At 65.6% G+C, this 111,202-nt stretch carries 108 protein-coding genes and 1 tRNA gene (1 of these 109 cut by a window edge); 67 read left to right on the forward strand and 42 right to left on the reverse strand.

Annotation, left to right across the window (positions count from 1 at the left end):
* Positions 1-54: 54 nt before the first annotated feature.
* Together P1K30_RS15235 and P1K30_RS15240 are read left to right on the forward strand one after the other, a co-directional pair.
* Positions 55-744, forward strand: coding sequence for a TRAP transporter small permease (locus P1K30_RS15235; RefSeq protein ID WP_275633619.1), 690 nt, complete (start codon positions 55-57; stop codon positions 742-744).
* Between the two features lie 4 nt (positions 745-748).
* Positions 749-2,218 carry a TRAP transporter large permease gene (locus tag P1K30_RS15240; protein ID WP_275633620.1) on the forward strand — a complete coding sequence of 490 codons (1,470 nt, stop codon included), beginning with the start codon at positions 749-751 and terminating at the stop codon, positions 2,216-2,218.
* Positions 2,219-2,289: 71 nt separating this feature from the next.
* Here P1K30_RS15240 and mmsB read toward each other — a convergent pair whose 3' ends face one another.
* From mmsB to P1K30_RS15270, 6 genes are all read right to left on the reverse strand, one after another.
* Complete coding sequence (mmsB, locus tag P1K30_RS15245) at positions 2,290-3,165, reverse strand: 3-hydroxyisobutyrate dehydrogenase (RefSeq protein ID WP_275633621.1); 876 nt, start codon at positions 3,163-3,165, stop codon at positions 2,290-2,292.
* Positions 3,162-4,181 (reverse strand): enoyl-CoA hydratase/isomerase family protein, encoded by a 1,020-nt coding sequence (locus tag P1K30_RS15250; protein WP_275633622.1) that lies wholly within the window; start codon positions 4,179-4,181, stop codon positions 3,162-3,164. The genes mmsB and P1K30_RS15250 overlap by 4 nt, the downstream gene beginning before the upstream one ends.
* Complete coding sequence (locus tag P1K30_RS15255) at positions 4,178-5,323, reverse strand: acyl-CoA dehydrogenase family protein (protein ID WP_275633623.1); 1,146 nt, start codon at positions 5,321-5,323, stop codon at positions 4,178-4,180. The genes P1K30_RS15250 and P1K30_RS15255 overlap by 4 nt, the downstream gene beginning before the upstream one ends.
* Before the next feature lie 105 nt (positions 5,324-5,428).
* Entirely contained in the window at positions 5,429-6,556 is a 1,128-nt protein-coding gene (locus tag P1K30_RS15260) for a carboxylate-amine ligase (RefSeq protein ID WP_275633624.1), read from the reverse strand.
* Between the two features lie 860 nt (positions 6,557-7,416).
* The gene (locus P1K30_RS15265; protein WP_275633625.1) at positions 7,417-7,836 is read right to left on the reverse strand and encodes a hypothetical protein; all 420 of its coding nucleotides are present in this window, start codon (positions 7,834-7,836) and stop codon (positions 7,417-7,419) included.
* 76 nt (positions 7,837-7,912) lie between these two features.
* Positions 7,913-9,412, reverse strand: a complete 1,500-nt coding sequence (locus tag P1K30_RS15270; RefSeq protein WP_275633626.1) for a CoA-acylating methylmalonate-semialdehyde dehydrogenase — start codon at positions 9,410-9,412, stop codon at positions 7,913-7,915.
* Between the two features lie 121 nt (positions 9,413-9,533).
* Here P1K30_RS15270 and P1K30_RS15275 point away from each other — a divergent pair, with 121 nt between their 5' ends.
* The 8 genes from P1K30_RS15275 (at position 9,534) to P1K30_RS15310 (ending at position 16,381) form a co-directional block, all read left to right on the forward strand.
* The gene (locus tag P1K30_RS15275) at positions 9,534-10,433 is read left to right on the forward strand and encodes a LysR family transcriptional regulator (protein ID WP_275633627.1); all 900 of its coding nucleotides are present in this window, start codon (positions 9,534-9,536) and stop codon (positions 10,431-10,433) included.
* 71 nt (positions 10,434-10,504) lie between these two features.
* Positions 10,505-10,939 carry a CBS domain-containing protein gene (locus P1K30_RS15280; protein ID WP_275633628.1) on the forward strand — a complete coding sequence of 145 codons (435 nt, stop codon included), beginning with the start codon at positions 10,505-10,507 and terminating at the stop codon, positions 10,937-10,939.
* Between the two features lie 137 nt (positions 10,940-11,076).
* Positions 11,077-11,577 (forward strand): pantetheine-phosphate adenylyltransferase, encoded by a 501-nt coding sequence (gene coaD, locus P1K30_RS15285; RefSeq protein WP_275633629.1) that lies wholly within the window; start codon positions 11,077-11,079, stop codon positions 11,575-11,577.
* A gap of 143 nt (positions 11,578-11,720) precedes the next feature.
* Positions 11,721-12,590, forward strand: a complete 870-nt coding sequence (locus P1K30_RS15290) for a dihydrodipicolinate synthase family protein (protein WP_275633630.1) — start codon at positions 11,721-11,723, stop codon at positions 12,588-12,590.
* Positions 12,583-13,236 (forward strand): GntR family transcriptional regulator, encoded by a 654-nt coding sequence (locus tag P1K30_RS15295; RefSeq protein WP_275633631.1) that lies wholly within the window; start codon positions 12,583-12,585, stop codon positions 13,234-13,236. The genes P1K30_RS15290 and P1K30_RS15295 overlap by 8 nt, the downstream gene beginning before the upstream one ends.
* A 71-nt stretch (positions 13,237-13,307) precedes the next feature.
* On the forward strand, positions 13,308-14,303 hold the full coding sequence (gene dctP / locus P1K30_RS15300; protein ID WP_275633632.1) for a TRAP transporter substrate-binding protein DctP: 996 nt from the start codon (positions 13,308-13,310) through the stop codon (positions 14,301-14,303).
* Between the two features lie 225 nt (positions 14,304-14,528).
* Positions 14,529-15,086, forward strand: a complete 558-nt coding sequence (locus P1K30_RS15305) for a TRAP transporter small permease (RefSeq protein WP_275633633.1) — start codon at positions 14,529-14,531, stop codon at positions 15,084-15,086.
* Complete coding sequence (locus P1K30_RS15310) at positions 15,086-16,381, forward strand: TRAP transporter large permease (RefSeq protein ID WP_275633634.1); 1,296 nt, start codon at positions 15,086-15,088, stop codon at positions 16,379-16,381. Before P1K30_RS15305 ends, P1K30_RS15310 begins: the two co-directional genes overlap by 1 nt.
* Before the next feature lie 191 nt (positions 16,382-16,572).
* On the opposite strand, the gene P1K30_RS15315 is transcribed toward P1K30_RS15310, so the two are convergent.
* Positions 16,573-17,193, reverse strand: a complete 621-nt coding sequence (locus P1K30_RS15315; RefSeq protein WP_275633635.1) for a hypothetical protein — start codon at positions 17,191-17,193, stop codon at positions 16,573-16,575.
* A 186-nt stretch (positions 17,194-17,379) separates the two neighbouring features.
* Here P1K30_RS15315 and P1K30_RS15320 point away from each other — a divergent pair, with 186 nt between their 5' ends.
* Positions 17,380-17,844 carry a MarR family winged helix-turn-helix transcriptional regulator gene (locus P1K30_RS15320; RefSeq protein ID WP_275633636.1) on the forward strand — a complete coding sequence of 155 codons (465 nt, stop codon included), beginning with the start codon at positions 17,380-17,382 and terminating at the stop codon, positions 17,842-17,844.
* Positions 17,845-18,000: 156 nt separating this feature from the next.
* Here P1K30_RS15320 and P1K30_RS15325 read toward each other — a convergent pair whose 3' ends face one another.
* From P1K30_RS15325 to tkt, 4 genes are all read right to left on the reverse strand, one after another.
* Positions 18,001-18,159: a hypothetical protein gene (locus P1K30_RS15325; RefSeq protein WP_275633637.1), complete on the reverse strand. Its 159-nt coding sequence runs from the start codon at positions 18,157-18,159 to the stop codon at positions 18,001-18,003.
* A gap of 211 nt (positions 18,160-18,370) precedes the next feature.
* Positions 18,371-19,372, reverse strand: coding sequence for a type I glyceraldehyde-3-phosphate dehydrogenase (gene gap, locus P1K30_RS15330; RefSeq protein ID WP_275633638.1), 1,002 nt, complete (start codon positions 19,370-19,372; stop codon positions 18,371-18,373).
* 112 nt (positions 19,373-19,484) lie between these two features.
* Positions 19,485-19,628 (reverse strand): hypothetical protein, encoded by a 144-nt coding sequence (locus tag P1K30_RS15335; RefSeq protein ID WP_275633639.1) that lies wholly within the window; start codon positions 19,626-19,628, stop codon positions 19,485-19,487.
* A gap of 177 nt (positions 19,629-19,805) precedes the next feature.
* Positions 19,806-21,821 carry a transketolase gene (tkt, locus tag P1K30_RS15340; RefSeq protein ID WP_275633640.1) on the reverse strand — a complete coding sequence of 672 codons (2,016 nt, stop codon included), beginning with the start codon at positions 21,819-21,821 and terminating at the stop codon, positions 19,806-19,808.
* A gap of 244 nt (positions 21,822-22,065) precedes the next feature.
* On the opposite strand from tkt, the gene P1K30_RS15345 reads away from it, so the two are divergent.
* Together P1K30_RS15345 and P1K30_RS15350 are read left to right on the forward strand one after the other, a co-directional pair.
* The gene (locus P1K30_RS15345; RefSeq protein WP_275633641.1) at positions 22,066-22,554 is read left to right on the forward strand and encodes a hypothetical protein; all 489 of its coding nucleotides are present in this window, start codon (positions 22,066-22,068) and stop codon (positions 22,552-22,554) included.
* Positions 22,547-22,951 (forward strand): cell division protein ZapA, encoded by a 405-nt coding sequence (locus P1K30_RS15350; protein ID WP_275633642.1) that lies wholly within the window; start codon positions 22,547-22,549, stop codon positions 22,949-22,951. Before P1K30_RS15345 ends, P1K30_RS15350 begins: the two co-directional genes overlap by 8 nt.
* A gap of 139 nt (positions 22,952-23,090) precedes the next feature.
* Here P1K30_RS15350 and P1K30_RS15355 read toward each other — a convergent pair whose 3' ends face one another.
* The 9 genes from P1K30_RS15355 to P1K30_RS15395 all read right to left on the reverse strand — a co-directional run bounded on the left by P1K30_RS15355 (position 23,091) and on the right by P1K30_RS15395 (position 30,151).
* Entirely contained in the window at positions 23,091-23,831 is a 741-nt protein-coding gene (locus tag P1K30_RS15355; protein ID WP_275633643.1) for a hypothetical protein, read from the reverse strand.
* Positions 23,832-24,048: 217 nt separating this feature from the next.
* Complete coding sequence (gene grxD, locus P1K30_RS15360; RefSeq protein WP_275633644.1) at positions 24,049-24,408, reverse strand: Grx4 family monothiol glutaredoxin; 360 nt, start codon at positions 24,406-24,408, stop codon at positions 24,049-24,051.
* Positions 24,409-24,417: 9 nt separating this feature from the next.
* Positions 24,418-24,660: a hypothetical protein gene (locus tag P1K30_RS15365; RefSeq protein ID WP_275633645.1), complete on the reverse strand. Its 243-nt coding sequence runs from the start codon at positions 24,658-24,660 to the stop codon at positions 24,418-24,420.
* Positions 24,661-24,677: 17 nt separating this feature from the next.
* Entirely contained in the window at positions 24,678-24,923 is a 246-nt protein-coding gene (locus P1K30_RS15370; protein WP_275633646.1) for a BolA/IbaG family iron-sulfur metabolism protein, read from the reverse strand.
* Positions 24,924-24,984: 61 nt separating this feature from the next.
* Positions 24,985-25,485, reverse strand: coding sequence for a hypothetical protein (locus P1K30_RS15375; protein ID WP_275633647.1), 501 nt, complete (start codon positions 25,483-25,485; stop codon positions 24,985-24,987).
* Positions 25,486-25,568: 83 nt separating this feature from the next.
* Complete coding sequence (gene purL / locus P1K30_RS15380; protein WP_275633648.1) at positions 25,569-27,728, reverse strand: phosphoribosylformylglycinamidine synthase subunit PurL; 2,160 nt, start codon at positions 27,726-27,728, stop codon at positions 25,569-25,571.
* A 167-nt stretch (positions 27,729-27,895) separates the two neighbouring features.
* Positions 27,896-28,177 carry a hypothetical protein gene (locus tag P1K30_RS15385; RefSeq protein WP_275633649.1) on the reverse strand — a complete coding sequence of 94 codons (282 nt, stop codon included), beginning with the start codon at positions 28,175-28,177 and terminating at the stop codon, positions 27,896-27,898.
* A gap of 103 nt (positions 28,178-28,280) precedes the next feature.
* Positions 28,281-28,754, reverse strand: a complete 474-nt coding sequence (locus P1K30_RS15390; protein ID WP_275633650.1) for a hypothetical protein — start codon at positions 28,752-28,754, stop codon at positions 28,281-28,283.
* 491 nt (positions 28,755-29,245) lie between these two features.
* Positions 29,246-30,151: a LysR family transcriptional regulator gene (locus P1K30_RS15395; protein WP_275633651.1), complete on the reverse strand. Its 906-nt coding sequence runs from the start codon at positions 30,149-30,151 to the stop codon at positions 29,246-29,248.
* Between the two features lie 160 nt (positions 30,152-30,311).
* Between P1K30_RS15395 and P1K30_RS15400 the strand changes: the two genes are divergently transcribed.
* From P1K30_RS15400 to P1K30_RS15455, 12 genes are all read left to right on the forward strand, one after another.
* The gene (locus P1K30_RS15400) at positions 30,312-33,725 is read left to right on the forward strand and encodes an indolepyruvate ferredoxin oxidoreductase family protein (protein ID WP_275633652.1); all 3,414 of its coding nucleotides are present in this window, start codon (positions 30,312-30,314) and stop codon (positions 33,723-33,725) included.
* 95 nt (positions 33,726-33,820) lie between these two features.
* Positions 33,821-34,699 (forward strand): lysophospholipid acyltransferase family protein, encoded by an 879-nt coding sequence (locus P1K30_RS15405; RefSeq protein ID WP_275633653.1) that lies wholly within the window; start codon positions 33,821-33,823, stop codon positions 34,697-34,699.
* 14 nt (positions 34,700-34,713) lie between these two features.
* Positions 34,714-35,526 (forward strand): glutamate racemase, encoded by an 813-nt coding sequence (locus P1K30_RS15410; protein WP_275633654.1) that lies wholly within the window; start codon positions 34,714-34,716, stop codon positions 35,524-35,526.
* A gap of 128 nt (positions 35,527-35,654) precedes the next feature.
* Positions 35,655-36,248, forward strand: a complete 594-nt coding sequence (locus P1K30_RS15415) for a hypothetical protein (RefSeq protein WP_275633655.1) — start codon at positions 35,655-35,657, stop codon at positions 36,246-36,248.
* A 117-nt stretch (positions 36,249-36,365) separates the two neighbouring features.
* Positions 36,366-37,394 carry an N-acetyl-gamma-glutamyl-phosphate reductase gene (gene argC / locus P1K30_RS15420; protein ID WP_275633656.1) on the forward strand — a complete coding sequence of 343 codons (1,029 nt, stop codon included), beginning with the start codon at positions 36,366-36,368 and terminating at the stop codon, positions 37,392-37,394.
* Between the two features lie 75 nt (positions 37,395-37,469).
* Positions 37,470-37,922: a cytochrome c maturation protein CcmE gene (gene ccmE, locus P1K30_RS15425; RefSeq protein ID WP_275633657.1), complete on the forward strand. Its 453-nt coding sequence runs from the start codon at positions 37,470-37,472 to the stop codon at positions 37,920-37,922.
* 66 nt (positions 37,923-37,988) lie between these two features.
* Positions 37,989-38,600, forward strand: coding sequence for a holin-associated N-acetylmuramidase (locus P1K30_RS15430; RefSeq protein WP_275633658.1), 612 nt, complete (start codon positions 37,989-37,991; stop codon positions 38,598-38,600).
* Complete coding sequence (locus P1K30_RS15435; RefSeq protein ID WP_275633659.1) at positions 38,591-39,151, forward strand: holin family protein; 561 nt, start codon at positions 38,591-38,593, stop codon at positions 39,149-39,151. The genes P1K30_RS15430 and P1K30_RS15435 overlap by 10 nt, the downstream gene beginning before the upstream one ends.
* Entirely contained in the window at positions 39,144-39,368 is a 225-nt protein-coding gene (locus tag P1K30_RS15440) for a pseudouridine synthase (RefSeq protein WP_275633660.1), read from the forward strand. Before P1K30_RS15435 ends, P1K30_RS15440 begins: the two co-directional genes overlap by 8 nt.
* 94 nt (positions 39,369-39,462) lie before the next feature.
* Entirely contained in the window at positions 39,463-41,439 is a 1,977-nt protein-coding gene (locus P1K30_RS15445; RefSeq protein WP_275633661.1) for a heme lyase CcmF/NrfE family subunit, read from the forward strand.
* On the forward strand, positions 41,436-41,885 hold the full coding sequence (locus P1K30_RS15450; protein WP_275633662.1) for a cytochrome c-type biogenesis protein: 450 nt from the start codon (positions 41,436-41,438) through the stop codon (positions 41,883-41,885). The genes P1K30_RS15445 and P1K30_RS15450 overlap by 4 nt, the downstream gene beginning before the upstream one ends.
* 90 nt (positions 41,886-41,975) lie before the next feature.
* Positions 41,976-42,758 carry an enoyl-CoA hydratase-related protein gene (locus tag P1K30_RS15455; RefSeq protein WP_275633663.1) on the forward strand — a complete coding sequence of 261 codons (783 nt, stop codon included), beginning with the start codon at positions 41,976-41,978 and terminating at the stop codon, positions 42,756-42,758.
* 191 nt (positions 42,759-42,949) lie between these two features.
* Here the strand turns inward: P1K30_RS15455 and P1K30_RS15460 are convergent, their stop codons facing one another.
* Entirely contained in the window at positions 42,950-43,471 is a 522-nt protein-coding gene (locus P1K30_RS15460) for a flavin reductase family protein (protein WP_275633664.1), read from the reverse strand.
* A gap of 558 nt (positions 43,472-44,029) precedes the next feature.
* On the opposite strand from P1K30_RS15460, the gene P1K30_RS15465 reads away from it, so the two are divergent.
* The 8 genes from P1K30_RS15465 (at position 44,030) to P1K30_RS15500 (ending at position 57,617) form a co-directional block, all read left to right on the forward strand.
* The gene (locus P1K30_RS15465; RefSeq protein ID WP_275633665.1) at positions 44,030-44,797 is read left to right on the forward strand and encodes an SDR family NAD(P)-dependent oxidoreductase; all 768 of its coding nucleotides are present in this window, start codon (positions 44,030-44,032) and stop codon (positions 44,795-44,797) included.
* A gap of 17 nt (positions 44,798-44,814) precedes the next feature.
* Complete coding sequence (gene xylB, locus P1K30_RS15470; protein WP_275633666.1) at positions 44,815-46,254, forward strand: xylulokinase; 1,440 nt, start codon at positions 44,815-44,817, stop codon at positions 46,252-46,254.
* A 242-nt stretch (positions 46,255-46,496) separates the two neighbouring features.
* The gene (locus tag P1K30_RS15475; protein WP_275633667.1) at positions 46,497-48,875 is read left to right on the forward strand and encodes a glycogen/starch/alpha-glucan phosphorylase; all 2,379 of its coding nucleotides are present in this window, start codon (positions 46,497-46,499) and stop codon (positions 48,873-48,875) included.
* Between the two features lie 25 nt (positions 48,876-48,900).
* On the forward strand, positions 48,901-51,102 hold the full coding sequence (glgB, locus tag P1K30_RS15480) for a 1,4-alpha-glucan branching protein GlgB (RefSeq protein WP_275633668.1): 2,202 nt from the start codon (positions 48,901-48,903) through the stop codon (positions 51,100-51,102).
* Between the two features lie 3 nt (positions 51,103-51,105).
* Positions 51,106-52,377, forward strand: a complete 1,272-nt coding sequence (gene glgC / locus P1K30_RS15485; protein ID WP_275633669.1) for a glucose-1-phosphate adenylyltransferase — start codon at positions 51,106-51,108, stop codon at positions 52,375-52,377.
* A 37-nt stretch (positions 52,378-52,414) separates the two neighbouring features.
* The gene (gene glgA, locus P1K30_RS15490) at positions 52,415-53,851 is read left to right on the forward strand and encodes a glycogen synthase GlgA (RefSeq protein WP_275633670.1); all 1,437 of its coding nucleotides are present in this window, start codon (positions 52,415-52,417) and stop codon (positions 53,849-53,851) included.
* A complete protein-coding gene (gene glgX / locus P1K30_RS15495; protein ID WP_275633671.1) occupies positions 53,848-55,989 on the forward strand; it encodes a glycogen debranching protein GlgX in 2,142 nt (713 codons plus the stop codon). Before glgA ends, glgX begins: the two co-directional genes overlap by 4 nt.
* Positions 55,986-57,617 (forward strand): alpha-D-glucose phosphate-specific phosphoglucomutase, encoded by a 1,632-nt coding sequence (locus P1K30_RS15500; RefSeq protein ID WP_275633672.1) that lies wholly within the window; start codon positions 55,986-55,988, stop codon positions 57,615-57,617. Before glgX ends, P1K30_RS15500 begins: the two co-directional genes overlap by 4 nt.
* Before the next feature lie 39 nt (positions 57,618-57,656).
* Here P1K30_RS15500 and xth read toward each other — a convergent pair whose 3' ends face one another.
* The 3 genes from xth to P1K30_RS15515 are packed head-to-tail and all read right to left on the reverse strand — an operon-like array spanning position 57,657 to position 60,045.
* Positions 57,657-58,436 (reverse strand): exodeoxyribonuclease III, encoded by a 780-nt coding sequence (gene xth / locus P1K30_RS15505; RefSeq protein WP_275633673.1) that lies wholly within the window; start codon positions 58,434-58,436, stop codon positions 57,657-57,659.
* Between the two features lie 51 nt (positions 58,437-58,487).
* Positions 58,488-59,684, reverse strand: a complete 1,197-nt coding sequence (locus P1K30_RS15510; RefSeq protein WP_275633674.1) for a BaiN/RdsA family NAD(P)/FAD-dependent oxidoreductase — start codon at positions 59,682-59,684, stop codon at positions 58,488-58,490.
* Between the two features lie 37 nt (positions 59,685-59,721).
* A complete protein-coding gene (locus P1K30_RS15515; protein ID WP_275633675.1) occupies positions 59,722-60,045 on the reverse strand; it encodes a HesB/IscA family protein in 324 nt (107 codons plus the stop codon).
* A gap of 94 nt (positions 60,046-60,139) precedes the next feature.
* Between P1K30_RS15515 and P1K30_RS15520 the strand changes: the two genes are divergently transcribed.
* The 8 genes from P1K30_RS15520 to P1K30_RS15555 all read left to right on the forward strand — a co-directional run bounded on the left by P1K30_RS15520 (position 60,140) and on the right by P1K30_RS15555 (position 69,452).
* On the forward strand, positions 60,140-61,282 hold the full coding sequence (locus tag P1K30_RS15520; RefSeq protein ID WP_275633676.1) for a deoxyguanosinetriphosphate triphosphohydrolase: 1,143 nt from the start codon (positions 60,140-60,142) through the stop codon (positions 61,280-61,282).
* A 90-nt stretch (positions 61,283-61,372) separates the two neighbouring features.
* Entirely contained in the window at positions 61,373-63,091 is a 1,719-nt protein-coding gene (argS, locus tag P1K30_RS15525) for an arginine--tRNA ligase (protein ID WP_275633677.1), read from the forward strand.
* 90 nt (positions 63,092-63,181) lie between these two features.
* Entirely contained in the window at positions 63,182-64,180 is a 999-nt protein-coding gene (locus P1K30_RS15530; protein WP_275633678.1) for an SPOR domain-containing protein, read from the forward strand.
* Positions 64,180-65,190, forward strand: coding sequence for a beta-N-acetylhexosaminidase (gene nagZ, locus P1K30_RS15535; protein ID WP_275633679.1), 1,011 nt, complete (start codon positions 64,180-64,182; stop codon positions 65,188-65,190). Before P1K30_RS15530 ends, nagZ begins: the two co-directional genes overlap by 1 nt.
* Positions 65,183-65,980: a segregation and condensation protein A gene (locus tag P1K30_RS15540; RefSeq protein WP_275633680.1), complete on the forward strand. Its 798-nt coding sequence runs from the start codon at positions 65,183-65,185 to the stop codon at positions 65,978-65,980. Before nagZ ends, P1K30_RS15540 begins: the two co-directional genes overlap by 8 nt.
* Positions 65,981-66,074: 94 nt before the next feature.
* Positions 66,075-66,683 carry an SMC-Scp complex subunit ScpB gene (gene scpB, locus P1K30_RS15545; protein ID WP_275633901.1) on the forward strand — a complete coding sequence of 203 codons (609 nt, stop codon included), beginning with the start codon at positions 66,075-66,077 and terminating at the stop codon, positions 66,681-66,683.
* A 24-nt stretch (positions 66,684-66,707) separates the two neighbouring features.
* Positions 66,708-66,935: a hypothetical protein gene (locus P1K30_RS15550; RefSeq protein ID WP_275633681.1), complete on the forward strand. Its 228-nt coding sequence runs from the start codon at positions 66,708-66,710 to the stop codon at positions 66,933-66,935.
* A gap of 93 nt (positions 66,936-67,028) precedes the next feature.
* A complete protein-coding gene (locus P1K30_RS15555) occupies positions 67,029-69,452 on the forward strand; it encodes a methyl-accepting chemotaxis protein (protein ID WP_275633682.1) in 2,424 nt (807 codons plus the stop codon).
* A 272-nt stretch (positions 69,453-69,724) separates the two neighbouring features.
* On the opposite strand, the gene P1K30_RS15560 is transcribed toward P1K30_RS15555, so the two are convergent.
* The 7 genes from P1K30_RS15560 to rpmF all read right to left on the reverse strand — a co-directional run bounded on the left by P1K30_RS15560 (position 69,725) and on the right by rpmF (position 74,916).
* Complete coding sequence (locus P1K30_RS15560) at positions 69,725-70,819, reverse strand: 2'-deoxycytidine 5'-triphosphate deaminase (protein WP_275633683.1); 1,095 nt, start codon at positions 70,817-70,819, stop codon at positions 69,725-69,727.
* Between the two features lie 55 nt (positions 70,820-70,874).
* Positions 70,875-70,951, reverse strand: a tRNA-Pro gene (locus tag P1K30_RS15565).
* A 55-nt stretch (positions 70,952-71,006) separates the two neighbouring features.
* The gene (locus P1K30_RS15570; RefSeq protein ID WP_275633684.1) at positions 71,007-72,191 is read right to left on the reverse strand and encodes a MerR family transcriptional regulator; all 1,185 of its coding nucleotides are present in this window, start codon (positions 72,189-72,191) and stop codon (positions 71,007-71,009) included.
* Between the two features lie 12 nt (positions 72,192-72,203).
* The gene (gene ihfA / locus P1K30_RS15575) at positions 72,204-72,503 is read right to left on the reverse strand and encodes an integration host factor subunit alpha (RefSeq protein ID WP_275633685.1); all 300 of its coding nucleotides are present in this window, start codon (positions 72,501-72,503) and stop codon (positions 72,204-72,206) included.
* Between the two features lie 98 nt (positions 72,504-72,601).
* Positions 72,602-73,573, reverse strand: a complete 972-nt coding sequence (locus P1K30_RS15580; protein ID WP_275633686.1) for a beta-ketoacyl-ACP synthase III — start codon at positions 73,571-73,573, stop codon at positions 72,602-72,604.
* Positions 73,570-74,685 carry a phosphate acyltransferase PlsX gene (plsX, locus tag P1K30_RS15585; protein WP_275633687.1) on the reverse strand — a complete coding sequence of 372 codons (1,116 nt, stop codon included), beginning with the start codon at positions 74,683-74,685 and terminating at the stop codon, positions 73,570-73,572. Before plsX ends, P1K30_RS15580 begins: the two co-directional genes overlap by 4 nt.
* Before the next feature lie 24 nt (positions 74,686-74,709).
* The gene (gene rpmF, locus P1K30_RS15590) at positions 74,710-74,916 is read right to left on the reverse strand and encodes a 50S ribosomal protein L32 (protein ID WP_275633688.1); all 207 of its coding nucleotides are present in this window, start codon (positions 74,914-74,916) and stop codon (positions 74,710-74,712) included.
* 426 nt (positions 74,917-75,342) lie between these two features.
* On the opposite strand from rpmF, the gene P1K30_RS15595 reads away from it, so the two are divergent.
* On the forward strand, positions 75,343-77,274 hold the full coding sequence (locus tag P1K30_RS15595) for an elongation factor G (protein WP_275633689.1): 1,932 nt from the start codon (positions 75,343-75,345) through the stop codon (positions 77,272-77,274).
* A 103-nt stretch (positions 77,275-77,377) separates the two neighbouring features.
* Here the strand turns inward: P1K30_RS15595 and P1K30_RS15600 are convergent, their stop codons facing one another.
* Positions 77,378-77,932, reverse strand: coding sequence for a YceD family protein (locus P1K30_RS15600; protein ID WP_275633690.1), 555 nt, complete (start codon positions 77,930-77,932; stop codon positions 77,378-77,380).
* Between the two features lie 124 nt (positions 77,933-78,056).
* Here P1K30_RS15600 and P1K30_RS15605 point away from each other — a divergent pair, with 124 nt between their 5' ends.
* Positions 78,057-78,515: an outer membrane protein assembly factor BamE gene (locus tag P1K30_RS15605; RefSeq protein ID WP_275633691.1), complete on the forward strand. Its 459-nt coding sequence runs from the start codon at positions 78,057-78,059 to the stop codon at positions 78,513-78,515.
* A gap of 61 nt (positions 78,516-78,576) precedes the next feature.
* Here the strand turns inward: P1K30_RS15605 and msrB are convergent, their stop codons facing one another.
* Complete coding sequence (msrB, locus tag P1K30_RS15610) at positions 78,577-78,969, reverse strand: peptide-methionine (R)-S-oxide reductase MsrB (protein ID WP_275633692.1); 393 nt, start codon at positions 78,967-78,969, stop codon at positions 78,577-78,579.
* Positions 78,970-79,135: 166 nt separating this feature from the next.
* On the opposite strand from msrB, the gene P1K30_RS15615 reads away from it, so the two are divergent.
* Together P1K30_RS15615 and P1K30_RS15620 are read left to right on the forward strand one after the other, a co-directional pair.
* Positions 79,136-79,852 carry a GNAT family N-acetyltransferase gene (locus P1K30_RS15615; RefSeq protein ID WP_275633693.1) on the forward strand — a complete coding sequence of 239 codons (717 nt, stop codon included), beginning with the start codon at positions 79,136-79,138 and terminating at the stop codon, positions 79,850-79,852.
* A gap of 53 nt (positions 79,853-79,905) precedes the next feature.
* The gene (locus P1K30_RS15620; protein ID WP_275633694.1) at positions 79,906-81,750 is read left to right on the forward strand and encodes an ABC-F family ATP-binding cassette domain-containing protein; all 1,845 of its coding nucleotides are present in this window, start codon (positions 79,906-79,908) and stop codon (positions 81,748-81,750) included.
* Between the two features lie 7 nt (positions 81,751-81,757).
* Here P1K30_RS15620 and P1K30_RS15625 read toward each other — a convergent pair whose 3' ends face one another.
* Complete coding sequence (locus tag P1K30_RS15625) at positions 81,758-82,042, reverse strand: ArsR/SmtB family transcription factor (protein ID WP_275633902.1); 285 nt, start codon at positions 82,040-82,042, stop codon at positions 81,758-81,760.
* A gap of 360 nt (positions 82,043-82,402) precedes the next feature.
* Here P1K30_RS15625 and P1K30_RS15630 point away from each other — a divergent pair, with 360 nt between their 5' ends.
* Entirely contained in the window at positions 82,403-83,329 is a 927-nt protein-coding gene (locus P1K30_RS15630; protein ID WP_275633695.1) for a LysR family transcriptional regulator, read from the forward strand.
* Positions 83,330-83,379: 50 nt separating this feature from the next.
* Here the strand turns inward: P1K30_RS15630 and P1K30_RS15635 are convergent, their stop codons facing one another.
* Positions 83,380-84,369 carry an isopenicillin N synthase family dioxygenase gene (locus P1K30_RS15635; RefSeq protein WP_275633696.1) on the reverse strand — a complete coding sequence of 330 codons (990 nt, stop codon included), beginning with the start codon at positions 84,367-84,369 and terminating at the stop codon, positions 83,380-83,382.
* A 273-nt stretch (positions 84,370-84,642) separates the two neighbouring features.
* Here P1K30_RS15635 and dusA point away from each other — a divergent pair, with 273 nt between their 5' ends.
* A complete protein-coding gene (gene dusA, locus P1K30_RS15640) occupies positions 84,643-85,662 on the forward strand; it encodes a tRNA dihydrouridine(20/20a) synthase DusA (RefSeq protein WP_275633697.1) in 1,020 nt (339 codons plus the stop codon).
* 105 nt (positions 85,663-85,767) lie between these two features.
* Positions 85,768-86,592, forward strand: coding sequence for a sulfite exporter TauE/SafE family protein (locus P1K30_RS15645; protein ID WP_275633698.1), 825 nt, complete (start codon positions 85,768-85,770; stop codon positions 86,590-86,592).
* 53 nt (positions 86,593-86,645) lie between these two features.
* Here the strand turns inward: P1K30_RS15645 and P1K30_RS15650 are convergent, their stop codons facing one another.
* Genes P1K30_RS15650 through ccmI form a run of 3 tightly spaced genes read right to left on the reverse strand, consistent with a single transcriptional unit; the run spans position 86,646 to position 88,599 of the window.
* Positions 86,646-86,885 carry a DUF1289 domain-containing protein gene (locus P1K30_RS15650; RefSeq protein ID WP_275633699.1) on the reverse strand — a complete coding sequence of 80 codons (240 nt, stop codon included), beginning with the start codon at positions 86,883-86,885 and terminating at the stop codon, positions 86,646-86,648.
* Positions 86,882-87,352, reverse strand: coding sequence for a Holliday junction resolvase RuvX (gene ruvX / locus P1K30_RS15655; RefSeq protein WP_275633700.1), 471 nt, complete (start codon positions 87,350-87,352; stop codon positions 86,882-86,884). The genes P1K30_RS15650 and ruvX overlap by 4 nt, the downstream gene beginning before the upstream one ends.
* Entirely contained in the window at positions 87,349-88,599 is a 1,251-nt protein-coding gene (gene ccmI, locus P1K30_RS15660) for a c-type cytochrome biogenesis protein CcmI (RefSeq protein ID WP_275633701.1), read from the reverse strand. Before ccmI ends, ruvX begins: the two co-directional genes overlap by 4 nt.
* Positions 88,600-88,807: 208 nt before the next feature.
* Here ccmI and P1K30_RS15665 point away from each other — a divergent pair, with 208 nt between their 5' ends.
* From P1K30_RS15665 to P1K30_RS15705, 9 genes are all read left to right on the forward strand, one after another.
* On the forward strand, positions 88,808-90,052 hold the full coding sequence (locus P1K30_RS15665) for a sarcosine oxidase subunit beta family protein (protein WP_275633702.1): 1,245 nt from the start codon (positions 88,808-88,810) through the stop codon (positions 90,050-90,052).
* Positions 90,053-90,206: 154 nt separating this feature from the next.
* Positions 90,207-90,518, forward strand: coding sequence for a hypothetical protein (locus P1K30_RS15670; protein ID WP_275633703.1), 312 nt, complete (start codon positions 90,207-90,209; stop codon positions 90,516-90,518).
* A gap of 260 nt (positions 90,519-90,778) precedes the next feature.
* On the forward strand, positions 90,779-91,066 hold the full coding sequence (locus P1K30_RS15675; protein ID WP_275633704.1) for a hypothetical protein: 288 nt from the start codon (positions 90,779-90,781) through the stop codon (positions 91,064-91,066).
* Between the two features lie 78 nt (positions 91,067-91,144).
* Positions 91,145-91,474, forward strand: coding sequence for a sarcosine oxidase subunit delta (locus P1K30_RS15680; RefSeq protein ID WP_275633705.1), 330 nt, complete (start codon positions 91,145-91,147; stop codon positions 91,472-91,474).
* The gene (locus P1K30_RS15685) at positions 91,471-94,485 is read left to right on the forward strand and encodes a sarcosine oxidase subunit alpha family protein (protein ID WP_275633706.1); all 3,015 of its coding nucleotides are present in this window, start codon (positions 91,471-91,473) and stop codon (positions 94,483-94,485) included. Before P1K30_RS15680 ends, P1K30_RS15685 begins: the two co-directional genes overlap by 4 nt.
* Positions 94,478-95,050 (forward strand): sarcosine oxidase subunit gamma, encoded by a 573-nt coding sequence (locus P1K30_RS15690; protein ID WP_275633707.1) that lies wholly within the window; start codon positions 94,478-94,480, stop codon positions 95,048-95,050. Before P1K30_RS15685 ends, P1K30_RS15690 begins: the two co-directional genes overlap by 8 nt.
* 105 nt (positions 95,051-95,155) lie before the next feature.
* Positions 95,156-95,755 carry a superoxide dismutase gene (locus P1K30_RS15695; protein ID WP_275633708.1) on the forward strand — a complete coding sequence of 200 codons (600 nt, stop codon included), beginning with the start codon at positions 95,156-95,158 and terminating at the stop codon, positions 95,753-95,755.
* Between the two features lie 311 nt (positions 95,756-96,066).
* On the forward strand, positions 96,067-96,579 hold the full coding sequence (locus tag P1K30_RS15700) for a toxin-activating lysine-acyltransferase (RefSeq protein WP_275633709.1): 513 nt from the start codon (positions 96,067-96,069) through the stop codon (positions 96,577-96,579).
* 12 nt (positions 96,580-96,591) lie between these two features.
* Positions 96,592-97,527 (forward strand): Hint domain-containing protein, encoded by a 936-nt coding sequence (locus P1K30_RS15705; RefSeq protein WP_275633710.1) that lies wholly within the window; start codon positions 96,592-96,594, stop codon positions 97,525-97,527.
* A 60-nt stretch (positions 97,528-97,587) separates the two neighbouring features.
* On the opposite strand, the gene P1K30_RS15710 is transcribed toward P1K30_RS15705, so the two are convergent.
* Positions 97,588-97,848 (reverse strand): hypothetical protein, encoded by a 261-nt coding sequence (locus tag P1K30_RS15710; RefSeq protein WP_275633711.1) that lies wholly within the window; start codon positions 97,846-97,848, stop codon positions 97,588-97,590.
* 114 nt (positions 97,849-97,962) lie between these two features.
* Between P1K30_RS15710 and P1K30_RS15715 the strand changes: the two genes are divergently transcribed.
* From P1K30_RS15715 to rarD, 4 genes are all read left to right on the forward strand, one after another.
* A complete protein-coding gene (locus P1K30_RS15715; RefSeq protein ID WP_275633712.1) occupies positions 97,963-98,916 on the forward strand; it encodes a LysR substrate-binding domain-containing protein in 954 nt (317 codons plus the stop codon).
* A 25-nt stretch (positions 98,917-98,941) separates the two neighbouring features.
* Positions 98,942-99,172, forward strand: coding sequence for a hypothetical protein (locus P1K30_RS15720; protein WP_275633713.1), 231 nt, complete (start codon positions 98,942-98,944; stop codon positions 99,170-99,172).
* Entirely contained in the window at positions 99,172-99,621 is a 450-nt protein-coding gene (locus P1K30_RS15725) for a host attachment family protein (protein WP_275633714.1), read from the forward strand. Before P1K30_RS15720 ends, P1K30_RS15725 begins: the two co-directional genes overlap by 1 nt.
* A 74-nt stretch (positions 99,622-99,695) precedes the next feature.
* Positions 99,696-100,637 carry an EamA family transporter RarD gene (gene rarD / locus P1K30_RS15730; RefSeq protein WP_275633715.1) on the forward strand — a complete coding sequence of 314 codons (942 nt, stop codon included), beginning with the start codon at positions 99,696-99,698 and terminating at the stop codon, positions 100,635-100,637.
* Here the strand turns inward: rarD and P1K30_RS15735 are convergent.
* Positions 100,577-101,131, reverse strand: a complete 555-nt coding sequence (locus P1K30_RS15735) for an LOG family protein (RefSeq protein WP_275633716.1) — start codon at positions 101,129-101,131, stop codon at positions 100,577-100,579. The two genes, rarD and P1K30_RS15735, sit on opposite strands and share 61 nt — an antisense overlap.
* 101 nt (positions 101,132-101,232) lie before the next feature.
* On the opposite strand from P1K30_RS15735, the gene P1K30_RS15740 reads away from it, so the two are divergent.
* From P1K30_RS15740 to P1K30_RS15765, 6 genes are all read left to right on the forward strand, one after another.
* Positions 101,233-103,086, forward strand: a complete 1,854-nt coding sequence (locus P1K30_RS15740; protein WP_275633717.1) for a LysM peptidoglycan-binding domain-containing protein — start codon at positions 101,233-101,235, stop codon at positions 103,084-103,086.
* Between the two features lie 154 nt (positions 103,087-103,240).
* The gene (locus tag P1K30_RS15745) at positions 103,241-105,145 is read left to right on the forward strand and encodes an ABCB family ABC transporter ATP-binding protein/permease (RefSeq protein ID WP_275633718.1); all 1,905 of its coding nucleotides are present in this window, start codon (positions 103,241-103,243) and stop codon (positions 105,143-105,145) included.
* A 91-nt stretch (positions 105,146-105,236) separates the two neighbouring features.
* Positions 105,237-106,430, forward strand: a complete 1,194-nt coding sequence (locus P1K30_RS15750; protein ID WP_275633719.1) for a multidrug effflux MFS transporter — start codon at positions 105,237-105,239, stop codon at positions 106,428-106,430.
* 92 nt (positions 106,431-106,522) lie between these two features.
* Positions 106,523-107,251 carry a heme ABC transporter permease gene (locus P1K30_RS15755; RefSeq protein ID WP_275633720.1) on the forward strand — a complete coding sequence of 243 codons (729 nt, stop codon included), beginning with the start codon at positions 106,523-106,525 and terminating at the stop codon, positions 107,249-107,251.
* A complete protein-coding gene (gene ccmD, locus P1K30_RS15760) occupies positions 107,248-107,403 on the forward strand; it encodes a heme exporter protein CcmD (RefSeq protein WP_275633721.1) in 156 nt (51 codons plus the stop codon). The genes P1K30_RS15755 and ccmD overlap by 4 nt, the downstream gene beginning before the upstream one ends.
* Positions 107,396-107,923, forward strand: coding sequence for a DsbE family thiol:disulfide interchange protein (locus P1K30_RS15765; RefSeq protein WP_275633722.1), 528 nt, complete (start codon positions 107,396-107,398; stop codon positions 107,921-107,923). The genes ccmD and P1K30_RS15765 overlap by 8 nt, the downstream gene beginning before the upstream one ends.
* 868 nt (positions 107,924-108,791) lie before the next feature.
* Here P1K30_RS15765 and P1K30_RS15770 read toward each other — a convergent pair.
* Together P1K30_RS15770 and acnA are read right to left on the reverse strand one after the other, a co-directional pair.
* Positions 108,792-109,733 (reverse strand): Hint domain-containing protein, encoded by a 942-nt coding sequence (locus P1K30_RS15770; protein WP_275633723.1) that lies wholly within the window; start codon positions 109,731-109,733, stop codon positions 108,792-108,794.
* A 454-nt stretch (positions 109,734-110,187) separates the two neighbouring features.
* On the reverse strand, positions 110,188-111,202 hold the end of the coding sequence (gene acnA, locus P1K30_RS15775) for an aconitate hydratase AcnA (RefSeq protein WP_275633724.1). The gene runs 1,766 nt beyond the window's last position; only the last 1,015 of its 2,781 coding nucleotides appear in the window; its start codon lies off the right edge, out of view; its stop codon occupies positions 110,188-110,190.

Consider the following 111,202-nt stretch of genomic DNA (forward strand, 5'->3'; position numbering starts at 1 on the left):
CATCGCGTCCGGGCCGCGCCCCTTTTCTTTCGTTCACAGTGGGAGGGGGCAGCCATGAGCGGCCATTCCGGGTATCGCGCCCGCAGCGCGTTCGGGCGTTTCATTAACACTCTCGAGGAAACCGCGATCGCCGTCCTGCTGGGACTGATGACGCTGGTGACCTTCGTCAACGTGGTCCTGCGTTATGTCTTCGGCGACTCGCTGATCTGGGGTCTAGAAGTTACGCTGATCCTGTTCGCGTGGCTTGTGCTGTTCGGTATCAGCTATGGCTTCAAGATCACCGCGCATCTTGGCGTCGACGCCGTGACCAGCCTGTTTCCGCCCAAGGGGCGCAAGGTGCTGGCCCTGATCGCCGCCGCCTGCTGCCTTGCCTATGCTTTCCTGCTTCTGAAGGGCGCATGGGACTACTGGGCGCCGTTCGCGGCCCTGCAGCCGACCGAGGGCCGCTGGTTCCCGATGGGCTTCACCGAGGGCGTGCGCGACCGCGCATTTTACATGACCGATCAGGTCCCGATGCTGGGCATTTTCCGCTGGCTTGAGGACGCGATCAACTATGGCGACAGCTATGACAAGCTGCCGCGCGTCATCCCCTACATCATCCTGCCGCTGGGCGCCGCGCTGATCCTGTTCCGCGTGATACAGGCCACCATCGGGCTGTTCACCGGGCAGCGCGAGTCGCTGATCGTCAGCCACGAGGCCGAAGACGCGGTCGACGCGGCTGCCGCCAAGGCCGAGAAGGACTGAACCAATGGAAGTCTTCCTGCTTTTTGTCATGGTCGTGGGCCTGTTGCTGATCGGTGTGCCGATCGCCGTGTCGCTCGGCCTGTCGTCGATGGTCTTCCTGCTGGTCTATTCCGACACCTCGCTCGCCTCGATCGCGCAGTCGCTGTACCAGGCGATGGCCGGTCACTACACGCTGCTGGCGATCCCGTTCTTCGTGCTGGCCTCGTCCTTCATGTCGACGGGCGGCGTGGCGCGGCGGATCATCCGGTTCTCTATCGCCTGCGTCGGGCACATGCGCGGCGGCCTTGCCATCGCGGGCGTATTCGCCTGTATGCTGTTCGCGGCGCTGTCGGGTTCGTCGCCCGCGACCGTGGTCGCCATCGGGTCCATCGTCATCGCGGCGATGAAACAGCAGGGCTACACCAAGGAATTCGCCGCCGGTGTGATCTGTAACGCGGGTACGCTGGGCATCCTGATCCCGCCGTCCATCGTGATGGTCGTCTACGCCTCGGCCACCGACGTGTCGGTCGGCCGGATGTTCCTTGCCGGTGTGATCCCGGGTCTGCTGGCGGGTCTGATGCTGATGGTCACCATCTACGTGATGGCGGTGATCCGCGGCATGCCCAAGGGCAACTGGGCCGGCTGGGGCGAGGTCGGCAGCGCGTTCCGCGACGCCTTCTGGGGGCTGATGCTGATCGTCATCATCATGGTCGGGATCTACGGCATCCCCGGCGTGACCGGCGCGATCTTCACCCCGACCGAAGCCGCCGCCGTGGCATCCGTCTATGCCTTCATCATCGCGATGTTCGTTTACCGCGACATCGGCCCGCTGGCGGCGAAGGATCACGAGGCGACGTCGTCCGACTACCTTGAACCGGGCAGCCACGCGCTGAACGCGGCCGCGACGCCGGACATCGCCATCCCGCGCAAGTCCAACCTGTTGCAAAAGCCTTGGGCGCTGGTCACGGCCTTCTTCCACAAGGACACGAAGGACACCCTGTTCGAGGCTGGCAAGCTGACGATCATGCTGATGTTCATCATCGCCAACGCGCTGATCCTGAAGCACGTCCTAACCGACGAGCAGATCCCGCAGCAGATCGCGTCCTCGATGATCTCGGCAGGGTTCGGGCCGATCATGTTCCTTGTGATCGTGAACGTCATCCTGCTGATCGGCGGCCAGTTCATGGAACCGTCGGGCCTGATCGTCATCGTCGCACCGCTGGTGTTCCCGATTGCGATCGAGCTTGGCATCGACCCGATCCATCTGGGGATCATCATGGTCGTGAACATGGAGATCGGCATGATCACTCCGCCGGTCGGCCTGAACCTGTTCGTCACCTCGGGTGTCGCGGGCATGCCGATGATGCGGGTGGTGAAGGCCGCGCTGCCGTTCCTCGCCGTGCTGTTCGTGTTCCTGATCCTTGTGACCTACGTGCCGTTCCTGTCGACATGGCTGCCAACCAGCCTGATGGGACCAGAGATCATCACGAACTGATCCGGGGGATCACCCGGCATGCTTCGACGCGGCGCCCTGGAAACGGGGCGCCGCGTTTTCTTTGCGGAGGGTCAGGCGGGACGGCGGCGGCTTTCGAAGCGGGGCAGCATCGCCGAGAAGTCCTTGCCCGCGCCGTCCTCGTGCTCGACGAAATCGGCGTACAGTTCCATCGCGCGGTGCCCCATCGGGGTGTCGGCGTCCACCGCTTCGGCCGCCTGCTGGGACAGGCGCAGGTCCTTCAGCATGAGGTCGGCGGCGAAGCCGGGGGCATAGCCGTTGTCGGCGGGGCTTTGCGGCCCGATGCCGGGGGCCGGGCAATAGGCGTTCATCGTCCAGCTGTAGCCCGACGAGGTCGAGACGACGTCGAACATCGCCTGCCGGTCGAGGCCCAGCTTGTCGGCCAGCGCGAAGGCTTCGCAGGTGGCGACCATCGTCGCGCCGAGGATCATGTTGTTGCAGATCTTCGCCGCCTGTCCGTTGCCCGACGGGCCGCAGTGCACGGCCTTCTGACCCATGATGTCGAACAGCGGTTTGGCCGTCGTGAACGCCTCTTCGCCGCCGCCGACCATGAAGGTCAGCGTGCCTGCCACTGCACCGCCTGTGCCGCCCGAGACGGGCGCATCCAGCGGGCCGATGCCGCGGGCCGTCGCCTGCTCTGCCACCGCGCGGGCGCTGTCCACGTCGACGGTCGAGCAATCGAGGAAGACCGCGCCGTCGTCCATCGCGGGCAGGATCTCCTCCGCCACTGCGCGCAGGATATCGCCGTTGGGCAGCATGGTGATGACCACCTCTGCCCCCTTGGCCGCCTCGGCCGCCGACCCGGCCTGCGCCACGCCCGCGGGCATCGGCGCGGCCACGTCGAAGCCCGTCACATCGTGCCCCGCCGCGACAAGGTTCGCCGCCATCGGCGCGCCCATGTTGCCCAGACCGATGAAGCCGATCTTCATGCCCATTCCTCCCATTTCAGCCGGTCCTCGCCCAGCGGCGCCAGCATCGCCGCGACCTCCTCGTCGCTCACCGCACCGGGTGCGTGCTTCCACGTCGGGGTGCGGTCCTTGTCGATCAATGCCGCGCGCACGCCTTCAAGGAAATCGCCACGTTCCATCGACCGCGCGGTAAAGCGGTACTCCAGCTCCAGCGCCTCGGGGACAGAGGGCTGTTCGTCGCGCATCCTGCGCACCAGCGCCAGCGTGCAGGCCATCGACAGAGGAGACCCGGCGCGCAGTGCCTGCGCCGCGCGGTCGTCGGTCACGCAATTCAAGGCCTGCGCCACGTCGCCCGAGAAGCAATCCTCGACCCAATCGGCGCCCGCCAAAGGTGCCTCGGGCGCGGCCTCTGCCGCCTTGGCCACCACACCCGGATCGCCGTCGCGGCACAGCGCCGCCTTCAGCGCGTCCCATGCATCCGCCGGCACGAAATGATCCGCAAAGCCGCAGTGGATCGCATCCCCCGGCCCCATCCGGTGCCCGGTCAGCCCCATGAACTCGCCCAGCCGCCCCGGCGCCCGCGACAGCAGCAGCGAGCCGCCCACGTCCGGCACCAGCCCGATGGCACATTCCGGCATCGCGATCTTCGCGCTTTCGCAGACCACCCGGTGCGCCACGTGACAGCCGATGCCCACGCCGCCGCCCATAACGAAGCCATGCAGGAAGGACACCACCGGCTTGGCATAGGTCGCGACCTTCGCGTTCATACGGTATTCGTCGCGCCAGAAGGTGCGGGCGTAGTCGTAGTCTCCCGCCTTGCCACGCTGGTACAGCTCGGCCACGTCACCGCCGGCGCAAAAGGCCTTCTCTCCCTCGGCTTCAAGGATCACCAGCGCCACGCGGTCGTCGTCCTGCCAGTCGATCAGCGCCTGTTCGATCGCCATCGCCATGTCATAGCTCAACGCGTTCAGCGCCTTGGGGCGGGTCAGCGTGATCCGCCCTGCGACGCCGTCGATCCGTGTGGTGATCTCGCTCATGCCCGCTCCGCCAGCAATGCCCGCGCCACGATAAGGCGCATGATCTCGTTGGTGCCTTCGAGGATTTGGTGCACTCGCAAATCGCGGACGATCTTCTCGATCCCGTAGTCGGCCAGATAACCGTAGCCGCCGTGCAATTGCAGGCACTGGTCTGCGATGCGGCTGCCGGCCTCGGTCACGAATTTCTTCGCCATCGCGCAGAACTTGGTCGCGTCCGGGGCGCCGGTGTCCAGCTTCCACGCCGCCTGCCGCAGGAAGGTGCGGGCGGCCTGCAGTTCGATCTCCATGTCGGCAAGGCGGAATTGCAGCGCCTGAAACTGGTCGATGGTGCGCCCGAAGGCCTGCCGCTCGCGCATGTAGGACAGCGTGGCGTCCAGCGCGGCCTGTGCGGCCCCCAGCGAGCAGGCCGAGATGTTCAGCCGCCCGCCGTCCAGCCCCGCCATCGCATAGGCAAAACCGCGGCCTTCTTCGCCCAGCAGGTTGGCCGCGGGCACGTCGCAGTCGTCGAACTGCACCTGCGCGGTGGGCTGCGATTTCCAACCCATCTTGCGTTCGGGGGCGCCGAAGCCAAGGCCGGGGGTGCCGTCCTCGATCACGATGGCCGAGATGCCCTTGGGCCCCTTCGCCCCGGTGCGCACCATGCTGAGATACAGGTCTGAATAGCCGCCGCCCGAGATGAACGCCTTGGCGCCGTTCAGGCGAAAGCCTTCGTTCGTCCGGTCCGCCCGCGTCCGAAGCGCGGCGGCGTCCGAGCCGGACCCGGGTTCCGTCAGGCAGTACGAGCAGACCGTCTGCATCGTCACCATGTCCGGCAACAGCCGCGCCTTCAGGTCGTCCGAGCCGTATTTCTCGACCATCGCGGCGCACATGTTGTGGATCGACAGGAACGCCGCGACCGATGCGCAGGACCGGCTGAGCGCCTCGAACACCAGCGTCGCGTCCAGCCGCGACAGGCCGGTGCCGCCGTTGTCCTCGGACACGTAAAGCCCGCCAAAGCCAAGCTCTGCCAGCTTGGGCCACAGGTCGCGCGGGATGGTGCCGTCTTCCTCCCACTGGGCCGCGTTGGGTGCGATGTGCTCTTCTCCGAAGGCGCGCGCCATGTCGAAGATCGCTGTCTGTTCCTCGGTCAGTGCAAAATCCATCCGCTCCTCCCCAGCGCACAGGATAGGTCTGGTGTCCGACAGTGGGCGCTGTTTTGCAAGAGTCCTGCGGTCGCAGTCACGCGCCGGTGGCGATTGCAAAGCGGCCTAAAGGTCGGCGGTGAACTCTTCGGCCATCGCGGCGATCACCGCCTTCATCGCGCGTGCTTCGTCGCCGTGGATCTCTAGTTCCGCCGACCGGATCGCGCGCTGGCGGTCGGCGCCGTTGCCAAGCTCGACGATCCCGTGCGCGGCCTCTAGCTCTGGCAGGCAGGACAGCGCCTCGGCGTCTTCGGCCAGAAGCTCGATGAATTCTCCGATCAGTTCGGCATAGGGCACGACCTCGCCCCGGCCGAAGTCGATCAGACCTTCGGCCATGCCGTACCGCTGGGCGCGCCAGCGGTTTTCGCCCACAAGGAAGCGGTCATAGATCCGCCACCGCTGGTTGCGGTTTCGCAGCCGCCACAGCATCCGCATCGTCGCTTGGGTCAGCGCCGCGATGGTCAGCGCGTGTTCCAGCCGTGGAGAGTTGTCGCAGACCCGCGATTCAAGCGTCGGAAAGCGGCAGGACGGGCGCAGGTCCCACCAGATCTTGGTCGCGTCCTCGATGGCGCCGGTGCGGACGATGGCATCGACCGACCGCTGGTATTCCCCGAAGCTGGAAAAGCGCGGGGGCAGGCCGGTGCGGGGCAGGTTGTCGAAGATGGTCAGCCGATAGCTCGACAGCCCGGTATCCTCGCCGCGCCAGAACGGCGACGAGCAGCTAAGCGCCAGCAGGTGCGGCAGGAAGTACGACGCTTGGTTCATCAGGTCGATGCGCAGTTCGTCGTCCTCGATCCCGACGTGGACGTGCATCCCCGAGATCAGCAGCCGCCGCGCGACGCCGGCAAGGTCGTGTTCCAGAAGGTTGTAGCGTTCCTTGTCGGTGTGCTGCTGCTTGCGCCATTCGGCGGTGGGGTGGCACGAGATCGCCAGCGGCGACAGCCCGTAGCGCCCGGCAACCTCTGCCACGGTTCCGCGCAGGCGGCGCAGATCCTCGCGCGCTTCTGCGATGGTGGCGCAGACGCCGGTGCCGATTTCGACCTGACAGCGCAGGAACTCGGGAGAGACCTTGCCGCCAAGCGCGTCGCTGCAATCCTGCATAAGCTCTGGCGGGGCGTCGGCCAGTTCGAGGGTTTCACTGTCGACGAGAAGGTACTCCTCCTCGATTCCAATGGTGAAACTGGGATCGCTCATGAAATTCTCCCGCCCGTAGCGGAAGTTAAGCAGACAGGGACAATCCGCGCAAGCGTCGGCGGCTGTCGCCGGATACCCCTCAAGCGCACAACCTTAGCGCGTGTGACCTAAGGGGATATATCGCGTTTTTCGAAGAAAGGCGCCGGTTTTGACCCAATCCGGCCACGATCCGCCTGCACTTTGATCAAGAGTAAGCGGTAGAGTTGAAAGACCATGCAGACCATCCACGATATCTCTTCCAAGTTCGGGAGCATTGCCTGCCGCATTGTGCCCGACGGGTACCGTGTGCGCGAGGTTGCCCACTTTCACCGCAACAACATCCGGGCCGAGATCTCGCTGCGGATGGCGGGCGTGACGCTGATGCTGACCGCAACCATCGCGTGGAACTATGGCCCGCTGGCCTCTAGCGATGTCGGGTCGGTGTTTCGCGGGATTGCCGCCTGTTCGATCCTGAGCGCCGGGCTTTTGTGCTTCGTCGCCGCGCGCCGGGGCTTCCGCAAGGAACTGCAGCTTGATCTGAAACGCCGCCTTCTTGTCCTTGGCCGCGTCAGCTCCAGCGAGCGGCAGCAGACCGTCGCAAATGTTCCGTTGGAAGACATCGAAAGCCTGTACGTGCGTCGCCCCGAAGCGGGCGAGATCGGATCGACGCTGATGCTGCGCACCGCGGATACCGAGATGGCGCTGATGCGCGGGCCGCAGGACGAGATGATCGCGCTGCACCGTCAGCTGGCACGGGACATCGTGTCGACGATGGGCAGCCAGTCGCGCGATGCGTCCGCGCCGGTCGTCATGGAACGCAAGATCACACCGCGCCGCATTCAGACCGCGCCGCGCGACTACGGAACGATGACCGTGGTCGATCAGACGGCGCGCTTCGTCAGCTCTTCCAGAGAAGCGACGCCCAGACCCAGCACGCTAAGCACCTCTGCTTCGTCCTCTAGGATGATGGGCACCACCGATGCGCCGACGTCGTCCCAAGACCGCATGATGAGACGCCCGACCTCTTTGGATGGTCCGGTCGGCGTGTAATAGACCAACAGCGTTTCGGGGCCGGGCATGAAGGCGTCCGCCTTGTGCGCCTGAAGTTCGAACAGCTTGGCGTAGTTCTTTTCGTACCCGGTCAGGTCGGACAGATCGACCAGCTGTTTTTGTCCCGGCCGGAAGGCGGGATCGGCTAGGTAACGTGCGATCGCGGCAAAGCTTTCGTCGATGACTCCGAAGCCGGAATACCGGACGTGCACCAGACCGAGATCCTTGTAGATCTTGTATGTCACAGGCATGGCAGTTGCCCTGGCAGAAACAGCATCACCCGGCCGCAGCGACCGGGTGACGCGTCTTGTAACATCTAAAGAGACGTTACTCCATCGCTTTGAAATTAAACTCGCCGCCTTCCTTGATGCCCGAGAACCAGCGCGCGGTGACCGTCTTGGTCTTGGTGTAGAACCGGAAGGCGTCGGGGCCGTACTGGTTCAGGTCGCCGAAGGCCGATTTCTTCCAGCCGCCGAAGGTGTGGTAGGACAGCGGGACCGGGATCGGGAAGTTGATGCCGACCATGCCCACGTTGACGCGGTGCGCGAAATCACGGGCGGTGTCGCCGTCTGCGGTGAAGATCGCGGTGCCGTTGCCGTAGGGGTTGTCCATCGTCAGCTTTAGGGCTTCCTCGTAGCTGTCGGTGCGCACCTGGCTTAGGACGGGGCCGAAGATCTCTTCCTTGTAGATGTCCATGTCCGGGGTGACGTTGTCGAACATCGACGGGCCGACGAAATAGCCGTTCTCGTAACCCTGCAGGGTGAAGTCCCGGCCATCGACCACAAGATCGGCGCCCTGCGCCACGCCCGAGTCGATCAGACCAAGGATGCGGTCCTTGGCGGCCTGCGTGATCACCGGGCCATAGTCCACGTCGTCGCCCGCGGTGTAGGGGCCCACTTTCAGCTTCTCGATGCGCGGCATCAGCTTCTCGACCAGCGTGTCGGCGGTTTCCTTGCCGACGGGCACCGCGACCGAGATCGCCATGCAGCGTTCGCCCGCCGCGCCGAACCCGGCGCCGACCAGCGCGTCCGCCGCTTTGTCCATGTCGGCGTCGGGCATGATGATCATGTGGTTCTTGGCGCCGCCGAAGCACTGGGCGCGCTTGCCGTTGGTCGCCGCGCGGCCATAGATGTACTGCGCGATCGGGGTCGAGCCGACAAAGCCTACGCCCGCGACCGTCTCGTTATCAAGGATCGCGTCAACGACTTCCTTGTCGCCGTTCACCACCTGCAGCACGCCGTCGGGCAGCCCGGCCTCTTTCAGCAGTTCCGCAAGGCGCAGCGAGGTCGAGGGGCAGCGTTCGGACGGCTTCAGGATCATCGCGTTGCCGCAGGTCAGGGCCGGGGCCAGCTTCCACAGCGGAATCATCGCGGGGAAGTTGAAGGGCGTGATACCTGCAACCACGCCCAGCGGTTGGCGCATGGAATACAGGTCGATGCCGGGGCCGCCGGCGTCGGTGTATTCCCCTTTCAGCAGCGACGGCCCGCCCATGCAGACCTCGACCACTTCCAGCCCGCGCTGCACGTCGCCGCGCCCGTCGGGCAGGGTCTTGCCGTGCTCGCGGCTGACGAGTTCGGCCAGTTCGTCCATGTGCTCGTTGATCAGCGCGCCGAACTTCATCATCACCCGCGCGCGGCGCTGCGGGTTGGTGTCGCCCCATGCGACCTGCGCCTCGGCGGCGCGGGCGACGGCGGCGTTCAGTTCCTCGACGGTGGCCAGCGGCACCTTGGCCTGAACCTCGCCCGTGGCGGGGTTGTAGACATCGGTGAAGCGGCCGGACGTACCTTTGACGTGCTTGCCGTCGATCCAGTGGGTGAGTTCCTGCATGTCATCTCCTCCAGGAAGGGGCGAGCGCGCCCGGTGTTGGTCGCGCGGAGCTTAGTCTTGCAGAAAACCCGCGAAAAGGGGGAGTATGCCAAAAGCGTTTTGCAGAATTGCAGGTACTGGCATGGATATTCACTGGGACGATTTGCGCGTCTTCCTTGCGGTCGCGCGGTCCGAAAGCCTGAGTGGAGCCGGACGACTGCTGCGGATCGACCCCGCCACCGTGGGGCGCCGGATGCAGCGGCTAGAGCAGGGCGTGGGCGCGCCGCTGTTCGCCAAATCGCCGCAGGGATACGCGCTGACGGTCGACGGGCAACGCCTGATGGACCATGCCGAGCGGGCAGAGCAGGCTGTGACCGGCGCGGTCGAAGAGATCGGCGGGCAGGCGGGCCAGTTGACCGGGCAGGTCCGGATCGGCGCGCCGGATGGCTGTGCGAACTTCCTGCTGCCGCAGGTGTGCGCCGAACTTTCGCGAAACAATCCTTTGCTAGACATCCAGATTGTTGCGCTTCCGAGGGTGGTGAACCTGTCCAAGCGCGAAGCGGACATGGCGATCACGGTCAGCGCACCGGCCACCGGGCGGCTGACGGTGCAGAAGATCACCGACTACCGGCTGCATCTTGCCGCTTCGGCCGATTACCTCGGCAACGGAGCGCCGCTGGGCGATCTGCGCGATCTGCGGGACCACCGGGTTATCGGCTACATCCCCGACATGATCTACGACAAGGAACTGGATTACCTTGCCGAAGCCGGGATCGACAGGGTGGCAATGGCCTCGAACTCGGTGGTCGTGCAGCTTCATATGATCAGGCAGGGCGGGGGGATCGGCATCGTGCACGACTTCGCGCTGCCCTTCGCGCCAGAGCTTGAGAAGGTGCTGCCCGACAGTTTCGGGCTGACGCGCAGCTTCTACCTGATCCGCCATCCCGACGACCGCCGCGTCGAACGGTTGAACCGGGTGGCCGAGGCCGTGGTGGCCGGATTGCGCGCAGAGGTCGCACGGCTGGAAGACAGCGCAGCTTGACAGGTGGCGCCAGCATCGTGACGCTGGGGAAGAGAAGTCCAGAGTAGCCTTGCGTTCGGGAGGAGCCGTCCATGCTGGTGCACCAGATCCTTCAATCCAAACATTCGTCGGACGTGTTCACGATCCCGCCGGAGACACCTGTGTCGAAGGCGGCAGAGACCATGTCGCAGATGAAGATCGGTGCGCTTGTCGTGTCATCCGACGGGCAGGTGCCGCTGGGCATCCTGTCAGAACGCGACATCGTGCGGGAACTGGGAAAACGCGGACCCGCCTGCATGGAGGACCGGGTCGAGCAGATGATGACCAGCAAACTGGTGACCTGCACCCGGGCCGAAACAACGGACGGGGTTCTGACGAAAATGACCGATGGCCGGTTCCGCCACATGCCGGTGATGGACGGCGAGATGATGGTCGGTCTGATTTCGATCGGGGACGTGGTCAAGGCTCGACTGTCCGAGCTTTCGATGGAAAAAGAAGCCCTTGAAGGCATGATCATGGGCCACTGAGGCCGCGGGAGTCGGCCACGCCCAAGGTGTCCCGACGGCACCGCAAGCGCCCGACCAGTGCACGACGCCTGCGTGCTTCCTCTTGCAAAACCGCGCGCAATATTGTTGCGTGCGCGCGGATCAAGGGGGGAACCTGAATGCGCATCGGTTTGTACGCCGGAACCTTCGACCCGCTCACGCTGGGGCATATCGACATCATCCAGCGCGCGGCCAAGCTGGTGGACAGGCTGGTGATCGGCGTCGCGATCAACCGCGACAAGGGGCCTTTGTTCTCGCTCGACGAGCGCGTCGCGATGATCGAGCCCGAGGTCGAACCGCTGCGGGCCGACGGCTGCGAGATCGTGGTGCACCCTTTCGAAAACCTGCTGATTGACTGCGCCCGCGATGTCGGCGCTTCGGTCATCATCCGGGGTCTTCGGGCCGTTTCCGACTTTGAATACGAATACCAGATGGTCGGGATGAACCGGGCGCTGGATGACAGCGTCGAGACCATGTTCCTGATGGCAGAGGCCCGCTATCAGGCTATCGCGTCGAAGCTGGTGAAGGAAATCGCGCGGCTGGACGGCGACGTTTCCAAGTTCGTGACGCCGTCGGTGCGCGATGCGCTTTACGTCAGGCTCAAGGATCCAAAGGACTGATTCCGCAAGACATTCCCGTTCCGGTGGTTTCGCGGCCTTAATAAATTTTCTGACATGATGGTAACATGTCAGTTGATTTGGCCCGACACAGACCTCTATACCCGCTGAACGCGGCGCCGAATCTGCCGTGCCAGGAGGAACTCATGTCCAAGATCGGAATTTCCGTGGCGATGCTGTCGCCGTTCGACGATGCAGGTGCGCTTGACACGGGCCGGCTTGCCGCCCACGCCGTCAACCTGCTGAAAGCCGGCGTTCACGGCGTCACGCTGTACGGAACCACGGGGGAAGGGCCCTCGATCAACGCCCAAGAGCGCGCGCAGGGCCTGTCCGCCGTGCTGGACGCCGGCGTTCCCGCCAATGTCGTTACGCTTGGCATCTACGCGAACTCGGTCGCCGATGCCGTGGCGCAGATCAAGCAGGGCTATTCCGCCGGCATCCGCAGCTTCCTTGTGCCGCCGCCGTTCTATTTCCCGCAGACGTCGGACGACGGCCTGTTCGCTTGGTTCTCGGAACTGATCGAAGCGACCGACGCGGACGCCGACATCATCCTGTATCACATCCCGCAGGTCACCAATGTGCCGCTGTCGGCCAACCTTGTCGGGCGCCTGCTGAAGGCCTACCCGGACCGCATCCGCGCGGTGAAGGACAGCTCGGCCAACTGGCCCACGACCGAAGCCTTCATGGGCGTCGAAGGTCTGCCGGTGCTGGTCGGCGACGAACGGCTTCTGCACCGCGCCGTGGCGCTGGGCGGCGTCGGGTCGATCTGCGGCTGCTCGAACCTGTACCCCGAGCGGCTTGTGAAGATTTTCGAGACCGCCGAGGAAGATGTCGAACTGAACCGCATCATCACCGCCATCGTGTCGCTTCCCGTCATGCCGGCGCTGAAGGCGCTGATGGAACAGGCCACGGGCGACGCCGCGTGGGGCCGTCTGCGCGCACCGCTGGAACCGCTGACCGCTGAACAGGCCGAGGGCCTGCTGAAGACGGTCGCAGCGGAGCCGGTCGATGGCTAACGCCGAGCCGCATCTGCGGGATCACGCCTATACCAGCTTTACGCGGAAGCTTCTGGACCGGGACATCGAACCCGGCCAGATCGTTTCGCAGCGCGAGCTGGTGGCGCTGACCGGGATGCCCCTTGGCGCCATCCGCGAGATGATCCCGCGGCTGGAGGCGGACGGCCTGATCGAGACCGTCCCCAAGCGTGGCCTGAAGGTTCTGAGCATCGACCTGAACCTGATCCGCAACGCGTTCCAGCTGCGGCGCATCATCGAGCGCGAGGCCTTCGAGCAGTTCTGCGACGAGGGCAAGGACGACGAGATCGAGAAGATGGTCGAAGACCATCGCTCGATCCGCGAAGAGGCGCTGAAGGGGGTCGACGCAGACCTGCTGGCGCGGGCCCAGCATATGGACTGGGCCTTTCACGATCACGTCATTGACGCGCTGGGAAACGAGCTGATTTCAAGCGTCCACCGCGTAAATGCGATAAAGATCAGGCTGATCCGGAACGCCGACACCCGGATGCTGCCCGAGCTGGTGGTCTCGGTGCTCGACGAGCACTTGGCTGTCATCTATGCCTTGCAGGCCCGGAATCGGGCCCGCACGGTGTCGGCGATCCATGCGCATATCGACAGCGCGAAACGACGGGCTCTGAGCCTTTAAGCGCTTGGACCCAAAAGCAGAAGCGGATCGGGGCTTACACCGGCCGCACAAGGGAGAAGAGGAGGAGACCCATGTCCCTTAAGATCACTCGCCGCGCGTTCGCCGCGCTCACCGCCGTCGCTCTGGCCATGCCGGCCGTCGCGCAGGACAAGTTCACCCTGCGGATGTCGACCCCGGCGTCGGAAACCGACCAGCGCACCATTTCGCTGGCCGAAGTCTTCGGTCCGGCCGTGTCCGAGTTCGCGGATTACGAACCGCACTACAACGCCTCGCTGATCGCGCAGGGGTCCGAACTGGAAGCCATCGCGACCGGCGACCTCGAGATGTCGATCGCGTCGGCGCAGGAACTGGCGACGTTCTTCCCCGAGTTCTCGATCTTCGCGACGGGCTATGTCCACCAGTCGGCCGAGCACCAGGTTGCCGTGTTCAACGACCCGCTGATGGAGCCGTTCAAGCAGACCGTCGAAGACGAGCTGGGCATCAAGCTGCTGGCCGTCATGTACCTTGGCAAGCGCCACGTGAACCTGCGCCAGACCAAGGACGAGCTGACGGTCACCACCCCCGAGGATCTGGCGGGCGTGAACCTGCGGATGCCGGGCACCGACGCATGGCAGTTCCTGGGTGCGGCGCTGGGTGCGAACCCGACCCCGATGGCCTTCACCGAGGTCTACACCGCGCTGCAGACCGGCTCGGTTGACGGTCAGGACAACCCGCTGCCGACCGTGGTCGATGCGAAGTTCTACGAAGTTACGAACCAGGTCGCCCTGACCGCGCACCTTGTCGACCTGAACTACATCGCCTTCTCGAAGGCGGTCTGGGACGAGATGACCCCGGAACAGCAGGAAGCGACCGAAGCCGCTGCCATCGCAGCCGCCGACGCCGCGCGTGAGATCCAGCTTCAGAAGGAAGCCGACCTGGTGTCGTTCCTGGAAGAGCAGGGGCTGGAAATCTACGAGCCCGACCTCGCGGCCTTCCGCAGCCACGTTCAGGAACAGTACACCGGCAGCCAGTACGCAGAAGCATGGCCCGAAGGTGTTCTGGAAGCGATCAACGCTCTGGGCGAATAATGATCCGCGTTGCGGGGGGACAAGCCTCCGACGGTGACGGTGTCCGCACCAGCGCCTGACGGCCGACCGCCCGCAACCTGACCCCACCCAACGGAGCGGGGGCGCCCCGGTGCCCCCGCTTTCCTGCCCTAAATCGGGCAAGGGACAACCCTGACCGCATGTGTCGCGGGCCCATCGCTCGGGCCGGGGCACGCCACGGCCAGACAGCCGAGAGAGACCTGCACGATGCGCCAGACCCTGCACATCCTGCGCCGCGTGGCGGACGGCATAGCCGGCCTCATGATGGCGGCGATGTTCGCGACCTTCATCATACAGATCGTCGTTCGTTATTCCGCGCGCCTGTCATGGGTGCCCGAGACATTCCCCTTCCTTGCGCCGTCGAACTACGGCTGGACGCTGGAATTCTGTCTGTTGCTGTGGGTGATGCTGATCTTCTTCGGCAACGCCTTCGTGGTGCGCGACCGCGACCACGTCACGTTTGACATCATCTACAACACCGTGCGCCCCAACGTGCGCCGGGTCTTCGCGATCGTCGGCGGGCTTGCGCTGTGCGTGGCGCTGGTCCTGTCGATCGAACCCACGTGGGACCGGTTCGCAATCCTGCGCCTGAAACGCACGGCCACGCTGTCGCAGGTCTTCGGTGACTGGATCCGGATGCGCGACATCTATTCGGTCTACATCCTGTTCCTCGTCGCCGTGTCGCTGCGCTATGCGTGGTACGTCGTGCAGGCCTTCCGCAAGGCCCCCGAGGTCGAAACGCACCTGCCGGAGGGACAGGAATAATGACGATCGAGTTCCTCCTGTGCCTTGGCGCGCTGTTCTTCCTTGCCGGGATCGGCATCCCGATCGCCTACGCGATCCTTGTGTCCTCGATCGTGTACCTGTTTGCCGCCGGCGAAAGCATCGGCGTGGCGGGCAAGGTGCTGATGGACGGGCTGTACCAGTCGTTCATCCTGCTGGCGGTTCCGCTGTTCATCGTCGCCGCCGGTATCATGAACGCCGGCACCATCAGCGACCGTCTGCTGCGCTTCTGCATCGCGCTGGTGGGCCGGTTCCGGGGCGGCATGGGCCATGTGAACGTCGTGGCCTCGCTGATCTTCTCGGGCATGTCCGGGTCGGCCGTGGCCGACGCGGCGGGCATCGGCAAGATCATCATCGAGATGATGACCAAGACGGGCCATTACACCCGTGGCTATGCCGCCGCGATCACCGCGGCCTCGGCCACCATCGGCCCGATCATCCCGCCGTCGATCCCGATGGTTCTGTACGCGCTCGTGTCCAATACCTCGATCGGCTACCTGTTCCTTGGCGGCATCTTCCCGGGTCTGCTGATGGGCGTCGTGCTGATGGCGGTGAACTGGTGGATCTCGTGGCGGCGCGACTTCGCGCTGGACGAGCCCGTGCCGCTGACCGACTTGCCGCGCCTGACCGTGCGCGCTTTCCCGGCGCTGCTGATGCCCGCGATCCTGCTGTACGGCATCTATGGCGGCGTCACCACGCCGACCGAGGCGGCCGCCGTCGCGGCGTTCTACGCGCTGGTGCTGGCGGGGGTGTTCTATCGCTCGATCAGCCTGAAGGCGCTGGGGCAGATCATGGTCGAATCCGCCCGGTCCTCGGCCGCCATCGGTCTGGTCATCGGCGGCGCGCTGATCCTGAACTACATCGTGGCGTCCGAGAACATTCCCAGCATGCTGGCCGAGCACATGGTCGGTCTGGACGTGCATCCGCTGGTGTTCCTGCTGGGCGTGAACGTGCTGCTGCTGCTGCTGGGCTGCCTGCTGGACGCGACGACGATCATCCTTGTGATCATCCCGCTGTTCCTGCCGACCTGCCGTGAACTGGGCATCGACCTTGTGCACTTCGGTGTGGTCGCGGTGGTAAACTGCATGATCGGCCTGATCACGCCGCCCTACGGCGTGCTGCTGTTCGTCATCAACGCGGTGACCCGCATCCCGCTGACCGAGATCATCCGCGAGATCTGGCTGTTCCTGTTCGTGCTGCTGGCTGCGCTGATGGCGATGATCCTGTTCCCGGGCATCGTGCTGTGGCTGCCGCGGCTGTTCGGCTACGCAGGGTAGGGCGCTTATCATCGCGCCGGAAGAAAGGCCCGTCCCCGGAAGGGGGCGGGCCTTTGTCGTGCGTGATGAAGGTTGAGGCGGCGGATAACCCTGCCATTTCACTAAGTGGTGCAGGTGACTGCCTGAATGAAAAAAGCTCAGCGATCGTCGCCAGTCCGCAGCGCCGCAAGGCGTATAGGCGGCAGCCTCTCTTAATGTGATTGGGAACGGATCATCTCCAACACGGCCTGTGCATCGGGGATGTAATCGAAGGTAACAATCGAAGTGGTCCGATCCCGTAGAATAGAGTGCCCTGGATGAGACAGCCCAAGACCGAATGGCTGGACTTGATCATCGGAAAGCAACGTTCCGATTTGCAAGGATGGATATGGGCGGGTCGCGATGAGCGAGTAAGGGTATGTCCCGGAGTGCGGGCACGAAACGATGTATACCCGCACTCCTGCCCGCCAGTTTCTTCCACGCCGGCAGATGATAGCGCGGCTGTCGGTGACGAAGTAAACGAGGTTACGGAGGACATATTGACGTTGGCTGGCTAATGATACCGACAGTCCGAGGAACGCGAGGGTGAGTGCGCCATAGATCCAGATCGCTTCCGTGCGCCCGAACTGCGCCTCATGATCAATGAAAATCAACGTGCTCCACATCACGATGACACCGACAAGCGCAGCAATGTGAATTGTCCGCTCATCTCCGACCGCCTCTAGGAAACGTCGCCCGTATCCCGGCAAACCGGACCAAATCAAGTGCTCGTTGGGTTCAAGGATTTCATCAAGCTCGACGTGATCGAGGCTGGATACTTTAATGCTCTGCATCCGACCACAGATACTCTGGGCATCACGTTAACACTATCGTCTTGGTGCAGGTACAGGCTCAAAGCGGTCGCGTGTTGCGCCGTCCGGGGTGCCACGACCTGCATAGCCCGTCCCCGGAAGGGGGCGGGCCTTTGTCGCGGCTGGGGCGGTTGAAGCTATGGTTGATGTCAACATATGATCCCCGGGATGAGGGATGATCTGCCATATGCCGCGACGCTTGAAGTACGGGACCGGTGCCTGTGTCTGCATGTGCAGCGGGCGGCGCGGGCTTTGGCGCGGCGCTTTGACGAGGCGCTGCGGCCCTTTGGCCTGACCAACGGCCAGTTTTCGTTGCTGATGTCGCTGAACCGGCCAGAGCCGCCGCGCATCTCGGACCTTGTCGAGTTGCTGGCGATGGACCGCACCACCCTGACGGCGGCGCTGAAACCGCTGACGCGGCGCGGGCTAGTCGAGGTGCGGCGGGACGAAAAGGACGCCCGCAGCCGGCGCCTGTTGCTGAGCGCCGAGGGCGAGGCGGTGCTGGCGCAGGCGCTGCCGGTCTGGCGCGCCACGCACGAAGAGGTCGACGCGCTTCTGGCGTCGCCGGACAAGGTCGAGGATTTGCGGCAGGATCTGAACGCCATAAGCCGCACGGGCGCGGAAAGCGCCTGACGTGCGGCTTGCAACGTATCGTATCTTGGGAAGGTCCTAATCGACCGTGGCGTCTTGCGCCGCCGGGACCAGAGGGTACGGGCCCTAAGGCGGACCCGTTACCAGTGCTCGGTCGTCATCCGAAGTGCCGGGATTCTCCCGCCACCTGGCAAGCTATTAGCCGTAGACGGCTTCGCGAGCGATGCGGCGTGCGTCTTCCGGGAAGATGCCGAGGTCCAGCGCGACGTCGCGCGGCAGGGATTCGATTTCGGCCACGGTGCGGTTGTAGAGCTTGCGCTTTTCACGGGCGACGCGGAAGTTGTCGAGGAAGGTCATTTCCGTCTCCAGGGTTTGTCTTTTCGATGACCCCTATTTGGACCCGGTGTTAGCGCTGCACAATCCGGCGTTTGTGCAGGTTCGCTATGCATTTTCTGCAACGCAGCAAAATCCGTTAATTCCGAATTAGGATGCTGTTAACAAAAGAAAAGGGCGCCGGGAGTGTCCCGACGCCCCGAAGGTAGCTATGCGCGGTTGCGCTACCAGGCCCTTAGATCAGCTTGCCCATCGCGACGGCGGTGTCGCTCATGCGGTTCGAGAAGCCCCACTCGTTGTCGTACCACGTCAGGATGCGGCACATGGTGCCTTCCATGACCTTGGTCTGATCGGTGTGGAACACCGACGAGTGCGGGTCGTGGTTGAAGTCGGTCGAAACCAGTTTCTCATCCGTGTAGCCCAGCACGCCCTTCAGCGGGCCATCGGCGGCGGCGCGGATCTTGTCGTTGATCTCTTCCACGGTGGTGTCGCGGGCGGCCTCGAAGGTCAGGTCGACGACCGACACGTTCGGGGTCGGCACGCGGATCGCGACGCCGTCCAGCTTGCCGTTCAGTTCGGGCAGCACAAGACCCACGGCCTTGGCGGCACCGGTCGAGGTCGGGATCATCGACAGCGCGGCGGCGCGGGCGCGGTACAGATCCTTGTGCATCGTGTCCAGCGTGGGCTGGTCGCCGGTGTAGCTGTGGATCGTGGTCATGAAACCTTTGACGATGCCGATCTCGTCGTTCAGCACCTTCACCACCGGCGACAGGCAGTTGGTGGTGCAGGACGCGTTCGACACGATGATGTCGTCGGCGGTCAGCTGGTCGTGGTTCACGCCGTAGACGATGGTCTTGTCGGCGTCGGTACCGGGGGCGGAGATCAGAACGCGCTTGGCGCCGGTTTCCAGATGCGGCTGGCACTTTTCCTTCGAGGTGAAGATGCCGGTGCATTCCATGATGATGTCCACGTCGCCCCACGGCAGTTCAGCCGGGTTGCGGATCGCGGTGACCTTCATCGGGCCACGGCCGACGTCGATGGTGTCCTCGCTGGTGGTGACGGTCGCGGGGAACCGGCCGTGCACGCTGTCATAGCGAAGGAGGTGTGCGTTGGTCTCGACCGGGCCGAGGTCGTTGATCGCGACCACCTCGATATCGGTGCGGCCCGACTCGATGATCGCGCGCAGGACGTTGCGCCCGATCCGACCAAATCCGTTGATTGCAACTTTCACGGCCATGCTGGGATCTCCTTCCGGTTTCCGTGGTCACGCGGCAGGCCGGTAAATGCGGCCCGCGTCACGGGTTTTGAATGGGTTTTTGCGGCAAAGGTCAACCTAGGCCGGCGCACTGTTAGCGCCAGAAGGCGAGCCATTCGACGAATTCCAGCCCCTTGCGGCCCAGAAAGACCGTCATCGCCCAGTCCATTTGCAGGCCGTCATACGCAAAGAAGGCGACAAGCAGCAGTCCAAGAACGATGGCGATGGTGTTGGTCAACGGTCGCCGCTCCTCCGGGGACACATGGGCACTGCCGAGGTGATAGGGCGGAACGGGCGCGAAAGTCCATGCGGGGCCGGGCAGGTTTGCGGGCCGCCGTGTGCCGCGCGCCGCAGGTGAAACGCGAACGGCCCGCCAGTTGGCGGGCCGTCCGGTGGTTCAAAGCGGAATGGGTGCTTACAGCAGGCCCTTCACCGTCGCGACGGTGTTCTCTGCGGTGATGCCGAACTTTTCGAACAATTCCTCCGCCGGGGCAGAGGCGCCGAAGGACGACATGCCGACGAAACCGGCTTTTGCCTCGCGCCCGCGTTCGCCAAGCAGCCACTTGTCCCATCCCAGACGCACGCCGGCCTCGATGGCGACGCGGACCGGCCCGGCGGGCAGGACGCGCTTGCGATAGCTTTCGTCCTGCCGCGAGAACAGCTCCCACGACGGCATCGACACCACGCGGGTGCCGATCCCCTCGGCCTGCAGCGCATCGCGCGCAGCCAGCGCGACCGACACTTCCGAGCCGGTGGCCATCAGGATGACCTGACGCTTGCCCTCGGCCTCGGCCAGGACATAGGCGCCCTGTTCGGTCAGGTTCTTGGTCTTGTGCTCGACGCGGACGGTGGGCAGGCCCTGACGGGTCAGCACCAGCGTGGTCGGCCCGTCGTGCCGGTTCATCGCGATTTCCCACGCCTCGGCGGTCTCGACGATGTCGGCGGGACGCAGCACCAGCATGTTCGGCGTCGCGCGCAGCATGGCCAGATGTTCCACCGGCTGGTGCGTCGGGCCGTCTTCGCCAAGGCCGATGGAATCGTGCGTCATCACGTAGGTGACGCCGATCCGCGACAGGGCCGACAGGCGCATCGCGGGACGGGCGTAGTCGGTGAAGCAGAAGAACGTGCCGCCGTAGGGCTTTACGCCGCCATGCAGCGCCATGCCGTTCATCGCCGCGGCCATGCCGTGTTCGCGGATGCCGTAGTGGATGTAGCGGCCCTTGCGGTTGTCGGGCCCGAACAGGCCAAGGTCCGGCGTGTTGGTGTTGTTCGACCCGGTCAGGTCGGCGGACCCGCCGATGGTCTCGGGCAGGATCGGGTTGAGAACCTCAAGCACCTTCTGCGACGCGGCGCGCGTGGCAAGCTTGGGCTTCTCTTCCGACATCTCTTTCTTGAACTTGCGGATCGCCGAGGCGAGTTTCTTCGGCGTCTCGCCGGACAGCTCGCGGTTGAACTGCGCCTGCTTGCCGTCCGAAAGCTCGGCAAAGCGGTCCTTCCACGCGGCGTGCTCGGACTGGCCGCGCGATCCGATGGCTTCCCACGCGGATTTCACGTCCGCCGGGATCTCGAATGGGCCGAAGTCCCAGCCGTAAGCGGCCTTGGTGTCGGCGATCAGCTGCGCGTCGGTCAGCGCGCCGTGGCCCTTGGCGGTGTCCTGCGCGGACGAGCCAAGCGCGATATGCGTCTTGCAGGCGATCATCGACGGCTTGCTGGACTTCTTCGCAGCCTCGATGGCGGCGTCGATGGCCTCGGGGTCGTGGCCGTCGATTTCCTGAACGTGCCAGCCGGACGCCTTGAAGCGGGCGGGCTGGTCGGTGATGTCGGCCAGTTCGACCTTGCCGTCGATGGTGATCGAGTTGTCGTCGAAGAAGACGATCAGCTTGCCCAGCTTGTTGCGGCCGGCAAGACCGATGGCTTCCTGGCTGATGCCTTCCATCAGGCAGCCGTCACCGGCGAACACGTAGGTGTGGTGATCCACGACCTTCTTGCCGTAGCGGGCGCGCAGCACTTCCTCGGCGATGGCGAAGCCGACCGAGTTCGAGATGCCCTGACCCAGCGGGCCGGTGGTGACTTCGATGCCCACGGCCTCGGTGTTCTCCGGGTGGCCTGCGGTCTTGGCGCCCATCTGGCGGAAATTCTTGATCTCATCCAGCGTGATCTCGGGCGAGCCGGTCAGGTACAGCAGCGCGTACAGCAGCATCGAGCCGTGGCCGTTCGACACGATAAAGCGGTCGCGGTCGGGCCAGCCGGGGGCGGCGGCGTCGAACTTCAGGTGCTTTTCGAACAGGACGGTCGCGATGTCGGCCATGCCCATCGGCATCCCGGAGTGCCCGGAATTGGCGGCGGCGACCGCATCCATCGCCAGCGCGCGGATGGCTGACGCCTTTTTCCAGTGCTCGGGGTGGTTGGCCTTGAGATCGGAGATTTCCATGAAGGCGCTTCCTTCTGAGTCAAAACTGTTGCGCGCGTGATACCAGCGTCGCGCGCAAGTGCAAGCTGCGCCGCGCGGGGTCTTGCCGGGTCGGATCAAGCGCGCCTTGTAAACCCTTGGCGGGAAAAGGGGGGCAGCATTTCAGGAAACGCACGGCTAGAATTGCGCCAAGACGCGGCGGCGCTTGATTCGGGAGGGGCGGCGCAGGGACCGCGCAGACGAGAGACGAGGACAGGAACAGTCTATGTCAGAGATCACCGAATTGCAGCGTCGCCTGAGCGAGGCGCTGGAACGGATCGGCGCCGGTGTGGAAGAGCTTTCGGTCCCCTCGACCGGGCCCGAGGTTGACCCCGACGAGCACGCGCGCGTGACCGAGGCGCTGGCCGCCGAGAAAGAGGTGACCGCGCAGCTTGAAGAACGCGTCCGGTCGCTGAAGGACAAGGTCGACCGTCGCGAGCGCGAACTGCAGGGCGAGGTCGATCGCCTGAAGCAGGAACTTGCCGACTACGAGATTCAGGCGCAGCGGATGCGCCGCACCAACACCCAGCTGCGCCAGTCGATTCAGGCGCTGCGCGAGGCGGCCGAGGACGGCGTGGCCGAGCCGCACCTGATCAACCAGGCGATGATGTCGGAACTTGAAGGCCTGCGCGTCGCGCGCGATGGCGACCGGGCCGAGATGGACGCCATCCTGGGCGAGCTGAAGCCCCTGCTCGAGGAGAATAGCGATGCCTGAGGTCACGATCCGGATCGGCGGCCGCGATTACGCCGTCGCCTGCCAAGAGGGTGAGGAACAGTACCTGAATGCCGCCGCCCAGATGCTGGACACCGAGGCGCAGGTGCTGGCCGGGCAGGCGGGCCGCTTGCCGGAATCCCGCGTCCTGCTGATGGCCGGGCTGATGCTGGCGGACAAGGCCGCGGGTATGGATGAGCAGCTGAAGGCGGCCGAGGCACGGGCAAATGCCGCCGAGGCCGAGGTGCAGAAGCTGCGCGATGCGCCAGCACCCGCCGCGCCGGAACCGATGCGGATCGAGGTTCCGACCATGCCCGAGGGGCTGGCCGAAGAGCTGGACACGCTGGCGACCCGCGCGGAATACATCGCCGCCTCCATCGAACAGAAACTGGCGGGCTGAACCGGCCCGCCGACGCGGCCATCGCGTATCGTGCGCCTGCCCGGTGAATGCGGGGCGGGCGCCCCGGTGAGTAATTTCGGATCAGCAAGGCTGCCGCGTGCCGCGACAGGCGACTGGCGTCGCGCGCGGCAGCGGTCCGTCAGCAGACGTGAAGGTTGCCGCTCAGGCGTTTGCCAAGGCTTACGAATTCCTCGATCTCGGTCTGGCCGCGCAGGGGGCGGCCCAGCCGCAGGCGCATCCCGAAGGCGCCGCGCATGACGACGGGCTGCGGGGCGACGCGGTCCGGCTGGGCAAGGCCCAGTTCCGGCGCGCCGCGAATGTCGTCCAGCGCGTTTTCCGCGCCCGGCGTCGCCAAAAGCTGCCCCGGGCCCGGCTGGTCATCTACACTGCGCAGAAGGTGGCGGTCGCGCCCAAGATTTCCCGCGAGGCGTTCGACACGCGTGCGGCCCGCGTCCTCGGACCCTTCGGTCCAGGCGTCTTCGGCCGATCCGTCGCCGTTGGACAGCGCCGGACCCAACACCGCCAGCCCGACGGGGATCAGGGGCCGTGGATCGATGAATTCGGCACAGGGGCCAACCCGGGACACGGCGGCGCGGCCGGTTGCCTTTCCAAGTCGGCGGCTGGCCCGCCCACGGCGGGCGTCGCGCCGGTCCTGAAGCGTCAGGCACCAGCCTTCGACGGGGTGGCGGAATTCATGGCGGCAGCTGTGGCGTTCGTCCTGCGGGTGAAAGGCGTAGGTCCAGCCGTGGTCCGCCGCGATCCTGTGATAGGCTTCCCGCACCCTCAGCCGCCGGGCCCCGGCAAGCACCAGAAGAAGCAGAACCGTCGCCGCAGCGGACAGGGCAAGAAACGTTCCGATGATGAGCGAACCGATCGTCATGACGTCACCAGAAAAGCACCCGTAAACACATGCGCCCGGTTTTGGGGCAGCGAAGTTAACATAACGTAAAGCGGGCCCCGAATGGAGGCCCGTTCACCCGGAGGTGTGTTCAATTTACGGATAAGTGTGTTTCTTTATGTGCAACTATAGGTTGCGCAACGGCCGAAACAGCTCGCCAAAACGGCGCCCCGGCACACAGGCCGGGGCGGGCGTTGGATCAGGCGTTCGCGGCCCGGATCTTTTCGGCGGCGTCCTTGTCGTAGGTCACGCCTTGGTCGTCGAACAGCTTGTCCAGTTCGCCGGACAGGGTCATCTCGGTGATGATGTCACAGCCGCCGACGAACTCTCCCTTGACGTAAAGCTGCGGGATCGTAGGCCAGTCGGAATAGTCCTTGATGCCCTGACGGATCTCGTCGTCGGCCAGCACGTTCACGTCGGCATACTCGACGCCCATGAAGTTCAGCACGCCGGCCACGCGGCTGGAAAAGCCGCACTGGGGCATGGTCTTGGTGCCTTTCATGAACAGCACGACGTCGTTGCTGGTCACGGTGTCCTTGATCTGGGTCTCGGCGGTCATAGCGGTCTCCTAGTCTCTTTTGGTTCGGTAGCGCGCAGCGCCGTAGGTGGGTCGGCGGCGCGCCGGCGTGTCTTGCGATACGTCTTCGGCTTTCTCAGCCGCGACGCTGTTATCGGGCGAAGCGTCGGGCGAGCCGGTGTCGTCCCTTGGTCCGCGCGGCCTGTACAGCGGCTGTTGCGGTGTGCGTAGCCAGCGACCCAGCAGGGCGAACGCGATCGCGGCAATCGCGACGAACACCCAAGGCTCGATCATGCCGGCCGCCGCACCGGTCAGTCCGCCGGGGCCTTGGTGGTCAACGCGAGCGCGTGCAACTCGCCGTGGGCGCCGTCCATCTTGCCCTTCAGCGCGGCATAGACGGCGCGCTGTTGCTGCACCCGGTTCATGCCGCGAAAGCTTTCGTCGATGACCTCGGCGGCATAGTGGTTACCGTCACCGGCCATGTCGGTGATGGTGATCTGCGCCGCGGGGAACGTCTCGCGGATCAGGTCCTCGATTTCCTGTGCCTGCATCGCCATTGGGTGGTCTCCGGTCTTCCTGATGTCAGATGTATTCTTCGTGCATCAAAGCCGCAAGGGCTCAGACATGGTGGGCAAGGCTGCGCAGGAAGGCCTGCACCTCGCGCGGGACAGGGCCGCCCGCGATCTGTTCCGCGGCTTCGGGCGTCATTTCCTCGGGGCACAGCGCCTCGACCAGTTCGAAATGACGTTCCTCTTCTTCTTCGTCCAGCGGCAGCGCGCGGGCCGTTTCCAGAAGGCCAAGCAACTGGTGGATCAGGCGCAGATGGCGGAACGTCTCCAGCATCGGCGCCAGCAGCGGCAGTTCGTCCTGCCAGCTTTTGCCGCCGTGCACCTCGACCGTGCGCTGACCGGCCCCCTCGCAGTCATAGACCGCGCAGCCGCGAAACCCTTCGCCTTCGAGGTTGTCGTAGATCGTGCAGTCGTGACGCTTCAGGTTCGGGCAGGGCAGGCCGGCTGGCTTGTCGATGGCAAAATCGTCGCCCTCGTCGAACGCGAGGCCCACGCAGCACAGCGCGGCGCAGGCATCGCAATCGGCGGCAAGGTCGGGAAGCTGGGTCATGCCGTCCCCCGATGGCCCGCGCTGACCGGCGGGCGACCGGCGCGGAGGGGCGTATCGGTAAGACGGATCGCGCAACGCATGGCCTAGCCCAGCGTGTCCGCGAAGGCGCCGCGGTAGATCGCCGCCAGGTCTTCCAGCGGGGCAGAGGCGCCGCCAAAGCTGACGTCGGACCCGGTGAAGCGGCCGACCGTCGACAGCGGCACGCCCGCCTGTCCCGCCGCGACCATCAGCGCCTCGGCCTGATCGAAGTTGCACGCGACGAGGTAGCGCGCCTGATCTTCGCCGAACAGTTCTGCGGTGTCTCCCGAGTCCAGCGAGACGCCGATCCCGGCGGCCTCCGCCATCTCGAACGCGGCCAGCGCCAGCCCGCCGTCCGACAGGTCGGTGCAGGCCTTGATAAAGGCGCGGTTGTCGCGGATGAAATCGCCGTTCCGCTTCTCGGCCTCCAGATCGACATGCGGCGCGTCGCCGTCCTCGCGGTTGAAGACCTCTGCCAGCAGGGCCGATTGACCAAGGTGGCCGGTCGTCTCGCCGATCAGCAGGGCGACATGGCCCTCGCGCGCTTCGCCGGCGATCAGGTGATCTTCGTCCGCGATCAGGCCCACGGCGCCGATGGTCGGGGTGGGCAGGATGCCGGTGCCGTCGGTTTCGTTGTACAGCGACACGTTGCCGGACACGATGGGCGTGCCAAGGGCGGCGCAGGCGGCGCCGATGCCTTTGATGGCGCCGACGAACTGGCCCATGATCTCGGGCTTTTCGGGGTTGCCGAAGTTCAGGTTGTCGGTGGTGGCCAGCGGCGTGGCGCCCACGGCGGTCAGGTTGCGGTAGGCTTCCGCCACCGCCTGCTTGCCGCCTTCCTCGGGGTTGGCGCGCACATAGCGAGGCGTCACGTCAGACGTGAAGGCCAGCATCTTCGGCGTGCCATGCACCCGCACGATGCCGGCGCCAAGACCGGGCGCGCGCGCCGTGTCGGCCATGACCTGGCTGTCGTACTGTTCGTAAACCCACTGCTTGGCCGCATAGTTCGGGCTGGAAATCAGCGCCTTCAGCCCGTCGATCGGATCGATGCCCGGCACGTCGGCCAGCGGCTCGGCCGCTTCGGTCGGGGTCCACGGGCGGTCGTATTCCGGTGCGGTCGAAGACAGCTTGGACAGCGGAAGGTCGGCCTTCGTCTCGTTCCCGTGCACGATCAGGAAGCGGTCCTCGGCGATGGTTTCGCCGACGATGGCAAAGTCGAGGTCCCACTTTTCGAAGATCGCGCGGGCAACGTCCTCTTTCTCGGGGTTCAGCACCATGAGCATCCGCTCTTGGCTTTCCGACAGCATCATTTCGTAGGCGGTCATGCCGGTTTCGCGCTGGGGCACGTCGTCAAGCGTCAGCTTCACGCCCAGACCGCCCTTGTCGCCCATCTCGACCGCCGAGCAGGTCAGGCCCGCCGCGCCCATGTCCTGAATCGAGATCACGGCGCCGGTGGTCATCAGCTCTAGGCAGGCTTCCAGGAGGCGTTTCTCGGTGAACGGGTCGCCGACCTGAACGGTGGGGCGTTTTTCCTCGATCGTGTCGTCGAACTCGGCCGAGGCCATCGTCGCGCCGCCGACGCCGTCGCGGCCGGTCTTGGCACCAAGATAGACGACGGGCATCCCGACGCCCGAGGCCGCCGAGTAGAAGATCTTGTCGGCATCGGCGAGGCCCGCCGCGAAGGCGTTGACCAGACAGTTGCCGTTGTAGGCGGCGTGGAACCGCACTTCGCCGCCGACGGTGGGCACGCCGAACGCGTTGCCATAGCCGCCGATCCCTTCCACCACGCCGTGCACCAGCTGGCGCGTTTTCGGATGATCGGTCTCGCCGAACGACAGCGAGTTCATCGCCGCGATGGGTCGGGCGCCCATCGTGAACACGTCGCGCAGGATGCCGCCCACGCCGGTCGCCGCGCCCTGATAGGGTTCGATGTACGAGGGGTGGTTGTGGCTTTCCATCTTGAAGACGACGGCCTGACCGTCGCCGATGTCCACCACGCCCGCGTTTTCGCCGGGGCCGCAGATGACCTGCGGGCCGTCGGTGGGCAGGGTGCGCAGCCATTTCTTGGATGACTTGTAGGAACAGTGCTCGTTCCACATGGCCGAGAAGATACCGAGTTCGGTGAACGTCGGCTCGCGCCCGATGATGTCGAGGATGCGTGCATACTCGTCAGGTTTCAGCCCGTGGGCTGCAATCAGGTCATCGGTTATCTGCGGTTCCTGCATGTCGTCCCCCGGCGTGGTCCGTGTCGGGCCGTCCGGCGGCCCATTTCGGGGCTTTTAGGGCAGGGCGACGGGAAACGAAAGATGCGGCGGACGGCTATGCAGGTCTAGACGGCGTGTCGGGGCGGCAGGCGCATTGCGAAGCCTGCGTTGCCGCCCCATGCGCGGGGTCAGTTCAGTCGCGTGGTGGCCGGCGGCTGGTAGCCCGCAGAGGCGACCGCCTTTATCGCAAGTGCGGCGCCGTCGATGTCGGCAAGGCCCGCCGTGGCATTTGCCCGATGGGCGGTTGTGTCGGTGGGGCTTGGCAACAGGGATGCCGGTTCGACGATATTGCCGACGGTCACCCGGCCTTCAAGCGCAACGGCCGCCCCTGCAACAAACGATGCAAGAAGGGCGGCGTGGCACAATAGTTTTCCGTTCATCTGGAATCCTCCGGATTTCTTCCAGGTCATCCGCCAGCGTCCTGCCGGCAGAGGAATCAGTGTGATTCCCGAAGGTTGTCGCAGATCCGGATTAACCGGGGCCTAATCGGCCCCGGTCTTTGCTGGCGCAGGATCAGTTGGTCTGCGCTTCGAACTGGGCATTCACCGCGTTGATGAACTGTGTACGGGACATAGCCAGTTCATAGGACCCGTCGGCTTCTTCCTCGGCGGCGATCCGGACGTGGTCGACCGGCAGGTCAAGGCTTTCGTCCAGCGCGATCACAAGGGCAGTCTGGCCCGACGCAAGGGTTTGCACCTCTTGCACGGTGCCGATGGGTTCGGCGTCGGCGGACAGCACGATTCCCTGCTCGGCGTCGGCCTCCATGTCGCTGCCCTCCATCGGGGTCTCGGTCGCAGCGACGGTGTCGTCCACCACGTCGCCGGTGTCCGTCACGGCCTCGTCCATCGTATCCGACGTCTGCGCAAGCACGTCGCCGGTCGTCTCGGTCGTTTCGCCTGCGGGGTCGGTCAGCGTCTGAGCGGTGGCCGCGCCTGCGAGAAGCGTGGCGATCGCGGTCGAGCAGAGGATGGTCTTGCCGGTGTTCATGGTGAGCCTCCTTGGCTGTTTCCAGAATGTCGGACCCAAGCGGATCCGCCGTGTCCAATGCATCTGTCGCGAAACGGGGCTGCCGCAACCCGGGGCGCCGCAGCGCGGCAGGATCGCGCCGGATCGGCCGCTGGGCGTCAGCGAGAATTCGCGGGTTCCATGCCTTCCTCTACGTGCGGCCGCGTCGGTCGCGTCGCATGGCAGGTTTCCGCGGTCCGGGGGCGCGTCTTTGATGAATGGGTGGGCGTTGGCGGTGCCGGATCAGGACGGTGTCACGGGGCGTCGCAAGGACTGCCGACTCGGGACGTTCCGGAAAAAAGAGGCCGGGCACAAGGCCCGGCCAAGTCCAACAGGGAGGTAAAGAAGCGGGGTGAATAAATCGGTCCGCCGCGTCTTCGATGTGCAAATATGCGGGCGATGCCTGCGGATCAAGCAGTTTGTGAACGGTGCGGCGCAAGGCCGCTATGAGGTGTGTGCATGTGTGGCCGAGGTCAGCCTGCATCCTCGTCCGTGCGACGTTTCCGGTAGGCGATGATTTCCTCGGTCACGAAGTCACGGAAGGCCGCGATCCGCTTGGAATTGCGCAATTCCTCGGGGTAGGCGAGGAACACCGGAACCTCGTTCGATTCAATGTCCGGCAGGACGCGCACCATCTCGGGGAAGTCTTCAAGAAGGTAATCGGGCAGCACGCCGATGCCGAGATTGCTGAGGACGCCCTGCAGCACGCCGAAATAGTTGTTCACCGTCAGCAGCGACCGGACGTCGTGCGTCATCAGTTGCGAAATCAGGCTGACCCCGGCCGACACCTGATGGGACGTCGGGTTCTGGCAGATCAGCCGGTGCATCGAGATGTCCGACATCCGCTTCGGCGTGCCGGCGGATTCGAGATACTTGGGCGAGGCGTACAGGCGCATCCGCACACCCATCAGACGGCGGCGGATCAGGTCGGCCTGGCTGGGTTCCTTCATGCGGATGGCAACGTCGGCCTCGCGCATCGGAAGGTCCAGCACGCGTTCTTCCAGCATCAGGTCGATCTTCAGGTCGGGATAGCTGGAATACAGGGTCGGCAAGCGCGGCGCGAGCCACAGCGACCCGAATCCCGTGGTGGCGGTGACGCGAAGTTCACCGAACACTTCTTCCTTGGAATCGCGGATCCGCGCCTCGGCCGTATCAAGGCGGCGCACCATCGCCGACGTGGCGTCAAACAGCAGTTCACCCTGCTCTGTAAGAATCAGGCCCCGCGCGTGGCGGTGGAACAGCGTGGCGTTCAGACTTTCCTCAAGCGCGCGGATCTGCCGAGAGACCGCAGACTGGCTGAGGTGCAAGGTTTCACCGGCGTGTGTCAACGATCCGGCGTCCGCCACTGCGTGGAATATTCTAAGCTTGTCCCAGTCCATTTTCCGCGGGCCGACCCTGTTTGCATCTCGATATAGGAGTATTGTTACCGAGGGGTTAGGCAGGAACCGCCCCCGGTAGCAACCAGTAAATTCATTTTGTAGGTCAACGTGTATGACCTATGGTACCATTGAATTCTAGCTAAACGAGAGGCACCCAGCAATGCGCCAGGACGTGACACTTCACGACCGGTTCGACCTTGAAAAGTCGCCCGTACTTCTGAACGGGACGCAGGCGCTGGTCCGTTTGTTGCTGATGCAGAAGGCCCGCGACCGGGCCGCCGGGCTGAATACGGCGGGCTATGTCACGGGCTATCGTGGATCGCCGCTGGGCGCGGTGGACATGACGATGGCGCGCGCCAAGGACGCGCTAGAGGCATCCGACATCAAGTTCCAGCCCGGCCTGAACGAGGATCTCGCCGCCACGGCCCTGTGGGGCACCCAGCAGGCCGAACTGCGCGGGGAGGGCCGTTTCGACGGGGTCTTTGGCCTTTGGTACGGCAAGGGCCCCGGCGTCGACCGGTCGGGCGACGTGATGCGGCATGCGAACATGGCCGGGTCGTCGCGGAACGGCGGTGTGATCATGGCCTTGGGCGACGACCACACCGGCGAAAGCTCGACCGTCTGCCACCAGTCCGACTGGGCTGCCGTCGACGCCTATATCCCGGTGCTGTCCCCGGCTGGCGTGCAGGAGATTCTGGACTTCGGCCTGTACGGCTATGCGCTGAGCCGCTTTTCCGGCCTGTGGACCGGGCTCAAGCTGATCAAGGACACGGTTGAAACCACCGCCGTGGTGGATGGCCGCCCGGATCGCATGAGCTTTGTCCTGCCCGAGTTCGACCTGCCCGACGGCGGGCTGAACATTCGGCTGGGCGACCACTGGAATCCGCAGGAACAGCGGATGACGGATTACAAACGATACGCGGCAGAGGCCTTCGCCCGCGCCAACGGCATCGATCGGCGCGTCTGGGGCAAACCCGGCGCGAAGATCGGCTTCGTGGCGGCCGGGAAGAACTGGCTCGACCTTGTTCACGCGCTGACGCTGCTGGGCATCGACGAGGCCGAGGCGGAACGGCTGGGCATCACCACCTACAAGGTGGGCCAGACGTGGCCGATGGACATGAAGGGGTTCCACGACTGGGCCGAGGGTCTGGACCTGATCGTGGTGGTCGAAGAGAAGCGCAAGCTGATCGAGGTCCAGATCAAGGAAGCGATCTTCGACGACCGGCGCGGCCGCCGCGTCTATGGCGGGCACAAGGGCGGTGCAGGCGGGATGCACAGCGAAGAGCTGTTCCCCGTCCACTATGCGCTGGACCCGGTGATGATCGCCGAGAAGCTGGGCGACATCCTGATCGAGGAAGGCCGGGGCACCGACCGCATTCGCGCGGGGCTTCAGACCATCCTTGACGCGAAAAAGGCCGACAACGCCGAAGAGATCGCCGCGCGTCTGCCGTACTACTGCGCTGGCTGTCCGCACAACAGCTCGACCAAGGTGCCGGACGGCAGCCGCGCCTACGCGGGCATCGGCTGTCATTTCATGGCGCAGTGGATGGACCGCGAGACCGCAGGCTTCACCCACATGGGGGCCGAAGGGGCGAACTGGGTCGGCGAGGCGCCGTTCTCGACCACCGACCATGTGTTCCAGAACCTTGGCGACGGGACCTACAACCACTCGGGCGTGCAGGCGATCCGCTTCGCGCTGATGGCGGGGACCAACATCACCTATAAGATCCTGTACAACGACGCCGTCGCCATGACGGGCGGTCAGGCGAACGACGGCGGGCTGCAGGCCGACCAGATCGTCCGGGAACTGGTGGCGATGGGCGTGCGCAACGTGGCCGTGGTCTATGACGAGAAGGAAGACGTCGACAAATCCGCCTTTCCGAAGGGTGTCCCGATCCACGAGCGGGACGCGCTGCCCGAGGTTCAGAAGACCTTCGCCGGTTACAAGGGCGTGTCGGCCATTGTCTACATCCAGACCTGCGCCGCAGAGAAACGCCGCCGGCGCAAGCGCGGTACGTTCCCGGATATCGACAAGCGGGTCTTCATCAACACCGATGTCTGCGAGGGCTGCGGCGACTGCGGCGTGCAGTCGAACTGCGTGGCCATCGTGCCGGAAGAGACCGAGCTTGGCCGCAAGCGGGCGATCGACCAGTCAAGCTGCAACAAGGACTTCAGCTGCCTCAAGGGCTTTTGCCCGTCCTTCGTGACACTGGAAGGCGCGACGCCGAAGAAGGCCGCGACGGTGGAACTGGACACCGGCGAGCTTCCCGAGCCCCAGATCGGCACCATCGACGGCACCCACAACATCGTCATCACCGGCGTCGGCGGCACGGGGGTCGTGACCATCGGTGCGGTCATGGCGATGGCCGCGCATCTGGACGGCAAGGCCGCCGGCATGATGGAGATGGCGGGGCTGGCGCAAAAGGGCGGGGCGGTTCACATCCACTGCCGTATCGCCGAGACGCCGGAAGCGATCACCGCGATCCGCGTGGCGACGGGCGAGGCCGACGCGCTGATCGGGGGCGACCTTGTGGTCAGCGCCGGGGCCAAGACGCTGGGCCTGACCAAGACGGGCCGCACCGGCGCCGTGGTCAACAGCCACGAGATCATGACCGGCGATTTCACCCGCAACACCGAGTTCCGCCTGCCGATCGACCGGCTTTCGGTCGCGCTCGAGGCGCGGATGCGCGACCGGCTCAGCCTGTTCGACGCGACGGATCTGGCCAAGGCGGCGATGGGTGACACGATCTTTTCCAACATGATCGTCTTCGGGGCGGCATGGCAGCGGGGCTTCGTCCCGATCTCGCTGGAAGCGATCCTGCGGGCGATCGAGATGAACGGCGCCGCGGCAGAGCGCAACAAGCGCGCGTTCGAGATCGGGCGCTGGGCGGTGCTGAACCCGGAAGAGGCGGCGACCCTGTCGCATCCGAAGGTGGTGGCCCTGCCCAAGTCGCTGGACGACAAGATCGCCTTCCGCGCCGACCAGTTGGTCAAGTACCAGTCGGGCCGTCTGGCGGCGAAGTATCGCAAGGCCGTCGAACGGTTCGAAGATCCGAAACTGCGCGAGGCGGTGGCCAAGGGCTATCACAAGTTGCTGGCCTACAAGGACGAATACGAGGTCGCCCGGATGCATCTGGAGACCGAGGCGAAGGCGCGCGAGTCCTTCGATGGCGATTTCCGCATGTCCTTCCACCTTGCCCCGCCGATCATGGCCAAGACCGGCAAGGACGGGCGTCCCGAAAAGCGGCAGTTCGGCCCCGGGATGATGCGCGGGTTCCGCATCCTGTCGAAGATGAAGGTTCTGCGCGGCACGCCCTTCGACCCGTTCGGCCGTCTGCCGGAACGCAAGATGGAGCGGGCGCTGATCAAGCAGTACGAAGCCGACATGGCCCTGCTGATGGAACAGGCCGACCGTAATCCCGAGGCGGCGGTGGCGCTTGCCGAGCTTCCCCTGCAAATTCGCGGCTATGGCCCGGTGAAAGAGGCGAACGAGGCGAAGGCGGCCAAGCGGCGCGAAGAACTGCTGGATGCGCTGAAGCGCGGCGACGATGGCTATAAGCAGGCGGCCGAGTAACCGGCGATCTGTCATCATATCGTTGCGCGGGCGTCACATGATGCGCGGTGCGGGAAGGGCGTTCCAGTCCTTCCCGGCCAACCAGAGGACCGCGCATGGCCACCACCCGTCACATCGCCCGCGACATCAGCTATGCCAGTTCGGCCCGTACCAAAAGCGGCCGGGCGGTCATCCGCCTGTTGGAGAACGCGACTGGCCGGATGCACCTGATCCGTCGGGCGCGGGGCTATGACCGCGAGGTCGCGAACGGGCGCGATTTCTGGCAGGTCATGGTCGACCGCTACGGACTAAGCCTTGATGTGGTTTCGGGCAGCCTGAACAACATCCCGGCGCAGGGGCCGCTTATCCTGATCTCGAACCATCCCTACGGCATCCTCGACGGGCTGATGATGGGTCATATCCTGAGCCTTGCGCGCGGGGATTTCCGTATCCTCGCGCACCGGGTGTTTCGCAAGGCGGAAGAGCTGAACCGCGTGATTCTGCCGGTGGCGTTCGACGAGACGAAAGAAGCCGTGCGCCAGAACGTCGAGACCCGGCGGACCGCGCTGGACTATCTGTCGGCGGGCGGGGCAATCGGGGTGTTTCCGGGCGGAACGGTCGCGACCGCGCCCAAGCCGTTCGGACAGCCGCTGGACCCGTTGTGGCGCGGTTTCACCGCAAAAATGATCGCAAAATCGGACGCGGCCGTGGTGCCGGTCTATTTTGACGGTCACAACTCGCGCCTGTTCCAGATCGCCAGCCACCTGCATTACACTTTGCGGATGGCGCTGCTGATCAACGAGTTCCGGATGCGCGTCGACGATCCGGTCCGGATCGCGGTCGGCGAACCGATCCCGCGGGCGGAACTTGACCGCTATCGCGACAATCCGAAATCGATGATGGATTTTCTTCGCAAGCGGACGTATGCCCTGTCCCCACGACCGCTCAGATCCACCGGATACGGGTTCGAGTTCGAGGAAAAGTATCGCGCTTAGGGCAGGGCAACGCATTGGCCGTCGGGATTTTCGATAGCGGGCTTGGGGGCCTGACCGTACTGGACGCCGTCACGCGGGCGATGCCCGATGTGCCGTTCGTCTATTACGGCGACAACATCAACACGCCTTACGGTGTGCGTGACCCCGAGGACATCTACCAACTGACCACGCAGGGCGTGCAGCGGTTGTTCGATGCGGGCTGCAACCTTGTGATCCTTGCCTGCAACACCGCCAGCGCCGCCGCGCTGCGCCGAATGCAGGAAGGCTGGGTGCCGCGCGACAAGCGGGTGCTGGGTGTCTTCGTGCCGCTGATCGAGTCGCTGACCGAACGCCAGTGGGGCGACAACAGCCCCCCGCGCGAGGTCAAGGTAAAGCACGTCGCCCTGTTCGCGACCCCGGCCACCGTCCGCAGCCGGGCCTTCCAGCGCGAGCTGGCGTTCCGCGCCATCGGCGTCGACGTCGAGGCGCAAAGCTGCGGCGGCGTGGTCGACGCGATCGAAGAAGGCGACATGATCCTTGCAGAGGCGCTGGTGCGGTCGCATGTCGACGCGCTTTTGCGCAAGATGCCCGACCCCGACGCGGCGGTTCTGGGCTGCACCCACTACCCGCTGGTCGAGGACGTGTTCCGCGATGCGCTGGGAGCGGGTGTCGATGTTTACAGCCAACCCCAACTGGTTGCGGCAAGCCTTGCCGACTATCTTGGCCGGCACCCCGAGATGAAGGGCGAAGGCACCGAGTCGCTGTTCCTGACCACGGGCGATCCGCGTAAAGTGTCGAACCAGGCGACGCGATTTTTGCGACGAAAGATCGGATTCACTTCCGCGTAGCCGGATTGTTTCCTTGTTACGCGACGTAGAAACCGCCGACCCTTACGCGGCGCGTCAGCGTTCCATAGATCGGCATCAAGCGAATGCGCGCCCGGGGTGGGAGCGCCGCCTGTTTAGGAATTCTTGATATGCTGGGCTTCAAGCCACTGCCAGTGACCGCACTGGCGTTCTCATTGACCATTGCCGCGTCCGCCGGGCACGCCGTTACCGTGACCGAAGCCGACGTGGGCGAATTCTCGTCCGACTGGTCCGCGCCGACGGTGCTTGAACCGGGCGTCACCTCTGTCATCGGCACCGGTGCCGGCAACCAGTTCGACATCCTGTTCCTCAGCGGTCTTGCCACGGGTGCACAGACGCTGTCCTTCAGCTTCGAGGGCCCGTCCGGCGCGGATTATTCGTACTCTGCAGGTGGCGGCATCCGTTATAGCGAAACGCCCTTCCAATGGGGTTGGGACGGTCAGAACGGCGGCGATTTCGCCACCACCTATTACGACCTGAACGACAGCCTCGAGATCATGCTGGGCGACTCGTTCGGGGGTGAGCTGTACCTTGCGATGTACTTCACCCACGGCACGGATCTGGCCTACAACTTCAGCTCCAACAAGCCGGCCTCGACCCCGGCGGCCGAGGCCAGCGCGGTGCCCGTGCCCGCCGCCGGCCTGATGCTGGGCGGTGCGCTTGCGCTGTTCGGCGCCGCTGCTGCCCGACGCCGACGTCGCTGATCGAAGCCGCCGGGGCATCGGCCCCGGCCTTCTTCAGACCGACGCGGCGAGGCAGATTCCGGTTGAATCCTTTCCCTCGCTCGCCCATCAACTGGACAACTTTGCGAGGGCAGGATCATGACCCACAATATCGCCATTCTCGGGGCTTCCGGATACACCGGGGCCGAACTTGTCAGGCTGATCGCGACGCATCCGTCGTTCCGGATCGCCGCGCTGTCTGCCGACCGTAAGGCCGGCATGAAGATGGCCGAGGTGTATCCGCACCTGCGCCATCTCGATCTGCCGGACCTTGTCACCATCGACCAGATCGATTTCTCGAAGATCGACCTGTGTTTCTGCGCGCTGCCCCACGCAACATCTCAGGCGGTCATCAAGGACTTGCCAGCCGATGTTAAAGTGGTCGACCTGTCCGCCGACTTCCGTCTGCGCGACCCGGATGCCTATCAGAAATGGTACGGCCAGCCCCATGCCGCGACAGAGCTGCAGAAACAGGCCGTCTATGGCCTGACCGAGTTCTACCGGGACGGTATCCGCACGGCGCGGCTGGTCGCGGGCACCGGCTGCAACGCCGCGACAGGGCAATTCGCCCTGCGGCCGCTGATCTCTGCCGGGGTGATCGACCTTGACGAAATCATCGTCGACCTGAAAGCCGCGGCCTCGGGGGCCGGGCGGTCGCTGAAGGAACACCTGCTGGCGGCAGAGATGGACGAGAACGTGCTTGGCTATTCGCTGGGCGGCAAGCACCGGCATCTGGGCGAGTTCGATCAGGAATTCTCGAAGCTGGCCGGGCGCAAGGTCGAGATCCAGTTCACGCCGCACCTGATCCCGGCGACGCGCGGAATCCTGCTGACCGCCTATGTGAAGGGCGACCCGCAAGCCATTCAGGATGCGATGGAATCGGCCTATACTAACGAGCCGTTCATCGAGGTTTTGCCGTTCGGCACCGCCCCGGCGATGAAGCATGTGCGCGGCTCGAACTTCTGCCACATCGGCGTTGTCGCCGACCGGCGCGACGGGCGCGCGATCGTCATCGCGACGCTGGACAACCTGTGCAAGGGGTCTTCCGGGCAGGCAATCCAGAACGCGAACCTGATGCTGGGCGAGGAAGAAACCGCCGGGCTGATGCTGGCGCCGCTGTATCCGTAACGCAAATTTGCGTTGGATCAACGTTTGCCCCGGCGGCTTGGGTGATACAGTCCGCGGCGACTGTGGAGACATGCGATGGCCGGACTGAAAAACCTCAAGAAGCGACGCCGCGTGCAGGTGATCCTTGTCGCGGCGGTCGCGCTTGCCCTGTCGACCGCGATGATCGGCTACGCCATGCGCGATGGCATCAACTTCTTCCGCGCCCCCAGCCAGGTGGCAGAGGAACCCCCGGCGCCGAACGAGACGTTCCGCCTTGGCGGGCTGGTCGAGGACGGCACGCTGGTGCGCGGGCAGGGTGAAACCATCACCTTCAGCGTCACCGACGGCGGCGCGTCGATCCCGGTGGCTTACACCGGTGTGCTGCCCGACCTCTTCGAAGAGGGCCAAGGCATGGTCGGCACCGGCCGTCTGATCGACGGCGTGTTCCAAGCGACCGAGATCCTTGCCAAGCACGACGAGACCTACATGCCGAAAGAGGTCATCGACGCGCTGAAGGAACAGGGCGTTTACGAAGACCCGAACGGTTAGCTTCCGTCTTTTTAACGCGTATTCAACATCCTCCGCCGCGCATCCAGTTTCGTGCGGGGGAAGACCATGCGCTCGGTTGAAGAGATAGCGGACGAGATCATCGCCCGCGAAGGCGGTTACGTGAACGATCCCGATGATCCGGGCGGGCCGACGAATTTCGGCGTGACGCTTGGCACGTTGCGCGGTCTTCGGATCGACACCGACGGCGATGGCGACACGGATATCGAGGATGTCCGGCGGCTGACCCGCGCACAGGCGCGGGAGATCTTCGTCAAAGACTACTTCTACCGCCCCGGCATCGGGCAGATGCCCGAACCGCTGCAGCCCAGCCTGTTCGACATGTATGTCAACGCGGGCTCGAACGCGGTGCGCATCCTTCAGCGGCTGCTGAACGACATGGGCCATCGGCTGGCCGTCGACGGCGCCATCGGTCCACGGACCGTCGAGGCTGCGCAGATCGCCCACGCCAGCGCCCCGCGCCACCTGTCAGACGCCTACGGCATCGCACGGCGCAACTATTACTATGCGCTGGCCGACCGTCGCCCGGCGAGCCGCAAGTTCGCGCGGCGGCGGGACGGCGGCAAGGGCGGATGGATTCTGCGGGCCGAGGAATTCATCTCGCCCCGCTACCACCTTAGCGACGCCGAGCATCGTCAAAGGACCGCCGGATGGGACTGATCGAGGGGACGCTCGACACCATGTTCGGCGGCGGACGCAACGTGGTGCGCGACACGGTCGAGGTGTTCCGCGAGAACGCCGAGGCCGCCGGACAGCGCGAGGCCCAGTTGCGCGGCGCGACGCTGGACCAGTTCGCAGCGGAATTCGCGGTGCCGCGCCGGGGGCTGTTCGACAGGATGATGGACGGGCTGAACCGGGTGCCGCGCCCTGCGATGGCCTTGGGAACGCTGGGCTTGATGGTCGCCGCGATGGTCGACCCGATCTGGTTCGCCAGCCGGATGCAGGGAATCGCGCTGGTGCCCGAACCCCTGTGGTGGCTGCTGGGCGCGATCGTGTCCTTCTATTTCGGCGCGCGGCATCAGGCGAAGGGGCAGGAGTTCAACCGCTCGATCGCCGAGACGCTGGCGCGCGCCCCGGTGGTGCAACGCAACATCGGCGCGCTTCGGGCGCTGGAGTCGGGCTTTGGCTCGGTCGCGCCCGCCGCCGACCTGCCCCCCACGGGCGAAGGGCCGAACCCGGCACTGGATGCATGGAGGCGCGGCAATGGCTGATGTTGCGATCACCGAAGAATGGCGCCGCAGCGTCGAGAAACGCCTGCAAAGCCTTGAATTGCGGGATGCGGTGGACGAGGTGCACCGCCTGAACGTCGAGGATCGGCTGGGCGGGATCGAAGAGTCGCTGAAGTGGCTCCTGCGGCTGATCGTCGGCGGGTTGGTCACAGGCGGCATGGCCTATCTGGTGGCCGGGGGCTTCAGCCTTGGCAGTTGATCGGACGTGCATGTCGCCGCCCGTTCGATAAACCCTTCGCGACAGTTGAACGCAGGGAATTGGCGGCAGGGCGCATGGCCCCTATAAGCGGGCTATGATCGTCGAACTTGGCCACTTCGCCCTTATTCTCGCCGCCGCCGTGTCGCTTGTGCAGGCCGTGGTTCCCCTTGTCGGTGCCCACAAGGGCTGGCGCGGCTGGATGGCCGTGGCCGAACCCGCTGCCAGCGCGCAGTTTCTTCTGACATCGGTGGCCTTCGCGGCGCTGACCTATGCCTTCGTCGTTTCGGATTTCTCGCTGCGGCTGGTCGTGCTGAATTCGCACACCGACAAGCCGATGCTGTACAAGATCAGCGGTGTCTGGGGGAACCACGAAGGCTCGATGCTGCTGTGGGTGCTGATCCTGACGCTGTTCGGCGCCTGCGCCGCGTGGTTCGGCAACGGCCTGCCGCCGGCGCTTCGGGCGCGGGTGCTTGCGGTGCAGTCTTCGATCTCGCTCGCGTTCTTCGCGTTCATCCTGTTCACGTCGAACCCCTTCACACGGCTGGCGGTGCCGCCGATGAACGGGCAGGACCTGAACCCGCTGTTGCAGGACCCGGGCCTCGCGTTCCACCCGCCGTTTCTGTACCTCGGCTATGTCGGCCTTTCGATGGCGTTTTCCTTCGCGGTCGCCGCCCTGATCGAAGGCCGCATCGACGCCGCTTGGGCGCGCTGGGTCCGCCCGTGGACGCTGGCGGCGTGGGTCTTCCTGACCATCGGCATCGCGCTGGGGTCGTGGTGGGCCTATTACGAGTTGGGCTGGGGCGGCTTCTGGTTCTGGGACCCGGTGGAAAACGCATCCTTTATGCCGTGGCTGGTCGCGGCGGCACTGCTGCATTCGGCCATCGTGGTGGAAAAGCGCGAGGCGCTGAAATCCTGGACCGTGCTGCTGGCGATTCTTGCCTTTGGGTTCTCGCTGATCGGCACGTTCATCGTGCGGTCGGGCGTGATCACCTCGGTCCATGCCTTCGCCAACGACCCCGAGCGGGGCGTGTTCATCCTTGCCATCCTTGCCGTGTTCGTCGGCGGCGCGCTGACCCTGTTCGCCGCCCGTGCGCAGGCGATGGAGGCGAAGGGGGTCTTTTCGCTGGTCAGCCGCGAATCCGCGCTGGTGCTGAACAACATCCTGCTGGCCGTGGCGGCATTCGTCGTGTTCATCGGCACCATCTGGCCGCTGGTCGGGGAAATGTTGCTGGACCGCAAGCTGTCGGTTGGGCCGCCGTTCTTCAACATGGCCTTCACGCCGTTCTTCGTAGCCCTTGCCGCCGTGCTGCCCATCGGGGCGATCCTGCCGTGGAAGCGCGCCAAGCTGGGGCGCACGATGCAGCCCCTGTGGGGCGTGCTGGCGCTGTCGATCGCGGCCGGGGCGCTGACCTTCGCGGTCCAGACCGGACGGTCCGCGCTGGCGCCGGTTGGCATGGTGCTGTTCGTCTGGCTGGTGGTGGGGGCCGGGGTCGACCTGTTCACCCGCACCGGGCGGGGCGACTGGTCTTCGCGCCTGCGTCGGCTGTCGAATCTGCCGCGCGCGGATTGGGGCAAGGCCGTCGCGCACGCGGGGCTTGGCGTCACGATGTTCGGCATCGCCGCGCTGACCGCGTGGCAGCAGGAAGACATCCGCGTCGCCCAGATCGGCGAGACCTTCCCGGTCGGCGCCTACGAGATCACGCTGGCACGCGTTTCGCAGGTCGACGGGCCGAACTACGACTCGATCCAGGCCGAGATGCGGGTGTTCCGCGACGGCCGCGAGGTCGCGACGCTGTACCCCGAGAAACGCGTCTATCCCGTGGCGGCCATGCCCACGACAGAGGCCGCGATTGACGGCGGCATCCTGCGGGACGTCTACGTCGTGATCGGCGATCCGCAGCAGGGCGGCGGCTGGGCCGTGCGCACCTACATCAAGCCCTTCGCCAACTGGATCTGGGCTGGCTCGATCATCATGGCGCTGGGCGGCCTGCTGTCGCTGACAGACCGCCGCTATCGCGTCGCGGCCGGTGCGCGCAAATCGGCCGTTTCCGGCGCGGTGGCCGCAGAATGAAGCGCCTGCTGCTGATCCTGTGCCTGCTGGCCGGACCCGCGCTAGCGGTGCAGCCGGACGAGGTGCTGCCCGACCCCGCGCTGGAACAGCGCGCCCGAGAGATTTCCAAGGAACTGCGGTGTCTTGTCTGTCGCAACGAGTCGATTGACGAATCCAATGCAGACCTTGCCCGCGACCTGCGGCTTCTGGTGCGCGAACGGCTGGTCGAGGGCGACACGGACGAAGAAGTGGTCGATTTCGTCGTGGACCGGTACGGCGAATACGTTCTGCTGCGCCCGACGCTGACGGGGGCGAACCTGTTCCTGTGGATCGCCGGGCCGGTGTTGCTGCTGTTGGCTTTGGGGGTCGGGTTCCTGTACATCCGCCGCCGCACCGCCGCGCCGGAACCCGCGTCGGCGCTGTCGGCCGAGGAAGAAGCGCGGCTGAAGCAGATTCTCGACGACTGAGCGGGCCGTAAGGGGATGTGACGGCGCGTTCCGCTTTCCCTCGCGTCTGGTCCCGGTATGCTCCGGTCAACGAAGGACGGGAGGGTCGGCATGGACTATCAGGCAATCGAACTGACCACGGCGGACGGGCTGGCGGTGATCACGCTGAACCGGCCCGACGTGATGAACGCGCTGAACACGCAGATGCGGGCCGAGCTGCTGCACGCGGTGAAATCGGCCGAACGCGACGCGCGCGCCATCGTGCTGACCGGCGCCGGCGACCGCGCATTCTGTTCCGGACAGGACCTTGGCGACGGGGCGACGCGGGCGTCGAACGTCGATCTGGAACGGGTTCTGCGCGACGAATACGAACCGATGCTGCGCGCGATCTTCGACTGCCCGGTGCCGACCATCGCTGCGGTGAACGGCGCGGCGGCGGGGGCGGGGGCGAACCTTGCTCTGGCCTGCGACGTGGTGATCGCGGCCGAACGCGCCAGCTTCCTTCAGGCCTTCACCCGGATCGGGCTGTTGCCCGACGCGGGCGGCACCTACTGGTTGCCGCGGCAGGTCGGTTTTGCCCGTGCGATGGGCGCCGCCCTGTTCGCCGAGCCGGTGACGGCGAAGCAGGCGGCCGAGTGGGGCATGATCTGGGAAGCGGTCCCTGACGAGGGGTTCGACGACCACTGGCGCGCCCGCGCGGCGCGGCTGGCGAACGGTCCGACGGTGGCCTATCGCAATGTCAAACGGGCGATCCGCGACAGTTTCGACAACGGCCTGACCGCCCAACTTGCGCTCGAGGCGCAGTTGCAGGGCGAATGCGGCAAAACGCGTGACTTCCAAGAGGGCGTGATGGCCTTCCTCGAAAAGCGCCCGCCGTCCTACGAGGGTCGCTGACATTTGCGACTGACCGGACCGCCCGACTGGGCAGCCGGGTGGGTCCGGTCGGGCCCTTTGCGTCGTCTGATGGCTTTGCGTGACCAACCGGCCTGTGGATGGATCTGTGGATGAAAGGGGCAGTGTCCCTGACATTGCCCAGCTGTGGATAACCCTTGTGGATAAAGCCGGACCCCGGACGGGTCTTTGCCCTAGATCTCGGGCGGCGCGAACAGGCCCATCTGTCCTTGCGAAAACACCAGCGGCGCGCCATCCCGCCAGCTGGCACGCAGCACGCGCGCAACCACGATACGGTGATCGCCGCCGTCATGGGTCGCTTCCGTCTGGCATTCGAACCGGGCAAGACAGCCGTTCAGCAACGGGACGCCGCGGTCGCTGGGCGTCCAGTCGCAGCCCTCGAACGCCGTGCCATCGCGTGAGAACCGGGCCGAGATTTCGGCCTGCTCCGCGCCGATGACGTGGATCGCAAATTCCTTGGCCTCTGCGAAGGCTTCATAGCGGCGCGAGCTTTTTGCGGGCGACCAAAGCACCAGCGGCGGATCCAGCGAAACGCTGGCGAAACTGTTCGCGGTGATGCCAAGCGGCCCGATTTCGCTGTCGGTCGTCACGACGGTCACCCCGGTCGCGAAACGGCCCAAGGCGTCGCGAAAGGCTTTCTGGGTGTCCGGTCCGGGAACAACATCTTCCATTTCGGGATTCGTCTCCGTCGTCATTCAGGCGGGACCCTCTTTTGCGGTCGCCCCGGTGTAAAGCGCAAAGCCGTGGATGGACAGGCCCCCACCCGCACATGGCTATGTGCGCCGGCTGCGCAGGCAGGTTCCTTCTGTCCTGCTGCATTTACACATGTAGCTTTCGGGAAAGTGTCGGAAACGTATACCTCTGAACGGAATGTAAATTTTTGCGATCCGCGGAACGCGGCGCCGCGTTTGCGTTTTTCCCGCGATATATTGGTATTTGGGAAAAAAACCATGGGTGGCCCCGCGCCTCGCAGGTTTTTCTGTTCGTTTTGTACAAGGATATGTCACCTGTTCGACTGCTTTGATCGTGGTTTCCGAGGCGGGTGGCCGGGCGCGAAAACGGCTGGTTAACACGGTTGTACAAATCCGACGTCCCGTTTCGACAGGAAAGTGCTGGCGCATATGCTTGCACGTAACCTGCATTGATCCTGTCGGCCCGACACGCGGCGCAGCGTCGCTTGGCCGATGAAACGTCTTGAGCGTCAGGGAATGCGGCGCTAGCACGGACTGCAAAGAGGATCGGGAGGTACGGACTTGGAAATCAGCAGCAAAACGACCGCGATCGTGACCGGCGCGGCCTCGGGCCTTGGTGCGGCAACTGCCGAGATGCTGGCGGCGGCCGGTGCCAAGGTCACCATCTTCGATATGAACGAAGAGGCTGGCAGCGCAAAAGCGGCAGAGATCGGTGGCGCGTTCTGCAAGGTGGACGTCTCCGATCCGCAAAGCGTCGCGGCCGGGATCGAAACGGTGCGTGCCGCCGGTAACGGGTTGCAAGTGCTTGTAAATTGCGCTGGCATCGGGCCGGCTGCAAAGACCGTTTCGCGTGGCGAAGCGCATGATCCCGCGCTTTTTGCGAAAGCGATCTCGATCAACCTGATCGGCAGCTTCAACTGCGCCAGCCAAGCCGCCCTGCTGATGTCGCAAAATGACCCCGTGACCGCCGACGGTGAACGCGGCGTGATCGTGAATACGGCCTCTGTCGCGGCTTATGACGGCCAGATCGGGCAGGTCGCCTATTCTGCGTCCAAGGGCGGGATCGTGGGCATGACGCTGCCGATGGCGCGCGATCTGTCGTCGCACGGCATCCGCGTCGCGACCATCGCTCCCGGCATCTTTCTGACGCCGCTGCTGGCCGGTCTGCCGCAGGATGTGCAGGATTCTTTGGGCAAACAGGTTCCGTTCCCGTCCCGCCTTGGACAGGTTTCAGAGTTTGCCGCGCTGGCCAAGCATATCGTCGAAAACGCGATGCTGAACGGCGAAGTCATCCGCCTTGACGGCGCGATCCGCATGGCGCCGCGCTAGGGCAGGGAGCGACAGCGATGTTCATCGGACTCGACCTCGGGACCTCGGGGCTGAAAGGCGTCCTGATCGACGAAGATCAGGAAATCCTTGCGGAATCCACAGCGCCGCTGGCGGTCAGCCGGCCCCGGGACGGATGGTCCGAGCAGGATCCCGCAAGCTGGATAAACGCCGCCGAAACGGTGTTCGACGCGCTGTCCGCCAAGCACGAACTGGGTGCGGTCGCGGGCATCGGTCTGTCCGGCCAGATGCACGGCGCGACGCTGCTGGATGACGGCGACCAAGTCTTGCGCCCGTGCATCCTGTGGAACGACACCCGCAGCCACGCCGAAGCCGCCGCGATGGACGCCGACCCGGTTTGGCGAAAGATCACCGGCAACATCGTGTTCCCCGGTTTCACGGCGCCCAAGCTTGCCTGGCTGAAGCTTAACGAACCCGAAACTCTCGCAAAAATTGCGAAAGTTCTCCTTCCGAAGGACTTTTTGCGGCTCTGGCTGACCGGCGACCACGTGGGCGAGATGTCGGACGCCGCCGGAACAAGTTGGCTGGACACCGGCACGCGCGACTGGTCCGACCGCCTGCTGGACGCGTCGGGCCTTGGCCGGGATCACATGCCGCGGCTGGTCGAGGGGTCAGAGGTCTCTGGCACCTTGCGCACGGAATTGGCGCAAAGATGGGGCCTGCGCCCGGATACCGTGGTGGCGGGCGGCGGCGGCGACAACGCGGCCTCGGCGATCGGCGTTGGCGTCGTGCGGGCAGGGCAGGCCTTCGTTTCGCTCGGGACTTCCGGTGTGCTGTTCGCGGCGAACGATGGCTATCGCCCCGATCCGGCAACGGCCGTTCACACCTTCTGTCACGCGCTGCCGAACACGTGGCACCAGATGGGCGTGATCCTTGCCGCCACCGACGCGTTGAATTGGTTCGCCCGCCTTGCCGGACAGGATGCGGCCGCACTGACCAGCGCACTGGCCGACCTGCAAGCCCCGGGAAAAACGACGTTTCTCCCGTATCTCGGCGGCGAGCGTACGCCGCTGAACGACTCAGCGGTGCGGGGCGCCTTCCTTGGCCTTGAGCACGCGACCGACACGGCCGCTGCGACGCGCGCGGTGCTGGAAGGCGTGACCTTCGCGATCCGCGATTGCCGCGACGCGCTGGCGGCCACCGGCACGGATATCGCAAGCCTTCTAGCGGTCGGCGGCGGTGCGCGGTCGACCTATTGGCTGCAGGCGATCGCGACCGCGCTTGGGACGCCTGTCGACCTGCCGGTGGCTGGCGACTTCGGCGGCGCTTTCGGCGCCGCGCGGCTTGCCATGATGGCCGCGACCGGCGGCGGCGCCGAGCTTGCACCACCCCCGACAATCGAACGGCAGGTGGAGCCGGTCACATCGTTGTCTGACGCCTTCGACGAGGGGCACGCGCGATACCGCGCAGCCACCCGGGTGGCTCAGAATTTTGCGTAAATTTTGCGGTCACTCGCGCAGGTGGGTGCAACCCAAGGCGGTGTCTTCCCGCGCTGGTCTAGGTCTCTTTGCTCGCTGCTGGCAAGTTCGTACGACCCTTCGCGTAAGCGTGGAAAGAGCCACGCGGACAGAGAGCATTTGACGACGCTCCAATAACCACTAACCCTTACCCTTAGGGAGGTGAGGCCATTTTGGCTGCGGCGTCCGCATGGGCGGGCCCTGCGGATCAAGGGAGATTGTGCATGGCTCTGGACGGCACCACGCCCGAGGAACTCCGTGAGGCGGTTCTGTGGCATCTGACCTACACGTTGGGCAAGGACGCGGGTCATTCCAGCCTGTACGACTGGCGCATGGCGATGTCCTTCGCGTTGCGCGACAGGATCGTTGAACCGTGGTTCGCGTCGACGCGCAAAACCTACGAAACGGCGGCAAAACGCGTTTATTATCTGTCGCTTGAGTTCCTGATCGGGCGTCTTCTTGAAGACGCGGCGATCAACTTGGGCTTGCGGGATGTAGCTGAACGCGCGCTCAAAGGGGTTGGTCCCGCCTTTGACGAATTGGTGGCGGACGAGCCCGACGCGGCGCTTGGCAACGGGGGGCTGGGACGCCTTGCCGCGTGCTTCCTGGATTCGCTTTCCACCATCGGGGTCCCGGCGCATGGGTATGGAATTCGGTACGAACACGGGCTGTTTCGACAACGGTTTGAGGGTGGGCGCCAAGCCGAGACGGCCGAGGACTGGCTTCGGCAGAAGCACCCTTGGGAGTTCGAGCGCCCGGAAGTTGCCTATGAAATAGGCTTCAAGGGTCAGGTCCACGGAGACTTCTGGGAACCGGCAGAGTCGGTCATCGCGACGGCGCACGACATGCCGATCGTCGGCTGGCAGGGGAAGTGGGCGAACACGCTTAGATTGTGGGCGGCCGAGCCGACGGAGTTGTTTGACCTTGATCGCTTTAACGCCGGGGACTACGCCGCCGCGGCTGAGCCCGAGGCGCTGGCCCGGACAATCAGCCGGGTCCTGTACCCGGATGACACGACCTATGCGGGCAAAGAGCTGCGGCTGAAGCAGGAATACTTCATGACGTCTGCCGCCCTGCAGGATATTTTGCGGCGGTATTTTGCGACCAATTCCAATGCGCGCGATTTGCCCAAGCATGTCGCCATCCAGCTGAACGACACACACCCCGCCATCGCGTCGCCGGAACTGATCCGGTTGCTGATGGTACGCGGGCTGACTTTCGAAGAGGCCGCGTCCACCGCGGAGCGGACGCTGAATTACACAAACCACACATTGCTGCCAGAGGCGCTGGAACGCTGGTCGACCTGGCTGATGGGAAATGTGCTGCCCCAACACATGGATCTGATTGAGCGTTTGGATGATCGCCACCGCAAGGCGCATCCGAACCGGCCGAAATCCGTGGGGCTTGTCTTGAATAACGAAGTTCAGATGGGAACGCTGGCCTTCGTGATGGCGAACCGGGTGAACGGGGTGTCCGCGCTGCACACAGAACTGGTGAAGGAAACGGTCTTCGCGGATCTGCACGCGCTGCATCCCGAGAAAATCGTGAACGAAACGAATGGCATAACGCCGCGGCGCTGGTTGAAGCTTGCGAACCCGCCGCTGTCCGGCCTTATCTCGGAGACAATCGGAGAGGGCTGGGAAGCTGACCTTGACCGACTGCAGGCGTTAGAGCCCGCGATCGACGACGCGGGCTTTATCGAGCGGTTCTCGGCGGCGAAGCGACATAACAAGGTGGCGCTGGCCGACTGGATTCGGGGCACGATGGACATTGCGATCGACCCGGATGCGATCTTCGACGTGCAGATCAAACGGATCCACGAGTACAAGCGGCAACTGTTGAATATCCTGCAAACGGTCAGTCTGTGGCATCGCATTCGGCAGAACCCGAATGGCGACTGGGTGCCGCAGGTTCGCATCTTTGGCGGCAAGTCGGCGCCGGGGTACGCGGTGGCGAAAGAGATCATCCATTTCATCAACGACGTCGCCCGCACGATCAATTCCGATCCCGAAGTGCGCGGGCTGCTCAAGGTCGTTTACCCGCCGAACTACAACGTCTCGATGGCCGAGCGGTTGATTCCCGCGGCCGATGTCAGCGAACAGATTTCGACTGCGGGCAAAGAGGCGTCCGGAACCGGCAACATGAAATTCGCCCTGAACGGCGCTTTGACCGTCGGCACGCTGGATGGGGCGAATGTCGAGATCCGCGAACAGGTGGGGGCGGACAACTTTTTCTTGTTCGGGCTGACGGCGCCCGAAGTGGTGGCGCGGCGTCGGATCCCGGACCACGCGCGGCTGGCCATCGAGGCCAGCCAGAACCTGAAGGACGTCCTGCAACTTATTGCGGAAGGGGTGTTTTCTCCGGGCGATCCTGAACGCTATCACGGCATCCTCGACCGGATTTGGCACCACGACTATTTCCTCGTGGCGTCCGACTTCGACGGCTACGACGCGGCGCAGGGCGACATCGCACAGGCGTGGAAGGACCAGGGGCATTGGATGCGGATGGCCGCTCGCAATACGGCGCGCATGGGCTATTTCTCGTCTGACCGGACAATCCGTGGTTACATGGCAGACATCTGGGACGTGACGTCCGCGATGTAAGTCACGGAGTTCAAAGGAGGAGCGCATGCCCGAAACGGAAGCCAAGGGTCCGAGCCACGGTGATGCGCGCGCGATCGTCGAGGGGCGGCACGGCGATCCTTTCCGCGTTCTTGGCCTGCATGACATCGACGGACACAGGACCCTTACCGTTTTCGCCCCGGGGGCAGAGCGGGTGACGGCCCTGTCCGGCAAGGCGACCGAGACCGAGCTGAGCCCGGTGAATGGCGCGCCGGGTCTTTTTTGCGGTCGGTTCGGGCGCGCAAAATCCTATCTTTTGCGGTGCTCGAACAGCGACGGCAGTTGGGAACAAGACGACCCTTACCGGTTCGGTCCCGTGTTGGGCGAGATCGACGAATACCTGTTGGGCGAAGGCACAATGCGCCGGATCTGGCAGGCGCTTGGGGCCCATGTCATCGAACACGAGGGGACGCATGGCGTCCATTTTGCGGTTTGGGCGCCCAATGCTCAGCGCGTGTCCGTCGTCGGTGACTTCAATCTTTGGGACGGGCGGCGCACCCCGATGCGGCGGCGCGGTGCGACGGGGGTCTGGGAGATTTTCGTACCCGGGCTGGGCGAGGGCACGGCCTATAAGTACGACATTCTTGGGCATGACGGGCACCCGCAGCCGATGAAGGCGGACCCGGTGGGCTTTGGGTCGGAGCATCCGCCGGCGAATGCCTCGGTCGTGCGGCGGATCGACCGGCCGCACTGGTCTGACGGCGCGTGGATGGACAATCGACAGGCGCACCAGAACATCGAGGCGCCGATTTCGGTTTACGAAGTGCACCTTGGCAGCTGGCGGCGGTCCGAGGACGGCGGGCGGCGGCTGAGCTATCTGGAACTGGCCGAGGAACTGGTGGACTACGCCCACTGGATGGGCTTCACCCACTTGGAATTCCTCCCGATTTCAGAATTTCCTTTCGACGGGTCATGGGGTTATCAGCCGATCGGGTTGTACGCACCGACCATCCGCCACGGGCTGCCGGACGAGTTTCGCGCGCTGGTGAACGCGGCGCATGCGAAAGGGTTGGGCGTGATCCTCGACTGGGTGCCGGGGCATTTCCCGACCGACCCGCACGGGCTGGGCCGGTTCGACGGCACGGCGCTGTACGAACATGCCGACCCGAAAGAGGGGTTCCATCAGGACTGGAACACCCTGATCTACAACTACGGTCGCAAGGAAGTTGCCAACTATCTGATATCGAACGCGCTTTACTGGCTAGAGGAATACCACGTCGACGGACTGCGGGTCGATGCGGTGGCGTCGATGCTGTACCGTGACTATTCCCGCAAGGAGGGCGAGTGGATCCCGAATATCCACGGCGGGCGCGAGAACCTTGAGGCCATCGCGCTGTTGCAGAACATGAACGTCACCACCTACGGGCAGGTGCCGGGCATCATGACCGTGGCCGAGGAATCGACCGCCTTCGACGGCGTGTCGCGGCCTGTCGACAAGGACGGGCTGGGGTTCGGGTTCAAGTGGAACATGGGGTGGATGAACGACACCCTCGATTACATGCACCGCGAACCGGTGCACCGGAAACATCATCACCACCAGATGACCTTCGGCCTGCACTACGCCTTTACAGAAAATTACGTCCTGCCGATCAGCCACGACGAGGTCGTGCACGGCAAGGGCAGCATGATTGAGAAGATGCCCGGTAACGATTGGGAAAGGTTCGCAAATTTGCGGGCTTTTTACGCTTTCATGTGGACCCATCCGGGCAAGAAGCTGCTGTTCATGGGCTGCGAGTTCGCCCAGTGGCGCGAGTGGAACCACGATCAGTCGCTGGACTGGCACCTGTGCGCGGACGACCTGCACCGTGGCGTCCAGTGGCTGGTGCGCGATCTGAACGGGCTGATGCGCGGCACGCCCGCGCTGCATGTGAACGATACACGGCCCGAGGGATTTCAATGGCTTGACGGTGGGGATGCCGCGAACTCGGTGTTCTCTTATGTGCGCTGCGGCCGCCCCGGCGACCCGCGCGTGGTCGTCGTGTTGAACATGCTGCCAGTCGAGCGGACCGGCTTCCGTCTGGGCCTGCCCGGCGGCGGATATTGGCGCGAGGCGATCAATACCGACGCCGAGGTCTACGGAGGCGCGAACCGGGGCAATTTCGGCGGCGTCTGGGCCGAGGGCGTGCCGTGGCATGGGCAGGACCAGTCTGCGCTGATCACGCTGCCGCCGCTGGCGGCGATCGTATTCGTTGAGGAAAATGGGAGGTAAGTCATGGCACCACAGAGAAATTCACGTCTTTCCAGTCGCGCGATGGCCTTCGTGCTGGCCGGCGGTCGGGGATCACGGCTGAAGGAACTGACCGACCGGCGCGCCAAGCCTGCCGTCTATTTCGGCGGCAAGGTCCGCATCATCGACTTCGCGCTGTCGAACGCCCTGAATTCTGGCATCCGCAAGATGGCCATCGCCACGCAGTACAAGGCGCACAGCCTGATCCGGCACTGCCAGCGCGGCTGGAGCTTCTTTCGGGCCGAACGCAACGAATACCTCGACATCCTGCCCGCGTCGCAGCGGGTCGACGAAAGCATGTGGTATCTCGGGACCGCTGACGCGGTGCGTCAGAATATCGACATCGTCGACAGCTATGACGTGGACTACATCGTCGTTTTGGCGGGCGACCACATCTACAAGATGAACTACGAAAAGATGATCGAGCAACATGTCGACTCTGGCGCGGACGTGACGATCGGCTGCCTGACCGTGCCGCGCATGGAGGCCCGCGCCTTTGGCGTCATGGGCGTGAACGATCAGATGCAGATCACGGATTTCCTTGAGAAACCCGCCGATCCGCCCGGCATCCCCGGCGATGAAGAACACGCGCTGGCCTCGATGGGGATCTACGTGTTCGACTGGAAATTCCTGCGCGACCTGCTGTTGTCGGATGCGGACGATCCGAACAGCAGCCATGACTTCGGCCACGACCTGATCCCGGCGATCGTGAAGAACGGCAAGGCGATGGCGCACCGGTTCGCAGACAGCTGCGTGATGAGCGGGCTGGAGAAGGAACCCTATTGGCGCGACGTCGGCACCATCGACGCCTTCCACGCCGCGAACATCGACCTGACCGACTTTACGCCCGAACTTGACCTGTTCGACACCGACTGGCCGATCTGGACCTATTCAGAACTGGTCCCGCCCGCGAAGTTCATCCACGACGAGGAAGCCCGTCGCGGCAGTGCCGTGTCGTCGATGGTGGCGGGGGGCTGCATCATTTCTGGGTCCGAGATCCGCAATTCGCTGCTGTTCACCGGGGTCCACGCCCACAGCTATTCCGCGATGTTCGAGGTTGTCGCGCTGCCGTATGTCGACATCGGCGAGAAAGCGGAGCTTAACCGCTGTGTCATAGACCGGGGCGTGCGCATTCCCGAAGGGCTGGTCGTGGGTGAGGACGCAGACGAAGATGCGAAGTGGTTCCGGCGGACCGAGGGCGGCGTCGTTCTGATCACGCAGGACATGATCGACGCTCGCGCGGCGGCACTCGGGTAAAGGCGGCACTGGGGTAAAGGCAGCACTGGGGTAAAACATGAAACGGCGCGTTCTTTCCGTGGCTTCCGAATGTGTCCCGCTGCTGAAGACCGGCGGGCTGGCGGACGTGGTGGGCGCGCTGCCCAAGGCGCTGGCGGTGCACGGCTGGGACATGCGGGTGCTGATGCCCGCCTATCCGGGGCTGGCCGAGACGATGAAGCGGCCCAAGGTGGTGTGGACCGACACCGACCTGTTCGGCGGCCCGGCACAGGTGCTGGGCGGCCGGGTCGAGGGGATCGACGTCCTGCTGCTGGATGCGCCGCACCTGTATGCCCGCGATGGCGGTCCGTATTCCGACGACAGCGGCGACTATGCCGACAACCCCGAACGGTTTGCCGCGTTGTGCTGGGCGGCGGCCGAGATCGCGCGCGCCGGTATGTCCGACGGCTGGCGCCCCGAGGTGGTGCACGCCCACGACTGGCAGGGCGGGCTGGCCCCGGTCTATCTGCGGCAGGCCGGGGTCGAGGAAGTGCGATCCGTCATCACCGTTCACAACATCGCCTTTCAGGGCCGCGCCGGGGCGGACAAGCTGGACGCTCTGCGGCTGCGGCCGGATGACTTTACCTCGGAAGGGTTCGAATTCTGGGGCGACATCAGCGCGCTGAAGGCGGGGCTGGTGATGGCGGATGCGATCACGACGGTCAGCCCGACCTATGCGAACGAGCTTATGCGCGGCGAATTCGGGATGGGGCTGGAGGGCGTGCTGCAGGCGCGGGCCGGTGTGCTGCACGGTATCCTGAACGGCGTCGACACCGATGTCTGGTCGCCGGACACCGACCCGGCCATTCACCCGTACAGCGCGCGGACCCTGTCCGAGAAACGCAAGAACCGCGCCGCGCTGATCAAGGAATTCGGCCTTGGCCCGGTGCCGGGGCCGCTGGCCGTGGTTGTCTCGCGGCTGACGACGCAGAAGGGGCTGGACCTGCTGCCCGACCGGCTGGCCGAGTTCACGTGGCGCGGTGGCGGGCTTGTGGTGCTGGGGTCCGGCGGGCCCGAGATCGAGATGGCGCTGCGCCATCAGGCCGACCTGAACCCGCGCCGCATTGGCATTCGCACCGGCTATGACGAGGCTTTGTCCCACCGTATCTTCGCGGGTGGCGACGCGGTGCTGGTGCCGTCGCGGTTCGAACCCTGCGGGCTGACCCAGATGTACGGCCTGCGCTATGGCACCGTGCCGCTGGTGGCAGCGACCGGCGGGTTGGCCGATACGGTGATCGACGCCAATCCGGCGGCGGTATCGGCTGGGGTGGCGACGGGCATCGTGTTCCATACGACCGACGCTTTGGGGCTGGAACAGGCGCTGCGCCGGCTGATCGCGCTGTATGACGACACCAAGACGTGGCGGCAGCTGCAACGCAACGGCATGAAGGCAGAGCTTGACTGGACGCGGTCTTCCGCCGCTTATGCGACGCTGTACGAGGGCCTGTTCGAATGAACGTCATGAAAGAGCGTCTGCCCGCGAAACTCGCGGGACATTCCCTGTCGGCCGGGCGGCCCGATCCGCTTGGCGCGACCTTCGACGGCGAGGGGGTGAACTTCGCCGTGTTCTCGGCCCATGCCGATCTGGTGGAATTGTGTCTGTTCACCAGCGACGGGCAGACCGAACTTGCGCGCATTCCGCTGAAGGAACGCGACGGGGACGTGTGGCACGTTCACGTCGCAGGTCTGGGGCCGGGCACGCGGTACGGCTATCGCGTCCACGGGCCCTATAAGCCGGAAGAGGGCCACCGCTTCAACCCGAACAAGCTGTTGCTGGACCCCTACGCCAAGAAGCTGTCGGGCAAGCTGCAGTGGAACGATGCGGTCTACGGCTACATCGTGAACGCGCCCAAGGCCGACCTAAGCTTCGATCCGCGCGACAGCGCGCCGTTCGTCCCGAAATCCGAGGTTGCGGACCCCAGCTTTCAGTGGGGTGACGATAAGCCGCCGCGCACCCGCCGGTCGGAAACCGTGATCTACGAGGCGCACGCGCGCGGTCTGACCCAGACCCACCCCGCCATCGACCCCGAGATCGCGGGCACCTACCGCGCCGTCGCGTCCGAGCCGATGCTGGAGCATATGGCGAAGCTGGGCGTCACGACGGTTGAACTGCTGCCGATCCACGCCTTTCTGGACGACCGTTTTCTGGTCCAGAAGCGGCTGCGCAACTATTGGGGCTATCAGTCCATCGGCTTCTTCGCGCCGGAGCCCCGCTATATGGCGCAAGGCGATCTGTGGGAGTTTCAGACGATGGTCCGCCGGCTGCACGCTGCCGGGTTCGAGGTGATCCTCGACGTCGTCTACAACCACACCGCCGAGGGCGGAGAGCTTGGCCCAACCCTGTGCTTCCGCGGGCTCGACAACGCCAGTTACTACCGCCTGACCGAGGGTGGGCGCTATTACATCAACGACACCGGGACCGGGAACACGCTGAACGTGTCGCATCCGGCGGTGCTGCGGATGGTGATGGACAGCCTGCGCTATTGGGTCGAGGTGATGCATGTCGATGGCTTCCGCTTCGATCTTGCGGCCACGCTGGGGCGCGAAGGCGACACCGGCTTCGATCCGAACGGCGGCTTTCTGGACGCGATCCGGCAGGATCCGGTGCTGAACAAGGTCAAGCTGATCGCGGAACCGTGGGACATCGGCCCCGGCGGCTATCAGTTGGGCGCCTTTCCGCATCCGTTCTACGAATGGAACGACAAGTTCCGCGACGGGGTGCGGCGGTACTGGCGTGGCGACGATGGCCTGACCGGAGATCTGGCCAGCCGCCTGCTGGGGTCTGCCGTGAACTTCGACCACTCGGGCCGCGCGGCGACGTCGTCGGTGAACTTCATCACCGCCCACGACGGGTTCACGCTTCAGGATCTGGTGTCCTACACCATCAAGCGCAACCTTGCGAACGGCGAGGGCGACCGCGACGGCAAGGACGAAAACTACAGCGACAACATGGGGTTGGAGGGTCCGACCTCGAACCCGCGCATTCGCGCCGACCGGGCGCAGCGCAAGCGCAACATGCTGTCGACGATGTTCCTTGCGCAAGGCACGCCGATGCTGCTGGCGGGGGACGAGATTGGCAATTCGCAGGGCGGCAACAACAATGCCTATGCGCAGGACAACCAGACCGGCTGGATTGACTGGGCCAATGCCGACTGGGACCTGTACGACTTCGTCACCAAGATCGCCGCGTTGCGCCGGGCCCACCCGGTGTTGCGCCAGCGTCTGTTCCTGCACTCGCGCCCGCGCCGGATGGACGGGCTGGCCGACCTGTTCTGGCGGATGCCGAACGGCAAAAGCCCCTCGCCAGAGGATTGGCAGGACCCCAGCTGGAAGACCCTGTGCGTCGAGATCCGGACCTCGTCGGAAACGCCGGACTATGCCGCCTCGGACGACGTGATCTTCGCCGTGTTCAACGCCGGAGACGCGCAGGAAATCACCTTACCGCCTTGCCCTGAAGGGCAGATCTGGGAAGTGGTGCTGGACACCACGCTTCCCGATGCCGGGCCGCACAATCCCCTTGGCAAGAAACTGATGGCACCCGCACAATCCGTGCTGGCCCTTGAACGGGTGCCGATGCAGGAGTTCGCCACATGACCATTGCCACTGTCCCCACCGAACCGATCACGGGGCAGAAGCCGGGCACGTCCGGCCTGCGCAAGAAGACGCAGGTCTTCATGCAGCGGCATTATCTTGAAAACTTCGTGCAGGCGATCTTTGACGCGATTGGCGGGGCGGACGGCAAGACCTTTGTCGTGGGCGGGGATGGCCGCTATTTCAACGACCGCGCGGTGCAGGTGATCCTGCGCATGGCCGCCGCGAACGGCGCCGCGAAGGTGCTGGTCGGGCAGGGCGGCATCCTGTCAACGCCGGCAGCGAGCCACCTGATCCGGCTGAACGAAACCGACGGCGGCATCATCCTGTCGGCCAGCCATAACCCCGGCGGCCCGGACGAAGACTTTGGCATCAAGTTCAACATGCCGAACGGTGGACCGGCGCCCGAGTCCGTGACCTCGGCGATGTACGACGCCGCCAGTTCGATGACCGAGTACCGCGTTTACGAAAGCCACGACATCGACCTGTCGGCCATCGGTACCCATGCCGTCGGTGACATGACGGTCGAGGTTCTGGATCCCGTCGCCGACTATGCCGACCTGATGGAGACACTGTTCGACTTCGATGCGATCCGCGCGATGATCGCCGGTGGCTTCCGGGTGCGGATGGACAGCATGTGCGCCGTCACTGGCCCCTATGGCGTTGAAATCCTTGAAAACCGGCTGGGCGCGCCGCGCGGGACGGTGGTCAACCGACAGCCGCTGCCCGACTTTGGCGGGATGCATCCCGACCCGAACCCGGTCTGGGCGAAGATGCTGATGGACGAGATGTGGGGCGCCGACGCGCCGGATTTCGGTGCCGCCAGCGACGGCGATGGCGACCGCAACATGATCGTCGGTCCCGAGGTTTACGTCTCGCCCTCTGACAGCCTTGCCGTGATCGCCGCCAACGCGCACCTGGCCAAGGGATACACCGACGGGCTGAAAGGCGTCGCACGGTCGATGCCGACGTCCGGCGCGGTGGACCGGGTGGCGGCCGCCAAGGGGCTGGACTGCTTCGAGACGCCGACCGGCTGGAAGTTCTTCGGCAACCTGATGGACGCGGGCCGCGTGTCGCTGTGCGGCGAGGAAAGCTTCGGCACCGGGTCGGATCACGTCCGCGAAAAGGACGGCCTGTGGGCGGTTCTGATGTGGCTGAACATCCTTGCCAAGCGCGGCGAGGGGGTCGGCGCGGTGATGGCGTCGCACTTTGCCGAGTACGGGCGCAACTACTATTCTCGCCACGATTACGAGGCGCTGGAAAACGCCAAGGCCGAAGGTCTGCTGTCCGCTCTGACGGCGCGGTTCGCCGATCTGCCGGGCATGGAAGTGGAAGGAATGACAATCGCTTCCGCGGACATCTTCAAGTACGAAGACCCTGTCGATGGCTCGGTGTCCGACAACCAGGGCTGGCGCATCGTGTTCGAGGACGGCAGCCGCATCGTGATGCGCCTGTCGGGCACCGGCACCACCGGCGCGACCCTGCGTGTCTACCTTGAACGCTATGTCGCCGGGCCGGACGGTCTGGACGAGGAACCGCAAGCGGCGCTGGGCCCGATCATTCGCGCCGCGCGGTCGCTGTCCGACATGGAAACTCACATCGGCCGGACCGAGCCTGACGTGATCACCTGACCCAGCACGCGCCCCGGGGCGACCCGGGGCAGTGCAGCGTCAGGCGTCCAGTTCGATCCAAACCGGAACGTGGTCCGACGGCTTTTCGCGGTCGCGGATGTCTTTGTCGATGCCGCAGCCGGTCATCAGGTCCGCCGCCTGCGGCGTCAGCAGCAGGTGGTCGATGCGGATGCCGTTGTTCTTCTGCCACGCGCCTGCCTGATAGTCCCAGAACGAATAGTGCCCCGGACCCTGCACGCGGGCGCGGAACGCCTCGGTGAAGCCAAGGTTCAGAATCCGCCGGAACGCGGCCCGCGTTTCGGGCCGGTACAGCGCGTCGTCGGTCCACTGATCTGGCTTCGCGGCGTCCTCGGCCTGCGGGATGACGTTGTAGTCGCCCGCCATCAGCGCCGGTTCCTCGGACGCCAGCAGCGCCTCGGCCCGTGCCTTCAGGCGCTCCATCCACGACAGCTTATAGTCGTACTTCGGCCCCGGAGCGGGGTTGCCGTTGGGCAGGTACAGCCCGCACAGCCGTACCGCGCGCTTTCCGACGACCGTCGCCTCGATCCAGCGGGCCTGTTCGTCCTCGTCGTCGCCGGGCAGGCCGCGCGTGACGTCCTCCAGCGGGAATTTCGACAAGATCGCAACGCCGTTGAAGCTTTTTTGGCCATGCGTTTCAACGTTATAGCCCTTGTCCTCGAAGATCTCGCGGGGGAAGCCCTCGTCGACCGACTTGATCTCTTGCAGCAGGGCGACGTCGGGCTGCGCCTCGTCCAGCCAGTCGGACAGCGCCTGATGACGTGCCTTGATGCCGTTGATGTTGAAGGTCGCGATCTTCATGGGGGACTCCGCAGTTGCCGGGTCAGATTGACCACAGCGCGGGGCGGATGTCTACGCGCCCGTGTTGTCCCGCGCGGCGCGGATCGCGGTGCCGCAAGCCCAGCCCGAGGACCACGCCCACTGGAAGTTGTAGCCGCCCAGCCAGCCCGTCACGTCGACCGCCTCGCCGATGAAATACAGCCCCGGCACCGTTTTGGCCTGCATCGTGCGGCTGTCCAGCCCTTCGGTCGCGATGCCGCCCAGCGTCACCTCGGCGGTGCGATAACCCTCTGATCCGGCAGGGGTAAGTTCCCAGTCCGCCAAGCCGTCGGCGATCCCGGACAGCTGTGTGTCGGGGGTGTTGGCAAGCTGGCCCGACAGGCCCTGCGCCTCGGACCACGCGGCGGCCAGCCGGTTTGGCAGCAATTCGGCCAGCGCGGTGCCGACGGCGCGGCGCCCGTTCTCGGCCCGCGCGGCCTTGAGTGCGCCCAGCACGTCGCGGTCGGGCAAAAGGTTCACCCGGATGCTGTCTGTCTCGTGCCAGTAGGACGAGATTTGCAGGATCGACGGCCCCGACAGTCCACGGTGGGTGAACAGCAGCGCCTCGTCGAAGCTGGCGCCGTTGCAGGACACGCGGGCGGGCAGGGCGACCCCGGCCAAGGGCTTGGTCAGGGCCAGCACGTCCGGCCCGAAGGTCAGCGGCACCAGCGCGGGGCGGGTTTCGGTCACGCGCAGGCCGAACTGGTCGGCCACGCGATAGGCGAAGCCGGTCGCACCCATCTTGGGGATCGACTTGCCGCCCGTCGCCACCACCAGCCGGTCGCAGGCCAGCCGCTCTCCCGACTGCAAAATCACCGCAAAACCGTCCGGGCTCTTCGTCACCTCGGCCACCGGCGCATTCAGCCGTAGATCGGCGCCCGCGGCTTCCATTTCGGCCAGCAGCATCGCGATGATCTCTTTCGCCGAGCCATCGCAAAACAGCTGGCCCAGCGTCTTTTCATGGTAGGCGATGCCGTGGCGCGCGACCAAGTCGATGAAATCCCACTGGGTATAGCGGGCCAGCGCCGACTTGGCGAAATGCGGGTTTTCCGACAGGAAGTTCTCGGGCCCCGCGTAAAGGTTCGTGAAATTGCACCGCCCGCCGCCGGAAATCCGGATCTTCTCGCCCGGCGCCTTCGCGTGGTCGAGGACAAGCGTGCCCGGCCCGGCATGGGCCGCCGCCATCAGGCCGGCCGCGCCGGCGCCAAGGATGATCGTGGGGTGATGCATGGGGCGGGGTGTAGCGGTCCCCGCACCAAACGCAAGATCACATCGAGAAGGACGTGCCGCAGCCGCAGGACGAGGTCGCGTTCGGGTTCTCGATCACGAAGCGCGCGCCGATCAGTTCCTCGGAAAAGTCGATGACCGCATCGGCAAGGAAGGGCAGGGATACGCTGTCGACCACGACCTTCTCGCCCGAGCCTTCCAGCACAAGGTCGTCTTCGGCGGCTTCGTCCAAAGAGATATCGTACTGAAAGCCGGAACAGCCGCCGCCATCGACGGCCACGCGCAGGACCTTGCCCTGGCTGGCGGCGCCGATTTCGGACAGGCGTTCGAAGGCGCGGGGGGTGACTTTGGGCGGGACGATCATTTCCACAGCTCCGGCAGTATCATTGTGAGTCAATTGTGAATATATGGGCCACGGGACTTGCCGACAAGGATCGGCCGAAAAGACAGGCAGGCACATGCTGCAACCATACGCGGCGCGCGACGAGGACTCGCGCGGGCGACTATACCCCGAGGAACCCAGCCGGTTCCGCGACTGTTTCCAGCGCGACCGGGACAGGATCATCCATTCCAGCGCGTTCCGGCGGCTTAAGCACAAGACGCAGGTGTTCATCGAACACGAGGGCGATTATTTCCGCACCCGCCTGACCCACTCGATCGAGGTGGCGCAGGTCGCGCGGTCGTTCGCGCAGGCGCTGGGGCTGAACATCGACCTCGCCGAGGCGGTGGCGCTGGCGCACGATCTGGGCCATCCGCCCTTCGGCCACACCGGAGAGGACGCGCTTGCCGCGCTGATGCAGCCCTACGGCGGGTTCGACCACAACGCGCAGGCGATCCGTATCGTCACCTCGCTGGAACGGCATTACGCCGATTTCGACGGGCTGAACCTGACGTGGGAAACGCTGGAAGGCATCGCCAAGCACAACGGTCCGGTGGTGGGCGACGTGCCCTACGCGCTGGCGCAGTTCAACGCGCAGTACGATCTGGAGTTGCACACCCACGCCTCGATCGAGGCGCAGGTCGCCGCGCTGGCGGATGACGTGGCCTACAACAGCCACGACCTGCACGACGGCCTGCGGGCCGAGCTGTTCTCGACCGAGGATCTGTCGGAACTGCCGCTGCTGGACGGCTGTTTCGCCGCGGTGGACCGGAAGTATTCCGGCCTGAACCTGTACAAGCGGCGGCATGTCGCGCTGCGCCGGTTCTTCGGCATCCTCGTGGATGACGTGGTCACGCAGGCCAAACGGCGCATCGCCGATCTACAGCCCGTCACCGCCGACGATATCCGCCACGCCGGGCGGCCGATGGTGCGGTTTTCCGACGAGATCTGGGAACAGCTTCAAGTGACGCGCGAATTCCTGTTCCACCGCATGTACCGCGCCCCTGACGTGGTGAAGATGCGCAAGAAGGTGACCAAGGCGGTCGAGGGGCTGTTCCCCTTCTTCATGGCGCATCCGGCAGAGCTGCCGAAACAGTGGCGCAAGGAAGTGGACGAGGTGCAGTCCGAGATCGAGCTGGCGCGGATCGTGTCCGACTATATCTCGGGGATGACCGACCGCTTCGCGCTGCAGGAATGGAAGCGACTGAAGAAGCTGCGCTAGGCCGGTTCCGGCGGGCGAAACGGGCTGTCGATGCCGCGTTGACGCGGCACGGCAGCGTGTTAAACCGCGCCGGTGCAGAAGGAAGTCAAGATGAACCTGTTCTCCGATATCCGTGCGCTGGTGCTGGACAGCCTGACGGCGATGACCGCCGAGGGTGCGCTGCCCGAGGGGCTCGATTTCTCGAACGTGACGGTCGAACCGCCGCGCGATGCCGCGCATGGCGACATGGCGACCAACGCCGCGATGGTGCTGGCCAAGCCCGCGAAGGCCAAGCCGCGCGACATCGCCGATGCGCTGGCCGCCAAGCTGGCCGCCGACGACCGGATCGAGACCGCCGAGGTTGCGGGGCCCGGCTTCCTGAACCTGCGTCTGGCCGAAGCCGTCTGGACCCGTCTGGTCGAGGGCGTGCTCGCCTCGGGCGAGGCCTACGGCCGGTCGCCGCTGGGGCAGGGCAAGAAGGTGAACGTTGAATACGTCTCTGCCAACCCCACCGGCCCGCTGCATGTCGGGCACACGCGGGGCGCGGTGTTCGGCGACGCGCTGGCCAGCCTGCTGGATTACGCGGGCTATGACGTCACGCGGGAATACTACATCAACGACGGCGGCGCGCAGGTCGACGTGCTGGCCCGGTCCGCCTTCGAGCGGTACCGCGAGGCCTGCGGTCACGCGCCCGAGATCGCCGAAGGGCTGTATCCCGGCGAATACCTGATCCCGGTCGGCGAGGCGCTGAAAGAGAAGTACGGCGACAGCCTGCTGGACAAGGGCGAACAGTACTGGCTGGAAGAGGTCCGCACCTTCGCCACCGACGCCATGATGGACATGATCCGCGAGGATCTGAAGCAGCTTGGCGTCGAGATGGACAGCTTCTTTTCCGAAAAGTCGCTGTACGGCACCGGCCGGATCGAGGCGGCGATCGAGGATCTCGACAGCAAGGGCCTGATCTATCGCGGCACGCTGGAGCCGCCGAAGGGCAAGGTGCCGGAAGACTGGGAACCGCGCGAGCAGACGCTGTTCCGGTCGACCGACTATGGTGACGACGTGGACCGGCCGATCAAGAAGTCGGACGGGGCATGGACTTATTTCGCGCCGGATATCGCCTATCACTACGACAAGGTCAGCCGTGGCTACGACCTGCTGATCGACGTGTTCGGCGCCGACCACGGCGGGTACGTCAAGCGGATGAAGGCCGCCGTCGCGGCGCTGTCGGGCAACACCGTGCCGCTGGACATCAAGCTGACCCAGCTGGTGCGGCTGTTCAAGAACGGCGGGCCGTTCAAGATGTCGAAGCGGGCCGGTAACTTCGTCACCCTGCGCGATGTGGTGGATCAGGTGGGGCCGGACGTGACCCGCTTTGTGATGCTGACGCGCAAGAACGACGCGCCGCTGGACTTCGATTTCGACAAGGTTCTTGAACAATCCAAGGACAATCCAGTGTTTTATGTCCAATATGCGAACGCTCGGATCCATTCCGTGCTGCGCAAGGCGGCAGAGCAGGGGCTGGAGCTGACCGACGTTCCGTCGCTGGAGGACGAGGCCGAGGTCGCCGTCGCCAAGAAGCTGGCCGAGTGGCCGCGCCTTGTCGAGATCGCCGCACGCACGAACGAACCGCACCGGATCGCCTTTTACTTGTACGAACTCGCATCGGATTTCCACTCGCTCTGGAACAAGGGCAACGAGAAGCCCGAGCTGCGCTTCCTGCAGGAAGATCAGGCCACAGCGGAAAAAATTGCGCTGCCACGAGCCGTTGGCGTTGTTATTTCGTCCGGCCTTGGTATTCTTGGCGTGACCCCGGTCGAGGAAATGCGCTGATAAACAGGCGCGCCTTGTCCGATCACGGGTCCTGAAGCAGGCAAGAAAACCCGACGCGCCGAAATGGCCGACAGGGGCAGTGAGGCAGACATGGCGGATTTGTACCTGGGCGAAAGCCTGGAACCCGAAGCCGTATCCGTACCAAGCATTTTCGGTGCCGTGTTCACGTGGACCGGCGCATTGATGTCGGTCGCGTTGATCGGCGGCTTGGGCGTATGGGGCTATCAACTTGCGGTACGCGACGTGTCAGGCGTTCCGGTCGTGCGCGCGCTGGAAGGGCCGATGCGGGTCGCTCCGGACGATCCGGGCGGCGAGCAGGCGGAACATCAGGGCCTTGCGGTGAACAACGTGGCCGCCGAGGGCGTGGCCGCCGGGCCCGCCGACCGGCTGGTGCTTGCGCCGCCGCCGCTGAGCCTGTCGGAAGAGGACACCGCCGGTCCGGGCGACACCGCTGCGGCAGAACCGGCGCCCGAGGAGGAGATCATCGACCTGATGGCCGAAGCGCCCGCCGACGATCCCGAAGCCGGGGTTGCCGACGAGACGCCCGCCGACATGACCGCGATGGTCGACGAACTGACCGACGGCGTCGAGCCGCTGGGCGGTGTCGACGAGCCGGTCCGCCCGCTGATCGAAACGATCCCCGCCAGCGTCGCGGGCGTCTCCGTCAGCCCGCTTCCGATTGCGCGCCCCGCCTCTGTCACCGCTGCGGCGGCCCCGGTCGATGCCTCTGGCGAGGACGCGGTGGCCGAAGCCGTCGCCGCCGCCGTGTTGCGGAACGTGACGCCCACGGTCGCCCCGAACGCCGACCTATCCGAGATCGACGGGGCAGAGGTCGAACCCGGCACGCGCCTTGTGCAGTTCGGCGCCTTCGCCAGCCCGGAAGAGGCCCGCGCCGCGTGGGACAAGATGGACGCGCAGTTCACCGACTTTCTGACCAACAAGCGCCGCGTGATCGAAAAGGCGCTGTCGGGCGGCAAGACCTTCTATCGTCTGCGCGCGATGAACTTCGCCGATACCTCTGACGCGCGCCGCTTCTGTGCCGCCTTCGTCGCCGAGGGACAGGCTTGCATTCCGGTGGTGGCCCGCTGATGACCGCCCGCGCGGCGGCCATCCTCGGCTGCGACGGGCCGCGTCTGACGCCCGACGAGCGCCGTTTCTTCGCTGATGCGCAGCCGTGGGGCTTTATCCTGTTCGCGCGGAATATCCAGACCCCGGATCAGGTGGTGCGGCTGACGTCGGGCCTGCGCGACGCGGTGGGCCGCGACGTGCCGGTTTTGATCGACCAAGAGGGCGGGCGCGTCCAGCGCATGACCCCGCCGCACTGGCGCCAGTGGCTGCCGCCGCTGGACCAGACCGAACGGGCGGGCGCCGACGCCGCGCGCGCGATGGAACTGCGGTATCGGATCATCGCGTCCGAACTGCTGGCCATTGGCATCGACGTGAACTGTGCCCCCTGTCTGGACGTCGCGCGCCCCGATACCCACGCCGTGTTGCGCAACCGCTGCTACGGCGACGACCCGCAGACCGTCACCACGGTCGGCCGCGCCGCCGCGCGCGGGCTGATGGCGGGCGGTGTCCTGCCGGTGATGAAGCACATGCCCGGTCACGGCCGCGCGCTGGTGGACAGCCACCTGTCGCTGCCGGTGGTGTCCGAACCGCTCGACGTGTTGCAGTCGGTCGACTTCGCGCCCTTTGCGGCGTTGTCCGATCTGCCGATGGCGATGTCGGCCCATGTCGTGTTCGAGGCGATCGACCCCGACAACCCCGCCACCACGTCGCCGGACGTCATTTCCCTGATCCGCCAGACGCTTGCCTACGACGGCCTGCTGATGTCCGACGACCTGTCGATGGAGGCGCTGTCCGGCGGCCCCGGCGACCGGGCCGCGGCGTCGCGTGCCGCGGGCTGCGACATGGTCCTGCACTGCAACGGCCATATGGACGAGATGCAGCAGGTCGTGGCCGCCGCAGGCGTGCTGGACGGACAGGCCGTCCGCCGGGCCGAGGCCGCGCTGAGCGCGCGCACAAAGCCCGATTCCATTGACATTGCCGACGCAGAAGCAGAACTTGAGACGCTTCTGGGCGGCAAGGTGCATGGCTGAGCAACAACAGGCATACGACAACGTCACCAGTGTCGAGGCGCGCCGCGCGGCCGAGGCGCTGATCGTCGACGTGGACGGGTTCGAGGGGCCGCTCGACCTGCTTCTGACCCTGTCGCGCACCCAGAAGGTCGACCTGCGCAAGGTGTCCGTTCTTCAGCTGTCGGAACAGTACCTTGCCTTCATCCGCAAGGCCCGCGACCTGCGGATCGAGCTGGCCGCCGACTATCTTGTGATGGCCGCGTGGCTGGCGTTCTTGAAGTCGCGCCTGCTGCTGCCCCCCGATCCCACCGAGGAAGGCCCCTCGGGCGAGGAACTGGCCGCGCACCTGGCGTTTCAGTTGGAACGGCTTCAGGCGATGCGCGACTGTGCCGCGCGGCTGATGGGGCGCGACCAGAAGGGCCGCGACTTTTTCGTGCGCGGTATTCCCGAGAAACAGGAACGCGTGCGGCGGATCGAGTATACGGCGACGCTGTTGGACCTGATGCAGGCCTATGCCCGCATCCGCACGCGGGACGAATTCCGCCCCTTCGTGATGGACCGCGACAGGGTGCTGACGATGGAACAGGCGCTGGAACGGATGCGGCCGCTGATCGGGTTCGCGGGCGACTGGACGGACCTGCTGTCGTACCTGCCGGATGGCTGGGAAACCGATCCGGCGATGCGCCGCTCGGCGACGGCGGCGACCTTCGCGGCCTCGCTTCAGCTGGTGAAAGAGGGACATATGGAGATACGGCAGTCCGAAACCTACGCGCCGATCCAGCTGCGCCGCAAGGAGCGCCCGGATGGCTGAGGAAGACGTGGACACGGCGGCGTCGGAAACGCGGCCCGAGGCGGAAGACGCAGGTCCCGCCGAGGAAGAGCGCAGCCTGTTCGAGGCGCCTCCGATGGCGGAACAAGAGCGCATGGTCGAGGCCATTCTGTTCGCCTCGGCAGAGCCGGTGTCGGTGGCCGAGCTGAACGCGCGGATGCCGCATGGATCGGATGCGGCCGAGGCGCTGGTCTACCTGCGCAAACGCTACGAGGGGCGGGGCGTGCACCTTGTCCGCGTGGGCGACGCGTGGGCGCTGCGCACGGCGCCGGACCTTGGCTTTCTGATGCAGAAGGAAACGGTCGAGACCCGCAAGCTGTCGCGCGCCGCGGTCGAGACGCTTGCCATCGTCGCCTATCACCAGCCGGTCACGCGGGCCGAGATCGAGGAAATTCGTGGCGTATCCGTGTCCAGAGGCACCGTAGACCAGCTATTAGAGCTGGAATGGATACGGTTTGGACGGCGAAGGATGACTCCGGGCCGGCCTGTTACATATGTAGTGACAGAAGAGTTCCTGGATCATTTCGGGCTGGAGAACGCCCGCGACTTGCCGGGGCTGAAGGAACTGCGCGAGGCCGGGCTTCTGGAAAGCCGTCCGCAGATGGGACCGCTGGCCGCCGGCCAAAGCGAACCGGACGACGACGAGGGCGTGCCCGACACCGATCAGGGCGAGATGTTCGAATAGCCTTTCGAACGGAAAGGACGTGCGATGAACGCCAACCAGATCATCAACATGATCTTCCGCATGTTCGTGCGGAAGTCGCTTAGCCGCGGGATGAACAAGGGTTTCGACATGCTGGCCGAGCGTCAACGACGCGGCAAGCCGGACGCGCCCCGGAACCCCGAGGCGGCTCAGCGCACCGGCAAGCAGGGCCGCGATGCGGCGCGCCGGGCGCGGCAGGGGATGCGTGTCATCCGCCGGATCGGCCGCTTCTGATCCTTTTGTGCCGGGAAAGCGATCTGCCTTAGCGGACCATTAGTCTTTCGCTTCTATGCGAAGGGGCAAGGTCTTCACGCCCAAGGTGGACGCATGCCCGGTATACCGAACCTCAGGAACATCACCCTTCGAAACCTTGCCCGGATCATCGTGATCTCGGTTGTCGTGCTTGGCGGCACGATGGCGGCGAACATGGTCTGGAACGTCGTCTCGCTGAAGCAGACGCAGGCGTCGTGGAACAGTTATGCCGAAAGCGCGGATCGCAGGCGGCTGTTGCTGGACGCCATCGCGGCGAAGCTTGGCTATGGCGGAATGATACATGATTTCAAGAACCTGGTCCTAAGGGGCGATGCCGCCTTGGTGGAGCATGTGGAACGTATGACCGATGCCGTTCACGCCGAGTTGGAAGAACTGGCGATGCTGCTGGACGATCCGGCGGCGCAGCAGGACATGGCGACCATCACGGAAACGGTGGAAACCTACGGCACCTTCGCGGCGCTCGCGTTCCAGATGGGCGCGATGGGTCAGCAGGCCGAAGTGGTGGGCGCGGCCGTGGCGGTGGACGACACGGCGGCGCTGGCGGCGCTGTCGTCGCTGCGAACAAGGTTGCAGACCGGCCAGACCGCGTCGCGGGCCGCCCTGCTGACCGAACTGCGTTTCGCGATCGGGTACGGCGGTCTGATCCACAGTTTCAAGACCTTCGTGCTGGGCGGGTCGGATGACGCCCGCGAGGGCGCGCTGGCGGCGGTCGACCGCGCCGGCGCCGCGCTGGCGGCCTATGAGGCGATCGATTTGTCGCCCGAGGAACGCGCCGCGCTGACCACGGTGGCCGAGATGATCGACAGCTATGCCGACGCGCTGCCGATGGTCGCCGAGGGCTGGGCCGCAGGGCTGTCGCCCAAGGACATCGACGCCACCGTCAAGGTCGACGACGCGCCCGCCGTCGCGGCGCTGGATGCCCTTGAACGCGGCCTGCTGATCAAGGCGGTCGCGCTGGAGGCCGAGATCGGCGCGAAACTTTCGGCGGGCATGTTGTACATCTCGATCGGCCTTGTGCTGTCCACACTGATCGCGCTGGCCATCGTCGTGGTGGCGCATTTGGCCCTGCGGCGCGGCGCCGTTCAACCTGCGGAAGCGGTGGCCGACGGCATCATGCGCCTGACGCAGGGCGACGACACCGTCGATCTGGCCGTTCTGGAAAGCGACAACGAAATCGGCGCCATCGCCCGCGCGTCCGAGGTGTTTCGCCAGAACATGGTGCGCACGAAGGAACTGCTGGCCGAGCAGGAACGCCAGTCCGCCGCTGCGGAAGAGGCGGCGGAGCAGCAGAAGACCCTGCTGGCCGAGGTGCAGGAGCAAGCCGAACTTGCCCGGCAGGCGGAACAGCAGCAAGAGGCCGCGCGCGCGGCGCAGGACCGGATCCGCAAGGCCGTGCGCGGCGTGGTCGAAGCGGCGGTCGAAGGCGATTTCCACCGCCGGATCGACGAAAGCTTCGACGACCCGGAGCTTGCCGCGCTTGCCGACAGCGTGAACCGGCTGATGGGCATCTTCGACGCCGCCGTCACCGACATCGGCGCGGTCGCCGGGGCGATGGCGCGCGGCGATCTGTCGGTGACGATGTCCGGCAGCTATTCCGGCGCGCTGGCCGGTCTGCAGGACGAACTGACCGACGCGCTGACTCGCATCTCGAACCTGATCGAGGGCGTGGTCGCCACTTCGCAACACGTCCAGACAGAGGTGCATTCGATCGACAGTTCCGCCGACGACCTGTCGCGCCGGACCGAAACGCAGGCCGCCACGCTGGAAGAGTCGGCAGCGGCGATCGTGGCGATGACCCAACAGGTCAGCGGGGTCGCCGCCAACGCGGACGAGGCCCGGAACCTGGTGCACGAGGTGTCGCAACTGGCGACCCACGGCGGCGAGGTGGTCGGTGAATCGGTGCGCGCGATGGACCGGATCGTCGGCGCCTCGGCCGAGATTTCCAAGGTCACCTCGCTGATCGAAGAGATCTCGTTCCAGACCAACCTGCTGGCGCTGAACGCGGGCGTCGAGGCGGCGCGCGCGGGCGAATCCGGGCGCGGTTTCGCGGTCGTGGCGTCCGAGGTCCGCGCACTGGCGCAGCGGTCCGCCGATGCGGCGCAGGAGATTTCAAAGCTGATCCACACCAGCGAAAGCGAGATCGCGGAAGGCTCGGGCAAGGTGAACCAGGCCGGGGAAAGCATCCAGAGCGTGGTGCAGCGGATCGGCAAGGTTTCGGAAATCGTCGTGTCGGTCGCCGACAGCACGCGCGAACAGGCGGCAAGCTTGGAAGAGATCAATCGTGCCGTGAACGATCTGGATCACGCGACCCAGCAGAACGCCGCCATGTTCGAGGAAACCACCGCCTCGGTCGCGCAACTGCGCAAGCGCACCGACGACCTGATCTCGCAAGGGACGTCGTTCCGCACCCGCAACGCCTCTCGCGAGGCAGAGGTCTGGGACATGGCCGACGATACCCCCGAGCGCCGCAGCGCCTGACGGCGTCCGGCGGTGATAGCGGCGGTGCGGCCGGGTGGGGGCGCCGGGGGCGCGGCAGGCAAGGGCAGGGCGCGGCAGGCAAGGGGCAGGGCGCGGAGGGCGCCGCCTGTGCCCGTGAGGTCAAGGATGCAGGGTGTGGGGACGGCGCGGTCGCTGCTGCCGCCACGGGGTGAAGATCACGTAGTCCCGCGCGATGGCTACGCTGCCCTATGTTGCCCCGTGCGGCTTCGTGCCGGATCGAAGGACACGATCCACGGAAGCGGTGGCGTCGGTCAGGGCGCGGCGAAATGCTTTGACAGCTTCAGGCCCTGACCCTGATAGTTCGACGCGATGCCCGCGCCATACAGCTGCGCCGGCCGCTCTGCCATCCGCTCGTACACCAGCCGCCCGACGATCTGCCCGTGCTCCAGCACGAACGGCGCCTCGTGGCAGCGGACTTCCAGCACGCCGCGGGACCCGGCGCCGCCGACCTCGGAATGGCCAAAGCCCGGATCGAAGAACCCGGCATAGTGCACCCGGAATTCGCCCACCATCGCGAGGTAGGGCGCCATCTCGGCTGCGTGTTCGGGCGGGATGTGCACCGCTTCGCGGCTGACAAGGATGTAGAACGCGCCGGGGTCCAGGATGATGCGCCCCTCGGTCGTGCGGACCTCTTCCCAGTAATCGGCGGGGCGATAGCCGCCGATGCGGTCAAGGTCGATCACCCCGGTGTGCGGCTTGGCGCGGTAGCCGACGAGGTCGGTGCCCTCGGGGCGCAGGTCGACCGAGAAGCCCAGCCCGTTGTCGATGACCGCGGGGCCGTTGACCAGCGTGACCGCCTCGTGCAGGCGCCGCAGTTCCGCGTCGTCCAGCACGGCCTGACCGGCGCGGAACCGGATCTGGTTCAGGCGCATCCCCGGCTTCACCAGCACCGAGAAGGAGCGGGGGCAGATCTCGGCGTACAGCGGTCCGTCGTACCCTTCGGCGATGCGGTCGAATTCCGTGCCGCCATCGGTGATCGTGCGCGTCAGAAGGTCCAGCCGCCCGGTCGAGCTTTTGGCATTGGCCACCGCCTGCACGCCGTCCGGCAGCCGCAGGCGTTCCATCAGCGGGACGACATAGACGCAGCCCTTTTCCAGAACGGCGCCATCGGTCAGGTCGACGCGGTGCATTTCGAACTCGGCCAGCCGGTCGGCCACCTTCGCGCCGGACCCGGCAAGGAAGGATGCGCGCACGCGGTAGGCCACGTTGCCAAGACGAAGATCGAGAGAGGCGGGCTGAACCTGTGCGGCATCCACCGGGACGTTGGACGTGATCGCGCCCGAGCGGACCATCGCTTCGATCTGCTGGCTGGGAAGTACGCCGGTTCCGGTCAACACGTCGGTCATCGTCCCCCCGGATACGACGACGCCCGCGGTAATACTCCGCGGGCGGGTAAGAAATTGGTCGGGCTAGCAGGACTCGAACCTACGACCTTCCGTCCCCCAGACGGACGCGCTACCAGACTGCGCCATAGCCCGACGTGGCGCCCTTCATACCGTTTCTGCCGGGAGGGGCAAGAGCCGATTTCGCCGCTCAGCCGGAATGCCCCCCGGCTTGCCCCGCGGTCATCCGGCCGCGCAACTCGGCCAGCCGTTCGTAGACCGGAAGAACCGCGTTCCGGTCCACCACGGGCGTGCGGCGAAGGCGCGACAGCACCTCTTCGGACAGGGTCGGGCCCTCGGGCATCGGCGCCATCTCGGGCAGGCTGCGCGCGGCCTGAGAGGCGGGCGGGGCGGTGTCCGGAACGGGTTCGGAGGCCGGTTCGGACGCATCTTCGGGCTCGGGGGCAGGGGCGGCCGTCGCCGTCTCGACCTCTGCCACGGCATCTTCGGTCGCGGGTTCCGGCACGCCTTCGGGTGCCGCGCCGGGATGCATCTCGCCATGAGAATAGTCGTAGGGCTGTTCGATGGTCTGCTGCGGCGCGGCGTCGACCGGTTCCGGTGCCACATCCGACTCGGTCGGCGACGGCGTCGGAGCCTCCTCGGCGGCGGGCTCTGCAACGGGCGCATCCGGGGCGGCGGCCATCTCAGGCTCGACATCCGGCAGGTCGGCCAAGGCGTCCTCGGTCGAGGTCTCGGGCACGGGGGCTTCGAAGGCCGTGTCGTCAGCGTCTCCCGCGTCGCCGTCGTCGGCGGGTTTGGCGAAGGGGTTGAAGCTTTCGTCCACCGGGGCCTGCGCCACGGGCGCATCCGCTTCGGGGGAGGCTGCAACGGTGTCCTCGGGCGCGGCGGGCACCTCGGGGGCCGTGTCCAGAGTCGCCTGCGCCGGCGCGGGGGCCTCGGGTTCGGGCGCCTCGGCCTCGGGCGTCGCCTCGGAATAGCCGTGCCGGATGATCTGCGGCGGCGCGCGGCGCTCGGCCTCCACATCGACGACTGGGGCGGCGGGTTGTTCCGACGGTACCTCTTGCGCGAAGCCGGTCTCGAACTCGGCATCCATGCCGCCATCGATCGGTTTCGACAGGGACGCAACATGCTTCACGCCCTGCTCGCGCAGGATCTTCTGAACCCCGCGAATAGTCAGGCCGTCATCGTGCAGCAGCTTCTTTATGCCGCCCAACAGTGCCATGTCGGCGGGGCGGTAATAGCGTCGGCCACCGGCACGTTTGACCGGCTTCACCTGCGTGAAGCGGCTTTCCCAGAAGCGCAGCACATGGGTCGGCGTGCCAAGCCAGTCGGCGACCTCACTGATCGTGCGGAAGGCGTCGGGGGACTTGTCCATTCAAACGTCCTGTCAGGATTTGTTCCCTGCAGCGACCCGGTCCTTCATCAGGTGCGAGGGACGGAAGGTCAGCACCCGGCGGGGCAGGATCGGAACCTCCTCGCCGGTCTTGGGGTTACGGCCCACGCGGGCCGCCTTGTCGCGCACCGAGAACGTGCCGAAGGACGAGATCTTGACCGTCTCGCCGCGGACGAGCGCGTCGGACATATGATCCAGTACCGACTCGACCAGTTGCGCGGATTCATTGCGGGACAGGCCCACCTCGCGAAACACCGCTTCGCTGAGGTCCATGCGCGTCAATGTCTTACTCATCCAAACTCCCCCTTGGAATTAGGGAAGGATAGGGGCGGGAGATTTTCAAAGTCAACATCAACAGCTTGCGGCAAGCGGCTAAGACGGAACTTTGTTCGCTACCAGCGCAGGACAACGGCGCCCCAGGCCAGTCCGCCGCCGATTGCCTCGGTCACGACAAGGTCGCCGGGCTTGATCTGGCCGCGTTCGACCCCGACCGACAGGGCCAAGGGAATCGATGCCGCCGACGTGTTGCCGTGATCCTGAACGGTCACGACGACCTTTTCCATCGGCACGTCGAGCTTCTGGGCCGTCGCTTTGATGATGCGCAGGTTGGCCTGATGCGGCACCACCCAGTCGACATCGGCGTGGTCCAGCCCCGCCTTTTGCAGCGCCGCATCGGCGGTGGCCGCCAGCTTTTCGACGGCGTGGCGGAACACTTCTTTTCCGCGCATGCGCAGATGGCCGGTGTTCTGGGTCGAAACGCCGCCGTCGACATACAGGATGTCGCGATGCCGCCCGTCCGAGTTCAGATCCGCCGCAAGGATGCCGCGGTCGCCAGAGGTGCCTTCGCCCTCTTGCGCCTCAAGCACCAGCGCCCCCGCGCCGTCGCCGAACAGCACGCAGGTGCCCCGGTCTTCCCAGTCGAGAATGCGCGAGAACGTCTCGGCCCCGATCACCATCACGCGCTTTGCCTGACCCGACATGATCATCGCGTTGGCGTTCGCCAGCGCAAAGACGAAACCGGCGCAGACCGCCTGCACGTCGAAGGCAAAGCCCGTTTCCATCTCCAGCGCGGCCTGAACCATCGTCGCAGCCGACGGAAAGGTCAGGTCGGCGGTCGAGGTCGCAAGGATGATCGCGTCGATGTCGGCGCCGGTCAGCCCGGCGTTGTCCAGCGCGGCACGGGCGGCACGCGTGGCAAGGTCCGAGGTGGTCTGACCCTCGGCGGCAAAGTGCCGCCGTTCGATGCCCGAACGCGACCGAATCCACTCGTCCGAGGTATCCAGCGTCTTTTCGAATTCAGCGTTTTCGACAATGCGGTCGGGCAAATAGTGACCGACCCCACGGACAACGGCGCGTGTTATCATTCTATATTACCGTTTCCAGCTTCTCTGCTCGCCGGATCATTGCCCGGCAGGGCGGCGGATGCAAGGCGCTCGGCCAGCCGCTGGTTGAACCCGGACTGGGCCAGTTTGAACGCCAGTTTGATGGCGGCGGAAACGCCCGTGGCGTCGGCCGAGCCGTGGCTTTTGACGACGGTGCCGTTCAGCCCAAGGAACACCCCGCCGTTCACCCGGCGCGGGTCGATCCGCTTGGACAGGCGCCGCAAGGAGGTCATCGCCAGAAGCGCCGCGATTCGGGACAGGGGGGTCGCCTTGAACGCCTCGCCCAGAAAATCGCGGATCAGCCCGGCGGTGCCTTCGCCGGTCTTCAGCGCGACGTTGCCGGTGAACCCGTCGGTGACGATCACGTCGACGCGGTCGGACGGAATGTCGCCGCCCTCGACGAAGCCAACGTATTTATACCCGCCTAGCGACTGGCGCTGGTCCAGCATCTCGTTGGCGACCTTCAGCTCGGCGCGGCCCTTGTGTTCCTCGGTGCCGACGTTCAGCAGGCCGACCCGCGGGCTTTCCAGCCCAAGCCCGTTGCGGGCATAGCTGGCGCCCATCAGCGCGTATTGCAGCAGGTCGTCCTCGTCCGCGCGCACATCGGCGCCCACGTCCAGCATCATGTTGAACCCGCTGGGGTTCCGCGACGGCCACAGACAGGCGATGGCGGGGCGGTTCACACCGTCCAGCTTGCGCAGGCGCACCATCGACACCGCCATCAGCGCGCCGGTGTTGCCGCAGGACACGCAGGCCTGCGCCTCGCCCGAGCGGACCGCTTCGATCGCGCTCCACATCGAGGTGTCCTTGCCCTTGCGCATGACATGGCTGGGTTTGGCGTCCATCGTCACGACGCCCTCGGCGTCGCGGATCTCGCACCGCTCGCGCAGCTGCGCCCGACGGGCCAGCAGCGGCTCAAGCTCGTCGCGCCGGCCGTGCAGGATGAACCCGATGTCGGGGTTCTTCGATGCCGACATGGCACAACCGCCAATGACGGCGGCCGGTCCCCGGTCGCCGCCCATGGCGTCTACGGATATCACGATACGGCCGGAACCCGCAGTGGACCGGGGCGGTTTGCTATCTGCTACGCCCATCTCGTCACCGCGTCTCGTACCGGCTTACGCCGCGTCTTCGTCCAGCTCGATCTCGTCGGCCATCGCGACCACTTCACGGTCGGCATAGTGGCCGCAGGACGGGCAGACGTGGTGGGGGCGCTTCAGCTCGCCACAGTTCGGGCACTCGTTCGGGTTCGAACCTTCCAGCGAGTCGTGCGAACGGCGCATGTTGCGGCGCGACTTCGTAACTTTATTCTGAGGGACAGCCATGTCTCAACCTCGGTTTGCGGCGGGCCAAGCGCCCTTTGGTGAATAGGATAGGGCGGGGAAAACACCCCTTGGCCCGAATGTGTCAGCGAGGGCCGGAACATACTGCGATTCTTCAATCGTGCAAGCTGTTTTTCCGACCCGTTCCCCGGCCCGCATAAGGGGGCCAGAGGGCGCCCACATACGCCGGAGCGCGCCCCGTTTCAAGGGCTGGCTGTGCAAGGCTCTTGACGCAACGGCCGCCCGCGTCCGACCATGCGGCGCGGCCCCCTTCCAACGAACGCGGGCGATGCGGCGGAACATCCGCACACCCCCGGGGCGCACGGCAGGTCATCAGGCAGTCCAGAACCGGTCATCGGGCAGTGGTACGCGTGCGGTTGCGCGCGCACCGCCTGTCGCACAAGGCCGGTCGGACAGAGGAGGACGGACATGCGCTGCTTCACGGTGCTCGGACCATCGCAATCGGGGAAAACCACGCTGACAGAGGCGCTCGGCGCGCTGGAAGGGCGACAGCGCGCCACCCCCTTCGGCGACCGGCTGACCCTTCGATGTTTCGACTACCTGTCCGAGGCGTGGGGCGCGCTCGACGTGACCGGCGGCGCCGACAACCTTGCGGCGGCGGGCCACGCGCTGGCGGCGTCGGACCACGCGGTCCTTGTGGTGCCGCCCCATCCCGAGGCGGCGCCGCAGGCGGCCCCTTACCTGAGACTGATCGAAGAGGCGGGCGTTCCCGCCTCTCTCTTCATCAACCACATGGACGGGTTCGAGGGCCGGGTGCGCGATACGGTGGCCGCGCTTCAGACCTATGCCGCGCATCTTCTGGTGCTGCGGCAGGTGCCGATCCGCGCTGGCGGCGAGATCACCGGCGCAGTGGACCTGATCTCGGAACGCGCGTGGGAATACCGCGAGGGACGGCCCTCGGCGCTGGTGGAGATGCCGGAAACCATCCGTGCCCGCGAACAAGAGGCCCGGGCCGAGATGCTGGAAAACCTTGCCGACTATGACGACGCGCTGCTGGAACAGCTGATCGAGGACAAGGTCCCGGCGCCGGACAGCGTGTTCGCGATGGTCGCGGACATGCACCGGCGCAACGATATCCTGCCGGTGTTCCTTGGCGCGGCGCTGCACGCCAACGGGGTGACGCGGCTGATGAAGGACCTGCGCCACGAATCGGCGGGCCCCGAGGCGGTCGCGGCCCGCTTGCGCGTGGCACCCGACGCGGTGATCGCCGTCTGGGGCGACAACCGCCGCCACGTCGGCAAGTCGGTGCTGTTGCGCGACCTAGGCGGCGATCTTGCCCCCGGCGCCGCGTTGGGCGGCGGCACGCTGGGCACGCTGGCCGCGCCCGACGGCAAGCCGGTCGACGGGGCGGTGCCTCCGGGCGGGCTGGCGCTTGCGGTGAAGTCCGACCACCTCGCGCCCGGGACGGTCTATGCAAACGGCGATGCGCAGCCGATGCCCGACTGGGCCGCCGGTCCGGCGCCCGCCATGGTGCGCCTGCTGACCCCCGCGAACACCCGGGACGAGGCGCGGCTGTCCGGCGCGCTGTCGCGGGTCGCCGGCGTCGATCCCGGGCTGCGCCTGTCGCAGGACCCCGAAACCGGGCACGCCTGCGTCCATGTCCAGGGCCCGATGCATCTGCGCCGACTGTCCGACCTGCTGGCGTCGGAATTCGACATCGCGGTGCAGGACGACCCGCCCGAAGGCTGCTATCGCGAAACCGTCACGCGCCCGGCCGAGGCGCGCTATCGCCACCGCAAGCAGTCGGGCGGGGCAGGGCAGTTCGCGGACATCCACCTGACGGTGCGCCCGCAACAGCGCGGCGCGGGCTTTGCCTTCGACGAGACGGTGAAGGGCGGCGCGGTGCCCCGAAACTATATCCCCGCGGTGCAGGCGGGCTGCGAAGAGGCGCTGAAGCAGGGGCCGATGGGCTTTCCGGTGCTCGACGTCGCCGTTACGCTGACCGACGGCAAGCACCACGCGGTCGACAGTTCGGACCACGCCTTCCGCACCGCCGGGCTGATGGGCCTGCGGCAGGCGCTGGCCGAGGCGGGGCCGGTGCTGCTGCAACCGGTGCAGCGCATCGACATCCACGTCCCGTCGATCTACGCGGGCGGGCTGGTGGCGCAGGTCTCGGCGCTGAAGGGGCAGGTGCTGGGCTTCGACCCGCACCCGACCGCGCGCGGCTGGGACGTGTTCCGCGCCCTGATCCCGCAACCGGCCGAGGACGCGCTGTTCCGCGCACTGGCCGGGCTGACCCACGGCACCGGCTGGTACGAAAGCCGGTTCGACCATTACGAGGAACTGCACGGCAAGACCGCCGAGAAGGTGCGCGCCGACCGGGCGGCGGCAGAGGCCTGATCCCGGCTTCTTCTGTCCAAAAATATCCCGGGGGAGCGCGCGCAGCGCGCGGGGGCAGAGCCCCCCGCGACCGCCTGAAACGGGTGCTGAAAGCGCAGAGCGCCTAGCCCTCGCCGTCGTCCTTCATCTGCGCGCGCAACGCGGCAAGACCGGCGAAGGGCTTCGTCTCTTCCTCGCGGATCGGCTCGACGCCGTCCTCCGCGAAGGTCTCTTCGACCGGCGCGGCGCCCTCGGCGCGGGGATACATCGGCAGGTTCAGCGCCAGCGCCTCGATCATCAGCGCCTGCAGGTCCAGAACCGCCGGAAGCGGTTCGATCGTGTCGTCCTCGGGGATCTCGGCCTCTTCCGCCTCGGGCATCTCGGGCGGCTCGGCCACATAGCTGCGGGCCACCTCGGCGTCGATCCGCGTCGTCACCGGCGCCAGCGTCGCCACGCAGGGCTGCACCACCGTCGCGCCCAGCATCGCATCAAGCCGCCAGTCGCTTTTGCCCTCGGGCACCAGCCGCCCTTCCAGCCGCAGCTTTTTCAGCCCCAGCAGGTCCAGTTCGCCGGCAATCTCGGCGCGCACCTCGGCGTCCGGTTCCAGCCGGAAGTCATGCACGCCGCCGCTGCGCAGAGCGGCAAGTCGGATCTTGGTCGTCGCGTCGCGCTCGTCCATTCGCTTGAACCCTTTGCGTTCTATCTGGTAAGCGACGTAGAAGTTCGGCAGGCCCGAGACAAGAGGCCGGAACCACCGGCCGCTCGGGGGCCAGCGCCGCAAGGCCAGAGACGTGAGGGTTGCAATGGGCAGGATCACCGCCGGTTTCCGGCTGACGCTAGTGGCGGGGCTGCTTGGCCTGCTTGCCGCCTGTTCCAACATCGACCGCACGCATGGCTACGTGCCGACAGACGACGTGCTGGCGCAAGTCACCGTCGGGGCCGACACCCGCGAAACGGTGGCAGAACTGGTTGGCCGTCCCTCGGCCTCGGGGATTCTCGACGTCGGCGGCTGGTATTACGTGAAATCCAAGTTCCGCGCCTACGGCTTCCGCCAGCAGCGCGAGATCGAGCGCGAAGTCGTCGCGATCAGCTTCAACGAGGCCGGTGTGGTCGAGAACGTCGAGCGGTTCGGCATGGCCGAGGGCCGCGACATCACGATTTCGCGCCGCGTGACCGACAGCAACATCAAGGGCGTTTCGTTCCTGCGTCAGCTGTTCGGCAGCTTCGGCAACTTCACTGCGGACCAGCTGCTGGCCCGGTAGGTCCGGCGGCCTTGACCGACAGGTTTCAGACCCGGCGCCGGTGCGCCGGGTCTTTTCATGTTCAGTCTTCCGGTTCGAATTCCAGCGCCACGCCGTTGATGCAATAGCGCAGTCCCGTGGGCTGCGGCCCGTCGGGGAAGACGTGGCCAAGGTGTGCTTCGCAGCGGTTGCAGTGCACCTCGGTCCGTTTCATGAACCAGCTGCGGTCCTCGCTTTCGCCCACCAGCTCGCCGTCCAGCGGCTGCCAGAACGAGGGCCAGCCGCTGCCGCTTTCGAACTTGTGCGCCTGATCGAACAGGGGCGCGCCGCAGCAGGTGCAGCGGAAGGTGCCCGGATCTTTCGGGAAATCGTCGTGCGTGAACGCGCGCTCGGTGCCGTGCTTGCGGGTGACCTTGTAGGTCAGATCGTCAAGCTGCTCGCGCCATTCCGCGTCGGTCTTGGTGACCTTGTCCATGTATGCTCTCCGGCTTCGTCAGATGGGTGTCACATCTTGTGTGTACCTGAACTCGAAACCATAGGTAATATCGCGTGGCGGCTTTCCAAGTTCAGCGGACGGGCCGTCCCGGTACGGATCGGGCGGAGAGGGCAGGATGCTTCGCAGGGGCAGATACCACGCACGGATGGCGGAGACGCCCGAGGACATCGCGGCGGCGCAGGCGCTGCGCTATCGCACCTTCATCGCCGAAACGGGCGCCGCGCCGCGCGATGGCGGGTCCGACGCCGACCGCTTCGACGAGATTTGCAGCCACGTTCTGGTCGAGGACAGCCGTGACGGCGCGCTGGCGTGCTGTTTCCGGATGTTGCCGCTGTCGGGCGCCGAGATCGGCAACAGCTATTCCGCGCAGTATTACGGCCTGTCGGCGCTGGAAGGCTACGAGGGGCGGATGGTCGAGATGGGCCGTTTCTGCATCGACCCCGACCACGCCCGCGACCCCGACATCCTGCGTGTCGCATGGGGGGCGATGACCCGGTTCGTGGACGAGCAGGGCGTCGACATGCTGTTCGGCTGTTCCTCGTTCCACGGGACCGAGACGGACAGCTACCTTGACGCCTTTGCGATGCTGAAGGAACGCCACCTTGCGCCCAAGCGGTGGCTGCCCAAGGTGAAGGCGCCCGACGTGTTCCGCTTTGCGCGTCGGCTGCGGAGGAAGCCCGACGCGAAGGCCGCGCTTCAGACGATGCCGCCCCTGCTGCGGACCTACCTGATGATGGGCGGCTGGGTCAGCGATCACGCGGTGGTGGACCACGACCTGAACACGCTGCACGTCTTCACCGGGCTCGAGATTTCCGCCGTCCCGCCCGCCCGCGCACGGGCGCTGCGCATGGTGGCGGGCTGACGTGCATTCCGGCCCCCGTTGACGATGACGCGGCGCGGGGATAGCTGCTGCGCATGGCACAGGCACCCCTTCTTCAGCTTTCCGCAATCACGCTGACCTTCGGCGGCAACCCCTTGTTCGACGGCGTCGACCTTGTCGTGCAGCGCGGCGACCGGCTGGCGCTGGTCGGGCGCAACGGCTCGGGCAAGTCGACGCTGATGAAGGTTCTGGCCGGCATGGTGGAACAGGACGCGGGCAGCCGTGTGCTGTCGCCCGGCACCTCGGTCGGCTACATGGACCAGCACCCGGATCTCAGCCGCTTCGAGACGCTGGGCGAATTCGCCCTGTCCGACCTCGACCCGTCCGAAGCCTACCGCGTCGAGATGGCCGCCGAGGGGCTGAAGTTCGATCCCGACACCCGCGTCGAGGCCGCTTCGGGCGGCGAGCGGCGGCGTGCGGCGCTGGCCAAGCTGATGGCCGAGGCGCCCGAGTTGATGCTGCTGGACGAGCCGACCAACCACCTCGACATCGAGGCGATCGCGTGGCTGGAAGAGCAGCTTAAGACCACCCGCAGCGCCTTTGTCCTGATCTCGCACGACCGTGCCTTCCTGCGGAACCTGACGCGCGGCACGCTGTGGCTGGACCGGGGCGAGGTGCGGCGGCAGGAAAAGGGCTTCGAGGATTTCGAGGCGTGGCGCGACAAGGTCTGGGAAGAAGAGGACGTTGCCCGGCACAAGCTGGACCGCAAGATCAAGGCCGAGGCGCGCTGGGCCGTCGAGGGCATCAGCGCCCGCCGCAAGCGCAATCAGGGCCGGGTGCGGGCGTTGCAGGCCCTGCGGCAAGAGCGGTCGGATGCGATCCGGCGGCAGGGCGCGGCCGAGATGTCGCTCGATTCCGGTCCGCAGTCCGGCAAGCGGGTGTTCGAGGCGAAGGAGATTTCCAAGTCCTACGGCGATCGCACGATCCTGAAACCGTTCTCGCTTCGTGTTCTGCGCGGCGACCGGGTGGCTTTCGTCGGCCCCAACGGGGTGGGCAAGACCACGCTGTTGAAGATGCTGACCGGCGAAGAAGCCCCGGACACCGGCACCGTGACGATGGGCACCGGGATCGAGATGGCGGTGTTCGATCAAAACCGGTCGCAGCTCGACCCCGACGCGACCCTGTGGGACAGCCTGACGCTGGACAATTCGATGCGGGTGTCGGGCCAGTCGGATCAGGTGATGGTGCGCGGCACCCCGCGCCACGTCGTCGGCTATCTGAAGGATTTCCTGTTCACCGAAGCGCAGGCCCGCGCGCCCGTCCGTGCGTTGTCGGGCGGCGAGAAAGCGCGGCTGCTGCTGGCGCGGATCATGGCGCGGCAGTCGAACGTGCTGGTGCTGGACGAACCGACCAACGACCTTGATATCGAGACGCTGGACCTTCTTCAGGAACTGATCGACGACTACGACGGCACGGTGCTGCTGGTCAGCCACGACCGGGACTTCCTGGACCGCGTCGCCTCGACCACCGTGGCGATGGAGGGGGACGGGATCGCGACCGTCTATGCGGGCGGCTGGAGCGACTATCGCGCGCAGCGGGGCGAGGGAGCAGGGGCCGCCCCCGAGAAACCGAAAACAGAGAAGCCGAAAGCCGCAAAGCCGTCCAAAGCGGCCGAGAAGCCTGCCGCGAAACCGGCGGCGAAGGCGGCAGACAAGCTGAGCTTCACCGAGAAGCACCGGCTAGAGGCGTTGCCGGCCGAGATCGCGAAGCTGGAATCAGAGATCGGCAAGCTGTCGCAACTGATGTCCGACCCGGATCTGTTCACCCGCGAGCCGGTGAAGTTCCGCAAGGCGACAGAGGCTCTGGCCCAGCGTCAGGAGGCGCTGGAGGCAGCGGAAGAGGAATGGCTGGAACTGGAAGAGAAGGCCGAGGCCAGCTGAGGCGGCGCTATTTCGCGCCGCAGAACATCTCGTACAACACGCCCATGATGCGGATCGAACGCTCGTCCGCGAGGCTGTAATAGATCGTCTTGCCGTCCCGGCGCGGCGCGACCAGCCCTTCGGACCGTAGGCGGGACAACTGCTGTGACACGGCGGCCTGCCGTGCGCCCAGAAGGTTTTCCAGCTCAGTCACCGACTTTTCGCCCGTCGCAAGGTGGCACAGGATCATAAGCCGACCTTCATGACTGATCGCCTTCAGGAACGCCGCGGCTGCCTCGGCGTTCTGGGTCATCTGGTCGATGTCGCTCCGGTCGAGCCGCTCCGCGAACGCGGTTTGGTCGACGTCCTGCGGTGTGGCGGTGGTGTTGTCCATCTTGGTGTCCAAGGGCATCCGGTCGTGTCGTCCGCTGATTTAGCATGTTCCGTGAGGAATTGCAGTACTCCGGTGGCAAGAATGGTTCCAGACGCCGGAAGGTTTCACATTCACAGGATGTAATGTGATGCCCCCCCGGTTTCAAGGGTTCTCGGGCGGGTTGGTTACCGTATCGGCCCGTCTTTGCGCACCGGGGCCGCGACAGTCGGCGGGCAATGGGCTAGACAGCGGTCTGACCCCTTTGTCCGCTGTCCGCCCAGCCCGACCGAAAGACCCGCGATGTCCGCCATTTCGAAGGAAATCCGCTCGTTCCTTGTCGTCTCCGAGGCGGCCTCGATCCGCGAGGCGGCGCATCGGCTGAACATCTCGGCGCCCGCCTTGTCGCGGCAGATGCAGATCCTTGAACGCAGTTACGGCACGCGGTTGCTGGTGCGGACCGCCGGGGGCGTGTCGCTGACCCCCGAGGGCGCGCTGCTGCGGGCCGAGGCGCAGCGGTGGGTGGATGCGGACGCCGCCTTTGTTCAGCGCCTCCACCGGGGCGACAGCGGCAGCCGCAAGCTGCTGCGGCTGGGCGCGATGGAAGGCCTGGTGACCCCGGTGGTTCCGGCGCTGGTTCAGCGGCTGGAACGGCATCTGGGTCCGGTCGAGCTTGACCTTGTCGTCGGCTCGAACCCGCTTCTGCACGAGAAGTCCGAGGCCAGCGAACTGGACGTGGTGCTGGCCTACAACCTGCCTCGGCTGGCGCACCTGTCGATCGTGGATGGCTTCGACTATGAACTCGGCGTCTGCCACGCGCCGGATCTGGGGATCGAAGGCAGCGGCCCGCTCACCATGCAAGAGGCGTTGCAGTGGCCGCTGTGCCTGCCAAGCGCGGCGCTGTCGATGCACACGCGCCTGATGGCCGAGATCCTGAGCGTTCGCGTCAACCCGAAGGTGGCGTTGAACACCAACAGCATCGGCACGATCCTGAGCTTCCTGCGCGACGGCCACGGCATCGCGTTTCTACCGTGGCCGGACGTGTCGCAGGACGTCGAGGCCGGGCGGCTTGCGTTCCGCCCGATCCGCAGCCGCCGCATGACCGAACGGCTCAGCCTTGCGCTGTGTCGCGGCAACGCGCTGGGCGACGCCACGGGGCGGGTGCTGGACGAGATCCGCGCGGTGATCGCGGGGCTGGAGCAGGCGGGGCCTCGACCCCCTTACGCCTGACGTCTTACGGCGCGCGGCCGGACCGTCGAAACGCCCCGGCCGCCGCTGTGTTACTTCTTCGCGAAATTCGCGCCCAGCCGCATCTGGATATAGTCATGCGCGGTCATCGGCTCGTACTTGCCTTCCGGCCCGGCCAGCATGGTATCCATGTTCGCCTGCGCGAAGTAGGCAATGGAATAACGCGGGCCGAGGTATTCCTCGGGCTTCGGCATCCGCACCCGGTGCAGGTTCGACAGCAGCTTGTCGTCGGACCAGCGCATCAGCATGTCGCCGATGTTGCAGGTGATCACGCCACCCAGCGGCGGCACGTCGGTCCACAGGATCGCGCGGCCCTTGCTGTCCTTGCCGGGGCAGACCTGAAGCCCGCCCTGTCCGGCCTTCTGGTGCAGCAGCGTCAGGCAATCGAAGTCCGTATGCGCGCCCGCCCGCCAGAACTTGAAGTCCTCGGGCTTGGCGTCCTCCATCCCAAGATAGTGGATCAGCCGCAGGGTCGACTGATACTCGGGCGTGTCCGGCGCGTGGCCCTCGGTGAAGAAACCGGGGCCGAAGTCCAGCCGCTCGGCGAAGCAGTCCAGCACCTTCATCGCCAGCGCCCAGTTGTGGCGCTCGAACGCGAGCATGGTTTCCTTGAAGCCGTTAAGCTCTTCCCCGCTCGGCCACAGGCCTTTCATGCGGGGCAGGGTGATCTGATAGCTTTCCTTCTGGTCCGCCGTCCCGGTCGAGGGCCGCACCTGCGCCTTGTATTCCCAGCCCGCGTTGGTGCCCGGCTTCAACGGATACTGCGCCTTCGTGTCGGCGGGCAGGTCGAAGAACCCTGCGGACAGCAGGAACGCCTCGTCGATCAGCTCTTGCGGGATGCCGTGGTTGGTCAGCTGGAAAAAGCCGATGCCGGTGGCGGCGTCCCACAGCGCGTCGGTGATCTCTTCCTTGCGGTTGAAGTAATCCGACATGTCGATCTGCGGGATGTCGCGATCGACTTCCTCGCCGTAGCCGCCGATTCCCGCCTCTTTTTGCAGTTCGGCCAGTGTCTGGTTGGTCATGTTCGTCTCCTTCTATGTGAAAGGAGCAATGTCCGGCGCGCGCGGCGACGACTGCTTCTACTCCGGTGGGATCCCGTGCGCCGTCTCGGACGACGCGGGACAAGGCTACGATCCGGCGAGTGTACGAAAAAGCAAAAAGAATGCCACGCGGCGTAAGGTATATTCGAACACCTGAGGCGGCCAGACGGTGCGCTGGGCGCTGCGTCGCAAGGATCGGGGCTGAACTTTCCCGCCGAACCTGCTACAGCCCCGCCACACTGATCCGGATGCCGTATGTCACACGACCTGCACACCGCCGCCCGCCTGTCCGTCGCCCCGATGATGGATTGGACCGACCGGCACTGCCGCTATCTGCACCGGCTGCTTAGCCGGCGGACGCTGCTGTACACCGAGATGGTGACGGCGCCTGCGCTGGTGCGCGGGGATGCGCGGCATCTGTTGCGGTTCGACGCGGCAGAGCATCCGGTGGCGGTGCAACTGGGCGGCTCGGACCCGGCAGAGCTGGCGCAGGCCGCGCGGATGGCGGCGGACGAGGGCTATGACGAGGTTAACCTGAACGTCGGCTGCCCGTCCGACCGGGTGCAGTCCGGCTGTTTCGGGGCGGTGCTGATGGAACGGCCCGCGCTGGTCGCCGACTGCGTGGCCGAGATGATCGCAGCGCAACCCCTTGAGGTGACGGTGAAATGCCGGATCGGCGTCGATGATCAGGTGCCGGAAGACGTGCTGCCGGATTTCCTTGAGCGGATGCGCGATGCCGGGGTGCGGCGGGTGACGATCCACGCGCGCAAGGCGTGGCTGCAGGGGCTGAGCCCGAAGGAAAACCGGGACATCCCGCCGCTGGACTACGACCTTGTGAAGGCGATGAAGCGCGCGTTCCCCGAGCTTCACGTTTCGATCAACGGCGGCATCGCGACGCTGGACCACGCGGCGGACTTGCTGAACGACGGTCTGGACGGCGTCATGATCGGGCGCGCGGCCTATCACCAGCCCGCCGATATCCTGCTGGACGCCGACCGGGTGATCTGGGGCGAAACACCGCCGCTGGAGACCGCCGAGCAGGCGGTCGAGTTGATGAAGCCCTATATCGAGGCGCACCTCGGCGAGGGGGGCAAGCTGGCGCAGGTGACCCGGCACATGCTGGGCCTGTTCGCCGGTCGTCCCGGCGCGCGCGGCTGGCGGCGGGTGCTGAGCGAGAACGCGCACCGCTCTGGCGCGGGCCTTGAGGTTCTCGACGCCGCGTTGGCGCAGGTCACCGGAGCCGGAGCAGACGCGGCCGAACGGCTGGCGTCCTAGCGCACCATCGCCCGAAGCCTCTGACACGGGCTGGAAAAATCTCATGGACCTTCCCGCACGGATGCGGTTTTACGGAACGGCACCCCGTATCCAAGGACCGCTTCCATGCCCGACACACTGCTTCTGATCCAGCTTCTTGTGATCCTGATGGCGATCGGCGGGATCGCAGGGGTGCTGGCCGGGCTGCTTGGCGTCGGAGGCGGCATCGTCCTTGTGGCAGCGTTCTTCTATTCCTTTCAGGCGCTTGGCTACTTCGGCGAGCAGTTGATGCAGGTCTGCCTTGCGACGTCGCTGGCGACGATCATCGTCACCTCGGCGCGGTCGGTGCTGTCGCACAACAAGAAGGGCGCGGTGGACTGGGATGTGCTGAAAACCTGGGCGCCGGGTATCGCGGTCGGTGCGCTGATCGGCGTGCTGGTGGCGGCGCAGCTGAAGACGCGCGAGTTGCAGGTCATCTTCGGCATTCTCGCGATCACCATCTCGGCCTACATGGCCTTCGGCCGTCTGCACTGGCGGCTGGGCGATACCATGCCCACCGGGGTTGCCCGCGCGGCGTTTTCCCCGGTGGTGGGCTTCCTGTCGGTGCTGATGGGGATCGGCGGCGGCAGCTTCGGCGTGCCGCTGATGACGCTGTACGGCAAGCCGATTCACCGGGCGGTGGCGACGGCTGCGGGCTTCGGCCTGCTGATCGCGGTGCCGTCGGTGGTGGCGTTCTTGTTCGTCACCATCGAGCCGGACTCGCGCCCGCCGTTCACCGTCGGCGCGGTGAACCTGCCGGCCTTCTTCATCGTGATCTGCATGACGCTGCTGACGGCGCCGCTGGGCGTGAAGCTGGCGCACCGGATGAACCCGGCGCCGCTGAAGCGGGTTTTCGCGGTGTTCCTGTTCCTGGTCGCGCTGAACATGATCCGCAAAGCCGTTTGGGGGTAGGGCGCAGAATTTTCTAGAAAATTCTGTGCCGCACGATCTTCTGGAAGATCGTGCTAACCGCCGTTCCGCTCGATCTTCCCACGCCGACCGCCGCGACGGCGTTTCAGCAGATCCGCCCGGCCGGGCAGATCGGCGATGATGGCGCGGCGTTCGTCGGGGCTAAGACGCAGCCAGTTGCCGATCTCGTCCGGGGTGCGCAGGCAGCCGGTGCAGATCCCCGCCTCGCGGTGGACGACGCATATCCGAATGCAGGGGCTTTCGAAGTCGTCCCGGCTGCCCGGCCCGCCGGTCATCCGCGCAGGTGCCTCAGCCGGTCCAGCGCCCCTTGCAGGATGAAGCTGGCCGCGACGTGGTCGATGACCTCGGCGCGGCGGCGGCGCGAGGTGTCGGCTTCAAGCAGTGCGCGCTCGGCGGCGACGGTGGACAGGCGTTCGTCCCAATAGCCGATGGGCAGGTCGGTCAGCTGCGACAGGTTGCGGGCGAAGGCGCGGGTGGATTGCACGCGCGGCCCTTCCGAGCCGTCCATGTTGATTGGCAGACCCAGCACGATGCCGCCCAGCGACCGTTCTGCCGCGATTTCCATCAGGCGGGCGGCGTCGGCGGTGAACTTCTTGCGCTTCACCGTCTCCATCGGGGTCGCGACGGTCAGCAGACTGTCCGACACCGCGACGCCGATGGTCTTGGTGCCGAAATCCAGCCCCATCAGCCCGCGCATCGGGGGCAGAGCGGCGGCGAAGGCGATGAAGTCGTCGTGGATCATTCGGCCACCCCCGCAAGCTGTGCGGCGGTGCGGATCAGGTCCAGCGCCTCGGGCGCGTCGGCGAAGACGGTCTGCGCCTCGGTCCAGATTGCACCGGCGCGGTCCAATTCCTGCACCACGCCAAGGGCGCGGATCAGGCGGGCCCAGTCCTCGGGCGGGCCGCCGTCGGTCGCCAGCCGCTCGGCCAGCCCGTCGACCATGCCGCGCACCATCTGGTCGCGTTCCTCGGGTGTCAGGTCCGCCGCGGCGTCGATGTCGCCCTGCGTCGGTCCCGGGCTGTCCGGGCCGACGATGGGCGGCGCCGAGGGCGGGGTCCAGCGCACGCCGGCCAGTTGCGCCACCTGCGGCATCTGCGCCAGCACCGGCGCGACCCACGGGTCGTCCGGCGCGCTGTCGGTCAGCAGGCGGTCCCACGTCGAGAACGCAAGATCATAGCGGTGCACCTGCAGATGCAGCAGCCCGTCATAGTAGCGCGCGGCCCCGTTCGCGGGGTCCAGCGCCAGCGCGCGGTCGATCGCGGTGCCAGCCTCGGACGAGACGATGCCGCCCGCGGCAAGGATCATCAGGTCGGCAAGGTCGGCGTAATCGTCGGCGGTCACGTCGTCGCCCTTTACCGCGTTCAGCCGCTGCTTTGCCGCGTAGGCGGCGGCGAAGTTGCCCAGCCGCGCCTCGTTCGTCACCAGAAGCTCCAGCCCCTGCGGATCGTCGGGGTTCTCTTCCATCGCGGTGCGCAGCCGGTCCATCAACTCGGCAAACCGGGCGTCGGGGGTGATCTCGGGCATCGAGTCGGCGGCCGCGGCCTCTAGCTCGGCCTGTCGGCGCGCAGCCAGCAGTTCCTCGGCGGCGTTGATGCGGGCGGCCAGCGGCATGTCGGGATAGTCCGGCGCGCCAAGCGTCCAGTACAGACCGAAGGCCCCGGCCAGCACGGCAACGCCGGTACAGACGGCGGCAGCGATCGACAGGCCGCGCGGTGCGGTCGCCTCGGCTTCGGCGGCGCGGGCGGTGCGGTCAGCGTCCAGCAGGCGGCGCGAGACTTCGACGCGCACCCGCTCGGCTTCGGCTTCGGTCAGGACGCCGCGCGCGACGTCGCGTTCGACCTCTTGCAACTGGTCGCGGTAAACCTGCACGTCGTAGGCCGCCGCCGGATCCGCCGCCAGCGCCCGGCCACGCAGCAGGGCCAGCACCAAAAGCGCCGTCACCGCCAGCGCCAGCAGCGCGGATATGATCCAGAATGCCGAAAGTACCATGTGTCCTCCGTGTCCAGTGACCCATCTATCCATTGCCGTCCGAACGCAAAACCCCAAATGGACCGGTGGCCGCTCACGCTTGCGTCGGGGGGCGCGGAATGTACGATTTGCCGCATGTCGCAAATCCGGCTGCAAGTGCCGCTGGCACGCTTCACACAAGGCCGCACCCGTTCCAGAAAGACCTGAAAGAAGCGAAGGGATTCGCCTGATGAAACGCTATTCCGCCTTTGCCATCGCCCGAGAGGCATTTCGCCAGCACACCGGCTGGGAACGGGCGTGGTCGTCGCCCGAACCGAAGAAGAAGTACGACGTCGTGATCGTCGGTGCCGGGGGCCACGGGCTGGCCACCGCCTACTATCTTGGCAAGAACTTCGGCATCACCAACGTCGCGGTGATCGAGAAGGGCTGGCTGGGGGGCGGCAACACCGGGCGCAACACCACGATCATCCGGTCGAACTATCTTCAGGACCCGTCCGCCGCGATCTTCGAAAAGGCGCGCAGCCTGTACGAGACGATGAGCCAGGACCTGAACTATAACGTGATGTTCAGCCCGCGCGGTGTGATGATGCTGGCGCAGACCCACCACGAGGTCCGCGGCTGGCAGCGCACGGCCCATGCCAACAATCTGCAGGGCGTGACGACCGAGTACATCGGCCCCGAGCGCGTGAAAGAGCTGTGCCCGATCATCAACATCGAAGGCCCGCGCTATCCCGTTCTGGGCGCGCTGTGGCAGGCGCGCGGGGGCACCGCGCGGCACGACGCGGTTGCGTGGGGCTATGCGCGGGCCTGTTCTGCGATGGGGATGCACGTCATCCAGAAATGCGAAGTCACCGGCGTCCGGTCCGAGGGCGGCAAGGTGAAGGGTGTCAGCACCACCAAGGGCGACATCGATTGCGACAAGCTGGGCATCGTCGTCGCCGGGCATTCCGGCGTGCTGGCGGATATGGCGGGCTTTCGTCTGCCGGTGGAAAGCGTCGCTTTGCAGGCGATGGTCAGCGAGCCGATCAAGCCCTGCATGGACGTGGTCGTGATGGCCAACACCGTGCACGGCTACATGTCGCAATCCGACAAGGGCGAGATGGTGATCGGTGGCGGTGCGGACGGGTACAACAACTATACCCAGCGCGGTAGCTTCCATCACATCGAGGAAACCGTGCGCGCCCTGATCGAGACCTTCCCGATGATCAGCCGCCTGAAGATGCTGCGCCAGTGGGGCGGCATCGTGGACATGACCGGCGACCGGTCTCCGATCATCTCGAAAACCCCGCTGGACGGCTGCTTCATCAACGCGGGCTGGGGCACCGGCGGGTTCAAGGCGATCCCCGGGTCCGGCTGGGCGATGGCCGAACTGATGGCCAAGGGGCAGTCGCCGCTGGCCGACGGCTTTGGGCTGGACCGCTTCCGTGCGGGCCGCTTCGTGGACGAAAGCGTCGCGGCGGGGGTGGCGCACTGATGCCAGTGGACCGGCGGGATCACTGTGCGCACGGCGTTTGCCGGTGCTCCGTCGGCGTTTCCCTGCCGATGGCCGGTGCCGTGCGGGGTCGGGCAGGGAACCGAACCGTTCTTAGTCGCGTTGGCTCGCCAACTGACGCGAAAGGAACGATTACATGGTTGATCAGAACATCCAGCGTGACCGCGAATACGTTCGCGAGACCAACACTTCGGGCGGCGGCATGTCCGTCATGGCCTTCATCGTCGGCGGGCTTGTCGTGCTTGTCGGCATCCTCGCTTTCGTCTTCTGGGGCGATCTCGACGGCAGCTTCGGCGGCGCCGGGACCAGCACCGGCGGCGGCGACGTGTCCGTCACCGTCGAAAGCGAAGCACCGTCCGCTCCGTCCGCAACTGACGGCGCGGCTGAAGAGACCGCAGCCCCCGACGCTGCGACGACTGGCGGCGCTGACGTCGAAGCCGGCAACTGATGCCGGCATCGCCCGCGCCCTGCGGGCCGAACTTCGGGGGGCCGCGTGATGTTGCGCGGTCTCCCCACTCTGCGAGTTTCGGCGGTTCGTCGCCCAACGCAGCCCAAACGGCCCACCGCAGACCGCCCCTTGGCGGCAGCTTGCCGAACAAATCGAACATCATTGGCGGCTTTCGGCCTGCCGCTCTTCCGGGCGGGAAACAGGCCTGTTGCCCAGCCTCGGGAAGCCCTACTTTCGCCGGGTCGAAAGGAGGGCGTTACATGCAAGACGTCCAGCAGTTTGCCCGGTCCTCGGACCTTTGGATCTGGCTGTGCGGCCTTGGGTCGCTTCTGCTTCTTGGTTTCATTCTTCCCGGCCAGTCGTTCGACGATGGCCGGTCGTCCGCCGCGCACATGGGCCCGCACACAAGCCCGTACGCAGCGGTGCGCCCCGACGCGCGTATCGACCCAAGTCCCGACATCCGGATGGGCAGCGCCATGCTGCTTCCGCGCATCGCGCCCGAGCCTCTTTTCGTTCCCGAGCTCGTCGCGACAGCGTCCGTCCGCTAACGAATTCACCACCACTCACGACCACCTGACGGGCGGGCATTTCTTGATGCCCGCCCTTTTGCCATGCAGGAGCGCCCAATGCTGATCCTGACCTGCCCCTATTGCGGAATAGAGGCCGACGAAACCGAGCTGTCTCCTGGCGGTGAAGCGCACCTGACGCGGGTCGGCCCCGGTTCGGACGACGCGGACTTCGAGGGGTATCTGTTCCACCGCGAGAACCCCAAGGGCGTGCACTTCGAACGCTGGCGTCACGCGATGGGCTGCGGCAAGTGGTTCCACGCCGCGCGGTGCACCGTGACGCTGGAGGTGTTCGGCACCTATTCGGCGCAGGTGACCGAGCCACCGGCAGAGATCCGCGAAAAGATCACGACCAAGCGACCCGGCTGGAGCTGGAGGGGTATCGAATGAGCACGCGTCTGGGCACGGGCGGGCGGTTCCTTGATCGGGGACGGCCGCTGGAATTCACCTTCAACGGCAAGCGGATGAAGGGCTATCAGGGCGACACGCTGGCCTCGGCGCTGCTGGCCAACGGTCAGACGCTGGTGGGGCGGTCGTTCAAGTATCACCGCCCGCGCGGTATCGTCGCCTCGGGCGCCGAGGAACCCAACGCACTGGTCAACCTTGGCCGCGATGGCCGGTTCGAGCCGAACCAGCGCGCGACCACGCAAGAGCTGTTCGACGGGCTGACGGCGGAAAGCCAAAACCACTGGCCCAGCCTTGAATTCGATGTCGGCGTGGTGAACAACTATGCCTCGAAATTCCTGCCGGCGGGGTTCTACTACAAGACCTTCATGTCGCCGCGCCCGGCGTGGAAGCACGTCTTCGAGCCGTTCATCCGCAAGTCGGCGGGCCTTGGCCGCGCGCCGGTGGACCGCGATGCGGACATCTACGAACATTTCCACCTGCACGTCGACATTTTGGTCATCGGCGGCGGCATCGCCGGACTTGCGGCGGCAAAGCAGGCCGCGGCCTCTGGCGCCAGCGTGCTGGTGGTCGAACAGACCGCACACTGGGGCGGTCGTGCGCCCGTTGATGCGGGCGAGATCGACGGCGTTCCCGCCGGCGCGTGGGTGAAGAACGCGGTGGAAGAGCTTGATCGTATGGACAATGTCCGGATGATCACCCGCTGCATGGGCTCTGGCGTCTACGATCATGGCTCGGTTCTGGCGTACGAGCGTCTGACCGACCACGACCCGCAGGACGGCAAGCCCCGCCACCGGCTGTGGCGCATCCGGGCCAAGCACGTCATCACCGCCACCGGCGCGATCGAACGCCCGCTCAGCTTTGCGGGGAACGACCTGCCCGGCGTCATGCTGGCCGGGGCCGTGCGCGACTATGCGGTGAACTGGGGCGTCAGCGCCGGCGACCGCACCGTCGTGGTCACGAACAACGATGACGCCTACCGCACCGCCTTCGCGCTGGTCGAGTCCGGGCTGAAGGTCGCGGCCATCGTCGACGCCCGCGCCACGCCGCAAGGGCCGTTGATCGAGAAGGCCCGCGCGATGGGCATCCGCGTCGAAACCGGCCGGGGCGTCGCCAAGGTAAAGGGCCGCGCACGGGTCGAGGGCGTTGCGATCACCACGCAGGCGGGCGAGGGCGCGGTTCTGGAAACCATCCCCTGCGACGTCGTCGCGATGTCGGGCGGCTGGTCTCCGGTGGTGCACCTGTGGTCGCACTGCGGCGGCAAGCTGACGTGGGACGACACGCAGGCCTTCTTCCGCCCGGACCGTACCAAGGCGCCGACCGGCGACAAGGGGCAGGCGTTCGTGACGGTCGTCGGGTCGGCCAACGGGATGCTGGCCACCGCCGAGGTGCTGGCCGACGCCCACGCGGGCGGCGGATCGGTGGCCGAGGCGGTGACGGGCAAGGCGCCCGAGGCGTCCCCCGCACCGCAGGCAGAGGCCGAGACGCCCGCACCGATCGAACCCGTCTGGATGATGCCGCAGGGCGCCAGCCACGAGCTGCGCAGCAAGATGTGGCTGGACTATCAGAACGACGTGAAGGTGTCCGACGTCCAGCTTGCGGCACGCGAGGGGTACGAAAGCGTCGAGCATACCAAGCGGTACACCACGCTTGGTATGGCGACCGATCAGGGCAAGCTTAGCAACATCAACGGTCTTGCCGTGCTGGCGCAGTCGCTGAACGCCGAGATCCCGGCGGTCGGCACCACCACCTTCCGCCCGCCGTATACGCCGATCTCGATGGGCTCGATCGCCGGCGAGGCGCGGGGCGAGATCTTCCAGCCGCTGCGGCGCACCCCGATGGATGCTTGGCACGATGCCAACGGCGCCTACTGGGAGCCGGTGGGCCACTGGCGGCGTCCTTACTGCTATCGCGGCGTGTCGGAAACGGCTGCCGAGGCGGTGAACCGCGAAGTGAAGAACGTCCGCGAAGGCCTTGGTTTGCTTGACGCTTCCACGCTGGGCAAGATTCTTGTGAAGGGGCCGGACGCGGGCCGGTTCCTTGACATGATGTACACCAACATGATGTCGACCCTGAAGGTCGGGCGCTGTCGCTATGGCCTGATGTGTTCCGAGAACGGCTTCCTGATGGACGACGGCGTCGTCGCCCGCGTGGGCGAGGACGAGTGGCTGTGTCACACCACCTCGGGCGGGGCCGACAGCATCCATGCGCACATGGAGGAATGGCTTCAGACCGAGTGGTGGGACTGGAAGGTCTACACCGCCAACCTGACCGAGCAATACGCCCAGATCGGCGTCGTCGGCCCGAAGGCCCGCGAGGTGCTGGAACTGCTGGGCGGCATGGATGTCTCGAAAGAGACGCTTCCGTTCATGGCGTGGGCCGACGGCACGCTGGACGGCATTCCGGTGCGGATCTTCCGCATCAGCTTTTCGGGCGAACTGTCGTTCGAGATCGCCACCAAGGCGGGCTACGGGCAGGCGCTGTGGGACAAGCTGATGGAGGCGGGCCGGGTGTTCGGCGCGATGCCCTATGGCACCGAGGCGCTGCACGTCCTGCGGGCCGAGAAGGGCTTCATCATGATCGGCGACGAAAGCGACGGCACGGTGATCCCGCAGGATCTTGGCCTCGACTGGGCGATCTCGAAGAAGAAGGACGACTTCATCGGCAAGCGGGGCCAGCAGCGGTCGCACTTCACCGATCCCGAACGGTGGAAGCTGGTCGGGCTGGAAACCACCGACGGCTCGGTGATCGAGGACGGCGCCTATGCGGTGGCGGCGGGCGAGAACGTCAACGGCCAGCGCAACGTGCAGGGGCGCGTGACGTCGACCTATTGGTCGCCGACGCTGAACCGCGGCATCGCGATGGGTCTGGTCTCCCACGGTCCGGACCGGATGGGCGAGATCGTCGAGTTCACCAAGGAAGACGGCGGGACCGTCGCGGCGAAGATCGTGTCGCCCGTGTTCTATGACCCGGAAGGGGAGAAGCAGAATGTCTGATCCAGTTGGCGCACTTCAGCCCGGCACCCACGCGGGCTTTGCCGAGATTCAGGTGCTGCCGCCGCAGGGCATGATCGCGCTGCGCGGCGACCTGTCGGACGCGGGGGTCAAGGCCGCCGTCACCGCCGCCGTTCCGCTGGACGTGCCGGGGCCGAACGCGGCCAGCTTCGACGGCACGCGGGGCATCTTCTGGATGTCGCCCGACGAACTGCTGTTGCTGTGCCCCTATGCCGAGGTCGCGGGACACGTCGACAGCATCGGCGCGGCGCTGGCGGGCACGCATCACCTTGTCGCCGACATCTCGGACGCGCGCGCCGTGTTCGCGGTCGACGGGGTGGACGCGCGCGAGGTGCTGGGCAAGCTGACGCCCGCCGATCTTGCGCCTTCGGTCTTCGGGCCGGGCACCTTCCGGCGTACCCGGCTGGCGCAGGTGGCCGCGGCGGTTCTGTGCGAAACGGACAACCGCTTTGTGCTTGTCTGCTTCCGTTCGGTCGCCGGATATGTCCACGAACTTCTGAAAACAGCGGCAATTCCGGGAAGCGAAGTCGGATATTGGCGCGATTGACGCGTCGGCGGCGGGGGGATTTCCCCGCCGGACCCCTTGACCTGACGCGTTCCATGCCATTTCTGTGCCGTGGAACTCATTCCTACACGACAAGGGGGACCCCCAATGGCTTTCGAACTTCCCGATCTGCCCTACGCCCATGACGCGCTGGCCGACAGCGGCATGTCCAAGGAGACGCTGGAGTATCACCACGACATCCACCACAAGGCTTACGTCGACAACGGCAACAAGGCCATTGCGGGGACCGAGTGGGAAGGCAAGTCGGTCGAAGAGATCATCAAGGGCACCTACGACGCCAACGCCGTCGCCCAGAACGGCATCTTCAACAACGCCTCGCAGTTCTGGAACCACAACCAGTTCTGGGAGATGATGGCCCCCGGCGGCACCGGCATGCCCGGCGAGCTGGAAAAGGCGCTGGTCGAAAGCTTCGGCTCGGTCGACAAGTTCAAAGAAGACTTCTCGGCGGCTGGCGCCGGTCAGTTCGGCTCGGGCTGGGCTTGGCTGGTCAAGGACACCGACGGCGGCCTGAAGGTCACCAAGACCGAGAACGGCGTGAACCCGCTGTGCTTCGGCCAGACCGCTCTGCTGGGCTGCGACGTGTGGGAGCACTCGTACTACATCGACTTCCGCAACAAGCGTCCGGCCTACCTGACCAACTTCCTTGAGAACCTGGTCAACTGGGAAAACGTCGCTTCGCGCATGTGATCCCGACAGGTTCCAGTGGGGCGCTTCGGTGCCTCGCGAACCGGATTTCGAAACGCCCTCGCAGCCTGCTGCGGGGGCGTTTTTCGTTTCCGCCTTCAAGGAAGCAGCGTCAAGCGGCTGGTCAAAATGATAATGATTGACATTGCAACTAAAATTCTTAATAACTGCGGATAGTTACAAGTTTGGCCCTTCGTCAGGCGCGCGCAACACCAAGGGTGTCATACGCGGCGCGGCGGGACGCCTCGGTTTCTTTGCAAGACATTATTTCCGCCCGCACCGCGTTGCCGGGGCAGGGCAAGCACAGAGCAGACATGCGAACGCCCCCGACCGGCCTTCAGGCCGAATTTCCCGACGACGCGCAGATCCGCCAGTACGGCGACCTGGCTTTTCTATACCTGCGATCGGTTCCGCATCAGCGGTGGTCGGTCAGCGATCTCAGGCGGGCGATGCAGCCGCCGGTCGATCTTGGGCAGTTGCGGATTTTCTATCACGAGGGCGCGCCGCGCGCGGCCTTCACCTTCGCGCTCCTGAACCCCGAAACAGAGGCAAAGCTTATCTCCGGGCAGATGCTCGACCCGTCGGACTGGCGCTCGGGCTCGATCCTCTGGGTCGTCGAGATGATCATGCCTTACGGCCAGGAGACCGGCGCGGACATGGTCCGTTGGCTGAAGGCCCACCTGCCGGACACCGTCGACCGTGTGCGATACCTGCGGACAAAGCGCGCCGACCGTCCCGCGAAGGTGATCGAGGTGCGCCGGATCGAGGGCGCGCGCTGGGGCACCCGGGTCGTTACACCGAAATTGACAACCGAAGAACACGCGTAAGGAGAGAGCAGGATGGGTATTGAAATCAACGAAATGGCTGGCGCGGACTCGACGAGTTCCCAGAGCGAAGGCTCAACGCAAGACGACTTTGTCTACAACGTGTACGTCGAAGAGGGCGAAAGCGTCACGCTGACGGGAGACTGGGACAATTCCCTTGATCGTGATGGTCAGACTGGGAATGGGGACGGCCAGTATACCGTAATGAGCGGCCTGCCCAGCTTTGGCAGCTTCTCCCTCAGTTCGACCGATGGCGCCATGAGCTGGAGCTTTACCTACGACGATCTTGTCGCAAATGGCGGCACCACGCAGCAGGTCGTCTTTACGGTTCAGGGGCAACATGACTACGGCGGTATCGATACCGACACCGTGACGGTCAACATCACTTGCTTCGTCACCGGCACCCGCATCTCGACGCCGCAGGGCGACCGCAAGGTCGAGGATCTGCGCATCGGTGATAGCGTCACCACCGCCGACGGGCGCGAGGTTGCGATCCGCTGGATCGGCCGTCAGCACATCGACAACAACGTTTTCCTGCCACAGACGCAGTGCCCGGTCGTGATCTCGGCGGGTGCGCTGGGGCAGGGGCTGCCGAACCGCGATCTGTACCTGTCGGCCGACCACGCGATGGTGCTGGACGGTCTGATGATCACGGCAGGCGCGCTGGTGAACGACAGCACGATCCGTTTCGTGCACCGGGCCGACATGCCGCGTGCGTTCACCTATTTCCACATCGAGACCGAGGCGCACGACGTGGTGTTGGCCAACGGTGCCGCATCGGAAACCTATGTGGATGAGCGTGACCGCGCGAACTTCGACAACTACGCGGAATACGTGGCGCTGTACGGCGACGCGCGGACGATCACCGAGATCGACATGCCCCGCATCTCGACCGCGCGTTTGGTGCCCGCCGTCATCCAGCACCGGCTGGCGACCCCGATCGCGGCCTAGGGCGGTCCGGCTTTTTGCACGACAAGGCCCCGCGTCCGATGACGCGGGGCCTTTTACGTGTCACCGCCCGAACAGGATCGCGTCGGCGTCGGGACGATCTGCGTGATGGATCACCCGCACGTTTTCCCGCCGCCAGACGGTGGCGTCGGGCGTGCTTTCTTGCGGGCAGGTGTCAAAGCCCACGTCCCGCAGCAGATAGGGCGGCAGGGTGCCCAGATTGGCGTAAGGGTCTTCGGTGGGGGCAGGTTTCCTGCGCCATCCGAGCGGCCATGCACGAAGAAGACGGGCGAAGGCGGTTGGCGGGTGTATCGCGTCTGTCATGGCATTATCCCATTTCATTATGTTGGGTGCCATTGGGATACCTGGGCACCGGGCTATGCAGCAAACCACTTAATCGGATAGTATGGGTCAGGAAACCTGATCCATGAGGCCGTCATGCGCCTGCCGCCCCTGAATGCCCTGCGTGCTTTCGAGGCCGCCGCCCGCCACGAAGGCTATATTGCCGCCGCCGAGGAGCTGCACGTCACGCGCGGCGCGATTAGCCGGCATATCAAGCTGTTGGAGGATCACCTTGGCGTTCAGCTGTTCCGCCGCCACGCGAAAGGCGTCGCCCTGACAGAGGCGGGGCGGAACCTTCAGCCGGTGCTGGAACGCGCGTTTTTCGACATCGCCACCGGTGTTGAACGGATCTCACGCGATGCGCAGGAGCTTCGCATCCTGTGCCCGCCCGCGACATCTTTGCGGTGGCTGATGCCGCGTCTGGACGACTTCCGCACCTGCCACCCGGACATTCGGGTGCGGTTGACGACCGATTTCCATACGCCGTCGGGGTTCGACAATACCGAGTATGATATCGGCTTTTCGGTCTCGAACTGGCCGCGCAACGACGCTCGCATCGCGGTCGAGCCGTTATTTCCGGTGATAATGACACCCGTCTGCACCCCCGCGCTGGCAGAAAGCCTGCGCGCTTCGGGGCCAGAGGGGCTGGCCGACACCACGCTTCTTCACGACACGCCGCGGCGCACCGACTGGCGCGACTGGCTGGCGACCTTCCCGGTGAGTGGCGTTTCCGAGACAACGGGCGATACGTTTCCGAACCTCGACATGGCGGTGAAGGCGGCGGTGATTGGGGCCGGGGTGGTGATGGCCGATCTTGCGCTGTGCCGCGACGAGCTCGAGTCCGGCGCGCTTGTGGCGCCCTTCCCGGATTTGGCCTGTCAGGCCAGCTATGGCGACGTCTGTCTTGTCGGGGAACGAAGCCGGTGGGAGGACCCGAAGGTCCGCCTGTTCCGCGACTGGGCCCGGAAGGCGGCGCAGGCCGACCGCGATCGGCTGCAACACGCTGACGCCGGGTCGGGCATGGAACGCGGGGCCAAGGGCCTGCGTTGACCTCCAAAGCAAAGGAGGAACCGATATGGCAGAGCGTGCAAGATCCAAGGACGGGCACCGCGAGACCGAGGAGATCCTCGGCCAGAAGCCCGAAGAAATGAGCCCCGCACCGACCGAACAAGGCCGGAACGGCGGCGAAATCCAGCGCAAGGTCGGCACCCGTGATGAAGGCAAGCGGTATGACGAGACCTCGGCCGGGAACACCCGCCCGCTGGCGCAGGATCAAAACGGCAGCGGCGACAAGGAGAAGGTGTAGTGACCCATATCCGTAAAGGCACATGGGTGCTGATCGCCGATGGCGAGAAGGCGCTGTTTCTGCGGAACGATCTGGACGAGGAAAACCTCGACCTGAACGTCGTGCGCATCGAAGAGCAGGATAATCCGTCGGACCGCGAACAGTCGGCCAACCGCCCCGGTCGTATGCAGGACACGGGCGTCGGCCAGCGGTCTGCGCTGGACGACACCGACTGGCATGAACTGGCCAAGGAACGCTTCGCCGACGATCTGGCGGACATCCTGTATAAGCAGGCGCACAAGGGCCGGTTCGACGAGATCGTCATCTGCGCGGCTCCGAAAACCTTGGGCGAGATTCGTGACAAGCTGCACAAGGAAGTCGCCAGCAAGGTGATCGCAGAGATCCCGAAAGATCTGACCAATCATCCGCTCGACAAGGTCGAGCAGATGCTTTCGACCGAACTGGCCTGACGCTGGGTCGCCCCCGGGCGAAGGGTTGACATCGCCGCCCCGGATGCGCCTGTGGCGCGCAAACGGAGGCGGCGATGTCGGACGATACGAAAGGCGTGATCGCGGTAGCGGTCGCGTCGATCCTTTGGGGCCTTGTGCCCATCTACTACAAGCTGCTGGCCCATATTCCGCCGCTGGAAGTGTTGGCGCATCGCACGATCTGGTCGCTGGTGTTCTTCGGTCTCGTTCTGATGATTCAGGGCCGCCTTGCCGAGGTTCGGGCGCTGCTGGCGCACCGCGCCGGGCTGATTGCCATCGCGGCGGCGGCTCTTCTGATTTCCTGCAACTGGCTGCTGTTCATCTACGCGGTACAAATTGACCGCGTGACCGAGGCGTCGCTGGGCTATTACATCATGCCGCTGCTGTCGGTCGTGCTGGGCATGGTCTTTTTCGGCGAAAAGCTTAACCGCACGCAGGCGGTCGCGGTCCTTCTGGCGGCGGCGGGCGTGTCTGTGCTGACATGGGGGCTGGGGGCCGCGCCGTGGATCTCGATCGGGCTGGCGTCGCTGTTCGGGCTGTACGGCGCGATCAAGAAATACGTGGACGCCGGGCCCGTGGTGTCGGTGTCGGTCGAGGTTCTGCTGCTGGTGCCGCTGGCCATTCTGTGGCTGTGGGGCGTGCACACGCAGGGCTGGACCGGTCTGACGGGGCGCGCGCTGGGCATCTTCGGGCGTGACTGGATGGACAGCCTGCTGCTGATGGTGTCAGGACCGCTGACCGCGATCCCGCTGATCCTGTTTTCCTATGCCGCACGGCGCGTGCGGCTGTCGACCGTCGGGCTGGTGCAGTACCTGAACCCGACGCTGCAATTCCTTGTCGCCGTGGTCCTGTTCGCCGAGCCCTTCACCAAGTGGCACGCCATCGCCTTCCCGATGATCTGGGTGGCGCTGGCGATTTACTCGGTCTGGGCGGTGCGTCAGGAAAGGTCGGCGCGCAGGGCCGCGACCAGTTCGTCCACGGTGTCGACCACAACGTAGAAGTCCCGCAGCGATTTGTCGGCGAAGCCCTCGTTGATCGTCTGTTCGATCAGGGCGAGCAGCGGCTGCCAATAGCCCTCGATATCGACAAGGTAGATGGGCTTGGCGTGCAGCGTCAGCTGGCGCCATGTCAGCACCTCGAAGAACTCGTCCAGCGATCCGGCGCCGCCGGGCAGCACGACGATCGCATCCGAGTTCATGAACATGACTTTCTTACGCTCGTGCATGTTCTCGGTGATGATGAAGCTGCCAAGATCGCGCTTCGCCATTTCGCGCGCCAGCAGGTGCACCGGGATCACCCCGAAGGTCGATCCGCCCGCATCCTGCGCCGCGCGCGACACCGCGCCCATCAGGCCGACATCGCCGGCGCCATAGACCAGACGCCAGCCTTCCTTGGCCATCTGTTGGCCAAGATCGGTGGCCGATTGCACGTATTCGGGTTTCGCGCCGTTGCGTGAGCCGCAAAAGACACAGACGGAATGGGGAACGGACACCAGATATAGCCCTCGCAGCAATGGGTTTTGACCACAGATAGCCGGGTTGATAGGATCGCTCAACCGCCCGACGGGGGTGCCGGGCGGTGTTGGAGAGAGAAATGCTGACAAGGATCGGTTCTTTGGTCGGTGGGGGGCGCGCGGCGGGTGCTGTGATCGTTGCGCTGGTTGCCGCTGCACTTGGTTATGGCGGCTGGCAGCTTGCCGGTCCCGAGGCGGATCCAGAGGCGGGCCCAGACGGCGACATCGCGGGGGTCGAAGCGCCGGACGCCGAGACGCCCGATCCCGACACGTCCGCTTCCGAAAGCTCTGACGACGCGTCAGACAGCGCGCCCGAGACGGTGGCAGACGTCGCGCCGGATGAGGCGCCCGAGACCGTGCCGGAAACCCCCGAACTTCCCGAAGCGGCAGCGCCCGAGCCGCCGGTGTTCGACGTGGTCCGCGTCGACGCCGATGGCAACGCCCTGATCGCGGGCCGCGCGATGCCCAACGCAGAGGTGTCGGTTCTGCTGGACGGGGTCGAGGTGTCGAAGACGCCTGCGGGGTCGGACGGCAACTTCGTGTCGATGTTCTCGGTCCCGCCTGCGGACGTGCCGCGGGTGATGAGCCTTGAGATGCAGTCAGAGGGAGAGGACAAGATCCCGTCCTCTGCCACGGTGATTCTGCAACCCGCGCCCAACGGCGCCGCGCCCGAGGTGGCGGGGCTGCCCGAGGCTGACGGGGCTGACCCCGATGCCGACACGCCCGACGCGGATGTCGCCGAAGCGCCCGCGTCGGACGGTACTGCGCCCGTTCCGGATGACAGCACGCCGACAGGCGACGCGCCTGAATTTGCCGGGGCGCCCGAAGGGGCAGAGCCTCCGGCGCAGGACGGTGAAACGGCGGATGTGGCTGATCCCGATGCGCCCGAGGCGACCGAACTGGCCGAGGCCGATATGTCCGGCGATGACCCCGCTGCCGCGACCGAGGATGGCGCCGGGGACAGCGATCTTGTCGGCACGGTGGCGCGCGGGCTGGCTGTCGGGGCCGGAGCCGCTGCGGACGCCGTTGTGGACGGTTTGACCGGAATGACGGACGCAATCCCGGACGGGACGGACACCGACACCGAGACGGCCGATAGCGCCGACCCGGCCGAGGGCGACGCCGAGGCGGTGGACACCGCACAGGATGCCGACGCGCCCGATGGCGACGCTGCCCCTGTCGAGACGGCAGAGGACGCCGACGCACCCGGCACCGACACCGCGCCGGTCGAGACCGTCGAAGCGCCCGAGACGCCCGAGCTTGACGCGCCCGAGGCGGTTGCCGCAGGCGAAGGTCCGGTGGTGCCCGACGCGGGCGAGGCGCCCGACGTGCCCGCCGCGCCGTCCGTGCTGTTGGCCGACGACACCGGCATCCGCGTGTTGCAGTCCGGCGGCGCCGAAACCCGGCCCAATCCCACCGTCGAGATCGACACGATCACCTACGACCCCGAGGGCGAAGTCGCCGTCGGCGGGCGCGGCGGCAGCGGTGGCTTCGTGCGGCTTTACCTCGACAACCGGCCGATCAAGACCACCGAGATCGGTGTCGACGGCCAGTGGTCGATGGATCTGCCCGACATCGACACCGGGCTTTACACCCTGCGCGTCGACGAGTTGGACGCGGACGGCGAGGTCGTCTCGCGGGTCGAAACTCCGTTCAAGCGCGAAGAGCCGGAGCTTCTTGCGGCGCTTGAAACCTCGCGCGACGGGGATGCCACCGGCGATGGCGACGGCGACGGCGACGGCGACGGCACCGCGACAGCTTCGGCGCCACGGCCCGAACTGCTGACGGTTCAGCCGGGGAATACGCTGTGGGGCATCGCCTCGACCCGCTATGGCGACGGGATGCTGTACGTGCGCGTGTTCGAGGCGAACAAGGAACGCATCCGCGATCCGCACTGGATTTATCCCGGACAGGTGTTCGCGATCCCCGAGTGAGACATGGCCTGCGGTCAGGCTTCGTTCATGCTACGGTCGGGCCCGTGCGCTGGCTGCGGGGGCCATCTATTGGCGTGCGGGCTGGTCAATCACGTCTTCGGCACCTACGTAGGACTGTCCCACGCGCCAAGGAAGCCCGATGCCACCTAGCAAAATGACCGATTGGAATGCCCCCGAAGCCCGCCGCAGCGGGATGAACGTGGTGGTGAAGGTGGCGCCGTACCTTTGGCCGGACGACAAGCCGTGGGTAAAGCGGCGCGTGGTGGTGGCGCTTTTAATGCTGCTGGTCGCCAAGCTGATCGCCGTGGGCACGCCTTTCTTCTACAAGGCCGCCGTCGACTCTTTGTCGGGGGACACTGACAACGCCGCTGTCTGGCTGGCGATCGGGGCGGTGGGCCTGACCGTGGCCTATGGCATGGCCCGGCTGATGAACGTGGGGTTTCAACAGCTGCGCGACGTCGTCTTCGCTGCCGTGGGCCAGCGCGCCCTGCGGCAACTGGCGCTGGAGACGTTCCAGCACATGCACGCCCTGAGCCTGCGCTATCACATCACCCGCAAGACCGGCGGTCTGAGCCGCATCATCGAACGCGGTGTGAAGGGCGTCGAGTTCCTGCTGCGCTTCCTGTTGTTCTCGATCGGGCCGCTGCTGTTGGAACTGCTGCTGATCGCGGTGGTGCTCGCCGTGGTTTTCGACATGTGGTACCTCGCCGTCGTTTTCGTGACGATCGGTCTGTACATCTGGTTCACCTTCAAGGTGACCGAATGGCGGGTGAAGATCCGCAAGCAGATGAACGATCAGGACACCGACGCGAACCAGAAGGCGATCGACAGCCTGCTGAACTTCGAGACGGTGAAATACTTCGGCGCCGAGCGCCGCGAGGCGACACGGTACGACGGGGCGATGGCGGGCTATGAACAAGCGGCGCTGAAGACCTCGTACTCGCTGGCGTTCCTGAACTTCGGCCAGTCGCTGCTGATCACCGCGGGGCTGGTGATCGTGATGGTCATGGCCGCCGTGGGCGTGCAGAACGGCAGCCTGACGGTCGGCGATTTCGTCATGGTCAACGCCTACATGATCCAGATCACCATGCCGCTGAACTTCCTCGGCACCGTCTACCGCGAGATCCGGCAGGCGATGATCGACATGTCCGAGATGTTCGACCTGCTGGAACAGCCCGCCGAGGTGAAGGATGCCCCCGACGCCAAGCCACTGGCCGTGACCGGCGGCGAGGTTGTGCTGGACGACGTCCGCTTCGGCTATGACCCCGAGCGCCCGGTGCTGAAGGGCGTGTCGATCCGCGTCGGCGCGGGCGAGACGGTGGCCATCGTCGGCCCGTCCGGGTCCGGCAAGTCGACCATCGGACGGCTGCTGTTCCGGTTCTACGACGTCACCGGCGGGGCGATCCGGATCGACGGGCAGGACCTGCGCGCCGTCACGCAGGAAAGCCTGCACGCGCAGATCGGCGTGGTGCCGCAGGACACGGTGCTGTTCAACGACTCGATCCTGTACAACATCGCTTACGGCCGCCCCGACGCCACGCGCGACGAGATCGAGGCCGCCGCGCGTGCCGCGAAGATCCATGACTTCATCCGCTCGCTGCCGGAAGGCTATGACACGCAGGTGGGCGAGCGCGGTCTGAAGCTGTCGGGCGGCGAGAAGCAGCGCGTCGGCATCGCCCGCACGCTGCTGAAGAACCCGCCGATCCTGCTGCTGGACGAGGCCACCAGTGCGCTGGACACCGAGACCGAACGCGACATCCAGTCCGAGCTGAAGGCGATGGGCGAGGGGCGCACGGTGGTCACCATCGCGCACCGCCTGTCCACCATCGCCGATGCCGACCGCATCGTGGTGTTGGTGAAGGGCGAGATCGTCGAGGAAGGCACCCACGCCGAATTGCTGGCGGCAAACGGACGCTATGCGTCGCTTTGGTCGCGGCAGGCCGCCGAGCTCCCGGACGACGAACCGCGTCTGGCGCATCCCGGAAAGGATATCCCGGACCCGGCGGACGAGGGCATGGTTCCCGCTGACGGCTCGTGGCGATGGGTGGACGAATCCTGACAGGCGGCAATCACGTGCTTTGCGCATGTATTTCGCTTGCCCCAACGTCGCGCTGCTTCTAAGGGGGGACCAAGTTTCAAGGACCGCCCCGATGTACCGTTTCGCCCTTATCCTCGGCATGCTGGCCGCCATTGGCCCCTTTGCCATCGACATGTACCTGCCGGCGATGCCGGGCATAGCGGCGGATCTGTCCGCCTCGGCCAGCGGGACGCAGCTGACGCTGACCGCGTTCTTTCTGGCGTTCGGGCTATCGCAGCTAGTGTATGGCCCCTGGGCCGATCAGGCGGGGCGCAAGCGCCCGCTGTACACCGGGCTGACCATCTTCGCGCTTGGGTCGGTCGGCTGCGTGCTGGCGCCGTCGCTGCCGGTGCTGGTGGCCTGCCGCTTCTTGCAGGGGATGGGCGGCGCCGTGGTCATGGTGATGCCGCGCGCCATCGTGCGCGACCTGCACACCGGGCCCAAGGCCACGCGGCTGATGGCGACGGTGATGCTGGTGATTTCGGTCTCGCCGATGCTGGCGCCGCTGGCGGGCAGCGCGGTGATGGGCTTTGGCGGCTGGCGCGGCATCTTCGCGATCCTCGCGGTGCTGGGCGTGCTGGGGCTGGTGCTGACCGCCCGCGCGCTGCCCGAGACGCTGCCGCCCGAACGCCGGGTGCCGGTTAACCTGAAAAGCCTTGGCGCGGGGCTGCGCCGGTTGCTGACGGACCCGACCTTCATGGGGCTGACCTTTATCGCGGGCTTCGGCATGGCCAGCTTCTTCGTGTTCCTTGCCAGCGCGTCCTTCGTCTATGTCGACCAGTTCGGCCTGTCGCCCACCGGTTTCTCGCTGGCCTTCGCGGTCAACGCCGTCGGGTTCTTCAGCGCCTCGCAGGTCGCCGGACCGCTGGCCGAGCGCATCGGCATCACCCGCGTCATCCTGCTGGGGGTGGGGGCCTTCCTGTGCTTTTCGCTGGCCACGCTGTCGCTGGTCGCGGCGGGCGGCGGGCTGGTGGTGATCATGGGCGGTCTGTTCCTTGGCAACGCGGGGCTGGGGCTGGTGATCCCGACGGTGTCGGTGATGGCGCTGGACGCCCACGGCAAGATCGCAGGCCTTGCCGCGTCGCTGGGGGGCACTCTGCAGATGGTGACGGGCGGATTGATGATCGTGGTGTCGGGGCTGTTCTTCGACGGAACGGCAGTGCCGATGCTGGCGATCATCGCGTCCTGCGCGGTGGTGGCGGCGCTGTTGGCGGCGTCGGTTCTGCCCCGTCTGGTCCGGGCACAACGCGCGGCGGCGATGCTGTAGCCCCACGGTTGTCCAAGACGTTACCACAGGACGCGGTAGCGGGGTCCGCCGGGGCTTGTTGCCCGCCGGGAAGGTCAGTAATCCTGCTGCCCATGTCGATCTGGGAATACGCCAACCCCGTCAGGTTCATGACGACCTCGCAGAAGCTTCTACCGTGGATCGGGGGGCTGGCCGCGCTGTGCCTTGCCACCGGACTGGTCTGGGGCTTTTTCTTCACCCCTGACGATTACCGGCAGGGATCGACGGTCAAGATCTTCTACCTGCACGTCCCCGCCGCGATGATGGCGATCAACGCGTGGGCGATGATGCTGGTCGCCTCGCTGGTCTGGATCGTGCGCCGCCACCATGTCTCGGCGCTTGCCGCCAAGGCCGCCGCGCCGGTGGGGGTGACCTTCACGCTGATCGCGCTGTTCACCGGGGCGATCTGGGGGCAGCCGATGTGGGGGACGTGGTGGGCGTGGGATCCGCGCCTGACCTCGTTCCTGATCCTGTTCCTGTTCTACCTTGGCTACATGGCGCTGTGGGCCGCGATCGAGAACCCGGACACTGCGGCTGACCTGACCTCGGTCCTGTGTCTTGTGGGGTCGGTCTTCGCGATCCTCAGCCGCTATGCCGTCAACTTCTGGAACCAGGGCCTGCATCAGGGCGCGTCGCTGTCGCTGGACGCCGAAGAGAACGTCGCCGACGTGTTCTGGTACCCCGCCTTGGTGGCCATCGCGGGCTTCGTGCTGCTGTTTCTGGCGCTGGTGCTGCTGCGCACGCAGACCGAGATCCGCCGCCGCCGCCTTCACATGCTGGAAATGCGCGAGAGGATGGGATGATACCCGAGCTTGGCAAATACGCCGGCACCGTGCTGTCGGCCTATGGCATCAGCCTGTTGTTGTTGCTGGGCGTCGTGGCGCTGAGCGTGGTGCAGTGGCGGCGCATGAAGCGGCGGCTTGCAGCGGCGGAGGCGCGGCGCAGCAATGGTTAAGCCGCTGATCCTTCTGCCGCCCGTCCTGTTCGCGGGGCTTGCCGCGCTGTTCCTGCTGGGCATGAACCGCGACGACCCCGACGCGCTGCCGTCCAGCATCGAGGGGCAGGCCGCGCCCACGCTGACGGTGACGCCGCTGGAACCGCTGCCCGGGTTCGACGCGGACACGCTGGCCATGCCCGGCGTGAAGCTGGTGAACTACTGGGCCAGCTGGTGCGCCCCGTGCCGGGTGGAACACCCCAACCTCGAGGCGCTGGCCGCCGAGGGCGTGCCGATCTACGGCATCAACTACAAGGACGACCCCGCCAAGGCGCTGGGCTTCCTGGAAGAGCTGGGCAACCCCTATGCCGGCGTGATGGCCGACGGCGGCCGGACCGCGCTGGACTGGGGCGTATACGGCGTGCCCGAGACCTTCGTGCTGGACGGCGATGGCAATGTGGTTCTGAGGTTTGCGGGTCCTGTGACCCAGCGGGTGATCGAAGAACGGATCCGCCCGGCAATGGAGCGCGCCGCCGAGTGACGGCGCGCTCTGGCTAATCAGCCGATATAAGCGATGACGACCATAAGGGCGAAAAAGCCCAGTTCAGCCACCGGCCAAATCAATGAAGCTCTGCGTTGCAGCGGCACGCTGGTATCGATTTGCATAACGTTTCCTTACCCCTCTCAATGAGGGCAAATTAGAACGTCGATGCCTCGATCTCTAGGTCGCGATTCAGGGTACTTACGGAATGTAAGTGCATTCTGGGGGCGAATTTGTACTTAAGTATATGTTTGCGGCGGGAATGTGCGGCCTTGTGGCCAAAAAAAGGCAAAAGGCCACAATCTTAGGTAGTATGGGCTCTGAAACATAACCGCACAATTAAACCGATCTCTGGATATTGTAGGTGTTACCTAAACGAATCCCGAGTCGGGCGCGGTTTCCGAGGGCGGCAGACGCGGTCGAAATCCAGATCTGGAATTCAGGCGCGGACGGCACCCACCGGGGCAGGCGACGGGCGCGTCCGTTGGCCGAAAGTTGCCCGGATTATCTGGCTAAGTGGCTGATAATAATGCGCAAAGCCTTTCCTTTGGCTTTGGTGGTCCGTCGTGAGGCCGCGACAGCGTAGCCTTGTTGGCCGGGATCGAACCGGGGGCATGAGCATCCTTGCGACAAAGCGCAAAACTCGGGAGAGGATTTTCCGGCGAAAGCCAGCCGACAGTTAATGCCGTTCAGGTGCCTGCCGTCGTCCAAAGCGCCAAGTTTCGGCGGGCGTTGTCCAACTTTGCCACATTGGTTTCGATCAAGGGGGGCTTTGCGGCCTGCAGCACCGGTGCGGGGACGCGGTGTCGGGGGTCTTTGGGGTCGTTGAGGTCGGGCGCGCCTTGCGGCGGCGCGCCCGTTTTTCGCTTTAGCCGAACACGACCAGGTCGGCGTCGCGGGCGTCTTCTTCGACGACGCCCAGCTTGGCCTTGATCGACGCGGGGAGGAGCCGCGACGAGGCGATGCGCGGAAGCGCGATCTCGGGGAACATCCGCTCGCAGCCGTAAAGCGACATGTACTCATCGTAGTTGTCGAACAGCTTGCGTTCGGCGGCGTCGATGAATGTCTCGGACGGGGCGCCCTCGGCAAGGATCACGTCGTGGGCATCCGTCTCGATGTGGTACACGACCACATCCTCGGGAAGCTCGGCCAGCGGGGCCCAATCGACGCCGGGGACGTCCAGCAGAGCGGCGGCGTTCACGACATGCCCGTCGATCACCATGCCGTGGTCAGCGGTCACGCGAAGATCGCGCTTGGGCAGGCCGCCGCCAAGCGCGCCGGCCGTGATCTTCACGATCTCTTTCGCGCCGGACAGCATCCGACGTTGCAGGCTCATGCGGCCGACCCACCTTACAGCGACGGACCGTCCTTCGGCGGTCAGGATGTCGTCGCCGACTGACAAAGCTTCGACGGCGACATCGCCGCCGGGGGTCGCGATGCCCGCGCCTTCGGCAAAGCAGACAACCGCGCTGCCGGTGCTGTCGATCCCGATCGTCAGAGACAGGCCAGCGCCGACGGGTTGGCCGTCGGGGAAGTAAAAGTAGGTCGTCCCGCCGGAGTCGAAGGCGATAACATCGCGCGGGTCGAGTCCAAGAAGACTGGCGGTACCATTGCCGATGTAGTCAATGGTTGTGCCGTTCAGTGTGGTGACACCATCGTCGGTTTGGTCAAGGACAAGGTCGTCATCATTCAGATCGGACGGGGAGACAAGGGTGAGGTCAGAAAGAAGGACTGTATTTGTTCCACCGATATTGAGGGTCACAAGCCCTCCGTCGAACGAGTATAGATCGGATAGACTGATCGTCGGCATTACATACCTCCAATGGGCTGGTTACTGGTACTAGGTCGTCCGGAGTTCCTGAGTGGTGTTGAGGCCTTAACTACAAATCGTAGGAGTCGCCCGAAAAAGGTGACAAGAAGATTCTTGTTATAGTTGTCAAAAATCACAATTCTGACATTTTTAGATTTCGAGAAAATCCAGTTAACTATTTGGTGGGCATACAAAAAATTGAGTTTGCTGCCGTGATGTTTGTGGCGGAAAGAAGGGATGTTACTTATTGGGTTAAACAACCTATAGATTAACTTGATAATATTTTCCGTTTATTAACTAATTCCGCGTAGGTATTTTCGCGGTCACTGTGGGCGACATGCGTTCCCGGCAAAGCGGGGGTCTGGGACGCCCGAAGAAGAAAAGAGCGGCCGCTGGGGCCGCTCTTCGCTTGGGTCTGGTCAGGCGGGCAGGGCGCCCGCCTTTGCTTTGGGGGTCAGCCGGCCTTCGCGAGGTTGCGCAGCACGTAGTGCAGCACGCCGCCATGCTCGACGTATTCCTTCTCTACCCCGGTATCGATCCGGCACTTCAGGTCGATGGTCTTGGTCGAACCGTCGCCGTAGGTGATCGTGCAGGGCACGATGGCGCCCGGCTTCAGATCGCCTTCCAGCCCGGTGATCGACACCGTCTCATCGCCCTTCAGCCCCAGCGTCTTGCGGGTGTCGCCGCCGGTGAACTCGAACGGGATGACGCCCATGCCGACAAGGTTCGACCGGTGGATACGCTCGAAGTTCTCGGCGATCACCGCCTTGACGCCCAGCAGGTTGGTGCCCTTGGCCGCCCAGTCGCGCGACGACCCCGCGCCGTACTGTTCGCCCCCGAAGATCACCAGCGGAACGCCGGCCTCTTGGTAGGCCATTGCGGCGTCGTAGATCGAGGTCTGTTCGCCGTCGGGGCCCTTGGTATAGCCGCCCTCGACCCCGTCCAGCATCTCGTTCTTGATGCGGATGTTGGCGAAGGTGCCGCGCATCATGACCTCGTGGTTGCCTCGCCGCGAGCCGTAGCTGTTGAACTCGCGCACTGGAACCTGCCGCTCGACAAGGTATTTGCCGGCGGGCGTCGTATCCTTGAACGACCCGGCGGGGCTGATGTGGTCGGTCGTGACCATGTCGCCAAGGATCGCCAGCACGCGGGCGTCCTTCAGGTCCGAGATAACGCCCGGATCCTTCGACATGCCTTGGAAGTAGGGCGGGTTCTGGATGTAGGTCGAGGTCGGCGGCCAGTCGTAAGTCTCGCCGCCGGTGACTTCCACCGCCTGCCATTTCTCGTCGCCCTTGAACACGTCGGCGTATTTCTCTTGGAACGCGTCGCGGGTGACGGTCTTTTCCACCAGTTCCGCGATCTCGGCGTTCGAGGGCCAGATGTCCTTGAGGTAGACGTCGTTGCCGTCCTTGTCGGTGCCGATCGGATCGGTGGCGATGTTGACGTTCATGTCACCCACCAGCGCGTAC

It is taken from the genome of Psychromarinibacter halotolerans, from assembly GCF_029168315.1.
Taxonomy (GTDB): domain Bacteria; phylum Pseudomonadota; class Alphaproteobacteria; order Rhodobacterales; family Rhodobacteraceae; genus Psychromarinibacter; species Psychromarinibacter halotolerans.

Excerpts from the sequence above, each read along its gene's own strand:
- P1K30_RS15235 (WP_275633619.1), top strand. The coding sequence starts at position 55 with ATGAGCGGCCATTCCGGGTATCGCGCCCGCAGCGCGTTCGGGCGTTTC.
- P1K30_RS15240 (WP_275633620.1), top strand. The coding sequence starts at position 749 with ATGGAAGTCTTCCTGCTTTTTGTCATGGTCGTGGGCCTGTTGCTGATC.
- mmsB (WP_275633621.1), bottom strand. The coding sequence starts at position 3,165 with ATGAAGATCGGCTTCATCGGTCTGGGCAACATGGGCGCGCCGATGGCG.
- P1K30_RS15250 (WP_275633622.1), bottom strand. The coding sequence starts at position 4,181 with ATGAGCGAGATCACCACACGGATCGACGGCGTCGCAGGGCGGATCACG.
- P1K30_RS15255 (WP_275633623.1), bottom strand. The coding sequence starts at position 5,323 with ATGGATTTTGCACTGACCGAGGAACAGACAGCGATCTTCGACATGGCG.
- P1K30_RS15260 (WP_275633624.1), bottom strand. The coding sequence starts at position 6,556 with ATGAGCGATCCCAGTTTCACCATTGGAATCGAGGAGGAGTACCTTCTC.
- P1K30_RS15265 (WP_275633625.1), bottom strand. The coding sequence starts at position 7,836 with ATGCCTGTGACATACAAGATCTACAAGGATCTCGGTCTGGTGCACGTC.
- P1K30_RS15270 (WP_275633626.1), bottom strand. The coding sequence starts at position 9,412 with ATGCAGGAACTCACCCACTGGATCGACGGCAAGCACGTCAAAGGTACG.
- P1K30_RS15275 (WP_275633627.1), top strand. The coding sequence starts at position 9,534 with ATGGATATTCACTGGGACGATTTGCGCGTCTTCCTTGCGGTCGCGCGG.
- P1K30_RS15280 (WP_275633628.1), top strand. The coding sequence starts at position 10,505 with ATGCTGGTGCACCAGATCCTTCAATCCAAACATTCGTCGGACGTGTTC.
- coaD (WP_275633629.1), top strand. The coding sequence starts at position 11,077 with ATGCGCATCGGTTTGTACGCCGGAACCTTCGACCCGCTCACGCTGGGG.
- P1K30_RS15290 (WP_275633630.1), top strand. The coding sequence starts at position 11,721 with ATGTCCAAGATCGGAATTTCCGTGGCGATGCTGTCGCCGTTCGACGAT.
- P1K30_RS15295 (WP_275633631.1), top strand. The coding sequence starts at position 12,583 with ATGGCTAACGCCGAGCCGCATCTGCGGGATCACGCCTATACCAGCTTT.
- dctP (WP_275633632.1), top strand. The coding sequence starts at position 13,308 with ATGTCCCTTAAGATCACTCGCCGCGCGTTCGCCGCGCTCACCGCCGTC.
- P1K30_RS15305 (WP_275633633.1), top strand. The coding sequence starts at position 14,529 with ATGCGCCAGACCCTGCACATCCTGCGCCGCGTGGCGGACGGCATAGCC.
- P1K30_RS15310 (WP_275633634.1), top strand. The coding sequence starts at position 15,086 with ATGACGATCGAGTTCCTCCTGTGCCTTGGCGCGCTGTTCTTCCTTGCC.
- P1K30_RS15315 (WP_275633635.1), bottom strand. The coding sequence starts at position 17,193 with ATGCAGAGCATTAAAGTATCCAGCCTCGATCACGTCGAGCTTGATGAA.
- P1K30_RS15320 (WP_275633636.1), top strand. The coding sequence starts at position 17,380 with ATGAGGGATGATCTGCCATATGCCGCGACGCTTGAAGTACGGGACCGG.
- P1K30_RS15325 (WP_275633637.1), bottom strand. The coding sequence starts at position 18,159 with ATGACCTTCCTCGACAACTTCCGCGTCGCCCGTGAAAAGCGCAAGCTC.
- gap (WP_275633638.1), bottom strand. The coding sequence starts at position 19,372 with ATGGCCGTGAAAGTTGCAATCAACGGATTTGGTCGGATCGGGCGCAAC.
- tkt (WP_275633640.1), bottom strand. The coding sequence starts at position 21,821 with ATGGAAATCTCCGATCTCAAGGCCAACCACCCCGAGCACTGGAAAAAG.
- P1K30_RS15345 (WP_275633641.1), top strand. The coding sequence starts at position 22,066 with ATGTCAGAGATCACCGAATTGCAGCGTCGCCTGAGCGAGGCGCTGGAA.
- P1K30_RS15350 (WP_275633642.1), top strand. The coding sequence starts at position 22,547 with ATGCCTGAGGTCACGATCCGGATCGGCGGCCGCGATTACGCCGTCGCC.
- P1K30_RS15355 (WP_275633643.1), bottom strand. The coding sequence starts at position 23,831 with ATGACGATCGGTTCGCTCATCATCGGAACGTTTCTTGCCCTGTCCGCT.
- grxD (WP_275633644.1), bottom strand. The coding sequence starts at position 24,408 with ATGACCGCCGAGACCCAGATCAAGGACACCGTGACCAGCAACGACGTC.
- P1K30_RS15365 (WP_275633645.1), bottom strand. The coding sequence starts at position 24,660 with ATGATCGAGCCTTGGGTGTTCGTCGCGATTGCCGCGATCGCGTTCGCC.
- P1K30_RS15370 (WP_275633646.1), bottom strand. The coding sequence starts at position 24,923 with ATGGCGATGCAGGCACAGGAAATCGAGGACCTGATCCGCGAGACGTTC.
- P1K30_RS15375 (WP_275633647.1), bottom strand. The coding sequence starts at position 25,485 with ATGACCCAGCTTCCCGACCTTGCCGCCGATTGCGATGCCTGCGCCGCG.
- purL (WP_275633648.1), bottom strand. The coding sequence starts at position 27,728 with ATGCAGGAACCGCAGATAACCGATGACCTGATTGCAGCCCACGGGCTG.
- P1K30_RS15385 (WP_275633649.1), bottom strand. The coding sequence starts at position 28,177 with ATGACCTGGAAGAAATCCGGAGGATTCCAGATGAACGGAAAACTATTG.
- P1K30_RS15390 (WP_275633650.1), bottom strand. The coding sequence starts at position 28,754 with ATGAACACCGGCAAGACCATCCTCTGCTCGACCGCGATCGCCACGCTT.
- P1K30_RS15395 (WP_275633651.1), bottom strand. The coding sequence starts at position 30,151 with ATGGACTGGGACAAGCTTAGAATATTCCACGCAGTGGCGGACGCCGGA.
- P1K30_RS15400 (WP_275633652.1), top strand. The coding sequence starts at position 30,312 with ATGCGCCAGGACGTGACACTTCACGACCGGTTCGACCTTGAAAAGTCG.
- P1K30_RS15405 (WP_275633653.1), top strand. The coding sequence starts at position 33,821 with ATGGCCACCACCCGTCACATCGCCCGCGACATCAGCTATGCCAGTTCG.
- P1K30_RS15415 (WP_275633655.1), top strand. The coding sequence starts at position 35,655 with ATGCTGGGCTTCAAGCCACTGCCAGTGACCGCACTGGCGTTCTCATTG.
- argC (WP_275633656.1), top strand. The coding sequence starts at position 36,366 with ATGACCCACAATATCGCCATTCTCGGGGCTTCCGGATACACCGGGGCC.
- ccmE (WP_275633657.1), top strand. The coding sequence starts at position 37,470 with ATGGCCGGACTGAAAAACCTCAAGAAGCGACGCCGCGTGCAGGTGATC.
- P1K30_RS15430 (WP_275633658.1), top strand. The coding sequence starts at position 37,989 with ATGCGCTCGGTTGAAGAGATAGCGGACGAGATCATCGCCCGCGAAGGC.
- P1K30_RS15435 (WP_275633659.1), top strand. The coding sequence starts at position 38,591 with ATGGGACTGATCGAGGGGACGCTCGACACCATGTTCGGCGGCGGACGC.
- P1K30_RS15440 (WP_275633660.1), top strand. The coding sequence starts at position 39,144 with ATGGCTGATGTTGCGATCACCGAAGAATGGCGCCGCAGCGTCGAGAAA.
- P1K30_RS15445 (WP_275633661.1), top strand. The coding sequence starts at position 39,463 with ATGATCGTCGAACTTGGCCACTTCGCCCTTATTCTCGCCGCCGCCGTG.
- P1K30_RS15450 (WP_275633662.1), top strand. The coding sequence starts at position 41,436 with ATGAAGCGCCTGCTGCTGATCCTGTGCCTGCTGGCCGGACCCGCGCTA.
- P1K30_RS15455 (WP_275633663.1), top strand. The coding sequence starts at position 41,976 with ATGGACTATCAGGCAATCGAACTGACCACGGCGGACGGGCTGGCGGTG.
- P1K30_RS15460 (WP_275633664.1), bottom strand. The coding sequence starts at position 43,471 with ATGACGACGGAGACGAATCCCGAAATGGAAGATGTTGTTCCCGGACCG.
- xylB (WP_275633666.1), top strand. The coding sequence starts at position 44,815 with ATGTTCATCGGACTCGACCTCGGGACCTCGGGGCTGAAAGGCGTCCTG.
- P1K30_RS15475 (WP_275633667.1), top strand. The coding sequence starts at position 46,497 with ATGGCTCTGGACGGCACCACGCCCGAGGAACTCCGTGAGGCGGTTCTG.
- glgB (WP_275633668.1), top strand. The coding sequence starts at position 48,901 with ATGCCCGAAACGGAAGCCAAGGGTCCGAGCCACGGTGATGCGCGCGCG.
- glgC (WP_275633669.1), top strand. The coding sequence starts at position 51,106 with ATGGCACCACAGAGAAATTCACGTCTTTCCAGTCGCGCGATGGCCTTC.
- glgA (WP_275633670.1), top strand. The coding sequence starts at position 52,415 with ATGAAACGGCGCGTTCTTTCCGTGGCTTCCGAATGTGTCCCGCTGCTG.
- glgX (WP_275633671.1), top strand. The coding sequence starts at position 53,848 with ATGAACGTCATGAAAGAGCGTCTGCCCGCGAAACTCGCGGGACATTCC.
- P1K30_RS15500 (WP_275633672.1), top strand. The coding sequence starts at position 55,986 with ATGACCATTGCCACTGTCCCCACCGAACCGATCACGGGGCAGAAGCCG.
- xth (WP_275633673.1), bottom strand. The coding sequence starts at position 58,436 with ATGAAGATCGCGACCTTCAACATCAACGGCATCAAGGCACGTCATCAG.
- P1K30_RS15510 (WP_275633674.1), bottom strand. The coding sequence starts at position 59,684 with ATGCATCACCCCACGATCATCCTTGGCGCCGGCGCGGCCGGCCTGATG.
- P1K30_RS15515 (WP_275633675.1), bottom strand. The coding sequence starts at position 60,045 with ATGATCGTCCCGCCCAAAGTCACCCCCCGCGCCTTCGAACGCCTGTCC.
- P1K30_RS15520 (WP_275633676.1), top strand. The coding sequence starts at position 60,140 with ATGCTGCAACCATACGCGGCGCGCGACGAGGACTCGCGCGGGCGACTA.
- argS (WP_275633677.1), top strand. The coding sequence starts at position 61,373 with ATGAACCTGTTCTCCGATATCCGTGCGCTGGTGCTGGACAGCCTGACG.
- P1K30_RS15530 (WP_275633678.1), top strand. The coding sequence starts at position 63,182 with ATGGCGGATTTGTACCTGGGCGAAAGCCTGGAACCCGAAGCCGTATCC.
- nagZ (WP_275633679.1), top strand. The coding sequence starts at position 64,180 with ATGACCGCCCGCGCGGCGGCCATCCTCGGCTGCGACGGGCCGCGTCTG.
- P1K30_RS15540 (WP_275633680.1), top strand. The coding sequence starts at position 65,183 with ATGGCTGAGCAACAACAGGCATACGACAACGTCACCAGTGTCGAGGCG.
- scpB (WP_275633901.1), top strand. The coding sequence starts at position 66,075 with ATGGCGGAACAAGAGCGCATGGTCGAGGCCATTCTGTTCGCCTCGGCA.
- P1K30_RS15550 (WP_275633681.1), top strand. The coding sequence starts at position 66,708 with ATGAACGCCAACCAGATCATCAACATGATCTTCCGCATGTTCGTGCGG.
- P1K30_RS15555 (WP_275633682.1), top strand. The coding sequence starts at position 67,029 with ATGCCCGGTATACCGAACCTCAGGAACATCACCCTTCGAAACCTTGCC.
- P1K30_RS15560 (WP_275633683.1), bottom strand. The coding sequence starts at position 70,819 with ATGACCGACGTGTTGACCGGAACCGGCGTACTTCCCAGCCAGCAGATC.
- P1K30_RS15570 (WP_275633684.1), bottom strand. The coding sequence starts at position 72,191 with ATGGACAAGTCCCCCGACGCCTTCCGCACGATCAGTGAGGTCGCCGAC.
- ihfA (WP_275633685.1), bottom strand. The coding sequence starts at position 72,503 with ATGAGTAAGACATTGACGCGCATGGACCTCAGCGAAGCGGTGTTTCGC.
- P1K30_RS15580 (WP_275633686.1), bottom strand. The coding sequence starts at position 73,573 with ATGATAACACGCGCCGTTGTCCGTGGGGTCGGTCACTATTTGCCCGAC.
- plsX (WP_275633687.1), bottom strand. The coding sequence starts at position 74,685 with ATGGGCGTAGCAGATAGCAAACCGCCCCGGTCCACTGCGGGTTCCGGC.
- rpmF (WP_275633688.1), bottom strand. The coding sequence starts at position 74,916 with ATGGCTGTCCCTCAGAATAAAGTTACGAAGTCGCGCCGCAACATGCGC.
- P1K30_RS15595 (WP_275633689.1), top strand. The coding sequence starts at position 75,343 with ATGCGCTGCTTCACGGTGCTCGGACCATCGCAATCGGGGAAAACCACG.
- P1K30_RS15600 (WP_275633690.1), bottom strand. The coding sequence starts at position 77,932 with ATGGACGAGCGCGACGCGACGACCAAGATCCGACTTGCCGCTCTGCGC.
- P1K30_RS15605 (WP_275633691.1), top strand. The coding sequence starts at position 78,057 with ATGGGCAGGATCACCGCCGGTTTCCGGCTGACGCTAGTGGCGGGGCTG.
- msrB (WP_275633692.1), bottom strand. The coding sequence starts at position 78,969 with ATGGACAAGGTCACCAAGACCGACGCGGAATGGCGCGAGCAGCTTGAC.
- P1K30_RS15615 (WP_275633693.1), top strand. The coding sequence starts at position 79,136 with ATGGCGGAGACGCCCGAGGACATCGCGGCGGCGCAGGCGCTGCGCTAT.
- P1K30_RS15620 (WP_275633694.1), top strand. The coding sequence starts at position 79,906 with ATGGCACAGGCACCCCTTCTTCAGCTTTCCGCAATCACGCTGACCTTC.
- P1K30_RS15625 (WP_275633902.1), bottom strand. The coding sequence starts at position 82,042 with ATGACCCAGAACGCCGAGGCAGCCGCGGCGTTCCTGAAGGCGATCAGT.
- P1K30_RS15630 (WP_275633695.1), top strand. The coding sequence starts at position 82,403 with ATGTCCGCCATTTCGAAGGAAATCCGCTCGTTCCTTGTCGTCTCCGAG.
- P1K30_RS15635 (WP_275633696.1), bottom strand. The coding sequence starts at position 84,369 with ATGACCAACCAGACACTGGCCGAACTGCAAAAAGAGGCGGGAATCGGC.
- dusA (WP_275633697.1), top strand. The coding sequence starts at position 84,643 with ATGTCACACGACCTGCACACCGCCGCCCGCCTGTCCGTCGCCCCGATG.
- P1K30_RS15645 (WP_275633698.1), top strand. The coding sequence starts at position 85,768 with ATGCCCGACACACTGCTTCTGATCCAGCTTCTTGTGATCCTGATGGCG.
- P1K30_RS15650 (WP_275633699.1), bottom strand. The coding sequence starts at position 86,885 with ATGACCGGCGGGCCGGGCAGCCGGGACGACTTCGAAAGCCCCTGCATT.
- ruvX (WP_275633700.1), bottom strand. The coding sequence starts at position 87,352 with ATGATCCACGACGACTTCATCGCCTTCGCCGCCGCTCTGCCCCCGATG.
- ccmI (WP_275633701.1), bottom strand. The coding sequence starts at position 88,599 with ATGGTACTTTCGGCATTCTGGATCATATCCGCGCTGCTGGCGCTGGCG.
- P1K30_RS15665 (WP_275633702.1), top strand. The coding sequence starts at position 88,808 with ATGAAACGCTATTCCGCCTTTGCCATCGCCCGAGAGGCATTTCGCCAG.
- P1K30_RS15670 (WP_275633703.1), top strand. The coding sequence starts at position 90,207 with ATGGTTGATCAGAACATCCAGCGTGACCGCGAATACGTTCGCGAGACC.
- P1K30_RS15675 (WP_275633704.1), top strand. The coding sequence starts at position 90,779 with ATGCAAGACGTCCAGCAGTTTGCCCGGTCCTCGGACCTTTGGATCTGG.
- P1K30_RS15680 (WP_275633705.1), top strand. The coding sequence starts at position 91,145 with ATGCTGATCCTGACCTGCCCCTATTGCGGAATAGAGGCCGACGAAACC.
- P1K30_RS15685 (WP_275633706.1), top strand. The coding sequence starts at position 91,471 with ATGAGCACGCGTCTGGGCACGGGCGGGCGGTTCCTTGATCGGGGACGG.
- P1K30_RS15690 (WP_275633707.1), top strand. The coding sequence starts at position 94,478 with ATGTCTGATCCAGTTGGCGCACTTCAGCCCGGCACCCACGCGGGCTTT.
- P1K30_RS15695 (WP_275633708.1), top strand. The coding sequence starts at position 95,156 with ATGGCTTTCGAACTTCCCGATCTGCCCTACGCCCATGACGCGCTGGCC.
- P1K30_RS15700 (WP_275633709.1), top strand. The coding sequence starts at position 96,067 with ATGCGAACGCCCCCGACCGGCCTTCAGGCCGAATTTCCCGACGACGCG.
- P1K30_RS15705 (WP_275633710.1), top strand. The coding sequence starts at position 96,592 with ATGGGTATTGAAATCAACGAAATGGCTGGCGCGGACTCGACGAGTTCC.
- P1K30_RS15710 (WP_275633711.1), bottom strand. The coding sequence starts at position 97,848 with ATGACAGACGCGATACACCCGCCAACCGCCTTCGCCCGTCTTCTTCGT.
- P1K30_RS15715 (WP_275633712.1), top strand. The coding sequence starts at position 97,963 with ATGCGCCTGCCGCCCCTGAATGCCCTGCGTGCTTTCGAGGCCGCCGCC.
- P1K30_RS15720 (WP_275633713.1), top strand. The coding sequence starts at position 98,942 with ATGGCAGAGCGTGCAAGATCCAAGGACGGGCACCGCGAGACCGAGGAG.
- rarD (WP_275633715.1), top strand. The coding sequence starts at position 99,696 with ATGTCGGACGATACGAAAGGCGTGATCGCGGTAGCGGTCGCGTCGATC.
- P1K30_RS15740 (WP_275633717.1), top strand. The coding sequence starts at position 101,233 with ATGCTGACAAGGATCGGTTCTTTGGTCGGTGGGGGGCGCGCGGCGGGT.
- P1K30_RS15745 (WP_275633718.1), top strand. The coding sequence starts at position 103,241 with ATGACCGATTGGAATGCCCCCGAAGCCCGCCGCAGCGGGATGAACGTG.
- P1K30_RS15750 (WP_275633719.1), top strand. The coding sequence starts at position 105,237 with ATGTACCGTTTCGCCCTTATCCTCGGCATGCTGGCCGCCATTGGCCCC.
- P1K30_RS15755 (WP_275633720.1), top strand. The coding sequence starts at position 106,523 with ATGTCGATCTGGGAATACGCCAACCCCGTCAGGTTCATGACGACCTCG.
- ccmD (WP_275633721.1), top strand. The coding sequence starts at position 107,248 with ATGATACCCGAGCTTGGCAAATACGCCGGCACCGTGCTGTCGGCCTAT.
- P1K30_RS15765 (WP_275633722.1), top strand. The coding sequence starts at position 107,396 with ATGGTTAAGCCGCTGATCCTTCTGCCGCCCGTCCTGTTCGCGGGGCTT.
- P1K30_RS15770 (WP_275633723.1), bottom strand. The coding sequence starts at position 109,733 with ATGCCGACGATCAGTCTATCCGATCTATACTCGTTCGACGGAGGGCTT.